We start from the raw sequence: 114,251 nt of genomic DNA, 5'->3' as shown, positions 1-114,251 counted from the left end.
GCGCACGGCCGTCGGCGCGGCGCTGCGCACGCTGACCGGGTTCGAGACGGTCGCCGTGGCGGCCCCGGCCGCCTCCGACGCCGGAGCCGCTGTCGCGGAGGGCGCGGCCCTCGGCGGCTACCGCTTCGAGGGCTACAAGTCCGAACCGAAGCCGGCGCGGGCGCGTCGCGTCGTCGTACACGCGGCATCCGTGGACGACGCCGCCATCCGCCGGGCGTCCGCGGCGGCGGGGGCGGTCGCGCTCGTGAAGGACCTCGCGGCCACGCCCGCGGAGTGGCTCGGCCCTGCCGAGCTCGCGCAGCGCGCGGCGGACGTCGTTGCCGACCTCCCGGTGCGGGTGACGGTCCTGGACGAGGTCGCTCTCGCGGAGGGCGGGTACGGCGGCATCCTCGGCGTGGGCCGCGGGTCGGATCGGCCACCGCGCCTCGTGCACCTCGACTACGCGCCCGAGGGCGCCGCGCGGCACGTGGCCCTCGTCGGCAAGGGGATCACGTTCGACACGGGCGGCCTGTCGCTGAAGCCCGCAGCCAGCATGGTCGGGATGAAGTACGACATGACGGGTGCCGCGGTCGCGCTCGCCGTGCTGCGTGCCGCGGCGGAGCTCGCGCTCCCGGTCCGCGTGAGCGCGTGGCTGGTCATCGCAGACAACATGCCCTCCGGCCGGGCGACGCGCCCCGGCGACGTGCTGCGGATGCTCGACGGCACGACCGTCGAGGTCCTGAACACCGACGCCGAGGGCCGGCTCGTGCTCGCGGACGGCCTCGTCGCCGCGAGTCGCGAGCATCCCGACCTCCTCGTCGACATCGCGACCCTCACGGGCGCCATCTCGGTCGCGCTCGGCACGCGGCACGCGGGCGTGCTCGGCGACGACGCCGCGGTCGCGGATTACCTCGCGGCGGCGTCGCGCGCGGGCGAGGACGCCTGGCAGCTGCCCCTGCCCCCGCACATGGAAGAGGACCTCGACTCCCCCATCGCCGACCTCGTGAACGCGAAGATCGGCGATCCCGCCGGCGGCTCGCTGTTCGCGGGGCTCTTCCTCCGGAGGTTCGTCGGGCGGGTCTCGGAGGAGAAGGATGCGCCGCGTCTGCCGTGGGTGCACCTCGACATCGCGGGCGTCGGCTGGAACAAGGCCGCGCCATACGGTTTCACGGACAAGGGGCCGACGGGCGCGACCGTCCGCAGCCTCATCGAGCTGATCACGGAGGCGGGACGATGACCGAACAGCGCGTGGATGTCGCGATCCTGGGCGGCGGGAGCGCCGGCTATGCGGCGGCCCTCCGGGCGGCGGAGCTCGGGAAGTCGGTCGTGCTCGTCGAGCGTGACAAGGTCGGCGGCACCTGCCTGCACCGCGGCTGCGTGCCCACGAAGGCGATGCTGCACGCCGCCGAGCTCGCCGATGCCGGTCGAGACGCCGCGGATGCCGGCATCCGGCTGTCCTTCGACGGTGTGGATGCCGCAGCCCTCGCGAGCTATCGCGACCGGATTGTGGCGCGCAAGCACACCGGCCTGCAGAGCCTCTTGAAGGCGCGCGCCATCACGACCGTGTCCGGCGAGGGACGCCTGGAGGCGGGGCCCGCGATCCGCGTCGGCGACGACCTCTACGTCGCGGACGCCGTCGTGCTCGCGACGGGCGCCGTGACCCGGACGCTCCCTGGCGTGCCGCTCGGCGGGCGGATCCTCGGGAGCGAGTCGGCGCTCGCGCTCGACCGGATTCCGGAGCGTGTCGTGGTGCTCGGCGGCGGCGTGATCGGCGTCGAGTTCGCGAGCATGTGGCGCTCGCTCGGCGCCGAGGTCACGATCGTCGAGGCACTCGACCACCTGGTCCCGGCCGAGGACATCGTGCTCTCGAAGGGGCTGGAGCGCGCGTTCCGCAAGCGCGGGATCGAGCTGCGCCTGGGTGCGCGCGTCGCCTCGGTCACGGAGACGGGCGAGAGCGTTCGTGTCACGCTCGAGGACGGCGCCGAGCTCGAGGGCGACACCGTGCTCGTCGCGGTCGGTCGCGGTCCGGCGACGGCAGGCCTGGGCCTCGAGGAGGTCGGCGTCGCGGTGGAGGACGGGTTCGTCGTCACCGACGACCGCCTGCGGACGAACGTCCGGGGCGTGTGGGCCGCGGGCGACATCGTGCGCGGGCCGCAGCTCGCGCACCGCGGGTTCCAGCACGGCATCCAGATCGCGGAGCAGATCGCCGGGCTCGACCCGGTGCCGGTGCCGGACACGCTGGTCCCCCGCATCGCCTACTCGCACCCGGAGGTCGCCTCGGTGGGGCTCACCGAGGAGCGCGCGCGGGCGGAGTACGGCGCGGACGCGGTGCGCGCGGTCGAGTACAACCTCGCCGGCAATGCGCGGAGCGAGATCCTCGGCACGTCCGGAACCGTCAAGGTCGTGCGGCGGGTCGACGGCCCCGTCGTGGGCGTGCATCTCATCGGCGATCGGGTCGGCGAGCTCATCACCGAGGGCCAGCTGGCCATCGGCTGGGAGGCCCACCCGGAGGACATCGCACCATTCGTCCATGCCCATCCGACTCAGAGCGAGGCGCTCGGCGAGGCGTTCCTCGCCCTCGCCGGCAAGCCCCTCCACCAGCTCTGAGCGCGCTCGGGATCACTAAGCTAGACAGGCGCGCGTGTCGCGCCGCAGCAGCCACTGCCAAAGGAGACTTGCTCATGAGCACTTCCGTCGTCCTCCCCGCCCTCGGTGAGAGCGTGACCGAAGGAACCGTGACCCGTTGGCTCAAGCAAGTCGGTGACACCATCCAGGCCGATGAGGGCCTGCTCGAAATCTCCACCGACAAGGTCGACACGGAGATCCCCTCGCCCATCTCGGGCGTGATCGAGGAGATCCTCGTCCAGGAGGACGAGACGGTCGAGGTCGGTGCCGTGCTCGCCAAGATCGGCGACGGATCCGGCGCCCCTGCTGCGGCGGCCCCGGCGCAGGCGGCGCAGCCCGCCGAGGCCGCGCCGGTGGCTGAGCCCGCTGAGGCTGCGCCCGTCGCTGCCGCGGAGCCCGCGCCTGTCGCTGAGGCTGCGCCCGTCGCTGCCCCGGCGCCCGTCGCGGAGGCCCCGGCACCCGCTGCTCCGGCCCCGGTCTCGGCGGCGCCCGCCGCGGGTGGGGACGCGACGGATGTCGTGCTCCCGGCGCTCGGGGAGAGCGTCACGGAGGGCACCGTCACGCGCTGGCTCAAGCAGGTCGGCGACACCGTCGCGGTCGACGAGGGGCTCGTGGAGATCTCCACCGACAAGGTCGACACCGAGATCCCCTCCCCCGTCGCCGGCGTCGTGCAGGAGATCCTCGTGAACGAGGACGACACGGTCGAGGTGGGTGCGGTCCTGGCCCGCGTCGGGAGCGGTGCGCCCGCGCAGGCGGCCCCGGCCCCCGCGGCAGCCGCCGCAGCGCCGGCTCCTGCAGCAGCCCCTGCTCCGGCACCCGCACCGGCGCCGGTTACGGCACCCGTGCCCGCGCCGGCTCCGGCGGCTGCGGCACCTGCTCCCGCTCCGGCGGCGCCGGTCGCTGCTCCGGCGGCTCCCGCGCCGGCACCTGCTGCGGCGCCCGCGGGCGAGGCGCTGACGTATGTCACTCCGCTCGTACGCAAGCTCGCGCAGGAGCGTGGCATCGACCTCGCCACGGTGCGCGGCACGGGCGTCGGCGGCCGCATCCGCAAGGAGGACGTGCTCGCCGCCGCGGCCGCTCCCGCCGCTGCCCCGGCCGCGGCTGCCCCGGCCGCGGCTGCCCCGGCCCCGAAGCTCGAGGTGTCGCCGCTGCGCGGCACGACGCAGCCGATGTCGCGCCTGCGCAAGGTGCTTTCCGAGCGCGCGGTCGCCTCGATGCAGTCCACGGCGCAGCTCACGACGGTGGTTGAGGTCGACGTCACGAGGCTCGCGGGATACCGCGACCAGGTGAAGGCCGATTTCGCGGCGAAGACGGGCGACAAGCTGTCGTTCCTGCCGTTCTTCACGCTCGCCGCCGCCGAGGCGCTGCAGGCGTACCCGGTCATCAACGCGACCGTGGACGGCACCGACATCGTGTACCCCGCCACGGAGAACGTCGCGATCGCGGTCGACACCGAGCGCGGCCTCCTGACGCCCGTTCTCCGCGATGCGGCGGACAAGTCGATCGCGCAGATCGCACACGAGATCGCCGACCTCGCGGCCCGCACGCGCGAGAACAAGCTGAAGCCCGACGAGCTGGCCGGCGGCACGTTCACGGTCACGAACACGGGCTCGCGCGGCGCGCTGTTCGACACTCCGGTCGTGTTCCTGCCGCAGTCCGCGATCCTCGGCACCGGCATCGTCGTGAAGCGCCCCGGCGTCGTCACCGTCGACGGTCGCGACGCGATCAGCATCCGCTCCGTCGTCTACCTGGCGCTGTCCTACGACCACCGCATCATCGACGGTGCCGACGCCGCCCGCTTCCTCAGCGCGGTCAAGGCGCGCCTCGAGGCGGCCGACTTCGGGGCCGTCCTCGGCATCTGAGTCGTCGGCGTCTGACGCTCACGATGGCGGGTCCGCGGCATACACGTCGCGGACTCGCCATCCGTTTCCGGTCTGCGCGATGACGACGAGGAGCGCGGCCCCGACGTAATCCGCCCGCACGACGGCCACGTCGCCGAAGTCCTCGACGAGCGAGGTCGTCGGCTCCCCCGGCGGGATCTTCGCGGCGAGGGCGCGACCGGGATCCTCCAGGAGCTCCGGGCACGCGGATGCCGCGCATCGGGCGGACGCACGCAGCAGGGATGTCGCGGCCTCCAGCGCGGGCGCGTCCCGAGCGGGTGCGTCACGATCGGCCGGAGGGGTGAGCGCGGGACTCGTGGTCCCGCGCGGATCCGGGGCTGGACTCGACGACGGCCACGCCAGCCCGATGCCGAGCACGGCCGCCGCGCACACGCCGCCCACCACGAGCAACGGCCAGCGTCTGCGGCTTCGGACGCGTCGCGGGCTCACCCGACTCGAGCGGATGCCCTGGATCCGTCGGATGAGCCCGGTGACCACCTCGGCCCAGAGGTCCGCGATCCCCGCGTCGACGATGCCGTCCAGCCAGCGCGGTCGCGCCGGTCTCTCCACCTCTCCCTCCGGCTTCGGCAGCGCGTCTCGGTGCGCAGCGCGCGCGTCGGACGTCGACCCGAGAGCCGTCCCCCGTCGCGAGGGCGGCGCGAGCGGCGCGGGCGCGGCCACCGCGAACACCTCCCGCTCGCGGTCCTCGGGCGGAAGTCCGCGCGCGATCCGCTCGCTCGCGGCGGATATCTCGTCCCTCAGCTGCGGCGCCGCATCCGCCAGGGCCGTCAGCACGCGCTCGGTGTCGGCCGGGTCACCCGTGTCCCGGCCGACGTCCGGCACGAGGAGTGGCATCCCGTCATCGGTCAGCCACCACGTCCCGCCGGTGCCGCCGCGCGCGGCGCGCTCGCGCAGGCCGCGCGTGACGCTCACGAGCAGCGTCACGGCCTCGCCCGGAGCGAGCGGATCGGCAGCGCCGCGCCCGTCGAGGTACGCGGCGAGCGGCGTCGTGCAGTACGGCAGCACGAGGTCCTGCCCCGCGGGCCGTCGCTCCGCATCGAGCGGCGCGACGAGGTGCCCGGACGGATCGGCGTCCCAGAGCGCGCCGAGCGGCACGGTGTCGGCATCCACCAGCACGACCAGCCGGCCCGACTCGTCACGGGCGACATCGCCCTCCCACGGTGTCTCGGGCGGCGCGACCCGCCGCAGCACCCGCAAGCCCGAAGCCATGCCGTCCGTCTCCGCCATTCCGCGAGTCTGCGCCGCCGGCGGGCCCGGCGCGTCCGCGGGAGGCGACACTCGGGAAGAGCCGGCCCCCGAGCGCGGCTGTGGAGGGGCGGCGATCCGTCCGCCGGTAGTCTGGAAACCATGGCTCGCCGTTCCGCACCCGAGAAGCGCCCCGGGTTCTTCCGCCAGATCACGACCCTCTACCGCTTCACGCAGGAGGAGTTCACCTGGCTGCCGTTCATGATCGGCGGGATCATCATCGTCGCGGCGGCGCTCGGTGTCATGGTCGGGTTCCTCATCCCGCCGTTCGCGGTGTGGAGCGTGATCCTCTGGGGCGTCACGGGTCTCCTCCTCGGCATCCTCCTATCGCTCGTCGCCACGACGCGCCTGTCGAACACGGCGATGTACCGGAAGATCGACGGGATGCCGGGTGCCTCGGGTCACGTGCTGTCCACCGGGCTCGGTCGCAACTGGCAGGCCTCCGACACGCCCGTCGGCGTCAACCCCCGTACGCAGGAGGCCGTCTACCGTGCCGTGGGCCGGGGCGGCGTCGTGATCGTCGGCGAGGGTGCGCGCGGGCGGCTCACGCGCCTCGTGGGCGAGGAGCGCCAGAAGGCGCAGCGCGTCGCGAGCGGCGTGCCCGTTACGATCCTCTACGTGGGCCACGGCGAGGACGAGGTGCCGATCTCCAAGCTCGCCTCGACCGTCAAGAAGCTGCCGAAGGCGATCGACCGGACGACGCAGGCCGCGGTCGTCAAGCGCATCGACTCGGTGTCGCAGTCGCTCGCGTCGCTGCCGATCCCGAAGGGCATCGACCCGACGAAGGCGCGGGCGCCGAAGCCCCGCTGACCCGGCTCTCAGCCGCGGACGACCATCGTCCCGGCGGCCTTGTCATGCAGCCCTCGCTGGTCGGGGTCCCAGATGACGGCGGGGATGACGAGGATCAGGAGCAGCGTCCGCAGGAACGGACGCCACAGGCCGATCCATCCGCCATCCACTCGGACGACGCGCAGGCCCACGAGCCGGTGGCCCGGGCTGCCGCCGATCGTCGGCAGGAAGACGATCTGCACGACCGCGAAGACGAGGAGCGTCGCGAACGAGTCGTAGCCGAAGAACGCGATCGAGATGACGACGGCGCAGGCCCAGTCGATCGCGAGGCCGCCGAGTCGGCGGCCGACCCGGCCGATGCTGCCGCGTCCGGTCTGCGGGAGGCCGAGTCGCTCGCCCGGGAAGTTCTGGCGGACGGAGTCGGACACGGCGACCACACTATCCCCCGATGCGTAACATGCCCGAAACATTCGGGATACTGGGGGGCAACGCCGTCCCGGTATGGTCGAGCCAGTCTGCGTGTCAGACGGAATTCCCGAATGCCCTACCTCTGGAGTCTCCATGTTCAGTGATTCATCCGAGGTGCTGCGTTTCATCAAGGACGAGGACGTCAAGTTCCTCGACATCCGGTTCACGGATCTCCCCGGTGTCCAGCAGCACTTCAACATCCCGGCCAGCACCGTCGACGAGGAGTTCTTCACCGTCGGGCAGCTGTTCGACGGCTCCTCCATCCGCGGCTTCGCCAACATCCACGAGTCGGACATGCAGCTGATCCCGGATGTGTCGACGGCCTACGTCGACCCGTTCCGCGAGGCCAAGACCCTCGTGATGCTCTTCGACATCTACAACCCGCGCAACGGTGAGATCTACGCGAAGGACCCGCGTCAGGTCGCGAAGAAGGCGGAGAAGTACCTCGCGTCGACCGGCATCGCCGACACCGCGTTCTTCGCCCCCGAGGCCGAGTTCTACATCTTCGACGACGTGCGCTACGAGGTGAAGCAGAACACAAGCTTCTACCACGTCGACTCCGAGGAAGGCGCCTGGAACACGGGCCGCGCCGAGGAGGGCGGGAACCTCGCCAACAAGACCCCCTACAAGGGCGGCTACTTCCCGGTCTCCCCGGTCGACAAGCAGGCCGACCTCCGCGACGACATCAGCCTCAAGCTGATCGACGCGGGCCTCATCCTCGAGCGCGCTCACCACGAGGTCGGCACCGGTGGCCAGGCGGAGATCAACTACCGCTTCGACACGATGGTCCACGCGGCGGACGACATCCTGAAGTTCAAGTACATCGTCAAGAACACGGCGCTCGAGTGGGGCAAGGTCGCGACCTTCATGCCGAAGCCGCTGTTCGGCGACAACGGCTCGGGGATGCACACGCACCAGTCGCTGTGGAACGGCGGACAGCCGCTCTTCTACGACGAGGCCGGCTACGGCGGGCTCAGCGACATCGCGCGCTGGTACATCGGCGGCATCCTGAAGCACGCCGCTGCAGTGCTCGCCTTCACGAACCCGACGCTGAACAGCTACCACCGCCTCGTGAAGGGCTTCGAGGCGCCGGTCAACCTGGTCTACTCGTCGGGCAACCGCTCGGCTGCGATCCGCATCCCGATCACGGGCACGAACCCGAAGGCGAAGCGCATCGAGTTCCGTGCCCCCGACTCGTCGGGCAACCCCTACCTGGCGTTCGCCGCGCAGCTCATGGCCGGCCTCGACGGCATCCAGAACCGCATCGAGCCGCACGAGCCGATCGACAAGGACCTCTACGAGCTGCCGCCCGAGGAGGCCCGCAACATCCCCCAGGTGCCGAACTCGCTGCTCGACTCGCTCGAGGCGCTCCGCAACGACCACGAGTTCCTGACCAAGGGCGGCGTGTTCACCGAGGAGCTCATCGAGACCTGGATCGACTACAAGATCGAGAACGAGATCCAGCCGCTGGCCCAGCGCCCGCACCCGTTCGAGTACGAGCTGTACTTCGGCGTCTGATCCCAGACTCACAGAGCCCCAGCGGCTACCGGTTCCTCACGGAGGAGCTGGTTCCGCTGGGGCTCTGTCGTTCCCCGGCTCGGTAGCCTCGTCCGTCCTTGCCGGAGCGGGTTTCGGTCCGCGAGACTTCGGATATGCATGTCGCCGGCGTCCTCCCGCCCGATGCCCCGGACCCGCGGGTCGAGAACGAGGCGCAGCTCGCGAGGCTCGGCTTTCCAGTCATGGGTTTCGTGCCGCAGCCGTCCGTCGAGGATCACGGATCCGTGGGGCTCCAGCAGGCCACGGACCGGCTCGGTATCTCGCGCTGCGTGGTGAGCGTGACATACACGCTGTGGCGGAACCCGGCGGACAAGAGCGATCCGATGAACCTCGCGGAGCTCGACGAGACCACCCGCAGAGCGCTGGACGAACCGCCCCCGTGGCCGCGGCCGCCGTGGCTGGTCGAGCAGGCGGAGCGGTCCCGCTATCCCTTCCTCTGGGAGGCTGTGCGGACGGCGTGGCACCGCGATGCCTCCGACGCCACCACGCTGCCGTCTCAGCTGGCCCAACACGCGAACTACGTCCTCATGAACCGCTTCCGCGAAGAGGTGGGGCTCTCCCCCGGCACCGGAGAGGGCGGGCGCGCCCGGTGGGTGCGGGAGGCGCACGTCAACGCGGCAGCGTCGCTCGAGGTCGACGGCGTGCGGCTGGCGGCGGCCGAGGTCGACACGGACCCGTTCGTCTATGCGGTCGGCGTCGAGTTGCGCGCAGACCTGGTGGCGACGGTCGTGATCCCCCGCGAAGACCTGCCTCTCGTCGACGTCTCCCTCGCCACTCGCGTTCGGTAGCGGGGGTCAGCCGTAGAAGAGCTGCTCGAAGACGCGGCGGGCGCGGCGGGAGACCGCGAGCCACTCCTCGTCCACGCGGGTCGCGGCGCCGGGGCCGTACTCCAGGAGGCGGCCGATGCCGTCGAGGCGGTGGCGGTCCACCGGCAGGATGTCGCTCGTCTGGGCGGACAGGAGCGTGTTCGCGGACCGCAGGCGGCTCGCGAGACGCCAGGCCTCGCGGAGGCGAGCGCCGCCCTCCTCCGGCACGAGCCCCGAGGCGACGGCGACATCGAGCGCGTGGAGCGTGGACGTGGTCCGCAGCTCCGGGTCCGCGCGTGCGTGCTCGAGCTGGACGAGCTGCACGAGCCACTCGACGTCGCTGAGCCCGCCGGGTCCGAGCTTCAGGTGCCGCCGCCGGTCCGCTCCCTGCGGCAGGCGCTCGCTCTCGACGCGGGCCTTGATGCGCTTGATCTCGCGGACGCTCGCGAGATCGAGGGATGCCGGGTACCGCACGGTGTCCGCGAGCTCCGTGAACGCCCCGATGAGCTTCATGCTGCCGGCGATCCCCCGCGCGCGCAGCAGCGCCTGCGCCTCCCACGACAGGGACCAGCGCTGGTAGTACTCGGCGTAGGACTCGATCGACCGCACGAGCGGGCCGTTGCGTCCCTCGGGCCGCAGGTCCGCGTCGAGGTCGAGCGGCAGCCGATGGTCCTCCGAGTGCTCGCGCAGCCCGGCGACGAGCTTCAGCGCGAGCGCGTTCGCGCGCTGCGGGTCGAGCCCGTTTCCGCGATAGACGTACATGACGTCGGCGTCCGAACCGAACCCGAGCTCGCCGCCGCCGAAGCGACCCATCGCGATCACGGAGAAGTCGAGGCGATCGTCCTCGGCCGGCACGACCTCGCGGCGCACGGCCCGGAGCGTCGCCTGGATCGTCACTTCGGTGATCGTGGTGAGCGCCGCGGCGAGCTCCTCGATCGTGATGAGGCCGAGGACCCCGGCGATCGCCGTCCGCAGCATCTCGCGACGGCGAAGCGCGCGCACGGCGCGGGAGACATCCTCGACCGTGTCGTGACGTTCCTGGAACGCGCGCGCCTCCTCCCGGAGCGCCGTCCCGCTCCGGGGCCGGAGCTGCTCGTCGGTGTCGAGCCACGCGGCCGCCTCGGGGATCCGCTCCATGAGCTCGCCGATGTACCGCGAGCCGGAGAGGATGCGGGTGAGGCGCTCGGCGGCGCCGCCGGAGTCGCGCAGCATCCGCAGGAACCAGGGAGTGCGGCCGAGCCGTTCGCTCAGCCGACGGAAGGCGAGCAGCCCGTAGTCGGGATCGGCGCCGTCGGCGAACCACCGCAGCATGACCGGCATCAGATGCCGCTGGATCTGCGCCGTGCGGCTCAGCCCGGCCGTCAGGGCCGCGATGTGCCGGAGCGCTCCGGCCGCGTCCTGGAACCCGATCGCCGCGAGGCGGTCCCGCGCCTGCTCGGGCGACAGCATCCGCTCCTCTGCGGGCAGCGCGGCGACGGCGGAGAGCAGGGGGCGGTAGAAGAGCCGGACGTGGATCTCCCGCACCTCGCGCCGAACGGACTCCCACAGGTCCCACACCCCCTGGCCGCTGTCGGCGAGCCGGGTCGTGCGCGCCAGCACGCGCCGCTCCTCCGCGTCGGCCGGCATGAGATGCGTGCGCCGCAGGTTCCGCAGCTGGAGCCGGTGCTCGAGGAGCCGCAGCACGCGGTAGTCGCGGGAGAACGTCGAGAACTCGGCGCGGCCGATGTAGCCCTCGCGGACGAGCGCGTCGAGGGCGCGGAGGGTCCCGCGCTGGCGGATGCGGTCGTCGTCCAGGCCGTGCACGAGCTGGAGCAGCTGCACCGTGAACTCGATGTCGCGGATGCCGCCGGGCCCGAGCTTGAGCTGGAACGGCACCTCCGCGGCGGGGATGTGGTCCGTCACGCGCTCGCGCATCCGCTGCACGCTGTCCACGAAGTTCTCGCGCGCCGCGCTCGTCCACACCTTCGGCTGGACGGCTGCCACGTACGCCTCGCCCAGCGCGGCGTCGCCCGCGATCGCGCGGGCCTTCAGCAGCGCCTGGAACTCCCAGCTCTTGGCCCAGCGGTCGTAGTAGGCGAGGTGCGAGTCGAGCGTGCGCACGAGGGCTCCCTGCTTCCCCTCGGGGCGGAGGTTCGCGTCGACCTCCCACAGGGGCGGCTCGACCTCGACCCCGGAGACGCCGCGCATCGTCTGCACGGCGAGCCGTGTGGCGATGTCGATGACCCGGCCCTCGGTGAGCTCCTCGGGCGCCGACTCGGCGGCGCCGGCGACGAAGATGACGTCGACGTCGCTGACGTAGTTGAGCTCGCGCGCCCCGGTCTTGCCCATGCCGATGATCGCGAGACGGGTCGCGGCGACTTGATCGTGCGGGAACAGTCCCGCGCCGGCGCCTGCACCGCCGCCGGTGGAGATCCGCGTGCGCGCCACGGCGAGCGAGGCGTCGAGCGCCGCACCCGCCGCGTCGGCGAGAGCGGCGGCCACCTCACCGACGACGGCGACCGGATCGGGGCTCAGCAGGTCGAACGCGGCGATGCGCGCGAGGAGCCGGCGGTAGCGGACGCGCAGCGCCGCCCATGCGCTCTCGTCGCCGGCGGCCGCGAAACCGTCCTCGACCCCCACGGCCTCGCTCAACTCGGCACGGAGCTCCGCGCCGGACGGGAGCGCGGCATCCCGTGCGGACAGGTGCGCGAGCTCGCCCGGATGCCGGAGGTAGAAGTCGCCGAAGCCGTGCGACGCCCCGACGAGCGCCCAGAGCACGGGGCGACGCGCCTCGTCGGCCAGAACCTCGCGCACGGCGGCGGCATCGCGCCGCACCACGCGCACGATCGCGGCGAGCGCGCCGTCCGGGTCCCCGGCGACGTCCACGCCGTCGAGGAGGACCTCCCGCGACAGGCCGGTCTCGACCTCCACCTCGGCGAGCGCCGTCTCGGCGGCCTCGATACGGCCGAAGCCCTGCCGTGCGAGCTCCGTCAGCGGCGACGGGCGATCCAGGCTCACAGCCGGCCGCTCAGAGCATCTCGAGGTTGCTCTTCAGCTCGAACGGCGTGACCTGCGAGCGGTAGTCCTGCCACTCCTGGCGCTTGTTGAGGAGCACGTAGTTGAAGACCTGCTCCCCCAGCGTTTCGGCGACGAGCTCGGACTCCTCCATGTACGACAGCGCGAGGTCGAGGCTGGCCGGGAGCGGGTCGTAGCCGAGTGCGCGGCGCTCGGCATCCGTCAGCGACCAGACGTTGTCCTCCGCCTCCGGCGGCAGCTCGTAGCCTTCCTCGATGCCCTTCAAGCCCGCCGCGAGCATGAGCGCGTACGCGAGGTACGGGTTCGCGGCCGAGTCGAGCGCGCGGTATTCGATCCGCGACGACTGTCCCTTGTTCGGCTTGTACAGCGGGACGCGCACCAGCGCGGAGCGGTTGTTGTGGCCCCAGCAGATGAAGCTCGGCGCCTCGCCGCCGCTCCAGAGCCGCTTGTACGAGTTGACGAACTGGTTGGTGACCGCCGAGATCTCGTTCGCGTGGCGCAGGAGGCCCGCGATGAACTGGCGTCCGACCTTCGAGAGCTGATACTGCGCGCCCTCCTCGTAGAAGGCGTTGACGTCGCCCTCGAACAGGGACAGGTGCGTGTGCATGCCGCTGCCGGGCTGGCCGCTGAGGGGCTTCGGCATGAACGTCGCGTAGACGCCCTGCTCGATCGCGACCTCCTTGATGACGGTGCGGAACGTCATGATGTTGTCCGCCATCGTCAGCGCGTCGGCGTAGCGGAGGTCGATCTCGTTCTGACCGGGGCCCGCCTCGTGGTGGCTGAACTCGACCGAGATACCGAGGTCTTCCAGCATCCGCACCGAGCGGCGGCGGAAGTCGTGGGCGGTGCCGCCCGGGACGTTGTCGAAGTAGCCCGCCGAGTCGACCGGCTCAGGCCCCTCGGGGCCGAACGTCGACGACTTGAGGAGGTAGAACTCGATCTCGGGGTGCGTGTAGAAGCTGAAGCCCGCGTCCGCTGCCTTGGCGAGCGTGCGCTTGAGGACGTGACGCGGATCGGCGACGGCGGGCTGGCCATCCGGCGTCGTGATGTCGCAGTACATCCGCGCCGTCGGGTCGACCTCGCCCCGCCACGGCAGGATCTGGAACGTCGTCGGGTCGGGATACGCGAGGAGGTCCGACTCGTAGGAGCGGCTGAGGCCCTCGATCGCGGAGCCGTCGAAGCCGAGGCCCTCGGTGAAGGCGCCCTCGACCTCGGCCGGGGCGATCGCGACGGACTTGAGGGTTCCGATGACGTCCGTGAACCAGAGGCGGACGAACTTGACGCCCCGCTCCTCGATCGTGCGCAGGACGAAGTCGCGCTGCTTGTCCATCAGTCGTCCGCCGCGTCTTCCTCCGCCCAGGCGCGCGAGCGCTCACGGGCGATCTCGGGGGCGCGGGCCGCCTCCTCGGCGGTGTCGAACGGCCCGGAGCGGTCGATCGCCGGGGACTCGAAACCCTTCTCGACCTTGCCCGTGGCGAAGTTGTACCAGTACTTCTCGTTGTCGCCGCTCACCGTGACACTCCCTCAGATCCGGACCCTCCCACGATCCTACTGATCGCCGGGCCTCCGCTGGATATGGTGAGTGTCATGGCAACGGACTCGAATCGCGCCGTGGGCGTGGACATCGGTGGCACGGGCATCAAGGGGGGCATCGTCGACCTCGACGAGGGCGTCCTGCTCAGTGATCGGATCAAGGTCCCGACGCCGGCGGGCGCGGAGCCCGCGGACGTCCTGACCGCGGTCAAGGAGGTCCTGACCCGTCTCGACGTGGCCGACAGCGACATCCCGCTGGGCGTCGCGTTCCCCGCGATCGTGAAGAACGGCCAGACCCTCTCGGCGGCGAACGTCTCGAAGAAGTGGATCGGCTTCCAGGCCGAGTCGTTCTTCGAGGACGGCCTCGGTCGCGGCATCCGCTTCGCGAACGACGCGGACGTCGCGGGCATCGCGGAGGTGCGCTACGGCGCCGCCAAGGGCCAGGACGGGCTCGTGATGCTGACGACGCTCGGCACCGGCATCGGTACGGCCCTCATCTACAACGGCGTGCTCATCCCGAACGCGGAGCTCGGCCACGTGCAGCGCGCCGGCAAGGACGGCGACGCGGAGTCGTACGCGGCGTACTCGGCGAAGGAGCGCGACGACCTCTCCTGGGAGAAGTGGACCAAGCGCCTGCAGTGGTACTACACGTACCTCGAGTTCCTCTTCAGCCCCGACCTGTTCGTGGTGGGCGGCGGCGTGTCCAAGAACGCCGACGACTTCATGCCGCTCCTGAACCTCAAGACGAGGATCGTGCCGGCCGTGCACCGCAACAACGCGGGCATCATCGGCGCCGCCAGCCTGACCCGGGGCTGACCCCCACCCCCTGAGAACGCGCTTGTGTCACGAAATCGACCCGATTTCGTGACACAAGCGCGTTCTCACGTGGAGGGGGCGCGAATGGGCCGGCCTGTACGCCGGGTTCTGTTCCGGGACCGGGGTCCCTTCGACGATCATCTCTCTCGGCGACACGTTGCCGTGCCGCTCCAGCGGTCTACCCGAGGACTCGGCGGGCCGCGTCAACGTCCTCTGTCTGACCTTGCTCCGGGCGAGGTTTGCCGTGCGGCTCGTGTCACCACGAGCCCGGTGGTCTCTTACACCACCCTTTCACCCTTACCACGGCCTCTCGGCTGCGGCGGTCTGCTCTCTGTGGCACTGTCTCGCGGATCACTCCGGGTGGGTGTTGCCCACCGCCCTGCCCTGTGGAGCCCGGACGTTCCTCGGCGCGGGGATACCGCGACGCGATCGTCCGGCCGACCCATTCGCGAGCTCGATCCTACCGGCGCGCGACCCCCGCGGTCAGAGGTCGCGGCGGAAGCTCTCGCGGAGATCCATCGACTCGTTCGCCGCGGCATCCGCGCGGGCGTTCGACGCGCGGGGCACCCACTCGAACGTCACACGCCGCGACGCGACGAGCTCCTGCGCCGTGCGGTACAGCGTCTGCATGTCGGGATGCTTGACCTTCCAGCGGCCGGACATCTGCTCGACGACGAGCTTCGAGTCCATGCGCACGTGCACGTCCGCCTCGGCATCGCGCTCGATCGCGGCGCGGAGCCCCGCGATCATCCCGTTGTACTCCGCGACGTTGTTCGTGGCGATGCCGACGTACACGCCGATCTCGCTCACCACTCGACCGGATGTCGGATCGATGACGACCGCGCCGCCTGCCGCGACGCCGGGGTTGCCGCGGGACCCGCCATCGGCCTCGACGACGAGCGCGCTCACAGGCCCGACTCCTCGGTGCGGACGAGGATGCAGCCGCACTCCGGGCAGTTGGCCACGACGTCGTCCGCCGTCTGGCGGAGCGTGTGCAGGTCGGTGCCGGACAGGACCATCCGGCAGCCCTCGCAGGTCTGCCGGACCAGCGGCGCCGCCCCCGCCGAACGCGCGGTCAGCCGCTCGTAGAGCGCGACGAGCTCGGCCGGGATCGTGCCGGCGACCGCGGCGCGGTCGCGGCGCGCGGCATCGAGCGCCGCATCCGCGCCCGCCACGACATCTTTCGCCTCCTGCGTCAGCCGGGCGCCCTCGGCGTTGGTGTCCGCGATCAGGCCCTCCTGCTCCCCGACGGCGGCCTCGATTGCGTCGAGGCGCTCCATGAGCTCGAGCTCGGCGTCCTCGAGGTCGCTCTTGCGACGCGCGAGCGAGGCCAGCTCGCTCTCCAGCCCCTGCGCGTCCTTCGGGTTCGTCACGGCCTGGAGTCGGGACTCGTCGCGGACGCGCCGGGCGTCGACGACCTCCACGTCCGACTCGACGCGCTTGAGCTCCGCCTTCAGGTCGTCGCGCGCGCCGGCCTTCTCGGCGAGCTCGCGCGACAGCTCCTGCCGGTGCGTCGCGAGCTCCTGGATCCGTGCTGCCTGCGGCGGATGTGCCCGCTCGTGCTCGGCCCTCCGGATGCGGGCGTCGAGGTCGGCGATCTCCAGGAGCCGTCGCTGGTCGGCGGGCGCTGCGTTCATCCCCCCAACCTACCCGGGGCCTCGGTGAGGCCTGCAGTACGCTGAGGCGGCAGTCCTCCTCGAGCGCCGAACGGGTGGTACCGACATGATTTCTGATCGTCCGGACACGACCGCTCACCGCCCGGCGCACCGCATCCGTCTCGGACTCGCCGCGGCTGTTCTCGCGGCCGCCGCCCTCGTCGTGTCCGGCTGCTCGGCGCCGCCCCCGACTCCCGTGCCGACGACGGCGCCCACGAACGGAGCGCAGGCGGATGCCATCGCCGCTGCCGTGCAGCAGCAGATCGACGCGATGAGCCTCGGTGCGGTCCTCGTGAAGGTGCAGATCGGCGACGACGTCGTGATCGACCGGGCGTGGGGCGACTCGATGACGGGGGTGCCCGCGACGACTGACATGCGCTTCCGCAACGGCGCGGTCGCGTTCGCGTACATCGGCAACCTGCTGCTCCAGGACGTGGATGCCGGCCTCGTGTCGCTCGACGACCCGATCGACCGCTGGATGCCGGACCTTCCGGAGGCCCACCAGGTCACGCTCAAGATGCTCGCGAACCAGACGAGCGGCTACCCGGACTACGAGGTGGACGCGGCCTGGACCGCGGCCTACAACGCCGACCCGTTCCACGAGTTCACGTACGACGAGCGGATCGCCTACGCCTTCTCGAAGCCGCCGCAGTTCGCGCCCGGGACGAACTGGAGCTACTCGCACACGAACTTCATGATCCTCGGCCAGATCCTCGCGAAGATCGGCGGGGCGCCGCTCGACCAGCTGCTCGAGACGAAGGTGCTCCGGCCGCTCGGCCTCGACGACACCGTCGCGTCCGACACCGCGACGATCCCGGAGCCGGCCCTGCACGCGTTCAGCTCCGAGCGACGCGTAGCCCTCGGTATCCCCTCGGGCACGGCGTTCTCGGAGGAGGCCACGTACTGGAACCCGGCGTGGGGCACCCCGCCCGGAGGCGCCGAGACGACGACCGTGCACGACCTCGTCACGACCGCGATCGCGATCGGCACCGGCGCGCTCCTGACCGACGCGAGCTTTCACGCGATGACCGATCCGAACCTGCTCGGGTTCGGATCGAAGCAGGCGAACTGCATCCCCTCCTGCTTCACCCAGATCCCCGCGTACAACTACGGCCTCGGCATCGTCCGCTCCGGCGACTGGATCCTGCAGAACCCGCAGCTGAGCGGTTACAGCGCCGTCATGGCTTATCTGCCCGCGGAGAAGATCGCGATCGGGGTCGCCACGACGTACGCGCCCGGCGCGTTCAACTCGGACGGCACGTACCCCAACGCCGCGGACCGCGTCTTCCGTGCGATCGGGGCCGTGGTGGCGAAGGACGCGCCGCCCGCGGCTCCCCCGCTGCCGCCGCGCTACTGACGGATCCGGTGGGCCCTGCCGGGTTCGAACCGACGACATCCACGGTGTAAACGTGGCGCTCTACCGACTGAGCTAAAGGCCCGCGCCGTCAGTCTACGGGCGGCGTCCGGACGGGCGTGGCCCCCGCGCGAATCGCTAGGCTGGTCTGCGGCGCGGACCGACGGACAACGTCGAGCCGACCGTGAGTGATGCACTGGCACGACCTGCCAGCCGACGAAAGGCACTCTGTGACCGTTCACGACCAGGATCCCTACTCGCAGGAACCCCTCGACAGCGATCCCGAAGAGACCAGCGAGTGGCAGGAATCCCTGCAGCAGCTCGTTCAGGCGAAGGGCCACGGCCGCGGCCGCGAGGTCATGCTGAGCCTCCTGCAGAAGTCGCACGAGCTGCAGCTGAACGTGCCGATGGTGCCGACGACGGACTACATCAACACGATCGCGCCGGAGAACGAGCCGTCGTTCCCCGGCGACGAGGAGCACGAGCGCCGCTACCGCCGGTGGATCCGCTGGAACGCCGCGATCACCGTGCACCGCGCGCAGCGCCCCGGCATCGGGGTCGGCGGCCACATCTCGACGTACGCCTCGTCGGCGGCCCTCTACGAGGTCGGCTTCAACCACTTCTTCCGCGGGCACGACCACCCGTCCGGCGGCGACCAGATCTTCATCCAGGGACATGCCTCCCCCGGCATCTACGCGCGTTCGTTCCTCGAGGGGCGGCTGAGCGAGGCCCAGCTCGACGGCTTCCGCCAGGAGAAGTCGCAGGCGGCGAACGGCCTCCCGTCGTACCCGCACCCCCGCCTGCTGCCCGACTACTGGCAGTTCCCGACCGTGTCGATGGGTCTCGGTCCGATCAACGCCATCTACCAGGCGATGACGAACAAGTACCTCACGAACCGCGGGATCAAGGATGTCTCCGACGGGCACGTGTGGGCGTTCCTCGGCGACGGCGAGATGGACGAGGTCGAGAGCCGCGGTCAGCTGCAGGTCGCGGCGAACGAGGGCCTCGACAACCTCACGTTCGTCGTGAACTGCAACCTGCAGCGCCTCGACGGCCCGGTCCGCGGCAACGGCAAGATCATCCAGGAGCTGGAGAGCTTCTTCCGCGGCGCGGGCTGGAACGTCATCAAGGTCATCTGGGGTCGCGAGTGGGACGAGCTGCTCGCCCGCGACACCGACGGCGCGCTCCTGAACCTCATGAACGTCACGCCCGACGGCGACTTCCAGACGTACAAGACCGAGAACGGCGCGTTCGTCCGCGAGCACTTCTTCGGTCGCGACGAGCGCGCGGCCGCGCTCGTGAAGGACTACACGGACGACCAGGTCTGGGGCCTCAAGCGCGGTGGCCACGACTACCGCAAGGTCTACGCGGCGTACAAGGCGGCGATCGAGCACAAGGGCCAGCCCACCGTGATCCTCGCCAAGACGATCAAGGGCTACGGTCTCGGACCGCACTTCGAGGGGCGCAACGCGACGCACCAGATGAAGAAGATGACCCTCGACGACCTCAAGCAGTTCCGCAACGCGATGCAGATCCCGGTGTCGGATGCCCAGCTCGAGGAGAACCCGTACCTCCCGCCTTATTACAACCCCGGCGCCCAGGACGAGACGATCCAGTACCTGCTCGAGCGGCGGTCGTCGCTCGGCGGCTTCCTCCCGGAGCGCCGCGTGAACTACGCCCCGCTCCCCCTCCCCGACGACGCGGCGTACGCCCTGCCGAAGAAGGGGTCGGGCACGCAGGAGGTCGCCACGACCATGGCGTTCGTGCGCCTCCTGAAGGACCTCCTCCGGGCGAAGGACTTCGGTCACCGGATCGTGCCGATCATCCCGGACGAGGCGCGCACATTCGGCATGGACGCGTACTTCCCCACGGCGAAGATCTACAACCCGCACGGCCAGCACTACACGTCGGTCGACCGCGATCTGCTGCTCGCCTACAAGGAGAGCCCGCAGGGCCAGATCATCCACGTCGGCATCAACGAGGCCGGCGCGATGGCCGCCTTCACGGCGACCGGCACGTCGTACTCGACGCACGGCGAGCCGCTCATCCCGGTCTACGTCTTCTACTCGATGTTCGGCTTCCAGCGTACGGGCGATGCCCAGTGGGCGGCCGGCGACCAGATGGCGCGCGGCTTCATCATCGGCGCCACCGCGGGCCGGACGACGCTGACCGGCGAGGGGCTGCAGCACGCCGACGGGCACTCGCACCTGCTCGCGTCGACGAACCCGGCGACGGTGTCGTACGACCCGGCCTACGGCTACGAGATCGCGCACATCGTGCGCTCCGGACTCGACCGGATGTACGGCGGCCAGCACCCGGACCCGAACGTCATGTACTACCTCACGGTGTACAACGAGCCCCTCGTGCAGCCGGCCGAGCCCGAGGACGTGGACGTCGACGGGATCGTCCGCGGCATCCACCGCGTCTCGGTCGGCGAGGGTGACGGGCCCCGCGCGCAGCTGCTCGCCTCCGGCGTCGGCCTGCCGTGGGCGCTCGAGGCCCAGCAGCTGCTGAAGGACGACTGGGGCGTGGCGGCCGACGTGTGGTCGGTGACGTCGTGGACCGAGCTACGCCGCGACGGGCTCGCCGTCGACCAGCACAACTTCCTGCACCCCGACGACGAGCCGCGCACGGCGTACGTCACGCAGAAGCTCGCCGGCGCCCCGGGTCCGGTCGTCGCGGTGAGCGACTACATGCACGCGGTGCAGGACCAGATCCGGCCCTGGGTGCAGCACAACTTCTTCACCCTGGGGGCGGACGGCTTCGGCTTCTCGGACACGCGCCCCGCCGCCCGGCGCTTCTTCACGATCGACGGGCCGTCGATCGTCGTGCGGGCGCTGCAGGCGCTCGCCGCGGAGGGCGCCGTCGACCGGTCGCTCGCGGGGCAGGCGATCGAGAAGTACGCGCTGCACGACGTGAGCGCCGGCACGAGCGGGAACGCCGGCGGTGAGAACTGAACGGATGACGGACAGCGCGGTCGGCCTCGACAAAGCCGAGACCCTCGCGTGGCTGCGGCGGATCACGGGCGATCTGGCGACGGCCACGATCAAGCGTCTCGAGGACACGCTGCCCTGGTACGCGGAGATGCCGCCGGCGCGGCGGTCGGCCGTCGGCCTCGTCGCGCAGGCCGGCATCACGTCGTTCATCCAGTGGTACGACGACCCGGGCTCCACGCCCTGGATCGCGTCCGACATCTTCGCGGTCGCCCCGCGTGAGCTGCTCCGCAGCGTCAGCCTGACCCAGACGCTGCAGCTCATCCGGGTGACCGTCGAGGTGACCGAGGAGCGGGTCGCGGGCCGGGGCGAGCACCTGCGCGAGGCGATCCTGCTCTACTCACGCGAGGTCGCATTCGCGGCGGCCGACGTGTACGCGCGGGCGGCCGAGGCACGCGGGCTCTGGGATGCCCGGCTCGAGGCGCTCGTCGTGGACTCCATCCTGACCGGCGAGGCCGACGAGGAGCTGCCGAGCCGCATCGCGGCGCTCGGCTGGCACGGACACGGCGAAGTCGCGGTGCTCGTGGGCACGACGCCGCAGCAGCTCGACGTCGACCAGCTCCGCCGCACGGCGCGCAAGCTCGGCGCGGACGTGCTGATCGGGGTGCAGGGGTCGCGGCTCGTGCTCGTGATCGGCCGCGCCGAGGTTCCCCCCGGGGGCGGTGAGGAGGCGATCGGCGAGCTCCCCTTCACGGAGATCGCGAAGCGGCTCGAGCCCGGGTTCGGTCCCGGCCATCTCGTGCTCGGTCCGGCGGTGCCCGCCCTGGTCGACGCGAGCCAGAGCGCGCGCGCCTCGCTTGCGGGCTTCGCGGTCGCGCGCGCGTGGCGCAACGCCCCGCGGCCGGTCGAGGCCGACGATCTCCTCCCGGAGCGCGCGCTCGCGGGCGATCCCCTCGCGAAGCACACGCTCGTCGAGCGCATCTACCGGCCGCTGCACACGCACAGCCCGGACCTCGTGACGACCCTGTGGAGCTACCTCGACAACGGTCGGTCGCTGGAGGCGACGGCGCGCGAGCTGTTCGTGCATCCGAACACGGTCCGCTACCGCCTCAAGCGCGTGTCGGAAGTGATCGGGTGGGATGCCACCGGACCCCGCGAGGCGCTCATCCTGCAGGCCGCGCTGATCCTGGGCGCGGTGGGGACGGAGACGTCGCGGCGGCGCTCCCCGGCCTCCCGCCGGCCGCGCTGAGTGTCGGATAACGACAAAGGTCCGCCGGGTTCTTTTGGCGGCGTCGGCACAAGGTCCGCTCAGATCCTTGGCAGGATGGGAGAGTGATGATCGCCGTCTTCCCCGGGCAGGGCTCCCAGTCCCCCGGATTCCTCGCCCCCTGGCTCGAGCTCGACGGAGTGGCCGACCGGCTTGCGCGCTACTCCGATGCGGCCGGCGTCGACCTCCTCGCGGCCGGCACCGAGTGGGATGCGGACCGCATCCGGGACACGCAGATCGCGCAGCCGCTCATCGTCGCCGCGAGTCTCGTCTCCTGGTACGCGTTGACCGCTGACGGGGCGACGACCCCGGACGGCGTGGCCGGTCACTCGATCGGCGAGATCCCCGCGCTCGTGGCGTCCGGCGTGCTGAGCGACCTCGACGGCATGCGGCTCGTGGGCGTCCGCGGCCGCGCCATGGCCGAGGCCGCCGAGCGCGTCGCGACCGGCATGAGCGCGGTCGTCGGCGGAGACCAGGACGTCGTCCTCGCCCGCCTCGCGGAGCTCGAGCTCACGCCCTCCAACTACAACGGCGGCGGCCAGATCGTCGCGGCCGGCACTCTTGACGCGCTCGCGCGGCTGACCGCCGAGCCGCCGCAGGGAAGCCGCGTCATCCCGCTCGCCGTCGCGGGCGCGTTCCACACCGAGTTCATGCGCTCAGCCGTCGACGCGCTGCGCGAGGCGACCCGCACCGTGACGCCGGCCGATCCCGCGCTCCGGCTGTGGACCAACCGTGACGGCTCCGTCGTCACCGACGGCGCGCAGGCGCTCGATCTCCTCGTCGGGCAGGTGGCCTCGCCGGTGCGGTGGGACCTCTGCATGGAGGCGTTCGCGAACGACGGCGTGTCGAGCATCGTCGAGCTCGCGCCGGCCGGGACGCTCGTGGGGCTCGCGAAGCGCGCCCTGCGGGGCACGCCGACCGTCGCGGTGAAGACCCCCGACGACCTCGACGCCGCCCGGGAGCTGCTGAAGGAGCGAGAAGGAACACGATGACGACGCTGAAGCAGGCACAGGGCCCCCAGTACACCCGTATCTACGCGTACGGCGCGGCGCGCGGCGAGAACGTCGTGCCGAACGACGACCTCGTCGGGCCGATCGACTCGAGCGACGAGTGGATCCGGCAGCGGACCGGCATCGTGACGCGCGTGCGCGCCGACCGGGGGACGACCGCGATCGAGCTGGCGACCGCGGCGGCCCGAGAGGCCGTCGAGACGTCGGGCGTCCGGCCCGAGGAGATCGACATCGTGCTCATCGCGACGATCTCCAACCCCCGGCAGACCCCGTCGGTGGCCGCCGTCGTGGCCGACCGCATCGGCGCGAATCCGGCCGCGGCGTACGACCTCGGCGCCGGATGCGCGGGCTTCGCGTACGGCGTGGCGCAGGCCGACGCCCTGATCCGTGCCGGAGCCGGCCGCTCGGCGGTCGTCGTGGGCGTCGAGAAGCTCAGCGACATCGTCGATCCGACGGATCGGAGCATCTCGTTCCTCCTCGGCGACGGCGCGGGCGCGGTCGTGGTCGGCCCCAGCGAGGAGCCCGGCATCGGGCCGACGATCTGGGGCTCGGACGGGTCCAAGGCCGAGGCGGTCGCGATGAACGGCACGCTGATCGACTTCCGCGACGGCAAGGTGCCGTGGCCGACCCTCCGCCAGGAAGGCCAGACGGTCTTCCGCTGGGCGGTCTGGGAGATGGTCAAGGTCGCCCGCCAGGCCCTGGAGGCCGCGGGCGTCCAGGCCAGCGACCTCGCGGCCTTCGTGCCGCACCAGGCGAACATGCGGATCATCGACGAGTTCGCGAAGCAGCTCGGCATCCCGGACTCCGTCGTGATCGCCCGCGACATCGAGACCACCGGCAACACGTCGGCGGCGTCGATCCCGCTCGCCACGCACCGGCTGCTCCAGGAGCATCCGGAGCTGAGCGGCGGGCTCGCCCTGCAGATCGGCTTCGGGGCGGGGCTCGTGTACGCCGCGCAGGTCGTGCGGCTTCCCTGACGCTGCAAGACCCGCACCTAGACTGAAGGGCGGTGCGCGGGCGTGTCCTGCGCCGTCCAGGCATCGCCGAGGGCCACTTCGGCACTCAGAGAAAGAGAGACACCCATGGCACTCAGCAACGACGAGGTCCTCGCCGGACTCGCCGAGCTCATCACCGACGAGACGGGCATCTCGGCCGACGACGTCGCGCTCGAGAAGTCGTTCACCGATGACCTCGACATCGACTCGATCTCGATGATGACGATCGTCGTGAACGCCGAGGAGAAGTTCGGCGTCACGATCCCCGACGACGAGGTCAAGAACCTCAAGACCGTCGGCGACGCCGTCACCTACATCACGTCCCACCAGGCCTGATCTGCCCCCGGTGGGGGCGTTCGGCCCCCACCGGCATGGGATGTCCCACCCGCTGCACGAAGAAGGAAGCAGATCCATGAGCACGCCCCGCATCGTCGTCACCGGCATCGGCGCCTCGTCGCCCATCGGCGGCACCGCGCCGGAGAGCTGGTCGGCCCTCCTGGCCGGCACGTCCGGGGCGCGGACGCTGGCGCACGACTGGGTCGGGCAGTACGAGCTGCCGGTCACGTTCGCCGCGGAGGCGCTCGTGCGTCCCGACACGGTGCTGGAGCGTCCCGAGGCCAAGCGCCTCGACCCTGCGTCGCAGTTCGCGCTCGTCGCGGCCCGCGAGGCGTGGGCGGATGCCGGGTCCCCCGATGTCGACCCGGAACGGCTCGGAGTCGACTACGCCACTGGCATCGGCGGGGTGTGGACGCTGCTCGACGCGTGGGACACGCTGCGGGAGAAGGGGCCGCGTCGTGTCATGCCGATGACGGTCCCCATGCTCATGCCGAACGCGGCATCGGCCGCGATCTCGATGCACCTCGGCGCCCGCGCCTACGCGCGGACGGTCGCCTCGGCCTGCGCATCGAGCGTCGAGTCGATCATCAACGGCATGGAGCACCTCCAGAACGGGCTCGCCGACATCGTGATCGCCGGCGGCACCGAGTCCGCCATCCACCCCATCACTCTTGCGGCGTTCTCCTCGATGACGGCGCTCTCGAAGCGGAACGACGACCCGGGGACGGCGTCGCGTCCGTTCTCCATCGACCGTGACGGCTTCGTCATGGGCGAGGGCGCGGCAGCCCTCGTGCTCGAGACGGAGGAGCACGCCCGTGCGCGCGGCGCCCGCATCTACGCGGCGCTCGTGGGCGGCGCGGTCACCGCCGACTCGTACCACATCACCGCGCCCGACCCCGAGGGCCTGGGCGCCTCGCGCGCCGTACGCGCCGCCCTCGCGCAGGCCGGCGCATCTGTCGACGACGTCACGCACATCAACGCGCACGCGACCTCGACCCCCACCGGCGACATCGCCGAGTACAAGGCGCTGCGGAGCGTCTTCGGAGACCGCGTCCACGACATCCCGCTGTCGGCCACGAAGGCCTCCACGGGGCATCTCCTGGGTGGCACCGGCGCTCTCGAGGCCGTCTTCACGGTGCTCGCGCTCCGCGACCGTCAGGCGCCGCCGACGATCAACATCACCGAGCAGGACCCCGAGATCCCGCTCAAGGTGAGCCCGCAGTCGCAGCCCCTCGGCGACGGCCCGCAGCTCGCGATCAGCAACTCGTTCGGCTTCGGCGGCCACAACGCCGTGGCCGCGTTCCAGAGCGTCTGATCCCCGGCCGGACCGGGCCGGGTTACCCCGGGCCGGTCAGCCGACCTTGTGGAGCCAGACGACGGATGCCGCGTCGCTGGCGTGACGGAACGCCTCCAGCTCGGCATCCCAGGCGCTCCCCAGAGCGACGTGCATCTCGCGCTGCATCGCGGTCGGATCCGACGCGGCGAGCTCCATCGCGAGCCGCAGCCGGTCCTCGCCGATGACGAGGTTCCCCGCGCAGTCGGTCTGCCCGTGATGGATGCCGAGGGACGGGGTGTGCATCCAGCGCGCGCCGTCCGACGCCGCGGTCGGGTCCTCGGTCACCTCGAAGCGGAGGTGCTCCCAGCCCATGACGCCGCTCGCGAGGGCCGCGCCGGTGCCGATGGGGCCTTCCCAGTAGAACTCGCCGCGACGGCTGCCGGACAGCACCGGCTGCTCCGCCCAGTCGAGGCTGACCGCGCGGCCGAGCACACGTCCGATCGCCCACTCGACATGGGGGCACAACGCACGTGGCGCGGAGTGAATCAGGATCACTCCACGCGTCGTAGGGTTCGCCATGTTCGCTCCGTTTCGCCAGGTACGTCTTCCCCAACGACCTGACCGGGTGCGCCTCACGGCGATGCTGTTCGGTTTTCTGCGCCCAGTATGGCAAACGCCGCACGGGAATGACAACACTGTCATTCCCGTGTCGTCCGCGACGTGGGGCGGGTGGGACTTGAACCCACGATCGTCGGGTTATGAGCCCGCTGCCTTGACCAGCTTGGCCACCGCCCCGGGAGGGAGCCTACCGGGACCCCGGGCCCGACGAAGGATTCTGCGGGCTGCCGTCGTCTCCGCCGCGCGTGATCGGCACCTGCTGGCTGTCGAACACGATCTGCGGATGGTTCCGGGCGAGGGAGATCACGCCGTAGATCGACACCGCCCCCGCGACGCCGAAGCCGACCAGCGCCCAGACGCCCGCGGTCGCCGCCTCTTGGAGAACGATGAGCCCGATGAGGACCGCGACGATCGGGTCGATCACGGTGAGGCCGGCGATCACGAGGTCGGGCGGCCCGACCGAGTACGCCGTCTGCACGAAGTACGCCCCGAGAACCATGGCCGCGATGAGGCCCAGCGCGCATGCGATCGTGAGGAGGTCGACATCCCGCGCCTTCACCCGCTCGATGATGACCTTCGCGAGCGTCGCGACGAAGCCGTAGAGGATGCCGGACGCGACAATGTAGAAGAGCGGCTTGCTGTGCTTGCGGATCCACAGCCACCACAGGCTGCCGAGCGCGAGCAGCACGACGACGAGCAGCCCGAGGATGATCCAGAGCTGCAGCTGCGTCACGGGGGTCTCCGTGGCGACGAAGGCCGCGATCGTGACGAAGACGAAGATTCCGCCGACCGCCGCGATGATCGACCGGATGGAGGCCGCCGTCGGCTTGTGCCCCGAGAAGTGCGCGTTGAGCAGCGTGGTGATCACGAGCGAGATCGCCCCGAGCGGCTGCACGACGATGAGCGGCGCGACCGAGAGCGCACCGAGCTGGCAGACGACGGCGAGCCCCAGCATGAGCGTTCCCATGACCCAGGAGGGCCGTCGCAGGAGGTACAGCAGCTGGCGCATCGAAAGGCCGCCGGCGCCCGACTCCCCCAGGATTCGCTCCACCTTCGCGACGCCGCGGTGCTGGTACTGCGCGCCGAACGACATGAAGAGTGCCCCGAGCAGCGCCAACGGGATGCCCGTCAGCAGCGCCGGGTCCTTGAAGACCCCGACGAGGTTGTCGGTGACATCGCTCAGCGAGACGTCGAGGAACAGGGGCACTCTTCGACCCTACCCAGTGGATTCACGGGCTCGACTAGGCTCTCCGGGTGACCGTACGCCCGATCCGCATCTTCGGTGATCCCGTCCTCCACGCGCCCGCCACGCCGGTCGAGGAGATCACAGACGACATCCGCACTCTCGTCGCCGACATGTTCGAGACGATGGACACCGCGCCGGGTGTCGGGCTCGCGGCGCCGCAGATCGGCGTCGGGCTGCGCATCTACACGTACAGCTACACGGATGACGACGACCTGCCGTGGCGCGGCGTGCTGATCAACCCAGAGTTGTGGATGCGGCCGCTCGAGCCCGGCGACCCCGACCCCGACACGGAGTCGGAGGGATGCCTGTCGTTCCCCGGCGAGCGGTTCCCGCTGCGCCGCTCGGAGGAGGTGCTCGTCACGGGCCTCGACCTGGACGGCGCTCCCGTGCGCATCGAGGTGACGGGCTGGCGGGCCCGCATCATGCAGCACGAGTTCGACCACCTCGACGGCATCCTCTACGTCGACCGGCTGAGCGACGCCGACTGGAAGACGACGCAGAAGATCGCGAAGAAGCAGGGCTGGGGCGTCCCCGGCCACTCCTGGATGCCCGGCGTCGACCCCATCGACGCGTAATCGGACCGCCGGACGTTTGCTAAGCTGGTGGGGTTGTCTCGCCGTCGGCGCGACGCATTCCTCGGTAGCTCAATTGGCAGAGCAATCGGCTGTTAACCGATAGGTTCTTGGTTCGAGTCCAAGCCGGGGAGCCATTTTTCCACCAGAGCTCAGGACGAGACGAGGCGGGGATCGGCCCGTCCGTTCGGGCTCCACTGGAGCCCCTCGGGGCCGTGGCCGAACGCGATCGGATGTCCCCCGCGGAGCACGAGGACGTCGGCGTCGAGCTCGCGCGCGGCATCCGGGTCGTTCGTGACGACGAGTGCGGCCATGCCGCGCTCGGTGCGACGGCGGGCGATCGCGGCGAGGACGAGTCCGCGCGCCTCGACGTCGAGGTTGGCGTAGAGGTCGTCGGCCACGAGCAGCTTCGGCTCGAGCATGAGCGCCCGCGCGAGGGAGACGCGCTGCCGCATCCCGGCGCTGAGCTCGTACGGGTACTTCGCGGCGAGGCCCAGGGCGAGCCCGAGCTCGTCGAGGAGCGTCGCGACCCGCATCGCCAGCGCGTGGCGGTCGACGCGCCGGTCGCGGTCGGTGAGCGGCGAGCCGATCACCTCCCCCACCGTCAGGCGCGACGGCAGATTGGATCCGCCGCCCTGCGGGGCGAGGCCGGCGTGGAAGGTCAGCTCCCGTCGCGGGCGACCGCCGCGATCGACGGGGATGCCGACGGCCTCGGCGCTCCCGCCGTCGACGCGGAGTCCGTCGTCGGGCCGGCCCGCGATGGTCGTGGCGAGGCTCGACTTGCCGGCGCCCGTCGGACCCATGAGGATGAGGACGCCGCCGCGCCGCACCGTGAACGTCACACCGTCGACGACGCGCCCCGTTCCCGCGGTGCGCCCGTTCTTGTGGGCGAGCGAGAGGTCCGTCGCCCGGATCGCGACGTCGGTGTCGACGACTCTGGCCATGATGTCATTTTCCCGCTCGGGCGAGCTCTGTTGCAATCCGATCGACTACTGGCCCTCGGCGAGTCGCTGGCGCTCGGCGTCGAGCTCACGCAGACGCATGCGGACCGAACGGCCCTCCTCGGAGTCGGGCGCCACGCGCTGGATCGTGCCGAGCAGCTGCGTCTTCTGCCGGTCCAGGTCGCGGATCAGGAGCTGCCGGGCGAGGTCGCGGGCGGACGCGACCGCGCCCTCCTCGTCGCGTGCCGGGAAGCTCCCGGTGAGGAGCTCCGCGGCGAGCGTCCGCTCGCCGTCGCCCACGGCCGACACGGCAGACACCGCCCATCCCGGGCGGGACGGATCGAGATGCGCGGCGATCGCGACGCGGATGGCGTCGAGCGGCGGCGTGCGGAACGGCACGGCCAGCGCACGCGCGGCGAGCGTGCCGTCCAGCCGGTCGGCGTACTGGAGGATGCCCATGAGCGCATCGCGTTCGAGCGTGGCATCCGCCGTCCGCGGCAGGGACACGAGCGTGGCCACCGGCCGGGGCGCCGGCGCCTGCTCCGGGGCCGACGGTCGCACCGGCGCCTCCGGGCGGGACGACGGGTTCCGAGCCGCGCGCTCCACGGCCGCGGTCACCTCGGCGAGGTCGAGCCCCAGCCGGCGCGCGAGCACGCGGGTGTAGCCGGGTCGCAGGGCGGGATCGCGGATGTCGGCGACGATCGGGGCCGCGGCCCGCAGCGCGCCCGCCCGCCCCTCGACGGTGTCGAGGTCGAACTGCGAGAGGCGCTGGTCGATCACGAACTCGAACATCGGCTTCTTCGTCGACATGAGGGCCTGCACGGCCCCGTCGCCGCGTGCGAGCCGGAGGTCGCACGGGTCGAGGCCGTCGGGGGCGACCGCGACGTACGTCTGGGCCGCGAACCGCTTCTCCTCGCCGAAGGCGCGCAGCGCCGCCTTCTGGCCCGCGGCATCCGGGTCGAACGTGAACACGACCTCGCCCGAGGCGGAGTCGTCGCCCATGACGCGGCGGAGGACGGTGATGTGGTCGGTGCCGAACGCCGTGCCGCAGGACGCGATGGCGGTCGTGACGCCGGCGAGGTGGCAGGCCATGACGTCCGTGTACCCCTCGACCACGACGACCCGGCGATCGCGCGAGATGTCGCGCTTCGCGAGGTCGAGTCCGTAGAGCACCTGGGCCTTCTTGTAGATCGGCGTCTCCGGCGTGTTCAGGTACTTCGGACCCTGGTCGTCGTCGTACAGCCGCCGCGCGCCGAAGCCCAGCACCTGGCCGGTGAGGTCGCGGATCGGCCAGATCAGCCGGCCGCGGAACCGGTCGTAGACCCCGCGGTTCCCCTGCGAGACGAGTCCGGCCGCGGTGAGCTCCTCCCGCGTGAAGCCCTTCGCGGTGAGCGCGTCCAGCAGCCCGGACCAGCCCTTCGGCGCGTACCCCACCCCGAAGTGGGCGGCCGCCGCGGCATCGAACCCGCGCTCCCCGAGGAACCGGCGCCCCGTCTCGGCCTCGGCGCTCCCCAGCTGACCGGTGAACCACTCGGCGGCGGCTGCGTTCGCCGCGTACAGGCGCGAGCGGCCGGAGGTCTCCGGCATCGTGCCGCCCTCCTCGTAGTGCAGCGCGTAGCCGACGCGGGCCGCGAGGCGCTCCACCGTCTCGGCGAACGAGAGATGGTCGACGCGCTGGAGGAACGTGTAGACGTCGCCCGACTCGCCGCATCCGAAGCAGTGGTAGTAGCCAACTTGGGGGCGGACGTGGAAGCTGGGGCTGCGCTCGTCGTGGAACGGGCACAGGCCCTTGAGGGAGCCGACCCCGGCGGACTTCAGCGCGACCCGCTCGCCGATGACGTCCGCGATGTTGACCCGCGCCTTGACCTCTTCGACGTCGGCCTGCGCGATCCGGCCCGGCATCAGTCCCCACCCGGCACGTGCCGGGTCGCGTCCGGCGTCCAGATGCCGAGGGATGCCGCGTCCACGTCGCCCACGAGACGACCATGCCATCCGATCGCCAGCTGATCCGTGAGGCTCGCGACCTGGTCGACCACGACCCGTCGGCGCGATGCGTCGTCGGGCGCTGCGGCGAAATCGCCGGCGTGCACCGCGTCGAGCTCGCCGGGCCGCTCCCACAGCGCGGTCGCGAGCCGCTTCAGCAGGCGCCGCTGCTCCTTGTAGAGGGTCTTGCGCCCCTCGATCGTGACGACGTACGCGCCGATCGTGCCCTTGAGCACCGCCATCTCCGCTTCGATCACGCGCGGGACGACCACGTGCGCGCGGTAGCGCGTGAGCACCGCCCCCGGGTACGCGTCCCGCGTCGCGGCGGTCGCGGCCCGCGCGAAGCGGCCGATCAGATCGGACGTCAGGTTCTTCAGGCGCGCAAGCGCCGCACGCGATCCGTCGAACGAGCCGATCCACTCCGGCATCCGCAGCAGGCGGTACAGCGCGTCCTCGAGCTCGTCGCGGGCGTAGTCGAAGCCGACCCACGCCTGGATCGCGTCGAGCAGCGCCGCGTGCTCGGCGCGCGACGACAGCCGAACCGGGTCGAGGTAGCCGTTCACGACGGCGTCCTCGAAGTCGTGCACGGAGTACGCGATGTCGTCGGAGAGGTCCATGACCTCCGCCTCGATGCACCGGACTCGCCCCGGCGCGCCCTCGCGCAGCCAGTGGAACACGGCCTCGTCGTCGCGGTAGACGCCGAACTTCAGGCGGCCGCCCGGATCCGGCAGCGGATGCTCCGCCGTCCAGGGGTACTTGCAGGTCGCGTCGAGGCTCGCCCGCGTGAGGTTCAGCCCGAGCGGCGTGCCGTCGGGTGCGATCACCTTCGGCTCGAGACGGGACAGGATGCGCATCGTCTGCGCGTTCCCCTCGAAGCCGCCGATGTCCTCGGCCCAGTCGTTGAGCGCGCGCTCCCCGTTGTGGCCGAACGGCGGATGCCCGAGGTCATGGCTCAGGCACGCGGTGTCGACGACGTCCGGCGACAGGTGCAGCGCCGTCGCGAGCTCGCGCCCGACCTGCGCGACCTCGAGCGAGTGCGTCAGGCGGTTGCGGGCGAAGTCGACGGGGCTCGCGGGGCTCAGGACCTGCGTCTTGGCCGCGAGCCGGCGCAGTGCCGCCGAGTGGAGTACGCGCGCACGGTCGCGCGCGAAGTCGTCGCGCTGCGAGCGGTGCTGCTCCGAGCCGAAGCGGAGGGCGTCGTGATCGTCGTAGCCGTCCGGGCGCGCGAGCGCGAGCTCGGTCGCGACTTGCGTGGCCACGCGGCTATCCCCGACGTCGCTCATCCGCCGCTGTGGTCCAGCTCGGCCTCGGCGAGCTCCCGCGACGCGGCCGCGCCGATCTCGCGCGACGCGTACCAGCCCTCCGGGAGCACCGGGCGCTTCGGCGTGCCCGCACGCCCGCGCTGGCCCTCCGCCGCGCTGCCGGGGTACGGCGCGTCGTGGGCGAGCGTCGCGAGGAGCTCGTCGATCTCGGCGAGGCTGGATGCGGTCGCCAGGGCCGCGCGGATGTCGCCGCCGACCGGGTAGCCCTTGAAGTACCACGCGACGTGCTTGCGGATGTCGCGGCAGCCGCGTCCTTCGTCCTCGAAGAACTCGACGAGGAGCTCGGCGTGCCGGCGGAACGCCCGCGCGACGAAGCCGAGCGTGGCGTCGACGGTCACCCCTCGGCCGCCGAACGCGCGGGCGAGGTCGCCGAAGAGCCACGGCCGGCCGAGGCAGCCGCGCCCGACGACGACGCCGTCGCAGCCGGTCTCGGTCATCATCCGCACGGCGTCCTCCGCCGACCAGATGTCGCCGTTGCCGAGCACCGGGATGCTCGTGACGGTCTCCTTGAGCGTCGAGATCGCGCCCCAGTCGGCGGAGCCCGCGTAGAACTGCGCGGCGGTGCGGGCGTGCAGGGCGATGGCGGCGGCACCGGCGTCCTCGGCCGCGCGCGCCGCCTCGAGGTACGTGAGGTGCTCGTCATCGATGCCCTTGCGCATCTTGACGGTCACGGGGACGTCTCCCGCTGCCCGGACGACGCTCGCGACGATGTCCCGGAACAGGTCGAGCTTCCACGGCAGAGCCGCGCCCCCGCCCTTCCGGGTCACCTTCGGCACGGGGCATCCGAAGTTCATGTCGATGTGGTCGGCGCGGTCCTCCGCCACGAGGATCCGCGCGGCCTCGGCCATGGTCGCCGGGTCCACGCCGTAGAGCTGGATCGACCGCGGCGTCTCGGACTCGTGGTGCCGGATGAGGCGCATGGTCGTCGCGTTCCGCTCCACCAGTGCGCGGGACGTGATCATCTCGCTGACGTACAGTCCCTCGCCGTACTCGCGGCACAGGCGCCGGAACGCCGTGTTCGTGATCCCGGCCATCGGCGCCAGCACGACCGGCACCGGAACCTCGATGCGCCCGAGCCGCAGCGGTGCGGGGGCGGTCAGGGTGGCGGTCACCGGAACATTCTCCCAGACTCGGAGCCGAGGGGTCCGAAGCGGGCTTAGCCTGAGCGTATGACCGACGCCGTCACCGATCTGCGCGATATCCCCTTCCTCACCGCCGACGGTTCGTCGGCCACACTCCGCGACTACGATCCGCGCGACGGCGAGGGAGTCATCCTCGTCGTCAACGTGGCCTCGAAGTGCGGCCTCACCCCGCAGTACGAGCAGCTCGAGGAGCTGCAGAAGACGTACGCGGACCGCGGCTTCACCGTCCTCGGCTTCCCGTGCAACCAGTTCATGGGCCAGGAGCCGGGCTCGATGGAGGAGATCCTCGAGTACTGCTCGATGACGTGGGGCGTCTCGTTCCCCGTCGTCGACAAGATCCGCGTGAACGGCTCGCACGCGGCCCCCCTCTACAAGGCGCTGAAGCAGACCCCCACGGTCGAGGGCGAGAAGGGTCGCATCACCTGGAACTTCGAGAAGTTCCTCCTCACGCCGGATGGTGCGGTGCACCGCTTCCGTCCGACGACGAAGCCCGACGACCCGAAGATCGTTCAGGTGATCGAGGCGCACCTCCCCGCGTAGCGCCGGGCCGCGTGATCACCGCGGCGAGGAAGAAGCCGAGCGCCCCGAGGGCGGTGCCGAGGTTGGTCCAGAACAGGCTCACGATCTCGTCGGAGCCGGGGATCACATACGCGCCGATCGCGGAGATGCCGAACAGGACCGATCCGGCCATGTTCAGCCACGTCGCGAGCGGTGTGCGGGCCCGGATGTCCCACAGCTCGTGCCGGCGGGAGACGGCGCCGAGGGCGAGCCCGCTGGACACGAGGAAGCAGATCGAGCCCCAGGCATCCGGTCGCCAGCCGGCGCCCACCGTGTCCGGATCCCGGATGGCCCAGCTCAGCGCCTGGATCGTGGAGAGGTTGAAGAACAGGGTGCCGACGAACTGGACGGCGGCGGACCACCAGTCCAGCACGTCGGCGGGCGTCATCCCGCGGTAGGGGAACCGCCGGCCGGTCAGCGCGAGCTGGATGCCGGCCGCGAGCGTGAAGAACACCGCACCGATCGCGAAGGTGGCGTTCGCGAACACCGCGCTCGTCATCGCGACGTACCACGGCAGCGCGCCGATGAAGAAGCACACGGAGCCGATCGCGAAGCCCCACGACTCGCGGCCGAGCTTCCGGCGGCGCAGCGCGAGAGCGGGATCCGTCGTCGCGCCGGGGTCGGCGGTCATGATCCCGTCGGCGCGTCCACGGCGCCGCCGAACCGGCGGTCGCGGCCCTGGTACTGCCCGATGGCGTCCCAGAGGTCGACGCGGGAGAAGTCCGGCCACAGGGTGTCGAGGAAGACGTACTCGGCGTACGCCGCCTCCCAGAGGAGGAAGTTCGACGTGCGCTGCTCGCCGCTGGAGCGCACGAACAGGTCGACGTCGGGCATGTCCGGCTGGTACAGGTGCCGGCGCACGAGCTTCTCGGACACGGCGGACGGCTTCATCCGGCCGGCCGCGATCTCCTCGCCGATCGCGCGGAACGCATCGACGAGCTCGACCCGGCCCCCGTAGTTGACGCACATCGTGAGGGTCAGCACGTCGTTGCTCTGCGTGAGCCGCTCCGCGTGCTGCAGCTCCTTCACGACGCTCGTCCACAGCCGCGGCCGCCGGCCCGCCCAGCGCACCCGCACGCCCCACTCGTTGAGCTGGTCGCGGCGCCGGTGCAGCACGTCGCGGTTGAAGCCCATGAGGAAGCGCACCTCGTCGGGCGAGCGCGACCAGTTCTCGGTCGAGAAGGCGTAGACGGAGAGGTGCTTCACCCCGGCCTGGATGGCGCCGGCCACGACGTCGAGCAGCGCCGCTTCGCCCGCGCGGTGACCCTCGATGCGAGTGAGCCCGCGGCGGTTCGCCCAGCGGCCGTTGCCGTCCATCACGATCGCGACGTGACGCGGGACGCTCCCCGCGAGCAGCTCCGCGGGCGGATGGATGCCGGTCCAGTCCAGCGGGCGATAGGGCACCGCGTCGCGGTGCGTGTAGGGCTTCGGCACGCGCTACCTCGCCTGCTCGACGTGTGCGAGCGAGCGGATGCCGCGCTCCAGGTGCCACTGGGCGTAGGCGGCGACGAGACCGGAGGCGGATGCCAGCGCTGCGGGCGCCGCGGCATCCACGGCATCCCACTCCCCCGCCATGAGGGCCCGGAGCAGCGCCGCGGTGTCGGTGGAGATGCGCGCGGCGCCCGCGGGCGCGTCGGCGGCGCAGACGAGCCCGCCGAGCTGCGCCACGAACAGGTCGTGCGGACCCGGCTTGCCGCAGCGGGCGCATTCGTCGAGCGCCGGCGCCCAGCCGGACAGCGCCATGGCGCGCAGGAGGTAGGAGTCGAGGATCTGGCGCGCGGCGTGCTCGCCCTTGGCGAGGGCGCGGAGACCGCCGACGAGCAGGAGGTATTGCTGCACGGTCGCCTCGGCCTCGTTCAGCCGGTCGGCGGCCTCGACCATCGCGTGCGCCGACGTGTACCGGTCGTAGTGCACGGCGATGTCGGCGCCGTACGAGCCGAGCGACTCGGCCTGCTGCACGATGTCGAGCGAGCGCCCCTCGTACAGCTGCACGTCGGCGACCATGAACGGCTCGAGCCGGGCGCCGAAGCGCGACGAGGTGCGGCGCACGCCCTTGGCGACCGCGCGGATCTTCCCGTGCCGGCGGCTCAGCATCGTGACGATGCGGTCCGCCTCACCCAGCTTGTGGGTGCGCAGGACCACGACCTCGTCACGGTAGGTGGGCACTCGTCAATTATCTCCGGCGGACGAGAGAATGAAGTGATGAACGACGCGACCTTGGTCATACCGCTGTGGGCGGATCTCACCGCCGTCAGCATCGGCGGGATCGAGGGCGCGATGTTCGCCTCGCGCTTCCGGGGCGTCCGCCGGCTCGACCTCCTCGGCGTCGTGATCATCGGCATCCTGATCGGCATGGGCGGCGGTCTCATCCGCGACCTGCTGCTCGGGGTGCCGCCCGCCTCGCTGCAGAGCGAGTGGTACCTGGTCGCCGCGACGACGGCGGCACTGGCGGGCATGCTGCTCGCGGGTGCCCTGAGCCGTGTCTCGTTCCTCATCGTCGCGCTGGATGCGTTGGCGATCGGCATGTTCGGCGCGTTCGGCACGAGCAAGGCGCTGACCCTCGGCCTGCCGGTCGTGCCCGCGATCTTCGTCGGCGTGTGCGCGGCCGTCGGCGGGAGCGTGCTCCGCGACGTGATCATGGGCCTGCCGGTCGCGGTCATGCACGTCGGGTCGCTCTACGCGGTCGCCGCCGGGGGCGGATGCCTCGCGCTGGTGATCCTGCACGCGGTCGGGGTCCCGATCATCTGGGCGGCCGTGGCGTGCATCCTGGTGACGGCCGCGATCCGGCTGATGTCCGTGATCTTCGACGTGTCCCTGCCCGAGCAGCGCGCCCTGGCCCGCCGCCGCGCCGCCGGTCCGGACCCCGCGGAGTGACGCGGGGTCCGGACCCGGGTCAGACGCCGGCGAGGGCCGACGTGCGGCGGCGGGTGCGGATGGCGCGGTTGACGGCCGACACGATCGCCTTCAGCGACGCGGTCGAGATGTCGCCGTCGATGCCGACGCCCCAGAGGCGCTCGCCCTCGACCTGCAGCTCGACGTAGGCCGCGGCCTGCGCGTCGCCGCCGGCGCTGAGCGTGTGCTCGACGTAGTCGTACAGGGAGATGTCGAACCCGCGTTCGCGCAGCACGTTCAGGAACGCCGCGATCGGGCCGTTGCCGTGCCCCACGGCCTCCGCGTCGCCGTCGCCGTCGCGCAGCACGACCCGCAGTTCGACGTCGCCGGACATGTCGCTCGTGGTGCGGGTGCCGAGGATCTCGAACCGGCCCCAGCGCTCGTCGGCGACCGCGGACGGCAGGTACTCGTCGGAGAAGATCTCCCAGATCTCGTCGCTCGTGACCTCTCCGCCCTCGGCATCCGTCTTGGCCTGCACGACACCGGAGAACTCGATCTGCAGGCGCCGCGGCAGGTCGAGCGCGTGGTCGCTCTTCAGCAGATACGCGACGCCGCCCTTGCCGGACTGCGAGTTCACGCGGATGACCGCCTCGTACGAGCGCCCCAGGTCCTTCGGGTCGATCGGCAGGTAAGGCACGGCCCACTCGAGCTCGTCGACCGGCACCCCAGCCGCCTCCGCGCGGGCCTCCATCGCCTCGAAGCCCTTCTTGATCGCGTCCTGGTGCGATCCGCTGAACGCGGTGAAGACGAGGTCGCCGACCCAGGGGTGGCGCTCGCCGACGGGCAGCTGGTTCGCGTACTCGACCGTCCGCTTGATCTGGTCGATGTCGGTGAAGTCGATCTGCGGGTCGATGCCCTGCGTCATCAGGTTGATGCCCAGCGCGACGATGTCGACGTTGCCGGTGCGCTCGCCGTTGCCGAACAGGCATCCCTCGATCCGGTCGGCGCCGGCCAGGTAGCCGAGCTCCGCCGCCGCGATCGCGGTGCCGCGGTCGTTGTGCGGGTGCAGCGACAGGATGACGTTCTCGCGGTAGGCGAGGTGCCGGTTCATCCACTCGATCGAGTCGGCGTAGACGTTGGGCGTCGCCATCTCCACGGTCGCGGGCAGGTTGATGATGACCTTCCGCTCCGGCGTCGGTTCGAAGATCTCCAGCACCTGGTTGCAGATGTCGGCGGCGAACTCGAGCTCGGTGCCTGTGTAGCTCTCCGGCGAGTACTCGTAGTAGACCGTGGTCTCGGGGATCCGCTTCTCGAACTCGCGGCACAAGCGGGCGCCGTGCAGAGCGATGTCGATGATCCCCTGCTTGTCCTCGCGGAAGACCACCTCGCGCTGCAGGATGCTCGTCGAGTTGTAGAGGTGCACGATGACGCGCTTGGCGCCGACGATCGCCTCGTACGTGCGCTCGATGAGGTGGTCACGTGCCTGCGTCAGCACCTGGATCGTGACGTCGTCCGGGATGAGGTCTTCCTCGATGAGCTGCCGGACGAAGTCGAAGTCGGTCTGGCTCGCGCTCGGGAACCCGACCTCGATCTCCTTGTAGCCCATGCGGACCAGGAGCTCGAACATGATCCGCTTGCGCTCGGGGCTCATCGGGTCGATGAGGGCCTGGTTGCCGTCGCGGAGGTCGACGGCGCACCAGCGGGGGGCGACGGTGATCCGCTTGTCGGGCCAAGTGCGGTCGGGCAGGTCGACGCGGAACTGCTCGTGATACGGGCGATACCGGTGGATCGGCATGCGCGAAGGCTTCTGCGTGTTCTCCATGATTCTGGGTCGTCTCTCTCGTCAGGTGAGGCGGGCCAACGACAAGCTCCGCGACGAGGAAGGCCCTAGAACGAGGACTCGTCGCGGCAGCTAAGAAGGAGCGAGCCGAACCGCATACGCCCCAGGGTACACCAGGTCGCCAGGAGGCGGACCGGATGCCCGTTTCGAGAGCAGGACATTGTGACATCGGACCTGGGGAAAACGGGGCGGGGAATGTCGGTGGCCCTCGGGAGGATGGAGGGTATGGACGCACTGCTCGAGCACCTCCGCGAGGCGGTCTCCGGCGTGCGCGGAGAGGTACTTGATGCGTTCGACGCGAGGGCTGCTCGGGGGTGTTCCGACGACCACCTGCTCGACGCGATGACCGCAGCGGCCGAGCTCGGGCGGCTCGCGGAGGCGCTCCTCGTGGAGGCGACCGGAGAGGTCGCGCGTCGCTCGCGCGGCGACCGTGCCGAGCGTCTCACGAGCCGGATGGGCTGCCACGACGTGAGCGAGCTGCTCCAGCGTGCGACGCGCTTGGCCCCGGCATCCGTCGCCCGGCTGCGTCGCGGCGCGGACGCGGTCTCTGAGGACGAGTCGATCGGCGGCGAGGGGTTGCCGGCTCGCCTGCCGGCGATGCGCGCGGCGCTCGCCAAGGGCGAGGTCGGGCTCGACGGCCTGCTGGCCGTGGCGGAGCCGCTGGCGACGATGGGGCGGCGTGTCGGGCGCGATGAGGTGCTCGCGGCCGACGCGGTGCTGGCCGCCGAGGCGCGGGGGCAGGGGCCGGATGCCGCTCCCCCGCCGTGCGCCGACCTGCTGCGGCTCCAGGCACAGGCGTGGGTGGCGGCGCTCGATCAGGACGGTGCGGAGCCGCGCGAGTCCCGCGCGCTGCATCTTCGCGGCATCACGCTCGGCCACGCGCGCGACGGGGTCGTTCCCGTGCGGGGGAACCTGCTGCCCGAGGTGGCCGCGCAGTTCCAGCGCATCTGCGATGCGACCGAGTCGCCGCGGACCGATGGCGGGGGTGTCGCGTTCCGCCCGTCAGATGAGGTGGCGGACGACGCACCCGTCGATCTGCGCAGGCCCGCGCAGAAGCGGCACGACGCGCTGGCGACGGCGCTGTTCGCCGCGGCATCCAGCGCCCTGCTGCCGACGATCGGCGGGGCCGCACCCACGCTCGTGGTCTCGGTGCGCGCCGACGACCTCGTCGCCGATACGGGGTGGGCGCATGTCGACGGCGCCGCGGAGCCGGTCTCGCCCGCGGCCGCGCGACACGCCGGCTGCGCCGGCGTCGTGCAGCGAGTGCTGCTCGACACGAACGGCCGAATCGAGCGCATCGGCACCGAGGAGCGCGTGTTCAACCGCCACCAGCGCCGCGCGATCGCGCTTCGCGACGGCGGCTGCCTCATCCCCGGCTGCGGCGTGCCGGCCGGCTGGTGCGAAATCCACCACGTGACCGAGCACGCGATCGGCGGCCCGACGCACACCGACAACGGCGTGCTCCTCTGCTGGTTCCACCACCGCTTCCTCGACACGAGCGGCTGGAGCGTTCGCATGAATCGCGGCGTCCCCGAGGTGAGAGCGCCCGGCTGGGCCGACCCGCACCGCGAGTGGCGCGCGACGACGAAGTCGAGGTCGCGCCTGCTCGACCGCGTCATCCGCCGGACGTGATCCGAGCGGAGCATGTCACGTCGATAGGCGCCGCCGAGGCAACCGAACCGCCAGAGTAGTGGTGTGAGATGGTGTGGGCGGCCCGTGGGAGACGAAGGGCATGCGCTGGCGAACGCCACTCAGGCTCGCTTCCGTGCGGCCGTCGCGAATTCCGGTCATGTCTGGGATGACCCGCAGCTCACCGCCATCGACGCGCTCAGTGCGCCCACTCGCCACGGCTATTACCTCTGGGGTGGCGTGGGCCGGGGAAAGAGCCTGCTCGGTGACACGTACTTCGCCGCGATTCCGACCGCCCGAAAGCGTCGATTCCATTTCCATGACTTCTTCCGAGACCTCCACACCCAGATCGTCCGTGACCGCGTACCGCTCGACCGGTCCTTGCGAGGACTGATCGGGAACGCCGACGTGGTGCTCTTCGACGAGTTCCACGTGCACGACGTCGCCGACGGCGTCTATCTCACGGCCACGCTGCGGCGCCTGCTCGATGCCGGGACCCTCATCGTCGCGACGTCGAACTACGCGCCCGAGGCGCTGATGCCGAACCCGCTCCACCACGAGCGCTTCCGGCCGGCGATCGAGCTCATCCGCGAGCGACTCGACGTCGTTCACCTTCGCGACGGCCGGGACTACCGCACCGAGCGCGCGGGCGACGGGCGCGGCTTCGCCACCGGAACCTGGAGCACTCGACCATCGGCTCCGCCGCCACCCGGACCCGCCGTCGATCTGGATGCCGCGGGCCATATGCTGAGCGCACAGCACGTCGATGACGGCGGCGGCACCTTCACGTTTCGAGAGCTTTGCTCTCGAGCTCTCGGCGTCGCCCAGTACCTCTGGCTCGCCGAACACCTGCGCACGATCACCCTGACTGCGGTACCCGACCTCGCGACGGTCGATCGCGATCCGCTCGCGAGATTCGCCAACCTCATCGACGTTCTCCACGACCGCGACATCCCGCTTCACGTCACGGCCGTCGGCGAGCCTGGCCGACTCCGGGAGGCGACGGAGCCACCCCGAGACGTCGACCGAATCGTCAGCAGGCTGTTTATGCTCCGACGGGCATGAGTCGCCGGAGCGATAGGCTCCGGCGCATGCGGATCGTGGTGGCGGGGACGCACGCCAGTGGGAAGAGCACGCTCATCGGGGACTTCGTCGCGCGCCATCCGGAGTATCGCGTCCTACCGGACCCGTTCGACGAGCTCGCGGACGATCTCTTCGACGAGCCCGACGCGCGCCTGTTCAGCGCGCAGCTGGAGCTCGCGGCGCGCCGGCTGGTCTCGCTGGAGGACGACGTGGACGTCATCGCGGAGCGCGGCCCCCTCGACTTCCTGGCCTACCTCGACGCCCTCGACCGCCTCGGCCGGCGAGGACGATCGCGCGAGGCGCTCAGCGCCGGGCTCGCGTGCACGGAGCAGGCGGCCGCGCACATCGATCTGCTCGCGCTGCTACCACTCAGCGAGCGGCATCCGATCCTCGTGGGCGAGGACGAGGATCCCGAGCTCCGGGACGCAATGAACGACGCCGTTCTGGAGCTGGCCGACGATCCCGACCTCGCGGGCACCGCGATCGTCGAGCTGGCCGGCGACCGGTATGCGCGGCTCGCGCAGCTTGAGGAGGCCGTCTTCGGCTACAGCTCGTAGCTGACGATCGTACGGAGGAACCCGCGGAGCTCCTCCGTCATGTCGAGCACGTCGCGGTCGAGCAGCCACTGCACCTGCAGACCGTCCATCAGCGCGACGGTCCGCACCGCGGCGCTGAGGGGGCGCACACCGGGCTGCAGACCCCCCTCGCGCTGGATCACGGTGAACGCCTTCTCCAGCCCTTCGCGCATCCAGTCGTAGCGACGGACGAAGTACTCGTGCGCCGGGTGGTCGGGCGATGTCCCCTCGGCCGAGAGGGTGCAGTACAGCGCGACGACACCGGGCGTGGACGCGTTGTAGCTCGCGAGCTCCAGGAGTCCCGCGATCGTCGCTCGGCCGATCGACGCATCGTCGATCGGAACGAGCTGCTCCCCTCGGACGTCACGCCGTTCCAGCACCGCCGCCAGCAGAGCGCTCTTGTTCGGGAAGTGGTGGAGGAGGCCCGCCTCGCTCATGCCGACCCGCTCCGCGATGTCCCGGATCGACCCGGCGCGATAGCCCGACTGGGCGAAGACCTCGAGCGCGGCATCCAGGATCACGCGGCGCTTCTCGTCGGTCTTCGCGTACGCGCCCCGCGGCTTGCCCACGCGCCGCGTCGCCGTCGATGTGCTCGTCATTCTCGGTCCTTCGGGCTCGTGTGGCGTTCAGCCTAATCTTCAGGTGATCGAGAGGACGACATGACCACCGCACGCATCACCGAACTGGAGGCCGAGCACGACGAGCTCGTGCTCCCCGCATTCGACCACGCCGACGCCTGGCGTCTCGGCGGCATCATCACCGCCGCAGCCCTCTCCGCCGGACACCGGGTCGCGATCGACATCCGCCGACCCGGGCTCGTGCTCTTCCGAGCAGCCCTCGCCGGAACGACGCCCGACCAGGAGGCCTGGATCGCCGCGAAGGCGCGCACGGTTCTGCGGCTCGAGACGAGCTCCGCCCTCGCCGCGGAGCGCTTCGCCCAGAGCGGTGTGGACGCGGCCGGGATGGGATGGCTCCCGTTCCCGGAATACGCGCTGGCCGGCGGTTCCGTTCCCGTGCGGGTCGCCGGGACCGGCGTCGTCGCGGCGGTGACCGCATCCGGCCTTTCGTCCGACGACGACCACGCGCTCGTCGTGGCCGGCCTCCGGGAGCTGATCCGACTGTGGTGAATCCCGCACAGTCACTCGGGTTTTGTGATAGCGTCCATGCTCCAGACGGCCCAACGACGGGCTGCGCTCGAAAGGACAAGGATGTTCTCTTGGAAGAAGGCGGCTGTCGTCCTGGCCGCCGTCGCACTGGCACTCACCGGCTGCTCCGCCGGTGGCTCCGGAGGATCGACCGCCTCGGGCGGGACGCTGACCCTCGGCCTCATCACCCCCGCCTCCAACTTCTCGGCGCAAGGGGCGAGCTGGGCCAACGAGTCCCCCTACATGCAGGCGGTCTATGACACGCTGCTGAAGGCCGAGGCGGACGGCACGATCGTCGCGAACCTCGCCACGGACTGGTCCTACAACGCCGACAACACCGTGCTCACGATGACGCTGCGCGACGACGTGAAGTTCACGGACGGCACGCCGTTCAACGCCCAGGCCGCGGCGCAGAACCTCGTCCGCTTCCGGGACGGCACCTCGCCGAATGCGTCGTTCCTGGCGAACCTCAAGGACGCCACCGCGATCGACGACACGCACGTCCAGCTCACGCTCAAGGCGCCGGACCCGGCCCTGCTCACGTACCTCACCCAGAACGCCGGTCTGCAGGAGAGCCCCGCGGCGTTCGGGAACGCCGACGTCAAGACGGTTCCCGTCGGCTCCGGCCCGTACACGCTCAACGTCGGCGAGACGGTCGTCGGCAACAGCTACGTCTTTGACAAGAACCCGAACTACTGGAACCCATCGGACCAGCACTACGACAAGCTCGTCATGAACTACTACGCCGACAGCACCTCGCTGCTGAACGCGATCCAGGGCGGCCAGGTCAACGCGTCCACGACGATCAACAACACGATCCTCCCCCAGATCGAGTCGGCCGGGTACACCCTCAGCCCGATCGAGAACAACTGGTGGGGCCTCATCATCGGCGACCGCAACGGGACCCTGAACCCGGCGATCGGCAACGTGAAGGTGCGCCAGGCGCTCAACTACGCGTTCGACCGCAACGCGATGCTGACGGCCTTCACCGACGGCCACGGCACGGTGACCGAACAGATCTTCCCGACGAAGTCGACGAGCTACGACCCGGCGCTCGACCAGACCTACAGCTACGACCCGGCGAAGGCCCGGCAGTTGCTCGCCGAGGCGGGCTACCCCAACGGGTTCGACCTCAGGATGCCGAGCTCCGCCGCCTTCGGCGCGTCGAACTTCGCGCTCATCCAGCAGCAGCTGGCCGACGTCGGCATTCGCGTGACCTACGACGAACTCCAGGTCAACGACTACATCACCGCTCTCGTCAGCGGAAAGTACCCCGTGGCCCTGATGGCGCTGCAGCTCGACCCGACCGACTGGCAGCTGTCCCAGTTCTCGATCGACAAGAGCGCTACGTTCAACGGCTTCCACACCGATGACCCGATGGTTCAGGGCTACATCGCCACCCTCCAGACCGGCAGCAAGGCCGACGCCGAGGCGGCGGGCAAGGCGCTCAACAAGTACATCGTCGATCAGGGCTGGTTCGCCCCGTGGTTCCGTCCGGCGCTCAACTTCGTGAGCGACCCGAACACCGACCTCACGGTGCAGGTGGGCAATTCCTACCCGTACCTGTGGAACATCAAGCCGAAGAACTGATCAACCCGGGATGCCGGGGCGGTGGCGGATCGCCCCGGCCCGGCATCTCACCCCACGACAAGGACCGACGTTGCTCCGATTCACCGTCCGCCGCCTCGTGAGCGGCGTGATCCTCCTCTTCGTCATCTCGAGTGCCGCCTTCCTGCTCTTGAACCTCGGCGCGGGCGACGTCGGGAGGCGGATCCTCGGCCCCGCCGCCACGGACGCGACCGTAACGCTGAAGAACCAGCAGCTGGGCCTCGACCAACCGGTCTTCACCCGCTACGTCGAGTGGCTCACGGGCGCTCTGCGCGGCGACTTCGGATCGTCGTGGTTCACCAACCAGCCCGTCGACCAGGCGATCTTCTCCCGCCTGGCGGTGACCCTCTCGCTCGTCATCGGCGCCACGATCGCGAGCGGCGTGATCGCGACGGTGCTCGGCGTCTGGGCGGCGCGTCGCCGTGGCTGGGCCGACAAGCTCGTCCAGGTGATCGCGGTGCTCGGCTTCGCGATCCCGGGCTTCCTCATCGCGATCTTCCTCGTGAACGTGTTCGCCCTGAACCTGCACTGGTTCAAGCCCACCGGCTACGTGCAGATGAGCAGCTCGTTCCCCGGCTGGATGAGCTCGGTCACCCTCCCCATCGTCGCGCTCTCGATCGGCGCCATCGCCGCGATCGTGCAGCAGGTCCGCGGATCCGTCATCGACGCCCAGCGGCAGGACTGGGTGCGCACGCTCCGCAGCCGCGGCCTCTCCGAGAACCGCATCGTGTACAAGCACGTGCTGCGCAACGCCGGCGGCCCCGCGCTCGCCGTGCTCGCCGTCCAGTTCATCGGCCTCCTCGGCGGCGCGGTGATCGTGGAGCAGATCTTCGCCATCCCCGGTCTCGGGCAGATCTCGGTGTCGGCCACGGCCCAGGGCGACATGCCGCTCGTGATGGGCCTCGTGGTCGCGGTCGGCGCACTGGTCGTGATCGTCAACCTTCTCATCGACCTGATCCAAGGCTTCCTCAACCCGAAGGTGCGTGTGTCGTGAGCGAATCCGCCACCAACCCCCTGCCCGGCACCGCCGTCGAGGAGCGCGCCGCGCGCTCGCACCTCGTCCGCCGGATGCTCCGCAACGGAGCGGGCCTGTTCGCCCTCATCGTGCTCGGTCTGATCGTGCTCGCGGCCATCCTGGCGCCGCTGCTCACGCAGCAGGATCCGAACTTCTCGAACATCCAGAATCTGGGTGCCGCCCCCAGCGCCGATCATCCGCTCGGCACCGACGGCGCCGGTCGCGACGTGCTGGCCCGCCTCCTCTACGGCACGCGCTACAGCCTGGCCGCGGCGCTTCTCGGCACCGTCGTCGCCGCCGTGATCGGCGTGACCGGCGGCCTTATCGCCGGGTACTTCGGCAAATGGTTCGAGTCCGTGTCCTCGTGGCTCGTCGCCGCCATCATGGCGCTCCCCGGCATCGTCGTGCTGCTCGCCGCCCGCGCCGTGCTCGGCCCCTCGCTGTGGCTTGCGATGGCCGTGTTCGGCGTGCTCCTCGCGCCGGCGTTCTATCGGCTCGTCTACACGGCCGTGATGAACGTGCGGGGTGAGCTGTTCGTGGATGCGGCACGCGTCTCGGGCGTCGGCGACGCGCGCATCATCGGCCGCCACATCCTGTCGGTCGTGCGGGCCCCGATCATCATCCAGTTCGCGTTCGTGATGGGCATCGCGATCGCGATCCTCGCCGGACTGGACTTCCTCGGCCTCGGCGACGCCTCGGTCCCGACGTGGGGGAACATGCTCAACGACGCGTTCGCCCGCATGTACAAGACCCCGATGCTCCTGCTCTGGCCGAGCGTCGCGATCGCGCTAACTTCGGTCGCGCTCGCCCTGTTCGCGAACGCCCTCCGCGACGAGCTCGAGCGGAGCGGGAAGCGCGCGCGCCGCCGGCGGGGCGCCGCGGCCGCCGCTGCGACGGCCACCGTGACGATCCCGCCCGCCGAGGTCGTCGTGCACCCCGAGACGGAGCCCGACACGCGCGACCGTCTGCTCGTGGTGGACTCGCTCGTGGTCGGCTACGACCAGCCGGACGGCGGCGTGAAGCAGGTCGTCAACGGCGTCTCGCTCACGGTGCGACAGGGCGAGGTCCACGGCCTCATCGGCGAATCCGGCTCGGGGAAGACGCAGACGGCTTGGTCGATCCTGCGCCTCCTCCCCGACGGCGGTCGGATCGTCGGCGGGAGCGTCGTCTTCCGCGGAACCGACCTCGCGTCGCTCACCGAGGCGGAGATGCGGAAGATCCGCGGCCGGCGGATCTCCTACATCCCGCAGGAGCCGATGTCGAACCTCGATCCCTCCTTCACGATCGGCAGCCAGCTCGTCGAGCCGATGCGGCTCGCGCTCGGCATCTCCCGCACCGAGGCCAAGAAGCGCGCGCTCGATCTGCTCGCCCGGGTGGGCATCCCGAACCCCGAGCGCACGTACGCGGCCTACCCGCACGAGGTGTCGGGCGGGATGGCGCAGCGCGTACTGATCGCCGGCGCCGTCTCGTGCGAACCCGAGCTCGTGATCGCCGACGAGCCGACCACGGCGCTCGACGTCACCGTGCAGGCCGAGATCCTCGACCTGCTGCGCGGGCTGCAGAAGGAGCTCGGGGTGAGCATCCTCATCGTCACGCACAACTTCGGCGTGGTCGCCGACCTCTGCGACCGCGTCTCCGTGATGCGCGACGGGATGATCGTGGAGACGGGGCCCGCGCGGCCGATCTTCGCCGACCCGCAGCATCCGTACACGAAGTCCCTGTTCGACGCGATCCTCGAGGACGGCGCCGCGCGCGGCGCGCTCGAACTCGCGTCCGACCGCCATGCCATCACGGTGGGAGCCGCATCATGACCGAGCCGCTGCTCGTCGTCGACCAGCTCGTGGTCGACTACCCCGTGAAGGGATGGCGACGGAAGCCCTTCCGCGCTCTCAAAGGCGTGTCGCTGGACATCGAGGCCGGCGAATGCGTCGGGCTCGTCGGCGAGTCCGGATCGGGCAAGACCACCCTCGGCCGGGCGGTGCTGGGCCTCGCGCCGGTGACCGGCGGCAGCATCCGCTTCCGGGGCGCCGAGATCGGGCAGCTCTCGCGGGGTGACCGCCGCGCGCTCTCCGATGCGATCCAGGTCGTGTTCCAGGACCCGTACTCCTCGCTCAATCCCTCGCTCACGATCGAGCAGTCGCTCACCGAGCCGCTGCGCGTGAAGAAGCTCTCGGCCGCGGATGCCTCGAAGCGCGTGCGCACCCTCCTCGACCAGGTCGGCCTGCCGTCGAACGCCGCCGGCCGGCTGCCCCGCGAGTTCAGCGGCGGGCAGCGCCAGCGCATCGCGATCGCCCGGGCGCTCGCGCTGTCGCCGCAGCTCATCGTGTGCGACGAGCCGGTGTCGGCGCTCGACCTCTCGACCCAGGCCCGCGTGCTCGACCTGTTCAAGGAGATCCAGGAGGAGACGGGCGTCGCCTACCTCTTCGTCTCCCACGACCTCGCCGTTGTGCGGCACCTCAGCCATCGCGTCGCGGTGATGTACCACGGCGAGATCGTGGAGTACGGCCCCGGCGACCAGGTCACCTCCGAGCCCGAGCATCCCTATACCCAGCGGTTGCTCCTGGCGGCCCCGGTGCCCGATCCCGTGCTCCAGGAACAGCGGCGCGCCGACCGGCGCCGGCTGATCGACGCCCAGAACGAGATGGCCGTTCAGGCCGGCGCGATCTGACGGCCCCGCCGCTCGGCTTCTCTCCCACAGCTTCTCCCCCACGACCGACGGCCCGCAGCGGCCGCCAGGAAGGACGACGCATGACCGACCTCACCACCGCCCGGGAGCTCGACACGGTGCTCGCCCAGCTCAGCCTCGAGGAGAAGGTGCGCCTGCTCACGGGCCGCGACTTCTGGAGCACACTGCCGATCGACCGGGTGGGGCTCCGCAGCATGGTGCTGTCCGACGGCCCCTCCGGCGTCCGCGGGCCGGAGTGGGACGAACGCTCACCCTCCCTCAACCTGCCCTCGGCCTCCGCGCTCTCGGCCGCGTTCGATCCGGCCATGGCGCACCGCTACGGCGCCGTCGCCGCATGCGAGGCCCGCCGGAAGGGCGTCGACGTCGTGCTCGGCCCGACGGTGAACCTCCACCGGTCGCCCCTCGGCGGCCGCCACTTCGAGGCCTTCAGCGAGGATCCGGTCCTCACCGGCGAGCTCGCCGCCGCCTACGTCAACGGCCTGCAGGACAACGGCGTCGCCGCGACCCCGAAGCACTATGTGGCGAACGACTCGGAGACGGACCGCTTCACGGCGGACGTTCGGGTGAGCGACCGCGCACTGCGCGAGCTCTACCTGCTCGCCTTCGAGAAGGCGATCGTCGACTCCCGAGCCTGGCTCGTCATGAGCGCCTACAACTCCGTCAACGGCGTGACCGCGACGGAGAACGATCTGCTGGAGACCCCGTTGAACAGCGAGTGGGGGTTCGACGGCGTCGTGGTCAGCGACTGGACCGCCGTCCGGTCGCTCGCCTCGGCGGAGGCCGCCCAGGACCTGGCGATGCCAGGGCCCGATGGGCCGTGGGGCGAGGCGCTCATCACCGCGGTGGCGCAGGGGGCCATCGCGCTGGACGTGGTCGACCGCAAGGTGCGGCGGCTGCTCCGCCTGGCCCAGCGCGTGGGTGCGCTCGGCGAGGCGGGACCGGCTCCTCTCGTGCACGTCGAGGACGGCATCCGATTCGCCCGGGAGGCGGCGGCGGACGGCGCCGTGCTCCTGGAGAACCGCGGAGAGCTGCCGTGGAACGCCGCCGAGCTGCGCCGGGTGGCCGTGAGCGGGAACAATGCCGACGTCGTGCGCACCCAGGGCGGCGGGAGCGCGACGGTGCTGCCCGAGCACACGATCTCGCCCCTGGAGGGCCTCCGCGCCGCGCTGCCGGACACCGAGATCGAGTACTCCGTCGGCGCGATCACGCAGGTCGGGCTCGCCGGCATCCCCCGGGAGCGGATGACGAACCCGGTGACCGGCGCGCCCGGCGCCCGCGTGACCTTCCGGGACGCGGCGGGCGAGGACATCTTCCACGAAGACCGCCTCGCGACCGAGCTCGTGTGGTTCGGCGGCAGCGCCCCGACCGCCCGGGCCCGCGAGATCGAGCTGGCGTTCCGCTACCTCCCGGCCGCGAACGAACGGGTCGACATCGGGTTCGCCGCGACCGGCCGGGGCCGGTTCTGGATCGACGGCGAGCTCCTGATCGACGAGGTGGTCGTGCCTGTCGGCGAAGACCTCGGGGCCGCGTTCCTCGCACCGGACAACCGCACGGTCTCCGTCGACGTCGTCGCGGGTCGAGCCGTCGACATCCGCTTCGTCTACGAGGCCCCGCCGCGCGACGACGCGCTCGCCGGGGCGCTGTCGCTGAGCGTGGGCACGCGCCCGACGGCGACCGACGACGACCTGCTCATCGCCGAAGCGGTGGCGGCGGCACGCGCCGCCGACGTCGCGCTGGTCGTCGTGGGCACCAATGCCCGGGTCGAGTCCGAGGGCTTCGATCGTGTCGATCTCGGCCTGCCCGGGCGGCAGGACGACCTGGTGCGTGCGGTCGCCGCGGCCAACCCGCGCACCGTGGTGCTCGTGAACGCGGGCGCTCCCGTGCTCCTGCCCTGGCGCCACGAGGTCGCCGCGGTCCTCGTCGGCTGGTTCGGCGGTCAGGAGTTCGGCCACGCCATCGCGGACGTGCTGCTCGGCGTCGCGGAGCCCGGCGGCCGCCTGCCGACCACCTGGCCGGACGCGGCGGCCGACGTCCCGGTGCTCGACACGCGTCTGGTCGACGGCGCTCTCGTCTACGACGAGGGCATCCACATCGGCTACCGCGCGTGGCTCCGCGCCGGCGCGACGCCGGCGTACTGGTTCGGGCATGGCCTCGGCTACACGCACACGGAACTCATCGGCGTCTCGGCGCCCGCCACCGCGGTCGCCGGCACGACCATCGACGTCACGGTGTCCGTGATCAATCGCGGTGAGCGCGACGGCAAGCAGGTCGTCCTCGTCTTCGCGGAGAAGCCCGACTCGGCCGTCGAGCGGGCCGAGCGGTGGCTGGTCGGCTTCGCGTCTGTTCGCGTCGCCGCGGGCGCCACCGCCGCGGTCGACGTCTCCGTCCCGACCCGGCTGCTCGCCCACTGGGAGGACGGTTGGCGGTACGAGCCCGGGGAGTACACCCTCCGCATCGGCACGTCCGCGGTCGAGCTGCCCCTGGCGGCCAGCCTGGAGCTGAAGGCGGACGCATGAGGCCGGGCGCTGTCGTCGACCGGCTGCGCGCCGAGCTCCGCGACGACAGCGCCGCCGTCGCCACGCCGACGCCCCGGCTGACCTGGACCGTCGTGAGCGACGAGCCCGGCTGGGTGCAGCGATCGGCCGAGCTGCGCAGCGGCGACCGCACGGTCGTCCTCGACGGGCCGGACAGCGTACTCGTGGCCTGGCCCTTCGCCCCGCTCGCGGCCGGGGCGTCGTGCGACGTCGCCGCGCGCGTGACCGCAGAGGACGGGCGCCGCACGGAGTGGAGCGAACCGCTCCGCGTCGAGGCGGCGTTCACGGACGTCTGGCCGGGCGAGATGATCGGCCTCGCCCACCCGGATCGCGCCGCCCAGCCCGTGCTCTTGCGCCGGCGGTTCCCGGTGGGAGCCGGTCTGCGGCGCGCACGGCTGTTCTTCACCGCCCTCGGTGCGGCGGAGGTCGAGCTGAACGGCCGGCCCATCGACGTCGGCATCCTCGCCCCCGGCTGGACGAGCTACCGCGACCGGCTCGTGCACGAGACGGTCGACGTGACGGCGGCGCTGCGCGAGGGCGGCAACGTCATCGGGGTGCGGCTCGCGGGCGCCTGGTACACCGAGAAATACGGGTTCCACGGGTTCGCCGAGCGCGTGTACGGCGACCAGCCGGGCTTCTCGGGACATCTGGAGCTGGAGTTCAACGACGGATCGACCGAGATCGTCGCGACCGACCGCGCGTGGCGCGCCACGGGCACCGGCCCGCTCGTCGACAGCGGGATCTACGCCGGCGAGCACCACGACCTGCGGCTCGGCCGCCCGGGCTGGTCCGACCCGGGCCTCGACCCGGACGCGGATACGGGCCTCGACGAGGACGCCGGCTGGGGCGCCGTCCGGGTCTTCGACGCCTCGTTCCCCCGCCCGGAGGCGCGGATCGCGCCGCCTGTGCGACGCACCGGTGAGCTGCCGGTCGCGGGGATCACCGTGTCGCCGTCCGGCCGGACGATCCTCGACCTCGGGCAGAACCTCGTCGGCCGGCTGCGCATCACGGTCGACGGGCCGGCGGGCACTCGCATCGTGCTGCGGCACGCGGAGGTGCTCGAGCACGGCGAGCTGGCCGTCCGGTCGCTCCGTGCGGCGGAGGCCACGGACAGCGTCGTCCTCGACGGTACGGGGCCCGTCACGTGGGAGCCGGCGTTCACGTTCCACGGCTTCCGGTACGCCTCGATCGACGGATGGCCCGGCGAGGTCGACCCGAGCGCGGTGACCGCGGTCGTGGTGAACTCCGACCTGACGCGCACCGGCTGGTTCGCGTCCTCCGATCCGCTGCTCGACCGGTTCCACGAGAACGTCCTGTGGGGCATGCGCGGCAACTTCCTCGGCATCCCCACGGACTGCCCGCAGCGCGACGAACGGCTCGGCTGGACGGGTGACATCCAGGTGTTCGCGCCGACGGCGAGTTCGCTCTTCGACTGCGCCGGGTTCCTCGCATCCTGGCTCCGCGACCTCGCGCACGAACAGCGGCGCGCGGGCGGCATCGTGCCGGTCGTGGTCCCCACGGTGCTGGCGGGCCCCTTCACCGGCGCGATCGCGGCCTGGGGCGATGCCGCCACGATCGTGCCGTGGGTGCTCCACCGGCACTTCGGGGATGTCGGCGTCGTTCGCGATCAGTACGCCAGCATGCGGGCCTGGGTCGACGCGGTGCTCGCCGAGACCGACGAGTCGGGTCTCTGGGCCGGGACCTTCCAGCTCGGCGACTGGCTCGACCCCTCCGCGCCGCCGGATCGCCCGGACCGCGGACGGACGGATGCCGACATCGTCGCGACCGCCTACCTGGCGCGGTCGCTGCAGATCGTGGCTGACGCCGCGGCGCTCCTCGACGAAGCGTCGGATGCCGCCCGCTACGCCGCGGCCGCCGAACGGACCCGGTCCGCCTTCCGCGAGGAGTACGTGACGCCGGCCGGGCGGATGATGTCCGATGCGCCCACCGCCTACGCCCTCGCGCTGGAGTTCGGGCTGGTGACGGATTCCGCCGTGCGGGAGAAGCTCGCCGCCCGCCTGGCGACGCTCGTGCGTCGCGACGGCTACCGCATCGGCACCGGCTTCGTCGGAACGCCGCTCGTCACCGACACGCTCGCCGAGGGAGGGCACCTCACCGCCGCCGGCCGCCTGCTGCTGCAGACCGAGAACCCCTCGTGGCTCTACCCCGTCACGATGGGCGCGACCACCGTCTGGGAGCGGTGGGACTCGCTGCTCGAGGACGGCACCGTGAATCCCGGCGAGATGACGTCCTTCAATCACTACGCGCTCGGCGCCGTCGCGGACTGGATGCATCGCACCGTCGCCGGTCTCCGCCCCGACGAGCCGGGCTACCGCCGGATGCGGGTCGCACCGCGGCCGCTGCCGCAGCTCGACTTCGCCGAGGCCCGGCACGTCACTCCCTACGGCGAGGCCGCCGTGGCGTGGCGGCGGGTGGGCGGCCGCATCGCGGTCACCGCCGTCGTGCCCGCGAACACGTCGGCGATCGTCTCGCTCCCGGGGCGGGAGGACGTCGTGGTGGCGGCCGGCCGCCACGAGTTCTCGTTCGAGGACGCGACGGGCGATGCGCGCCTCCCGCGGCTTCCGCTCACGCTCGACTCCTCCACGGCGGACATCATCGACGACCCGGCCGCGTACCGTGCGACCCTCCATGCGATCGCGTCCCTCGACCCGGACCTCGCCGACGTCTTCCGCCGGCAGACCGATTGGATGCCGCGCCGCACCCTCCGGCAGTCGATCCTCTTCGCACCCGCGGAGGTCTACGCCGCCGTTGCCGCCGCGCTCGCCGCCCTCACCCCGGAGGAACGGGACCCGGGCGCCTGACCGGCCGCCCGGTTCAGAACCCGAGGCGGCCGAGCTGCTTCGGGTCGCGCTGCCACTCCTTCGCCACGCGGACGTGAAGGGAGAGGAACACGCGCGTGCCGACGAGCGGCTCGATGCCCGCCCGCGCCCGTGCGCCGACGTCGCTCAGACGCGAGCCGCGCCGGCCGATCACGATCGCCTTCTGGCTGTCCCGCTCGACGATGAGGTCGGCGTACACGTCGGTCAGGTCGCTGTCCTCGCGCGCCGCGACGTCCTGAACCACGACCGCGAGCGAGTGCGGCAGCTCGTCACGGACGCCCTCGAGCGCCGCCTCGCGGATGATCTCCGCGATCCGTTCCTCGACCGACTCGTCGGTGACGACGTCGTCCGGGTACAGCGCCGGCCCCTCGGGCAGCAGAGCGACGAGCTCGTCGGTCAGCACGTCGAGCTGCACGCCCTCGACCGCTGACACCGGGATGACGGCGGCCCAGTCCGTGCGCAGCACGTCGACCTCGATCAGGCGCTCCGCGATCTGCTCGCGGCTCGCGGCATCCGTCTTGGTCACCAGCGCGACCTTCTTCGCGCGCGGGTAGCCGTCGAGGGACTCCGCGATGCGGCGATCCCCCGGTCCGACCTTCTCGGTCGCCGGCACGCACATCGCGATGACGTCGACGTCGCCGAGCACGGTCTCCACGAGGTCGTTGAGGCGCTGCCCGAGCAGCGTCCGCGGGCGGTGGACGCCCGGGGTGTCCACGATCACGAGCTGCCCGTCGTCGCGGTTCAGGATGCCGCGGATCGCGCGCCGCGTCGTCTGGGGCTTGTCGCTCGTGATCGCGATCTTCTCGCCAACCAGCGCGTTCATGAGCGTCGACTTCCCGACGTTCGGGCGCCCGACGAACGTCGCGAACCCGCTCCGGAACGGTGTCTCAGCCACGTTTCCTCCCGTGCTTCTCGGTCTTGCGCTCTTCGGGAGCCCGCTCCACGAAGACCGTCGCGATCCCCCGGCCCCGGCCGCGCGAGGTCGCGCCCGTGAGCACGAGCCCCGCATACTCCGCCGTCGCCCCCGGCTGCGGCACCTGCCCCAGCACCTTCGCGAGCAGGCCGCCGACGGTGTCGACCTCCTCGTCCTCTAGCTCGACGCCGAAGAGCTCGCCGACCTCGTCCAGCGGCATCCGTGCGCTCACACGGTAGCGCCCCGGCTCGAGCGCGACGACGTCCTCGATGCGCGCGTCGTACTCGTCGGAGATGTCGCCCACGAGCTCCTCGATGAGGTCCTCGAGTGTCACGAGAGCCCCGCGATGCCCCCGTACTCGTCCACGACGAGGCACACGTGCACGGCATCCTTCTTCATCTGCTGCAGCAGCGACTCGGCCCGCATCGACTCCGGCACGAAAACGGCGGGGCGGGCGATCCGCGCGAGCGGCGCGTCGCGCCAGCCGACCTCGTCGCGGAACGCGAACTGCACGAGGTCCTTCAGGTAGAGGACGCCCACGACGTCGTCCTGGTCGTCGCCGACGACCGGGACGCGGGAGACGCCCGTGTCGAGGAAGAGGCGCATCGCCTCGCGGGTCGGGGCGGTGGCGGGCACGGTCACCATGTCGGTGCGCGGCACCATGACGGAGCGGACGTACGTGTCGGTGAAGTCGAACACCGAGTGGATGAGGTCGCGGTCGTCGGCCTCGATGAGGTCGTTCGACGCGGCCTCGTCGAGCATGCTGAGGAGCTGCTCCTCCGAGTCGAACGACACCCCGCGCCCGGCCCCCGGGGTGACGCGGTCGCCGATGAACACGAGCGCCGTCGCGAGCGGACCGAGGATGATGCGGACGCCGCGGACGATCGGCGCCGTCGCGCGCAGCAGCCCGCGCGCGTGCCGCCGCCCCACCGAGCGCGGGCTCGCCCCCACGAGGACGAACGTGACACCCGTCATGAGGACCGCGGCGGCCAGCATCGCCCACCAGATGTTCTCGAACAGGAGCGTGAAGGCGACCGTCACGAGCACCGCCGCGGCCGTCTCCGCGAGCACGCGGATGAACGCGACCGCGTTGACGTGCGCGTCCGGATCGGCGGCGATCCTCCGCAGCGCGTCGCTGCGTCCCTCGCCCGCCTCGACGAGCTCCTGTCGCGAGGTCACGCCGAGGGCGGCGTCGATCGCGGCCATGAGACCGCCGAAGGCGACGAGGAGGATCGCGGCGACCAGCAGAAGAGCTGCGGTCACGCCCGGCTCCGCCTCCGCTCCGCGGCCTGGAACGAGGAGATGAGCTGGCGCTGGAGGCCGAACATCTCGCGCTCGTCCTCCGGCTCGGCGTGATCGAAGCCGAGGAGGTGCAGGAGCCCGTGGGTCGTCAGCATGACGAGCTCGTCGAGGGTCGACTGCGGCGGGGTCGCGGCCTTCGCCTGGGCCTCCGCGACCTGCGGGCACAGCACGATGTCGCCGAGCAGGCCCGGCGGGGTCGGCAGGTCCTCGGTGCCGGGCCGCAGCTCGTCCATCGGGAAGCTCAGGACGTCGGTCGGACCGGGCTCGTCCATCCACTGCACGTGCAGCGCCTCCATGGCGCCCTCGTCGACGAGCAGGATCGCGAGATCGGCCTCGGAGCTCACGTGCAGCTCGGCGAGGTCGTGCTCCGCGAGCCGCAGGAGGACGGTCTCGTCGATCGCCATCCCGGACTCGTTGCTGATCTCGATCGTCATGAGCGTCCTCGCTTGGGGAGATGATCGCGCGGTGCGCCCGTGCGGCGTCGGTCCATCCGGTTCACGAACTCCGTGGCCTCCTCGCGCTCCCGGCGATCCGCCATCCGTCGCTCGTCGTACTCGGTGTACGCGTCGACGATGCGCCCCACGAGCGTGTGTCGGACGACGTCCGCGCTCGTGAGATACGTGAAGTGGATGTCGTCGATGTTCGAGAGCACGCGCGTCACGAGCCGCAGTCCGGATGCGCCCTGGGGCAGGTCGACCTGCGTGATGTCGCCGGTGACGACCATCTTCGTGCCGAAGCCGAGGCGGGTCAGGAACATCTTCATCTGCTCGGGCGTCGTGTTCTGCGCCTCGTCGAGCACGACGAACGAGTCGTTCAGCGTCCGTCCGCGCATGTAGGCGAGCGGCGCGACCTCGATCGTCCCGCTCGCCATGAGCTTCGGCACGATCTCCGGGTCCATCATCTCGTTGAGCGCGTCGTAGAGCGGCCGGAGGTACGGATCGATCTTGTCGTTGAGCGAGCCGGGCAGGAAGCCGAGCCGCTCGCCGGCCTCGATCGCCGGACGGCTGAGGATGATGCGGCTGACCTCCTTGCGCTGGAGGGCCTGCACGGCCTTCGCCATCGCCAGGTAGGTCTTGCCGGTCCCCGCGGGACCGATCCCGAACACGATCGTGTTCTCCTCGATCGCGTCGACGTACCCCCGCTGCCCGAGCGTCTTCGGGCGGATCAGCCGCCCGCGCGACGACACGATCGGCTCGCCCAGGACCTCGGACGGCCGCGCGTCCGCGTCGGTGCGCAGGATCCGGTCCGAGGCCTGCACGTCGACCGGGGCCAGGTCGTAGCCCTCCCGCGTCATGGTCAGCAGCTCCTCGACGAGCACGCGGGCGCCGGCCACGGCATCCGCCTCCCCGGTCAGGGTGATCTCGTTGCCGCGGACGTGCACGTCGACCCCGGGGTGCTCGCGCTCCACGACCCGCAGCAGCCGGTCCTGGGGGCCGAGCAGCTGCACCATCGCGACGCCGTCCGCGTAGAGGCGCTCGACGATCGGTTCGGCGTCAGCCACCGAGGCTCGCCTCCGACAGGCCGCCGGCGAGAACGTGCGCGTGCACGTGGAAGACGGTCTGCCCCGCTCCGGCGCCCGTGTTGAAGACGAGCCGGAAGTCGCCGTCCGAGAACCGCGCGGCCGCGTCGCTCGCGACCTCGACCAGCTCGGCGAGGAGGCCCGGGTCGCCGGCCGCGAGCTCGGTGACGTCGCGGTACTCCCCCGTCTTCGGGATCGCCAGGAGGTGCACCGGCGCCTTCGGGTTGATGTCCCGGATGACAAAGACACGGTCGGTCTCCGCGACGATCTCCGCGGGGATGTCGCCCTGCAGGATGCGCGTGAAGATCGAGGCTTCGGTCATATCCGCCAGTCTATCCGCGCTCGTCCCGCCCGCCCCCGTATCCCCCACGCCCCCTGCTCCCGACGCCCCCGTCCCCGTCCCCACCGGCACCCCCGACCCGGCCCCCACCCCCGCGAGAACGCGCTTGTGTCACGAATTTGGGGTATGTCCGTGACATACGCGCGTTCTCACGGAGAGGTGGACACCCCCTCGGGGAGGTGAACACCCCTTCGGGAGGTGGACAGGCGGAAGGGCGCGTGTCGGGCCGAGGGGGCCGGGGCTACCAGCGGGCGAGGAGGACGTTGGCGACCGCGAGGGCGGCGGGGCCGGCCGTCGAGGTGCGCAGGACCGTGTCCCCGAGCCGAACGGGCTCGGCTCCGGCTGCGGCGAGGGCGTCCCGCTCCTCGGGGGCGATCCCGCCCTCGGGGCCGACGACGAACACGAGATCGCGACGGTCGTCCGGGCGGATGCCGGATAGCGCGGCATCCGCCTCGGGATCCAGCACGAGCACACGCGCGGTCTCGGTCCGGGCCACGAGCGCGGGGAGCGTCGCGAGCCCCCCGACCTCGGGGAGCCACGCGCGGTGCGCCTGCTTCGCGGCCTCCCGCGCGATCGTCTCCCACCGGAGCCGGCCCTTCTCGACCTTCGTGGCATCCCCCCACCGCGATACGCTCCGCGCCGCCTGCCACGGCACGATCTCGGATACCCCGAGCTCGGTCGCCGCCTGCACGGCCAGCTCGTCCCGGTCGCCCTTCGCGAGCGCCTGCACGAGCACGAGCCGCGGCGCGGGCGCCGGCACGTCCCGACGCGACGCGACCTCCACGACCACCTCGCGCGGCGACACGGCGGTGCACACGCCGGTGAGCCAGGCCCCCCGCCCGTCCCCGAGCGTGACCTCCTCGCCGACGCGGAGCCGGCGCACCGTCGCCGCGTGATGCGCCTCGGCCCCGGTCAGCGCGACGCGCGCGCCTGGCTGGGCTCCCGAGGCCTCCTCGGCGACGAAGTGCAGCGGCATCCGTCAGCCGTTCCGGAAGCGGTCGCGCAGGCGCGCGAACAGGCCCTGCTGGAACTCGGCGAGCCGGGGCGCGGGCGCCTTGGTCTTCTTCGCGAACTCCTCGATGAGCGCGCGCTCCTTCGCGTCGAGGCGCGTCGGCGTGACGACGTGGACGCCGACCCGGAGGTCGCCGCGCTGGTTTCCGCGCAGCGGCGTGATCCCACGCCCCTTGATCGTGAGGACGTCCCCGGCCTGCACCCCGGGGCGCACCTCCAGGTCCACCGGACCGTCGAGCGACTGGATCGTGGTCTTCGCGCCGAGGATCGCATCCGGCATCGACACCTCGAGCGTCGCGAGCAGGTCGTCGCCGTCTCGCGAGAACGCGTCGTGGTGCGCGACCGTGACCTCGAGGTAGAGGTCGCCGTGTGGGCCGCCGGCCGGCCCGACCTCGCCGGATCCGGGCAGCTGCAGCCGCAGGCCCGTCTCCACGCCGCCCGGGATGTCGACCGACACGGTGCGGCGCGAACGCACGCGCCCCTGGCCCTGGCAGGTCGCGCACGGGTACGGAATCGTGGTGCCGTACCCCTGGCAGGTCGCGCACGGCTGCGTCGTGACGACGTTGCCCAGCAGGCTCCGTACCGTCCGCTGGACGTGGCCCGAGCCCTGGCAGATGTCGCACGTGACCGGCGCCGTGCCCGGCTGGCAGCACGAACCCTGGCACGTCTCGCAGAGGACCGCGGTGTCGACCTCGATGTCGCGGTGCACGCCGAACACGACGTCGCCGAGGTCGAGCGTGACCCGCACGAGCGCGTCCTGTCCCCGCTCGCGCCGCGACCGCGGGCGCGCCGCGCGCGCCCCGCCGTTGCCGAAGAAGCTCTGGAAGATGTCGTCGAACCCGCCGAAGCCGGCCGCGCCCCCCGCCCCGCCGAACGGACTCGAGTCGCCGCCGATGTCGTAGCGACGGCGCTGCTCCGGATCGCTGAGCACGTCGTACGCGTGCGTCACGAGCTTGAAGCGCTCGACCGCCTCCTCGCTCGGATTGACATCCGGATGCAGCTCGCGCGCGAGCCGGCGGTACGCCTTCTTGATGTCGTCCTGGGACGCATCGCGCGGGACGCCGAGCACCTCGTAATGGTCAGCCACGTTCGCCTTCCTGCCCGCCGCCCGGCGGGTGATCGTCCGCCGTCAGCGGGAGCTCTCGTCCTCGTCGAGCAGTCGCGTCAGGTAGTGCGCGACCGCCCGGACGGCGGCGAGGTTCGTCGGATAGTCCATGCGGGTGGGGCCGAGCACGCCGATGCGCGCCGGTGTCCCGGCCGTGTCGTAGTCGCTCGCGACGACGGATGCCTCCGCGAGGCCGAACGGCTCGTTCTCCCGCCCGATGCTCGCGGCGAGCCGATGCTCGTCGGTCTGCATCTCGCTCATGAGCCGCAGCAGCGTGACCTGCTCCTCGATCGCCTCCAGGAGCGGGTAGATGCTGCCGCGGAAGTCGGACTCGCGGCGAGCGAGGTTCGCCGCGCCCGCCATCACGAGCCGGTCCTGCCGGAAGTCCTCCAGCTCCTCTTCCACGACCCGGAGCACCGCGGATGCCGCAACATCCGTCCGGCTCGCGGCCACGAAGTCGCGCGCGAGCGCATCGGCCGCGCGCTGCGCACCGTCTCGCACCGGCCAGCCCGCGACGATCGTCGCGACGCGCGCGCGCACGAGCGCGAGCTCGGTCTCGTCGAGCTCCTCCCGGACGAACGCGATCCGCTGCGACACCCGGCCGATGTCGGTCACGAGGATGACGAGCACCCGCACCCCGCCGAGCGCGACCAGCTCCAGGTGCGTCACGGTCGCCCGCGCGAACGACGGGTACTGCACGAGCGCGACCTGGCCGGTCAGCTGCGTCAGCGCCCGGACCGTGCGCGAGAGCAGGTCGTCGAGGTCGCCGGGAGTGTCGAGGAACGCGGCGATCGCGGCGCGCTGGGCGCTCGACAGCGGCCGCAGGGTCGCGAGGTGATCGACGAACACGCGATAGCCCTTGTCCGTCGGCACGCGGCCGGACGACGTGTGCGGAGCGGAGATCAGCTCCTCGTCCTCCAGCTGAGCCATGTCGTTACGGATCGTGGCCGCGGACACGCCGAAGGCGTGCCGCTCGACGATCGCCTTGCTGCCGACCGGCTCGTGCGTCTCCACGTAGTCCTGCACGATCGCCCGGAGGACCTCGAGCCCGCGTTCGCTGACCATGTCCCCTCCCGGATCATTGGCACTCACCCGTATTGAGTGCCAATTCTATCCGACGGGCGGACGGAGGACGCCCCCTTCAGGTGCGCGCCGTGCGGGAGAACCGGTCGAGGATCCGGTCGCGCACCGCCGACAGCGCCCGCCGCCGGAAGTCCGTCGTGCCGACCGTCAAACGACGCGCCTCGTCGCGCATCCCGGTCAACCAGCCCCGATTCCCGGCGCGCAGGATGTCCTGCGAGGCGTTGCTGCGGCTGCCGAGGTAGTGGGCGCTGATGAGCCCCGGCCAGGACACGAGGCGCTGATCCGACCGGCGGGCGATCTCGACGAGCCGCGTGTTGCCGAGGTCGGTCCAGCCGTCGACGAGGACCACGCGATCGCCGCGATAGTGCAGCACGACGCGCGGATCCCGGATGCGGGTCTTGACCTGCACCCCGAGCGCCTCGCGTCGCTCCAGGTCCAGCAGGACGAGGTCGGCGTTGGCGCGTCCGGCGGCGGCCTCGAACGCCGCCGGGGCCGGTAGGACCACGAGCCACGGATGCTGCTTCGCGAGCTCGAGGAGGAGCACCGCGGTGTCGAACTCGGTCAGCATCCCGGCCTGGATCGCGAGCCGCGCCGCGGCCCGGACCGGGTCCTCCTCCTCCCCCGCGGCCCATTCGCGCGCCTTCTGCACGTTGACCGACAGGCCGGACAGGAACAGCTGCATCCGCCGCCGCTCGACGCCCGTCATCCGCTCGCCGAGGAAGACATGCCGCCAGCTCTCCCGCATCGCGAACGTCAGCTGGCCGAACACGAGCAGGCCGGGACCGTCGAAATCCGTCTCCGCCTCCGTCTGCGGCGAGACGTCGCGGACGAGCTGGTCGAGCCGGCCCGCGCCCCACGCATCCCATTCCGCGTCGAGCCGCAGGAAGGACGAGCGGAGCCCCTCCTCGGGCTCCCCGCTGAGGAACTCGTGCAGCAGCCGGCTGAAACCGCGCTGGAAGCCCTCGAACACGATGAAGTCGGATGGCACCCGACTCGGCCGGCGGACGGGCACATACGTACGCGGGTACGCACCCACGAACTCCTCGAACCTCATGATGATCCCCTTCCCCGTGGGTGCGCCCTGCACGCTCCACGAGAGCATGCGAACATGCTAACCACTCCCGAGGGGTCCGCGGGCCGCCTTTACACAGCCGTGAGGGCGCGCACGACGGCGTCGGCGAGGAGGCGGCCGCGGAGGGTGAGCACGATCCGGCCGCGCAGCGCAGCCGCGGCATCCACCAGTCCGTCCGCGATGAGACCCGCTACGGCGCGCCGGCCGGCGGAGGTCGCGAGGTCGATCGGCATACCGTCCGCGAGCCGCGACCGCAGCAGCACCTCCTCGAGACGCCGCGCGTCCGCGTCCGGCCGCTCGCGCCCCGCCGCGGGCGACTCCGCGGCATCCACGCGCTGCGCGTAGGCCGCGGGATGCTTCACGTTCCACCAGCGCAGGCCCGCGACGTGGCTGTGGGCGCCGGGCCCGACGCCCCACCAGTCGGTCCCCCGCCAGTACGCCAGATTGTGGCGCGAGCGGTGCTCGTCGCCGCGCGCCCAGTTCGAGACCTCGTACCAGCCGAAGCCCGCCTCGCCGAGAACGGCGTCCGCGAGCTCGTACATGTCGGCGTGCAGGTCGTCGTCCGGGGGGACGAGCTCTCCGCGACGGATGCGGCGCTCGAGCTGCGTGCCCTCCTCCACGATGAGCGCGTACGCCGACACATGGTCGGGCGCGAGTGCGAGCGCGGCATCGAGCGACCGCCGCCAGTCGTCGAGCGACTCCCCGGGCGTGCCATAGATGAGGTCGAGGCTCACGTCGAGGCCGGCGGCACGCGCCGCGGCGACCGCGCTCTCGACGCGGGCGGGATCGTGCGTCCGGTCGAGGGTCGCCAGCACGGCCGGGACCGCGGACTGCATCCCGATCGACAGGCGCGTGACGCCGGCGGCGGCCAGCTCCGCGGCGACCGCCTCCGTGACGGTGTCCGGGTTCGCCTCGACTGTGACCTCGGCCCCGGCGCGCAGGCCGAACCCGTCGCGCACCGCCGTCAGCATCCGCGCGAGATCGCCGGGCGGGAGGAGCGTCGGCGTGCCGCCGCCGAAGAACACCGTGGATGCCGGCCGCTCGGCAGCCGCGTCGCCCAGGACGCGCCGCGCCAGCGTGATCTCCCGGATGGCGCTGTCCGCGTACGAGGCCTGGCTCACGCCGCGCAGCTCCGTCGCGGTATACGTGTTGAAGTCGCAGTACCCGCACCGGACCCGGCAGAACGGCACATGGAGGTAGACCCCGAAATCGGTGTCGCGGTCGATCGGGAGGTCCGGCGGCAGGGCGCCGTCGAGCGGTGCGGGATCGCCCAGCGGGAGGGCTCCGGGCATCAGACGGCGGAGGCGAACAGCGGCGAGATCGCGCGCAGGTAGCGGCCGAACAGTTCGCGGCGGCGGCGGCGCGTGAGCCACGGCAGCATCCGGTACGGCAGCGCGACGGGCGCGTCGAACGCGCGGACCGTGAACCACACCTCGTCGCTCGGGAGCCAGTCGACCATGAACGACTCCTCGCCGCTCACGACCGAGCCGCCGACGGTGCCGAGGGCGAAGCCGACGCGGCGATCCTCCTCGACGGCGAGGATGACGCGCAGTTCGGCGTCGGCGTTCATGCCGCCGACATGGCCGCGCACGCGGATCGTCGTGCCGGGGCCGACGAACGGTGTCCCGTCCGCGTCGAACCGCTGCTCGCGCTCGAGCTTCGTGGGCGCGACGGGAGTGCCGTCCTCGTCGAAACCGACGCCGGTGTAGGTCGGGCCCTGCGCCGGGCGCACGTCGCTGACCGACAGGCCGCCGTCGCGCAGCGGCCGCCACGACAGAAGCGCCTCCGCCGCGGACGCAAACCGGGCCTCCCCGCTGCCGAGCCGCCATGACTCCTCGGCGGGAATGCTCCGCTCCGGCGGGTACTGCATGAGGTCGGATGCCTGCGAGGCCCCGACGGCCGCGTAGTCGACCGTCTCATCCCGGAACGTCTTCCGTCGCATGTCGCCCAGCCTATGCGAGGACTGCTGAGTGCTCACGGGACACCCGTTACTTGCTGCCCGGGCCGGTCTCGACGTCGCCGGAGAGGGCCGCGATGAACGCCTCCTGCGGGACCTCGACCCGGCCGACCATCTTCATGCGCTTCTTGCCCTCTTTCTGCTTCTCGAGGAGCTTGCGCTTGCGGGTGATGTCGCCGCCGTAGCACTTCGCGAGCACGTCCTTGCGGATCGCGCGGATCGTCTCGCGCGCGATGATCCGCGCGCCGATCGCGGCCTGGATCGGCACCTCGAACTGTTGGCGCGGGATGAGCTTCCGCAGCCGCTCGGCCATCATCGTGCCGTAGGAGTATGCCTTCTCGCGGTGCACGATCGAGCTGAACGCGTCGACCTTCTCGCCCTGCAGGAGGATGTCGACCTTCACGAGGTCGGCCTCCTGCTCGCCGGCCGGCTCGTAGTCGAGGCTCGCGTAGCCCTGCGTGCGCGACTTCAGCTGGTCGAAGAAGTCGAACACGATCTCGCCGAGGGGCATGTTGTAGCGGAGCTCGACGCGATCCTCGCTGAGGTAGTCCATGCCGAGGAGGGAGCCACGACGCGACTGGCACAGCTCCATGACGGTGCCGACGTAGTCCTTGGGAGTGAGGATCGCGGCCTTCACCATCGGCTCGGCGACCGACGCGACCCGCCCGTCCGGGTACTCGCTCGGGTTCGTGACAACGACGGTCTCGCCGGTGTCGGTCGTGACGCGGTAGATGACGCTCGGCGCGGTCGTGATGAGGTCGAGGTCGAACTCGCGCGACAGCCGCTCCGTGATGATCTCGAGGTGCAGGAGCCCCAGGAACCCGCACCGGAAGCCGAAGCCGAGCGCGACCGAGGTCTCCGGCTCGTACTGCAGCGCGGCATCCGACAGCTTGAGCTTGTCGAGCGCCTCGCGGAGGTCGGCGTAGTCGCTGCCGTCGATCGGGTAGATGCCGGAGAACACCATCGGCTTGGGATCGGTGTAGCCGGGGAGCGCGTCGGTCGCGGGCTTGCGCGCGTTCGTGATCGTGTCGCCGACCTTGGACTGGCGCACGTCCTTGACGCCCGTGATGAGGTATCCGACCTCGCCAACGCCGAGCCCCTTCGTCGGGGTCGGCTCGGGGTTGGAGACGCCGATCTCGAGCAGGTCGTGGGTCGCCTTCGTCGACATCATCTGGATCCGCTCGCGCGGCTCGAGCTTGCCGTCCACCATCCGGACGTACGTCACGACGCCGCGGTACGCGTCGTACACCGAGTCGAAGATCATGGCGCGGGCCGGCGCATCCGCCTGCCCGGTCGGGGCGGGGATGCGCTCGACGATCCGGTCGAGGAGCTCCTCGACGCCCTGGCCGGTCTTGCCGCTCACCCGGAGGACGTCCGCCGGGTCGCCGCCGATGAGGTTCGCGAGCTCTTTCGCGAACTTCTCGGGATCGGCGGCGGGAAGGTCGATCTTGTTGAGGACCGGGATGATCTGGAGATCGTTCTCGAGGGCGAGGTACAGGTTCGCGAGGGTCTGCGCCTCGATGCCCTGCGCCGCGTCCACGAGCAGGACCGCACCCTCGCACGCCGCGAGCGAGCGGCTCACCTCGTACGTGAAGTCGACGTGTCCCGGCGTGTCGATCATGTTGAGCGCGTACGTCTCCGCGCCCGCCTGCCACGGCATCCGCACGGCCTGGCTCTTGATCGTGATGCCGCGCTCGCGCTCGATGTCCATGCGATCGAGGTACTGCGCGCGCATGTCGCGGTCCGCCACGACGCCGGTGATCTGCAGCATCCGGTCGGCGAGCGTGGACTTGCCGTGGTCGATGTGCGCGATGATGCAGAAGTTCCGGATCGACCCGGGCGGTGTCGACGACGGCTCGAGAGGATGCAGGGCGCGCGGGGACATATCCGTGCGATTCTACCGGCGCTCGCGCTCCGCGAAGGTTTCGCCGCCTACGCTGCTGGCATGGCCGTGAACGTCGTGCTCGTGCACGGCATTCGCACGTCCGCGACCATGTGGCGCGCGCAGCTCGCGTATCTCGCGGATCGCGGCAACCCGGCGGTCGCGGTGGACCTACCCGGCCACGGGTCGCGGATGACCGAGGAGTTCTCGCTCGCCGAGGTGTTCCGCACGATCGACAACGCCGTGATGGCCGCCGCTGAGGAGGGGCCGGTGCTGCTCGTGGGGCACTCCATGGGCGGCCTGCTCACGATGGAGTACGCGGGTCGCGCCGATCCGCCGCCGATCTCCGGGCTCATCGCCGGGTCCTGCACGGCGGTGCCGCGCGGCGCGGGGCTCGCGACCTACCGCCTCCTCGCCCGGGGGCTCGATGCGCTGCCGGACCGCGGGATGTGGCTCGCCGATCGCGTGCTCGACCGCACCCTGCCCCCCGAGACGCGGTTCGACTTCGGCGCGGGCGGCTTCGCGCTCGACACGCAGGACTACGCGCTGCGGACGCTCGCCGGGCTCGACGTGTTGGCCGCGCTCGCGCGCATCGAGGTGCCGATCTGGTTCGTCAACGGCCAGTACGACCAGCTGCGGATCAACGAGCGCCTGTTCCTACGGACGGCCCGCGAGGCCGAGCTCATCGTGGTTCCCCGCACGACGCACCTGCTCACGGCCATGCGCCCGGAGGTGTTCAACGCGATCCTGAACCTCGCGCTCGCGACGATCGAGCAGCGGACCGGGTCACCCGCCGTGAAGTGATAAGCTCCATTTTTGGCTTGCGTGTGGGTTCGACCCTCACGACCGCCGGGCGGCATCCCTCTCCTATGGCGCCGGGCATCCACCATCCGTCTTTCAACGAAAGAGATACCGACACGTGGCGAACATCAAGTCGCAGATCAAGCGAAACAAGACCAACGAGCTGGCGCGCGAGCGCAACAAGGCCGTCAAGAGCGAGCTGAAGACCGAGGTGCGCCGCACCCGCGAGGCCGTCGCCGCGGGCGACAAGGCCGCCGCCGAGGCCGCGCTCGCGAAGGCGACCCGGAAGCTCGACAAGGCCGTCAGCAAGGGCGTCATCCACGAGAACCAGGCCGCGAACCGCAAGTCCGCGATCGCGAAGCAGGTCGCCGCTCTCTGAGCCCCCTGTTCCGCACGAAGGCCCGCTCCGGCGGGCCTTCGTCGTTTCCGGGTGATGGGGGCGTCAGGAGCCGAAGGGGGCGCGGGTCGAGATCACGGTCACGAGCCGCTCGAGTGCGAAGACCGAGTCGCGGGAACCGCCCTTCACCTCGGCGTCCGCCCGGGCGGTCGCCTGGATCGCGAGCCCGAGGGATGCCTCGCTCCAGCCGGACAGGTCGCGGCGCGCGCGGTCGACCTGCCAGTCCTTCAGCCCGAGTCGCGCGGCGAGCGCCGCGGACGGCTCGCGGTTGCCGGCGACGCGCGCCATCGTGCGGAGCTTGGACGCGATCGCGGCGACGAGCGGCACGGGGTCGGCGCCGGATGCCAGCGCCTGGCGCAGCGCGATGAGCGACTCCCCGTAGCGGCCCGCGATCGCGGTGTCGGCTACCGCGAAGGCCGACAGCTCGACCCTCCCGCCGTAGTAGCGCCGAACGATGTCCTCCGTGACGTCGCCGGGGACATCGGCGATCAGCTGCTGGCTCGCCGCCGCAAGTTCGGTGAGGTCTTCCGCGAAGGCGGAGACGAGCGCGCGGAGCGCGGCCGGGACGATGCGCTTGCGCGCGGCCTGGAACTCGGCGGCCGCGAAGTCGAACCGGTCGGAGTCGCGCTTGACGGCCGGACACGCGATCTCGATCCCGCCGCCCTCGCCCGCACGGATCGCGTCGAGGAGCTTTTTGCCGCGCTGCGTGGCGCCGGTGTGCCGCAGCACGATCGTGGCGCCGTCCTGCGGTTGCGCCAGATACGAGATCGCCTCGGCGAGGAAGGCGTCGCTGCAGCGCTCGACCCCGGTGACCCGCACGAGTCGCGGCTCGCCGAACAGGGAGGGCGACGAGACCGCGAGCAGGGTGCCGGGCGCGTAGTCGTCGGCGCGGATGTCGGAGACCTCGAGGCTCGGGTCCTCCGCCTTCAGCAGCTCGCGGATGCCGGCGATCGCGCGCTCCGCGCAGATCTCCTCGGGGCCCGACACGAGGACGATCGGCGCCGCCCGAGGCTCCCGCCACGCCACCTGCGGGATCGCCGAACGGGAACCGCCCGCGCGGGCACCCGCCGTTCGTCGCCCGTTCGCCGCCATGGTTTCAGCGTAATCGGCCCCGCCGACGGCGGTGGTCGCGCCAGAGCCGGAGTCCCCGTTCGTCGGCGGCCACGAGAACGAGGCCGTCCCGGTCCGTACGGGCGATTGCCGCGCGCGTGCGTTCGAGGATCGCGAGCGTGCTGTCGCGCGGGTGGCCGTAACGGTTCCCGGCGCCGACCGAGACGAGCGCGATCCGGGCGCCCACGCGCGCGTACAGGTCGGCATCCTGGTCCGCGCTGCCGTGATGGGCGACCTTGAGGACGTCGGCGCGGACGGGCAACCTGCCGGAGGCGGCCAGCGCCCGCTGCGACGCGGCGTCCAGGTCGGCGAGGTACAGCGAGGCGGGCACGCCGCCGCCCGAGATCGACAGGACGATGCTCGCCGCGTTGCCGCTCGGGAACGCGGCGCTGCGCGCCGGCGGCCACACGACGGACCAGTGCGCCCCGCCGAGTTCGCCCGACATCCCGGCGGATGCCTGCTGCACCCGCTCGGCGCGGACCCGATCGAGCACGCGTTCGTCGGCGGGCGAGCCCGGCGGCCCGTGCAGGAGGAGCCCGACACGGGCTGCGACCGCCTCCACGCCGCCGACGTGGTCGAGGTCGTAGTGCGTGAGCACGAGGACGTCGATGCGATCGACGGCGAGGCGCCGGAGGCATCCGCGGGCCGGCTCCGGTTCCGGCCCCGTGTCGATCATCATGACCCGCCCGGCGGAGCGGACGACGATCGCGTCGCCCTGACCGACGTCGCACGCCGCGATGCTCCAGTCGGCGGGCACGGTCCAGGGCGCGGCGACGGTCGTGAGGGTCCACTGCCCCACGCCGGCACCCACGAGGACCGCCACCACGGCGACGGCGACCGCACGCGTACGGGGACGCTCCCGGCCTCGCCACCGGACGCCCGCGATCGCGACCACCACGACGACCCCCACGAGGGCGAGAGCCGCGATCCCCACCGGGCCGTCCACCCAGGGCACCGTGCCACCCGGGAGGGCCGCCACGGTCGTCGCGACGCCCGCGATCCACGCCGCCGGGAGCCACGCGATCGCTGCGAGACCCGCCTGCAGGACCGGCAGCGGCGCCGCGAGGCACGCCGCGAGCCCGGCGACCGTCGCGAGCGGTGCCGCGGGATCGGCGAGGAGGTTCGCGACCACGCCGGCGAGGGACACCTCGGGACGGATGAGGAGCATGAGCGGGCCGCACGCGAGCTGGGCTGCGAGCGGCACGGCCAGCGCCAGGGCGAGGGCCCGAGGGAGCAGCCGCGCGAGTCCGGCTGTGAGGGGCCCGGTGAGCACGAGCAGCGCCGCCGTCGCCGCCACGGACAGCGCGAACCCCAGCGACCGCGACAGCCACGGATCGAGAACGAGCACCACGGTCACGGCGAGCGCCAGGACGGCGAGGCCGGCCGCGCGGCGTCCCAGAACGAGGGCCACCATCGCGATCGCCGCCATCACCGCGGCGCGCACGACACTGGCCTCGGGCGTGACGAGTAGGACGAAGAAGGCGAGGGCCCCGAGCCCGACGACGACGCGCCAGCCGCGTCGAAGCCCGAGGACGGCGGCGAGCCCGACCGCGATCCCGACGACCACGACGCAGTTGGCCCCGGAGACCGCGGTCAGGTGGGACAGGGATGCCGTCTTCATCGCGTCGTCGAGGGCGGGATCCACAGACCCGGTGTCGCCGACCGCGAGCCCCGGTACGAGGCCCGCGCCCGGCTCCGGGAGGCCGTCGACGACCCGGCCCAGCCCGCGTCGCAGCTCCGCCGTCCACGCCAGGGCGCCCTCCGGAGACGATTCGACGCGGATCTCACGTGCGTCCAGCACGAGGGTCTCGCGCTTCCCCGCCTCCCCCGACCCGGCGGTTCCGGACACCGCGAGCCGTGCTCCGACATCGACCTCGGAGGGCACCGACGCCGCCTCCACCTCGACGGGTACCGCGAAACGACGTGTCTCGGGGCCGACGCGGACCGCCTCGGTGGTCGCGACGAACCGCACCCCGCCGAAGGCCGCCGGCTCGATCTTCCCCGTTACGACGAGTCCCGCCTCGACCGCGCGACCGCCCGAGCCGACGAACGCGATCACGCCCGCACGCGCCGGTTCCGCAAGCGCGACCGTGACGGATGCCGCGGATGCCGCCGCTGCGGCCACCGCCAGGACCGCGAGCACTCCCCGCAGCCGGTGTACCGCCCGCCCGTATCTGTCTGTCCCGCGGCAGCCCGCGAGACCCAGCACCAACGTCGCCCCGACCGCCACCGCCCCGAGCACGGCGGGCAGGAGCCCGCTCACCCCGGGCAGCCCCACGACCACCCCGGCCGCGGCCCACGCCGCCGCGGCCACCGCCGGCATCCGCACGCGCCGCAGCATCCTCACACGCTCACGAGCTCGCGCAGGTTTTCGAGCATCTTCTCGCCGATGCCCGGAACCGCCAGGAGGTCGTCGATGCTCGCGAAGGGCCCGTTCTTCTCCCGCCAGGACACGATCCGGTCGGCGATGGCCGGTCCGACCCCGGGCAGGGTGTCGAGTCTCGCCGCATCCGCTGTGTTGACGTTCACACGCCCGTCCCCGGGCGTCGCGCCGGCCGGCGGAGCCGCTCCCTGGACCGGCACGACGAGCTGCTCGCCGTCGGTCACCGAGCGCGCGAGGTTGACGGCCGCCTGCGCGGCCTCCGGCGTGAAGCCGCCCGCCGCCGAGATAGCGTCCACGACGCGCGCGCCGGCCGGCAGCGCATACAGGCCGGGTCGTGCGACAGCGCCCGCGACATGCACGTAGGCGGCCGTGCCGGCGACCGTGGTGCCGGCACCCCCCGGGCCGGCTGTGGCCGCGACGGTCTCCCCCGGCAGCGCCTCCCCGCCTCCCCCGCGGACGATCCCGATCACGACCGTGACACCCAGCACGAGCAACACGATCACAAGCACCGCCCCCGCGCCGAGGCGCCACCGCGGCGTGCGGGACGGCGGCGGGGTCTCGATCACCCCGCCACGCTAGGCAGCGCTCCGCACCCGCCCGAGCGACTCAACCCCCGCCGTGCACTCCCGGCCCCTCTCGCAGGCCTGGGGAGGAGCGGCGCGGGCTACTTCGTGGCGAAGCTCACGACCTTGGGCGGGCGCACCACGGCCCGCACGACCTCGCGCGCGCCCAGCGCACGCACGACCCGATCGTCGGCGCGCGCGAGGCGCTCCAGCTCGGCGCCGTCGATGCGCGCCGGCACGGTCAGCGTCGCGCGCACCTTGCCGTCGATCTGCACGACCGCTGTCACGCTCTCCTCGACGAGGAGCGTCGGGTCGGCCTGGCGCCACGTCACGAGCCCGACGAACGAGTCGTAGCCGAGCGTCTCCCACATCTCCTCCGCGGTGTGCGGGGCGAAGAGGTCGAGGACCATCGCGATCGCCTCGGCGGCCTCGCGCACGGCGGGGTCGGCGGGGCCGGCGCCCTGGTCGATCGTCTTGCGCGTCGCGTTCACGAGCTCCATGAGCCGGGCCACGACCACGTTGAACTTCGTCTGCTCGACCAGGCCCGGGGCATCCGACCACAGGCGGTGGGTCTGGCGGCGGAGCGCCGGGTCACCCTCGGCCCAGATGACGTCGGGCGCGCTCGTCACGTCGTGCGCGATGCGCAGGGCGCGGGCGAGGAACTTCGTCGCACCGGTCGTGGAGACGTCGTCCCAGTCCTTGTCGTCCTCCACCGGGCCGGCGAAGGCGAGTGCGACGCGCAGCGCGTCGGCGCCGTGGGCGTCGAGCTCGTCCTGGAAGAGCACGAGGTTGCCCTTGCTCTTCGACATCTTCGTGCCGCCGAGGATCACCATGCCCTGGTTGATGAGGCTGGAGAACGGCTCGGTGAAGTCCACGAGACGCATGTCGTACAGCGCCTTCGTGATGAAGCGGGCGTACAGCAGGTGCAGGATCGCGTGCTCGACACCGCCGATGTAGAAGTCGACCGGACCCCACTTGTCGGCCTCGCGCGGCGAGAACGCCTGCGTCGCATCGCCGGGCGACAGGAACCGCAGGAAGTACCAGGAGCTGTCGACGAACGTGTCCATCGTGTCGGGGTCGCGGCGGGCCGCCTCCCCCGTTGCCGGGTCGCTCGTCGTGACCCACTCCGTGGCGGCGCCCAGCGGCGACTGGCCCTTCGGCAGCAGGTCGAGTCCCTCGACCTGCGGGAGGCGCACGGGCAGCTCGGCCTCCGGCACCGGGACGATCTCACCGTCCTGGCGGTGCACCATGGGGATCGGCGTCCCCCAGTACCGCTGGCGAGAGATCAGCCAGTCGCGGAGGCGATACGTCTTCGATGCGTGGCCCGCGCCGAGGCCGTCCAGCTGTTCGATCACCCGCGCGATGGCGTTGCGCTTGGAGAGCCCGTCGAGCGCGCCCGAGTTGACCATCCGCCCGTCGCCCGTGAGCGCAACGCCGGTCCGCGCCGGGTCGATGTCGGCGAGGGTCGGGGCATCCGGCTCGGGGTCGATCGGGACGCCCTCGTCGTCGAGCTCGATCACCGGGATGGACCCGGTCAGCGGCGCCGTCGTGTCCACGACGACCCGCACCGGCAGGTCGAACGCGCGCGCGAAGTCGAGGTCGCGCTGGTCGTGCGCGGGGACGGCCATGACGGCACCGTGGCCGTAGTCGGCCAGGACATAGTCCGCGGCCCAGATCGGCAGCCGCTCACCGTTCACGGGGTTGATCGCGTAGCGCTCGAGGAACACGCCGGTCTTCGGGCGGTCCGTGCTCTGGCGGTCGATCTCCGTCGTCTGCTGGACGGTGGTGAGGTAGTCCTGGAAGCGCACCTGCACCTCGGCGGGCGCGCCCGCGGCGAGCTCGGCGGCCAGATCCGAGTCCGGCGCGACGACCATGAACGTCGCGCCATACAGCGTGTCCGGACGCGTCGAGAAGACCGTGACCCGCTCCGCGCGGCCCTCGATCTCGAAGTGGATGTCGGCGCCGACGGACCGGCCGATCCAGTTGCGCTGCATCTGGATGACCTTCTGCGGCCAAAAGCCCTCGAGCTGGTTCAGGTCGTCGAGGAGGCGGTCGGCGTAGTCCGTGATCCGCAGGTACCACTGCGTGAGCTTCTTCTTGACCACGACGTTGCCGCACCGCTCGCAGTGCCCGTCGACGACCTGTTCGTTGGCGAGCACCGTCTGGTCGTGCGTGCACCAGTTGACCGCGCTCTCCTTGCGGTACGCCAGCCCCCGTTCGAAGAGGCGCTGGAAGAGCCACTGGTTCCAGCGGTAGTACTCCGGGTCGCTCGTGTGGATGACGCGGCTCCAGTCGAAGGAGACGCCATAGTCCTTCAGGCTCTCCCGCTGGGTCGCGATGTTCGCGTACGTCCACGCGACCGGATCGGCGCCGCGCTGGATCGCGGCGTTCTCGGCGGGCAGGCCGAACGAGTCCCACCCGATCGGGTGCAGGACGTTGTAGCCGCGGTGGCGCCAGAAGCGCGCCACGATGTCGGAGTAGAGGTAGTTCTCCGCGTGCCCCATGTGCAGGTCGCCCGACGGATACGGGAACATCGCCAGCACGTACTTGCGCGGACGCGTGTCGCTCTCGTCGCCCGCACGGAACGGATCGGCGTCGGCCCAGCGGCCCTGCCACTTCGACTGGATCGCATGCGGGTCGTACGCATCGCCCACGGGCACACTGTCGGTCGGGGAGATCTGAGACACGGGAATCCAGATTACCGGACACCGCTCAGCCGGTCCCGCCTAGGCTCGAGCCGTGAACGAGGTGCTCACGTGGCTGCTCGACGTCGTGCAGAGCGTCGACCCTCTCGTGCGCACGCTTCTGGCCGGCGTCGCCATGCTCCTGGAGACGAGCGTGCTCGTCGGGCTCGTCGTCCCCGGCGACACCGTCGTCCTCGTGGCCTCCACCGCCGTCGCATCGCCGCTGGAGGGCGTCGTGCTCGGTGTCGCGGTCGTCGCGGGCTCGCTCGCCGGAGAGAGCATCGGGTTCTGGCTCGGCCGGTGGCTCGGTCCTGTCATCCGCCGCTCCTGGATCGGCCGGCGGATCGGCGAGCCCAACTGGGAGCGCGCGCAGCGCTATCTCGACCGCCGCGGCGGGCTCGCGATCTTCCTCTCCCGCTTCATCCCGGTGCTGCACTCCCTCGTCCCGCTCACGGTGGGGATGAGCGGATACCGCTACCGCCGCTTCCTCGCGTGGACCCTGCCCGCGTGCGTCCTGTGGGCCGCGGTCTACATCACGGTCGGCTCCGCGGCAGCCGGTGGCTTTCGCCAGACGTCGCAGGAGATCCACTACGCCGGCTACCTCTTCGTCGCCGTCATCCTGCTGTTCGTCATCGGCATCGCCGTCGGCAAGCACCTCCTGACCCGGGCGGAGCGCCGGCACCTGGAGGACGCTCCGCCGGCCGCGGAGGACATGGAAGACTGAAGGGTGTGGCAGCCCGAGCGAAGAAGGACCTCACGCACAAAGTGCTGTGGCTCGCTCGTCTCGAACACCGGTTCCACGTCTGGCGCGAGCGGCGCGCCCGCCGGCGGGGGCTCCACCCGATCGTGGCGGCCTTCCCGGGCTACGGCAACGGCGAGTGGGTGCGCGTCCTCGGGCGTGTGCTGATTGCCCCGCCCTCGCGCGGCGTGACAGGCGAGGAGTACGCCGGCGTCCGCGGATGGCGCAGCTTCGCGGCCGTCCCCGTCGCCTACGCGCGGGTCACGGTCACGATCGCCGGCCGCGCGCACGAGGTCGTCTCCGACCGCGGCGGCGTCGTCGACACGGTCCTGCCGGCGACCCTCCCGCCCGGATGGAACACGCTGGAGATGTCGGTCGAGGGCCGCGCCACGGTCGAGGCGCGCGTCTACGTCGTCGCTCCCGACATCCGCTTCGGGATCGTGTCCGACGTCGACGACACCGTCATGGTGACCGCGCTCCCCCGGCCGCTGCTCGCCGCGTGGAACTCGTTCGTCGTCAACGAGCACGCCCGCCAGCCGGTGCCCGGGATGGCGGTGCTGCTGGAGCGGATCGTCCGCGCTCACGCCGGCTCCCCGCTCATCTACCTCTCGACCGGCGCGTGGAACATCGCGCCGACGCTCGCCCGGTTCCTGCGCCGCCAGCTCTTCCCGGCGGGCTCCATGCTCCTCACCGACTGGGGGCCGACCCACGACCGCTGGTTCCGCAGTGGGCGGGAGCACAAGCTCACGAACCTCCGGCGTCTCGCGGAGGAGTTCCCGCAGATCACGTGGCTCCTCATCGGCGACGACGGGCAGCACGACGAGGAGATTTACACCGAGTTCGCGCACGAGCATCCGGATCGCGTCGCCGCGGTCGCGATCCGCCGCCTGCTCCCCGCCGAGGCCGTGCTCGCGGGCGGCCGCACGGTGCTCGACGACCACTCCGACCTCGACGCGCCGTGGGTCACGGCCTCCGACGGGGCCGGCCTCCTCGACCTCCTCCGCGACGCCGGAGTCCGCGTCGAGGCCGACGCGCTGGAGGGCTGACGGGTGTGCGGGCGGTTCGTCGTGGCGCGGGTCGCGTCGGAGCTCGTCGGCCTGCTGAACATCGACGTCGAGAGCGAGGAGCTCCCGCCCCCGTCGTACAACGTCGCCCCCACCGACCGCGCCGCGATCGTGCTCGACTCGGCGAAGACGGATCCGCCCGTGCGGCGACTGGAGTCCGCCCGCTGGGGCCTCGTCCCGTCGTGGGCGAAGGATCCCTCCGTGGGCGCCCGCGCCTTCAACGCCCGCGCGGAGGAGCTCGAGGACAAGCCGATGTTCCGGCGTGCGCTGGAGAAGCACCGCGCGATCGTGCCGGCGTCCGGCTACTACGAGTGGAAGACGACGCCCGAGGGCAAGGTGCCGCACTACATCCGGCCGGAGGACGGCTCGCCGCTGCTGCTTGCCGGTCTCTACGAGTGGTGGCGCGACAAGACGAAGGCCGCGGACGATCCCGAGCGGTGGCTCCTCAGCTTCACGATCCTCACGCGTGACGCGATCGGCGAGCTCGGCTCGATCCACGACCGGATGCCCCTATTCCTCGACGCCGACTTCGCCGACGCCTGGCTCGACACCGACACGGACAACGTCCGCGACATCCTGGATGCCGCGATCGACGCGGCCCCCGCGGTCGCCGACACCCTACGCAACGACGTCGTCTCGAAGGCGGTCGGGAACTCGCGGAACGAGGGGCCGGAGCTCATCGAGCCCGTCGAGGACCAGGGCTGAGCGCGCGAGAAGGGGCCCCGGCTCGCGCCGAGGCCCCTTCAGAGCGACCAGTTCAGAACTGGTTCATCGTGTTGTCCTTGCCGCCGGCCTTGAGGGCCGCGTCGCCGGCGAAGTACTCCTTGTGGTTGTCGCCCATGTCGCTGCCGGCCATGTTCTGGTGCTTGACCGTGGCGATCCCCCCGCGGATCTCGCGGCGCTGGACGCCCTGCACGTAGGCGAGCATGCCCTCGTCGCCGAAGTAGCCCTTCGCAAGGTCGTCCGTGGACAGCGCCGCCGTGTGGTACGTCGGGAGCGTGATGAGGTGGTGGAAGATGCCCGCCCGCGCCGAACCGTCGCGCTGGAAGGTGCGGATCTTCTCGTCGGCCAGCTTCGCGAGCTCGGTGTCGTCGTAGTCGACGCTCATCAGGTCGCCCCGGTCGTAGGCCGAGACGTCCTTGCCCTGCTCCACGAGCAGGTCGTAGGCCTGCTGGCGGAAGTTGAGGGTCCAGTTGAACGACGGGCTGTTGTTGTACACGAGCTTCGCGTTCGGGATGACCTCACGGATGCGGTCCACCATGCCGGCGATCTGCTCGACGTGCGGCTTCTCGGTCTCGATCCACAGCAGGTCGGCGCCGTTCTGCAGCGAAGTGATGCAGTCGAGCACGACGCGGTCCTCGCCGGAGCCGGCGCGGAACTGGTACAGGTTGCTCGGCAGACGCTTCGGACGGACGAGCTTGCCGTCACGCGTGATGACGACGTCGCCGTTGCCGAGGTCGGCCGGCGAGATCTCGTCCACGTCGAGGAAGGAGTTGTACTGGTCGCCGAGGTCGCCCGGCACGTGCGAGACGGCGAGCTTCTGCGTGAGGCCGGCGCCGAGCGAGTCGGTGCGCGCCACGACCACGCCGTTGTCGATGCCGAGCTCGAGGAACGCGTAACGGACCGCGTTGAGCTTCGCGATGAAGTCCTCGTGCGGCACCGTCACCTTGCCGTCCTGGTGACCGCACTGCTTCTCGTCGGAGACCTGGTTCTCGATCTGGATGGCGCACGCGCCCGCCTCGATCATCTTCTTCGCCAGGAGGTACGTGGCCTCGGGGTTGCCGAAGCCCGCGTCGATGTCGGCGATGATCGGCACGACGTGGGTTTCGTAGTTGTCGATCTGCGACTGCACGAACTCGACGGCGGTCTCGTCACCGGCGAGACGCGCGTTGTCGAGCTGCGTGAAGAGGAGGTCGAGCTCGCGCGCGTCGGCCTGGCGGAGGAACGTGTAGAGCTCCTCGATGAGGGCCGGCACAGCGGTCTTCTCGTGCATCGACTGGTCGGGCAGGGGCCCGAACTCGGAGCGGAGCGCGGCGACCATCCAGCCCGACAGGTAGAGGTAGCGCTTGTTCGTCGTCTTGAGGTGCTTCTTGATCGAGATCAGCTTCTGCTGCCCGATGAAGCCGTGCCAGACGCCGAGCGACTGCGTGTAGACCGAGGAGTCAGCGTCGTACTCGGCCATGTCCCGGCGCATGATGTCCGCCGTGTACTGGGCGATCTCGAGGCCCGTCTTGAAGCGGTTCTGCGCCCGCATGCGCGCGACGTACTCGGGGTTGATGGCATCCCAGCCGGAGCCGTTCTGCTCCTTGAGGGCCTGGGTAGCTTTGATGTCGTCTTGGTACGCAGTCATTGTGATTCCTTCGCTGTAGCGGGAGCCGCCTGAAACCACTCTGAGCCAAGAAGATCCCGTGTTCCGACCATTCCGGGGGTGAAGATTGCACGTATTTCTTCGATCCGAAAGGGTTCCGGGGATGTCGGAGGGGGTGGGAAGGATGGTGGGGTGACGGCGAACCGGACCCTCGAGAGACGCCTGCGCTCGCATCGCCTGTCCGCGCCGGCCCGCACGGTCGAAGACGCGGCGCGCCACATGCTCGCGGTGCAGGCGCAGGAATTCTGGGGCGGACGGTGGGCGCTGGCGGCCCGCGCGTCCGGCGCGCCGAGCGTGTCGCGCGTCGACGCCGCCTTCGCGCGCCGCCGGCTCGTCCGGACGTGGACGATGCGGGGCACCCTCCACGTCGCCCCGGCGGAGGACGTCGGCTGGATGCTGTCGGTCACGGGAGAGCGTCAGCTCCGGATGGCCGCACCCCGGCACCGCGAGCTCGGCCTCGACGTCGAGACGTTGGCCCGCGCGGAGCGCGTCGTCCGCGCGGCGCTCACGGGCGGCGGCCGGCTCACCCGCAAGGAGTTCGCCGACGTGCTCGCCGCGGGCGGCGTCGATCCGGTGGGCCAGCGCGGCATCCATGTCCTGCAGAGCCTCGCACTGCGTGGCGTCATCGTGTGGGGGCCCGTCGTCCCGAACCCGAGCGGGCCGACGCGCGAGCAGTACGTCGTGCTCACCGAGGAGTGGATCGACGGGTCGGCGGCTCCCGCGGATCCGCTCGCCGAGTTCTTCGCCCGGTACATCGGGTCGCACGGTCCGGCGACGGTGCGCGACTTCGCGTGGTGGAGCGGGCTGCCGCTCGGCGTCGCCCGGTCGGCCGCAGAGGCCGCCGGCGATCGGCTCGTCGTCGCCGCCGACGGGACGGATCCGGCGTACGTGCTCGCCGGCGCGGGCCCGCGCCGCTCCGCCACCGCTCCCGAGGTGATCGCGCTGCCGCCGTTCGAGGAGTACTACCTCTCGTATGTCGACCGCTCCCTCCCCTGCGTGCCGGAGTTCGGCGCGATCGTCGGGCCGGCGCAGAACGGCATCGTGCGACCGGTCCTGCTCGCCCGTGGCGAGATCGTCGGGGTCTGGACGCACTCCCGTGCCGTGGGCCGCCACGCCGACGACCCGGTGCCGGAGCTCTTCGTGCCCGGTGCCGCGACGGATGCCGAGGTCGCGGCCGCGCTGGATCGCTACGCGGCGTTCATCAGCGGCTGAGGAAGAGGACGCCCCTCGGTCCGTTCGTCGACATGGATCGGCACCACTACTCTTGAACGGTGTTCAAGAACTGGAACGAGCTCGCATCACGTCAACTCGATGGCGAAGTCCTCAGCCGCGCGGAAGCGTTGGCGATCCTACGGTCGGACGATGCGGAACTCCTCTCCCTGGTGGCGGCCGGCGGCCTCCTTCGACGGGCCGCGTTCGGCGACACCGTGAAGGTGAACTACCTCGTGAACCTGAAGTCCGGTCTCTGTCCCGAGGACTGCCACTACTGCTCGCAGCGCTTGGGCTCCACCGCGCAGATCCTCAAGTATTCCTGGCTGAGTCCGGCCGAGACCGCGGCGCAGGCGTCGGTCGGCATCCGCGCCGGCGCCTCGCGGGTGTGCCTGGTAGCGAGCGGCACCGGCCCGAGCCATCGTGACGTGGAGCGAGTGGCGGAGCTCGTCGGCAAGGTGAAGACGGAGCATCCGCAGGTGGAAGTGTGCGTGTGCCTCGGGATCCTGAGAGACGCCCAGGCGGAGCGGCTTCGAGCGGCCGGCGCGGACGCCTACAACCACAACCTCAACACCAGCGAATCCCGATATGGCGAGATCTGCACGACGCACACGTTCGCCGACCGCGTGCAGACGGTCGAGAAGGTGCAGCAGGCTGGCCTCTCGGCGTGCGCAGGTCTGATCGTCGGGATGGGCGAGAGCGACGAGGAACTGGTGGATGCGATCTTCGCGCTTCGAGACCTGGGCGCCGACTCCATCCCGGTGAACTTCCTCATGCCCTTCGAGGGCACGCCTCTCGCCGACACCTGGCTCCTGACTCCGGCGCAATGCGTGCGCATCCTCGCGCTGGCCCGATTCGCCTGCCCGTCCGCAGAGGTACGGATGGCGGGCGGACGCGAGCTGCACCTGCGGACGCTGCAATCGCTGGCCCTGCACCTGGCGAACTCGCTCTTCCTCGGCGACTACCTGACGAGCGAAGGCCAGGAGGCCTCCGCGGACCTTGAGATGATCGCGGACGCCGGCTTCCGGGTGCTCGGCGCCGAGGACCGCGAGCTCGCGGACGAAGGCGTGACGATCCGGCGCCGCGGCGCCGGCACCGAGATCCCGGCGAATGCCTGACGGCGGGGCCGGCGCCACCGTCCTCGAACGCGACCGGGAGCTGGTTTGGCACCCCTATGCCCGCCTCGAGGATGCCGCCGCCTACGAGGTGACCGCTGCCGACGGCGTGACGCTGACGTTGTCCGCCCCGGACGGGACGACGCACGAGGTCATCGACGGGATGAGCTCGTGGTGGAGTGCGATCCACGGCTACCGGCATGCGGAGCTGGACGCCGCACTGACCGCGCAAGCCGGGCGGTTCAGCCACGTCATGTTCGGCGGCCTCACGCACGAACCGGCGGTGGGGCTCGCCGAACGCTTGGTGACCCTGACGCCGGCGCCGTTGCAGCACGTGTTCTTCGCGGATTCCGGCTCGGTGTCCGTCGAGGTCGCGCTGAAGCTCGCGCTGCAGTACCAGACCGCGACCGGAAGAGCCGGGCGACGTCGTTTCGTCGCGCTCCGGGGCGGCTACCACGGCGACACAGCCGGGGCGATGGCGGTGTCCGACCCGGTGGATGGCATGCACGCCGCCTTTCCCGGTCACCTCGCCGTGCATCTGTTCCTCCCGCGACCTCCGGCGGCGCGCCTGCGGAACGGGGAGCTGGTCAGCGACCCTGAGGCTGTGTCGGCGTGGGTGGCCGTTGCCAATGAGCTGTTCGAGCGGCATGCGCATGAGGCTGCCGGGATCATCGTCGAACCGGTGCTCCAGGGCGCGGGCGGCATGCACGTCTACGCGCCGGAGTGCCTGATCGCGCTCCGGCGACTCGCGGACCGGCACGGGATCCTGCTGATCTTCGACGAGATCGCCACCGGTTTCGGCCGCACCGGCAGACTCTTCGGCGCCGACTGGGCCGACGTGACCCCCGATGTGATGTGCGTCGGAAAGGCCTTGACCGGCGGCTATCTGACGCTGGCAGCGATGATCTGCCGCACCGAGGTCGCGCAGGCTCTCGCCACGACACCGCACGGCGTGCTCCTGCACGGACCTACGTTCATGGCCAACCCCCTCGCCACCGCCACGGCATCCGCGTCGCTCGACCTCCTGGGCCGCGGCGAGTGGCCGGGTCAGGTCGCCGGCATCCAGGACGCCCTGGCCGACACACTGGCGCCCGCGCGCGACATCGACGGTGTTCGCGATGTCCGGGTGCTCGGAGCCGTCGGCGTGATCGAGCTGGACCGGCCGGTGGACCTGGTGCGGGTGACGCGCACCGCTGTAGAGCACGGCGCATGGCTGCGCCCGTTTCGCAACCTCGTCTATACGATGCCGCCCTACCTCTGCACGACCGCGGATGCGGAGACGATCGGGCGATCGATGGTCGCCGCGGTCGCCGGGATACTCCGCTGATGGCGGCCATGCAGACCTGGATGACGCGCGCGGCAGAGGTGCGGCGACGCCGGCACCTGGTCCGCGACGCGCGGGAGCACGGGGACGGGATGATCGATTTCGCGTCGAACGACTATCTCGATCTGTCGCGAGACCCACGGGTCGTGGAGGCGGCCGTCTGCGCGACGCGCCAGGACGGCGCGGGCGCCCGCGCATCGCGGCTCGTGACCGGGACGCTGCCGGTCCACACCGACCTCGAAGCAGCCCTGTGCGAGCTGACCGGCCAGGCGACCGCCCTCGCGTTCTCCAGCGGATACACCGCGAACCTGGCGGTGCTCACCGCGCTCGGCGGGCCCGACACGCTCGTCGTGCTCGACGAACACGTGCACGCCTCCCTGATCGATGGGGCACGACTGTCGCGCTCCCCCGTCGTGATGAACCCGCACCGGGACCTCGAGCGTCTTCGCGCGATGCTCGCCCAGCGCACCCAGAGGCGCGCGCTCGTCGTCGTCGAGTCCGTGTACTCGGTCCTCGGCGACACGGCCGATCTGGTCGAGGTCGCGGCTCTGTGCGCGGAGCACGACGCGATCCTCGTCGTCGACGAAGCCCACGGCGTCGGCGTTCTCGGTGAAGGACGCGGCGCGGTGCACGCGGCGAGACTCCACGCGCGAGATGAGGTCGTCGTCACCGCCACGCTGTCGAAGGCCCTCGGCGCCATGGGCGGGGCGGTCCTCGGCTCCGAGCTGATCCGGGAGCACCTGGTCAACACCGCACGGTCCTTCGTCTACGACACCGGCCTCGCGCCCGCCCCCGCGGCCGCCGCCGCCGCGGCGTGCCGCATCATCCTCACCGAACCGCAGCGCGTCCGTCAGCTGCAGAAGAACGCCGATCTGCTCGCGCGTGCTGCGGGGGTGCCGCGCGCTCCGGGACCCGTGCAATCCGTGCCGGTCGGCACCGCGGAGCGGGCGCGCCGCCTCGCCGACAGCCTCTACGACCAGGGCCAGCTGGTGGGCTGCTTCCGCCCGCCGAGCGTCCCCGATGGGGTCTCGCGCATCCGGCTGACGGCCCACAGCGGCCACCGCCCCGACGACATCGATCGCGTCGGCGAGCTGCTCCGCGCGGGCCTCGCCGAGCAGGAGGTGCGCGGATGAGCGCCTACCTGACGGTCCGCGACCCCGACGAGGTGCGCGAGGTGCTCCGCCGATCCGAGGAGTTCCTGCCGACGAACGCGTTGGTCTCGGTTACGCCCCTGAGCGCCGAGGCTCGTCGGATCCTCAGCCGGGCACGCTTCGCCCTGCCGCCCATCCTCGCCTCCGCGACGGGAGAGCAACACCGCACAGTGCGCCGGCTCGTGGCCGGCTTCTTCACTCCGGCAAAGGTCGGCGCGGTATTCCCGCACATCGTCGATCTGACGCGGCACCGTGCGCGGCTGGCCGCGCCAGCGCTCGCCGACGGACCGATCGACCTCGTTCGCGCCGTCGCCCGACACGTCCCGCCGGCGATCATGGAGTCGCTCACAGGCATCGCGAACCCCGACCTCGACACGTTGAATCGGTGGAGCAAGGACTCGCTCGAGCTGTTCTGGGGATGGCCTGACCCGCCTCGTCAACGGGAGCTCGCGCACAGCGCCGCCGAGTTCTACACCTGGCTCCGCGAGACCGTCGACGCGCACCCGGACGACAGCCTCTTCGGCACCCTCCAGCGCGCGGGACTGACGACGACGGAGATCTGCTCGCTCGGCTACTTCCTCCTCATCGCCGGGCAGGAGACGACCACACAGCTCATCGGCGTCGCTTACTACCGCGCCCTGCAGACCCCGCGCCTCTGGGCCACACTCGCCGCCGGAGGATCCGCGAGCGGATTCGTGCGCGGCATCCTCGCGGCTGACTCCTCCGTGCCGGCCTGGCGCCGGACCGCCGCTTCGGCCACCACGCTCGGCGGTACGGCCATCCCCGCCGGCGCGGAGATCCTCCTCGAGCTCACCGGGCATCATCCGCCCGACGCGGCGCCCACCGCATACACGCTCGCGTTCGGTCACGGCGTGCACCGATGCCTGGGCGCGAGGCTTGCCGAGCTCGAGGCGACGACCGTTCTCGAACAGACCGCGCGCGCCCTTCCCCATCTCGCCCTGCACGGGCCGGCGCCCGCTTGGCAGCGCCTGCTCTCGTTTCGGACGCCGACGACAGTCCTCGTGACGGCGAGCAGCCCATGAACGACCGTCTGGCACCGATCATCCTCATCACGGGCACGGACACCGATGTCGGCAAGACGATCACCACGGCGGCGCTCGCTACGGCTCTCGCCGCCACCGGCCGCACGGTCGCCGTCGACAAGCCCGTCCAAACGGGCGTCCGCGGGGCCGAGCAGGGAGACGTCGACGAGATCGTTCGATTGACCGGGATCCGGGCGGTCGGCGAGGGGATTCGCCTCCGCGCGGCCATGGCCCCCCTTGCCGCCGCGGCCCACCAGCAGCACACGCTTCCCGTCCTCGAGGAGCACCTCGCCCGCGTCGAGTCCCTCAGCGCCCACCACGACCACGTCCTTGTCGAAGGCGCTGGCGGACTCCTGGTCCGTCTCACGGCGAGCGGCCAGACCATCGCCGACCTCGCGGGCGCGCTCGGGCCCGCCGCCGATCTCCTCGTGGTGACCCGCGCCGGGCTCGGCACCCTCAACCACACGGAGCTGACGCTCGAGGCCCTCGCTCACCGGGGCCTTCGCGCCCGCGGCCTTGTCATCGGCGACTGGCCAGCGATGCCCGGCCCCGTCGAGGTCGGCAACCACGCTGTTCTCCAGATGATGGGAACGCCGCTCCTCGGCCGCATCCCGCACGGGGCGTCAGACCTGCCCGGGCCCGAGTTCCGCCGGCGCGCAAGCACGTGGTTCCGGGCCCTCCCCGCCGAGCCGCCGGAGGCCCGGGGACGCGAGCGGGAACGCTACGCGGCGTCCACCGGCTGCTGAGTCGGGCGGTTCTGCAGGGAGAGATAGGTGACGCACACGATGAACGCCGCCAGCAGGATGGCGGTGATCACGCCGGTGCCGAGACCGATCCCGCCGCGGGCGGGGCCGACGCCGAGCCAGTCGGCGAACGAGGCCCCGAGCGGCCGGGTCAGCACGTAGGCGATCCAGAACGCGACGATCGCGTTCATGCGGAAGAAGAAGTAACCGATCGCCGGGATCGCGATGAGGACGAGGAACACGAGTCCCGCGACGAAGTATCCGAGGCCGAGCGAACTGGCGAGCCAGTCGCCCGTCGCCGTCCCCAGCGCGAAGGTGAGGAGCACCGCCGCCCAGTAGAAGGCCTCCCGCCGCGTCGTGCGGATCGAGTGGATCGAGAGCGTGCGCTCCACCGACCACCAGAGGGTGAAGACCGCCGCCAGCGCCACCGCGAAGACGACGGTGGACACGGCATACGGCACGCCGAACTGGACGTGGACGACGTCGGCGGCCATCGTGCCGAACACGCTGACCATCGCGGCGGCCGACCAGTACACCCACGGCACGTAACGGCGCATCCGGAACTGGACGACGAGGATCGCGATCAGCGCGAGGAGGGCCACCGCGACCGCGACGACGGGTTCGATCGTCGTGACGAGGAAGTCGCTCGCCGTCTCCCCCATCCCGGTCGTGAGCACTTTTACGACCCAGAAGAGGACCGTGATCTGCGGCACCTTGTCGGTCATCGCTCGGGCCGCGTCGAGCGCGGTCGAAGAAGTTCCTCGGCGGGTCTCAGGCATCGCTGCGAGCATAACCGCTCCGACGGTGCGTTCTGGCCCGCCGGCGTAGTCTCGGAGGAGTGCCTCCTCTCGCGTCGTGGCTTCCGTGGGCTGTCTGCGTCGCCCTCCTCGCGCTCGTCGGCGTCGTCGTCCTCCGCCTCTTCCGCATCGCTTCACCGCTGGCCGGGCTGTTCGCGCTCCTGCGCGGCACGGCGCAACTGATCATCCTCAGCGTCATCCTCTCCGGCGTCATCACCTCCCTGGGGTGGGTTGCGCTGGCGGTGGCGGTGACGTTCGGTGCGGCGGTCTTCACGGCGACTCGTCGAATCGGGCTCGGCATGGGGAGCGTGGTTGCCGTGACGGTCGCCATGCTTGCCGGGGTCGCGGTATCGCTCGGCGTCGTGTTCCTCACCGGTGCCGTCGAGTTCAACGCCCGGTATGTGCTCGCGATGGCCGGCATCGTGATCGGCAACACCATGACCGTTGCGGCGCTCGGCGGCACCCACCTGCGCGCGCTCGTCACGGACCGCTGGACCGAGGTAGAGGCCTGGCTCACGGTGGGAGCATCGCCCCGTCGAGCCGCCCGGGATTTCGCGCGTCTTGCGGCATCGAGAGCGATCATCCCCGGAATCGATCAAACGAAGACCACGGGTCTCGTGGTCCTTCCCGGCGCGTTCGTCGGCGCCATCTTCGGCGGCCTCTCGCCGCTCGAAGCAGGCCGCTTCCAGATCGTGGTTCTCGCCGCGATCGTCGCCAGCTCCTCGATCGTCTCGACGCTCCTCACCTCGCTTCTCCGATCCCGCGCCGTCGCCCGACCGGAGCGCGAATTCGCTTAAGTACATGCGTACTAGTACGCTTGTACTTATGTCTTCGACCAAACCCGCGACGCGCGACCCCCAGGCGCGACGCCAGGCGATCGTCGTGGCGGCCGCGGACCTGATCGTCGAGATCGGGCTGAACGCGGTCACCCACCGCAAGGTCGCCGCCCGCGCCGGCGTGCCGCTCGGGGCGACGACGCACTACTTCGCGACCCTCGACGACCTGCTCGCCGACGCGCTCGCGCTCCTGGGCGCCTCCGTCGAGGAGAGCCTCGCCGAGCTCGCCGCGGTGCTGGACGATGCGGTCGATCGACCTCGCGCGCTGGCGCGGCTGTTCGCCGGGTACATGCGGGACCCGGTCCGACTCCGGGCCGAGACCGCGTTCTACATTGCCAGCGCGGAGAATCCGCGGCTGAGCGGACTGCCGGCCCGCTGGTACGAGGGGCTGGTCGCCGAGCTGTCGAACTACTCGAGCCCGGCCGCCGCGCGAGCCGTGGCCATCTATGCGGACGGCGTCATGATGCACGCCGCGCAGAACATCACCCCGATCGAGGAAGACGAGCTCGTCTGGGCGATCGAACGACTGCTGAAGGAAGAGGACTGATGTCGAGGTTCGCACCGCCGCTCGCGGCGGAGACGATGACCCACCGCCAACGCTGGCTGGCGTTGACGATGCTGGCCGGGAGCCTCCTGGTCGTCATGATGGACATGACGATCCTCATCATGGCGCTGCCCGGACTCATCGAGGATCTCGAGCCGTCCGCGTCGCAGCAGCTGTGGATCGTCGACATCTACTCGCTGATCCTCGCCGGCCTGCTGATCCCGATGAGCGCGCTGGCGGACCGATTCGGCCGCAAACGGATGCTGCTGATCGGGTTCGCGCTCTTCGGCGTCGTGTCGGTCCTCGTGCTGTTCGCGACCAGCGCCGCGTTCGTCATCGGGCTCCGCGCCCTCCTGGGCGCCGCGGGCGCGATGATCATGCCGACCACGCTGTCGATGATCCGCACGATCTTCCACGACCCGACCGAGCGCGCCCGCGCGCTCGCGATCTGGTCGGTCATCTCCGGTCTGGGCGTCATCATCGGCCCGCTCCTCGGCGGACTGCTGCTCCAGTTCTTCTCGTGGCACTCCGCGTTCCTCGTGAACGTGCCGTTCGTGATCGCCGCGATCGCGTTCGGCGTCGTGCTGCTCCCCGAGGGCCGCGACCCCAACCCGCCGCGCTGGGACGTGGTCGCCACGGTCCTGTCGATCGCCGGGATGGTGCTGCTCGTCTGGGGCATCAAGCAGCTCGGCGAGTACGGCTGGGGCAACCCCGTCGCCTGGATCATGGTCGGCGCGGCCGCGATCCTGCTCACCCTGTTCGTCCGGCGCTGCCTGAGCCGTCCCGATCCGCTGCTCGAGGTCCGGCTGTTCCGCAGCAAGCCGTTCACCGCGGGCGCGATCGCAGCTCTCACCGCCAGCCTCGCGATGGCGGCGCTGATTCTCCTCGTGGCGCAGTGGCTGCAGGCCGTCGCCGGCTTCACACCCGTCGTCGCGGGGGTCGCGGTGCTGCCCATGGCGATCGGATCCCTTATCGCCGCGCCGTTCGCCCCGAACCTGGCGATCCGCTTCGGTGCGCGGAACATTCTCGCCGGCGGACTCGTCCTGGCGGGGGCCGGGCTGCTCCTGCTGTTCGCCACGGGCGGCCCGACGAGCTACCTCCAGCTCATCGCCCCGCTGTTCCTGGTCGGCGCCGGCACGGGATCACTCGCGATCGCCTCGGCGATCATCATGGGTTCGACGCCCACCGCGAAGGCCGGCAGCGCCGCCGCGATCGAGGAGTCGATGTACGACATCGGCAACGTCCTCGGCGTCGCCATCCTCGGCTCCCTGTCCGCGGCCCTCTACCGCGACCACCTCGCGATCGGGCAGTTCGCCGAGCAGGGCATCACGGGCGAGCTCGCCCACTCCGCCGAGGAGTCCATCGTGGGCGCACTGACCGTGGCCGAGCAGCGCGGCCTCCCTGCGCTCGCCGACGCCGCGACGGCCGCGTTCGGGGACGGGATCGCCCAGGCCGCGCTCGTCGGCGGTCTCCTGCTCGTTGCGGCGGCCGTGACCGTGTTCACGCTGGTCCCCCGCCGATTCGACATCGCCGCCCACAACCACTGACCCGCATCACGACGGGCGAGCGGGGATCGTGTCCCACTCAGCGGACCCGTGATTGGACATCTGGAGGTTGTTCACATAGCTGACTCATCGACATCGTGGCGGGAACCAGAACCGCGACGAAGGAGTCAGCAGTGGCCTCACCAATCCGTCCGAACAGCATCCAACCGGCGCGGCGGCGCGCCCTCGCACGAACGGCGGGAGCGGCGTCGGTCGTGCTCGCGCTCGCCGGGGCGCTCGTCGCATGCGCCAATCCGACGACCGGACCCGCCGGGCCCACGCCGTCGAGCGGACCGATCGAGGTCACCAAGGACTCGGCGATCGCCGCGATGGTGCCCTCCGCCATCGCGCAGCGCGGCACCTTCACCGTGGCCGTCAACCCCGGAGCCGCCCCGATCAAGTTCGTCGACACCGACGGCAAGATCGTGGGCCTCGCCCCGGAGCTGCTCGAGCTCGCCGGGAAGGTCATGGGCCTCGAGGCCCAGATGCAGACGACCACGTTCGACGCGCTGATCCCGGGCCTTCAGGCGCAGCGGTTCGACGTGATCGCGTCGATGGGCGACCTCAAGGAGCGCCAGGAGACCATCGACTTCGTCGATTACCTCGACGCACCGCTGGCCATCGCCGCCGCGGCATCGTTCCCGAAGGACAAGATCGAGCTCTCCGACCTGTGCGGGCTCAACGTCGGCTTCGTCCGCGGCCAGGCCCAGCAGGGATCCATCCAGAAAGCGTCCGACAGCTGCACTGCGGCGGGCAAGGGGGCGGTCACCGCGACCGCCTTCCAGGACGCCCCGGCGGGAATGCTCGCCGTAGCGAGCGGACAGGCCGACGCGTTCTGGGGCGACGCCCCGCCGATCACGTACAACGTGCAAACGGACCCGAGCACGTACAAGCTCGTGTACGAATCGGATCCCACCGTCTACGGGATCGGCGTCCTGAAGACGAACCCCCAGTTCACGGCGGCTCTGCAGAAGGCGCTGCAGAAGCTGGAGGCCGACGGCGTCGCGCGGCAGGTGCTCGACAAGTGGGGCCAGGGCCAGTACGCGATCGACGGATTCCCGCTGAACACCGGAACGGGCCTGTGACGTCCTCCATGCTCGACCGGCAGCACCAAGGGGGTGCCGCCACGGACAGCCGAGCCGTGGCGGCACTCCCCGTGCGCCGGCGGACGAGCATCGCACGGATCCTCAGCTACGTCCTCGGCGCGTATCTCGCGCTGCTTCTGGTGCAGCTGTTCGTCTTCAACGAGAACTGGGACTGGCCGCTCGTCGCGTCGTACCTGTTCAGCCGCGTCATCATGGAGGCGCTGCTGAACACGATCCTCCTGACGGTGCTGACGGCGGTGTTCGGGATGATCCTGGGCGTCCTCGCCGCGTGGTGCCGCCTGTCTTCGCTCGTGGTGCTCCGCACCATCGCGATCCTGTACGTGTGGGTCATGCGGGCGACGCCGCCGCTCGTCATGATCCTCTTCATCTACTTCTTCGGCGCCCTCGTGCCGAACTTCTCGATCGGCGTGCCGTTCCTGTTCTCGTTCGGATCCGTCCCGGCGAACCAGGTCATCTCCCAGTTCAGCGCGGCCATCATCGGCCTGTCGCTCTACCTCGGCGCGTACTCCGCGGAGGTATTCCGCGGCGGCGTCCTGTCGGTCCCGCAGGGACAGTTCGAAGCGTGTCACGCGCTCGCCCTCCCGCCACACAGCGCGTACGTCCGCGTCCTGGGCCCGCAGATCCTCCGCAGCATCACCCCCGCCCTCGCGAACGAGATCATCACGATCTTCAAGAGCACGTCGCTCGTGTCGGTCATCGGCTACGCAGAGCTGCTGACGACGGTCCAGACGATCTACGCCGTGAACTTCAAGACCATCCCGCTGCTGACGGTCGCGGTCATCTGGTACCTCGTGCTGACGAGCCTCGCCATGTTCGGGCAGTTCGCCCTCGAACGCCGCTTCAGCCGCGGCTTCGGCCGGCGCCGGTCCCCCGCCGGCGCGCCCGCCGAGACCCCTCTCGAGAAGGACATGCTGTGAGCCCGACCGCGCCGCTCCTGGAATTCGTCGACGTCGAGAAGCGCTTCGGAGACTTCGTCGCCCTCGATCGGGTGTCCTTCTCGGTCGACGCCGGCACGGTCACGTGCGTCGTCGGGCCATCGGGCTCGGGCAAGAGCACGATGCTCCGGACGATCAATCTGCTCGAGACCATCGACGCCGGCGGCATCTTCCTGGACGGCGAGCTGCTCGGACAGGTCGTGCGCGGACAGCATCGCGTACCGCTCGCGCGCCGGGCCTCGCGCAAGCAGGTGCTGAACTTCGGGATGGTGTTCCAGGGCTTCAACCTGTTTCCCAACCTGACCGCGCAGGCGAACGTCGCGCTCGCGCCGGTCGTCGCGCAGGGGGTCTCGAGGGCCGACGCCCTTGCACGCGCGACACAGCTGCTTCGACGAGTGGGGCTCGGCGACAAGCTCGAGCACTACCCGAGTGAGCTCTCGGGTGGGCAGCAGCAACGCGTCGCCATCGCCCGCGCCCTGGCCACCGAGCCGAAGATGCTGCTCTTCGACGAGCCGACGAGCGCTCTGGACCCCGAGCTGGTCGGCGAGGTGCTCACGGTGATGCGCCGCCTGGCGGACGACGGCGCCACGATGATCGTCGTCACCCACGAGATGGCCTTCGCCGAGCAGGTCGCCGACGACATGATCATGATGGCCGAGGGCCGCATCGTGGAGCAGGGCCGTCCCCGCGACGTCATCCACGCCCCGAAGACCGATCGGGCCCGGAGGTTCTTCGCCTCCGTCCGCACCCGCGGCACCGAGCCCACCGATGACTAACGAGGTCGGCGTTCTCAGTCAGGCGCCCGCGGCGGTGACGATGCCGTCCGTGATGAAGCCCGCGGCGATTCCGGCGAAGACGCACCACGCGACGAGGGCACGTAGATTCGCGCGGCGAGCGACCGCCAGCAACTCGATGACGACGTAGAGGATCGAGCCGGCCGCGAGACCGAGGAAGGCGATGGAGACGAGCGAGTTCGCGAACACCTGTCCGACGACCGTGCCGACGAAGGTGGGGCCTCCGCCGATCAGGCCGAGGAGGGCGAGGTAGCCCCAGGACGGTCGGGTGCCGGCCATCGGCGCGACGATCCCGAAGCCCTCGGTGGCGTTGTGCAGGCCGAATCCGATGATCAGGAGGATCGCGAAGGCGAGCTGACCCTGCGCTGCGGCCGTGCCGATCGCGAGGCCCTCCGCGAAGTTATGGAGGCCGATGCCGACCGCGATGGTGAGGGCAAGACGGCGGGCACCCTGCGGCGTCGCCGCCACCTCATCCGCGCTCGGGCCGCGCCAGGAGCGTCCGTCAACGTAGACGAGCCCGACCAGACCCAGGCCGAAGGTGATCGCGAGCAACAGGCCCTGGCCGAGCGAAGCCCCGAGATCGCCCGCCGAGAGCGCCTGGTCCACCGGCTCCCACGCCTTCGAGAGAACGTCCCAGAGCAGAAAGAGCAGGATGCCGATCGCCAGCGCGTTCAGCCCGGTCCTGAGTCGCGGCGTCTCGGCGCGCAGTCGACCGAGGGGAAGCCCCAGGAAGATGGTGAGCCCTGCAACGGCGCCCAGAAGGACAATGCTCAGCGGCGACAAGGTGGCCTACTCTCGGGAAAGCGATTCGGGAGCCGGCCACTCAACACTGAGCGGCACCAGCGGCGCCAGACTAAGGTAAGCCTACCCGTATGGACCACCACCGGTGACCACGCCCCGGACACGTCCTGGATCGCGCGCCCTGGGAGGTAATGCCGGGGCCTGGCGACTCACGAGGGGCAGTGGTTGGGTGGGCCTCGTGCGCCAGAGACGACGTGTCCCCGGCCGATCAGCAGAAGGGAGTCTCAGATGGCTGAGGTCGTCGTTGTCATCGGTCCGGGATCGATCGGGCAAGCGATCGCGAGGCGCGTGGCGCAGGGGAAGCATGTCTTGCTGGCTGATGTCCGCGAGTCACAGGCGCAGAGTGCCGCAAGTGTGCTCGCGGATGCCGGCTTCGAGGTGAGCACCACGACCGTCGACGTCTCGTCGAGGGAGTCGGTTGCGGCGCTCGTTGCCACAGCCACCGCACTCGGTGCCGTCGTGACGGTGATCGATGCTGCGGGCGTGTCGGCGAGCCAGGCGAGCATCGATCAGGTGCTGCACGTCGATCTCTACGGGACGGCGCTCGTCCTGGAGTTGTTCGGCGAGGTCATCTCCGCCGGCGGAGCCGGAGTGATCATCTCCTCGCAGTCCGGGCATCGACTGCCGGCGCTCACGGCCGAGGAGGACCGGGCGCTCGCCACGACCCCCACGGAGGAACTGCTGGATCTGCCGCTCTTGCAGCCCGAGCGGCTCTCCGACGGATTGCACGCCTACCAGCTGTCCAAGCGGGCGAACGCGTTGCGGGTGCAGGCGGAGGCGATCCACTGGTCGCAGCGCGGCGCGCGGGTGAACGCCATCAGCCCGGGAATCATCATGACCCCGCTCGCCCGGGATGAGCTCAACGGGAGCAACGGTGCCGGCTACCAGCGCATGATCGAGCTGAGTCCCGCCCATCGGGCCGGAACCCCGGATGAGGTCGCCACGCTCGCCGAGCTTCTCCTCACGGAGCGAGGTTCGTTCATCACGGGCAGCGATTTCCTCATCGACGGCGGCAGCACGGCCTCGTCGAAGTACGGCCCCCTCGCCGGATCTGCCCCCACCCCCGGCGTCACGCCCACCAAGGGATAGCGGGTTCGCGGTGCGTCCTACGTTTGGTGGACCTGAGGGGACTCGAACCCCTGACCCCCTGCATGCCATGCAGGTGCGCTACCAGCTGCGCCACAGGCCCAGAATCGCCCTTCCGGGCAACCCCCCTAGATTACTACATCGTGGGACCCAGCCCCGAATCCATCACTCCGCGGTCGCGGGCGCGTCGAGGGTGACCGGCACGACCGGGCAGTCCTTCCAGAGCCGCTCGAGACCGTAGTACGTGCGCTCTTCGTCATGGAAGACGTGCACGACGAGGTCGCCGAAGTCGAGGAGGACCCAGCGCGCCTCCTGGCGGCCCTCGCGGCGCAGTCGCTTGTGTCCGGCCTCGAGCAGGCGCTCCTCGATTTCGTCGGCGATGGCTGCGACGTTGCGCTCGTTGCGACCGGAGACGAGCAGGAAGATGTCGACCAGGGGCAGCGGACCCGAGACGTCCAGCGCGACGAGATCCTCGCCGCCCTTCGCGTCCGCGGCGCGCGCCGCGAGCTGCAGCATGTCGACCGCCGAAGCGGATGCCGTCACGCCATCCCTCCGCTCACGCGAACACCCCAGTCACGATCGCGACGATCAGTACGCCCACGAGGGCGAGCGCGAGCGCACCGGCGGTGATCGCGAGCGCGAGCATCAGGCGGCTGCCGCGCTCCGGTGCGGGCGGGCGGATGATTTCGTCCGTGTCCCGTACCGTGCTGATGGCCGCGCTCGCCGCGATCGGCGTCGGCGAGGACGACGCGGGCAGCTCGCCGTCGATGAGCACGACGTCGGCCTCCGCGCCGTCGTGTGCGCCAGGCGCGTGTCCCAGGGAACCGAGGCCGTCGGGCAGGGCGAACGTGCCCGTGACCAACAACTCACCGGTCGCCGTGATCGGCGCGACGAGCGGGGCGGATGCCGGAGCCTGCGACAGGATCAGCGCGTTCGGCGTCGCGACCGAGCCACCCACCGCGCCCGAACGCGCGACGAGCTGGTCGAACGACGCTCCCGGCGCGGACCGGTCACCGGTGCCCGCGAGGAACCCGGCGCCGAACGCGGCGCTGACGGTCGCGCCGGAATCGACGTCATCCTCGTCCGCGAGCTCGGCGGCCGCGACCTGAAGCGGACGGGCGCCCGCGTCGTCTGCGGACATCGGCGGACGGAACAGGGCGTCGTGCAGCGCTTGCGCCTCGTCGACCTCCTCCTCCACAGGCCTCGGCTCGAGCACCGGCGCCGGAGCGTCGCCGGACGGGACCGGGGTATCCGCGGGCGGTACCGGTGCGGTCGCCTCGGGCGCCGGCGCGATGTCCGGGCTCACGACGGGGATCGACGCCGTGCGGATGCGCTCCTGCTGGCGCGCGGCGCGACGCGTGAGCGGCGTCACGCCCAGATCGACGGGCCCTTCCGCGGCGACGGGCGCCTCGGGTTCGGGAACGACCGCGGGCGCAGGCCCGCGTTTGGCACCCTTGCCGGGCTTAGGGGGCTTGCCGCCCTTGCCGACGGGCGCGACCGGCTCCGCGAGCGCCGCAGCATCCTCCCCCGCGGGCGGGAGGACGGGGGTTGCGCCGGTGTTGCGCAGCTCACGCAGCTGCTTGCGGGTCAGCGGCGGATTCTGCTGCTCGGATGTGCTCATGCCTTGCTCCGATAGAGGTGATGCTTGGCAATGTACTGGACGACCCCGTCGGGAACGAGGTACCACACGGGTTCTCCGCGACGAACGCGCTCACGGCAGTCCGTCGAGGAAATCGCCAAGGCTGGGATCTCCAACTGACTCACGTTCTCACTCGGGAGTCCCGCCGTGTTGAGAACGTGCCCCGGCCTGGAGACCGCGACGAAGTGGGCCATGTCCCACAGGTTGTCGTGGTCGTGCCAGCCGAGGATCTGGGCCACCGCATCGGCGCCCGTGATGAAGTAGAACTCCGCGTCCGCACGCTCGCGCTCGAGGTCGCGCAGCGTGTCGATCGTGTAGGTCGGACCGTCGCGATCGATGTCGACGCGACTCACCGTGAACATCGGGTTGGATGCCGTCGCGATGACCGTCATGAGGTACCGGTGCTCGGTGGGGGTGACATCCGCCTTCTGCCACGGCCGGCCCGTGGGGACGAAGACCACCTCGTCGAGATCGAAGGAGGACGCGACCTCGGAGGCGGCGACGAGGTGACCGTGGTGGATGGGATCGAACGTCCCGCCCATCACCCCGATTCGCAAGCGCCTCGTCACGGGCGGCGCCTAGTGGCCGTGCCCCGTCTGCTGGAGCTCTTTCGCGTGGCTCGCCGCGTAGGCGTCGGCCTTGTGCGAGTGGCGGTTGGCGACGTGGCGATACGACAGGGTCACACACGCCAGGGCCGCGAACACCGTGAGGGCGACGATCGGGAACCAGATCGTCTCGAGCATGACGTTGCCGGACTGCGTCGTCTGCTCCACGGCGAACTCGATGAGCGAGGTGAGGGACATCCGGACTCCGTTTCAGGGGTGACGCGCGAAAACGCTCGGCCCAGTCTATGCTGTCAGGCCCGAACCTGGCCTTCGCCCCGCACGAGCCACTTCGAGCTGGTCAGCTCCGGAAGCCCCATCGGGCCGCGGGCGTGCAGCTTCTGGGTCGAAATCCCGACCTCCGCACCGAACCCGAACTCGCCGCCATCCGTGAAACGCGTCGACGCGTTGACCGCCACGACCGCCGAGTCGACCTCCGCGAGGAAGCGGTCGGCGTTCGCGGTGTCGGTCGTCACGATCGACTCGGTGTGATGCGTGGAATAGCGCCGGATGTGGTCGAGCGCCTCATCGAGGTCGTCGACCAGGCGGATCGAGACGTCGAGACTCATGTGCTCCGTGGCCCAATCCTCGTCGGTGACGGGGACGACCGTCCCAACGAACCGCGACACCTCGTCGTCCGCGTGGATGGTGACGCCGCGCTCGACGAGCGCCGCACCCACCTCCGGCAGCACGCGCTCCGCCGCGCCGCGGTGCACCAGGATCGTCTCGACCGCGTTGCACACGCTCGGCCGCTGCACCTTCGCGTTCACCGCGATGTCGCGCGCCCAGTCGAGCGGGGCCGACTCGTCGATCACGAGGTGCACGACCCCGGCGCCGGTCTCGATCACGGGGACCGTCGACTCGGTGACGACCGTCTCGATGAGCTGCGCACTCCCCCGCGGCACGAGGAGATCGATGAGGCCCCGCGCGCGCATGAGCTCGCGCGCGCCGTCGCGGCCGAAGTCGTCGACGGTCTGGATCGCGTCCGGATCGACGCCCTGCGCGCTCAGCGCGCCGCGCATGACGGCGATGAGCGTCGCGTTCGAGCGCTCGGCGGCCGACCCGCCGCGCAGCACGACGGTGTTCCCGGACCGGAGCGCGAGCGCCGTGATGTCGACCGTCACGTTCGGCCGCGCCTCGTAGATCGCGCCCAGCACCCCGAACGGCACCGAGACCTTCTGCAGCGACAGGCCGTTCGGGAGCGTCCGCTCGTCGAGCACGCGACCCACCGGATCCGGCAGGGCGGCGATGTCACGGACGGATGCCGCCAGCGCGGCCACCCGCGCGGGGTCGAGGCGCAGCCGGTCCTGCAGGCCCTCGGACAGCCCCGTGGCGCGTCCGCGCTCGAGATCCTCCGCGTTCGCCCGGACGATGGCATCCTCGGCCGCCTCGATCGCGTCGGCGATGGCGAGCAGCGCGTCGCGCTTCCGCTCGTCGGAGAGGAGCCCGACGGTACGCGCGGCCTCCTTCGCGGCGAGCATCCGCTCGCGGGGGGACGTCGCGACGGTGGTCATCCGGTCAGTCTACGACTGCCCCGGAGCGGTCGGGATGCTGCCCGTGGGCGTCACCGGCACGGGATTCGGATGCGGGTCGAACCACGTTCCGATCTCCTCGCCCGCCAGCGCCTCGGCCACCCGATCGGCGCTGGTCACGAGCACGCCGACGCCCGCCTCGGCGGCGAGACGCGCGGCGGACACCTTCGTGGCCGCTCCCCCGGTGCCGACGCTGTTCACCACGACCGACCCGAACTGGTAGCCCGACAGGTCGTCGCCGAAGCGCACGCGTCGGATCGGCTCGGCGTCGGGCTCGTCCGGCGGCAGCGTGTAGAGGCTCTCCACGTCGCTGAGCAGCACGAGCCCGTCGGCGCCAACGAGACGCGCCACCAGGGCCGCGAGCCGGTCGTTGTCGCCGAAGCGGATCTCGTGGGTCGCGACCGTGTCGTTCTCGTTGACGATCGGAAGGATGCGGAGGCTGAGGAGCCGCTCCATCGCGCGACGCGCGTTCGATCGCGGCGTCGGATGCTCCAGGTCGCCCGCGGTGAGCAGCACCTGCCCGGCGAGGATGCCGAAGCGGTCGAGGCTCGCCTGATACCGCGACATCAGCACGTTCTGGCCGACCGCCGCCGACGCCTGCTGGGTCGCGAGGTCGTCGGGCCGTCCGTTGAGCCGCAGGAGCGGGAGCGCGGTCGCGATCGCGCCGGAGGACACGAGCACGACCTCGACACCGCGCGCGTGCGCGGCGGCGAGCACCTCGACGATCGCGTCGATCCGCCACGAGGCATCCGCCGAGATCGACGACGACCCCACCTTCACGACGACGCGGCGCGCCGCCGCGAGCTCCGCCCGATCGCGCGCGGTCACGCGTCGTCCGTCCGCTCGGCCTCGAGCTCGGCGCGCGCCTCCGCCTTCGCGTCCATGAGCTCGTGGTACCGCTCGCGGCGCTGCGCCGTCGTGCGTCGCGTGCTCTGGTCGAGCCGGGGATCCGTGCCGCGCGGCGCCACCATGAGCTCCGCCGCCGACGTCAGCGCCGGCTGCCAGTCGAACACGATGCCGTCGCCGGGACCGATCACGACCGTCGCGCCCGGCGTCGCGCCGACGCGGAACAGCTCGTCCTCGACGCCAAGCTTCTCGAGCCGGTCGGCCAGGAAGCCGACGGCCTCCTCGTTCTGGAAGTCCGTCTGCTGCACCCAGCGCACCGGCTTCTCGCCGAGGATCCGGTACACCGCGCCGTAGGTGCCGCCCTCGACTCGGACCGTGAAGTCGGCCTCCGCGCCGCGCGGCCGGATGACGATGCGCGGGATCGCCGGGGCGTCCGCATCGCGCCGGCGCTGCTCGGCGACGATGTCACCCAGGGCGAACGTGAGCTCGCGCAGCCCAGAACGGGCCACCGTCGAGATCTCGAACACGCGGTATCCGCGGCTCTCCAGCTCGGGGCGCACGAGATCGGCCAGGTCGCGAGCCTCGGGCACGTCGACCTTGTTGAGCGCGACGAGCTGCGGCCGGTCCGCGAGCGGCACCTGCCCCTCCGGGACCGGGTAGGCGGCGAGCTCGGCGAGGATCACGTCGAGGTCGCTGATCGGGTCGCGGCCGGGCTCGAGCGTCGCGCAGTCGAGGACGTGCACGAGCGCCGTGCAGCGCTCGACGTGCCGGAGGAACTCGAGGCCGAGCCCGCGCCCCTCGCTCGCGCCCTCGATGAGGCCCGGAACGTCGGCGACCGTGTAGCGGATGTCGCCGGCCTCGACGACCCCGAGGTTGGGGTGGAGCGTCGTGAACGGGTAGTCCGCGATCTTCGGGCGCGCCGCGGAGATCGCGGCGATCAGGCTCGACTTGCCCGCGGACGGGAAGCCGACGAGTGCGACGTCGGCGACCGTCTTGAGCTCGAGGAGGACGTCGCCCTCCCAGCCGGGCGTGCCGAGCAGCGCGAACCCGGGAGCCTTCCGCTTCGGGGTCGCGAGAGCTGCGTTCCCGAGGCCGCCGCGGCCGCCCGGCGCGACGACGAAGCGCATTCCGGGCTCGACGAGGTCGGCGAGGGCGTTCCCCTCGGCATCCTTCACGACCGTGCCGACCGGGACCGCGAGCTCCACGGTCTCGCCGAGCGCGCCGGAGCGGTGGTCGCCCATCCCGAACCCGCCGTTGCCGCCGGAGCGGTGCGGCGAGTGGTGGTACGAGAGCAGCGTGGTGACCTGCGGATCGGTCACGAGCACGACGTCTCCGCCGTTTCCGCCGTTCCCGCCGTCGGGCCCCGCGAGCGGCTTGAACTTCTCGCGCTTGACCGAGACGCAGCCGTTGCCCCCGCGTCCGGCGCGCAGATGCAGCGTCACCCGGTCGACGAACGTGACCATGTCGGTTCCCTCCGCTGACGCGCGTTGAACGTGATTCGTGTGCTGACGCGCAAAAGGCGGGCCGTAGCCCGCCCCTGCGCGATCCGATATCGAGTCGGAATTACTCCGCCACGATGTTGACGACCTTGCGGCCGCCCTTGGTGCCGAACTCGACGGAGCCGGCGGTGAGGGCGAACAGCGTGTCGTCGCCGCCCCGGCCGACGCCGGTGCCCGGGTGGAAGTGCGTGCCGCGCTGGCGGACGATGATCTCGCCGGCGCCGACGACCTGACCGCCGAAGCGCTTCACGCCGAGGCGCTGAGCGTTGGAGTCACGACCGTTGCGGGTGGAGCTTGCGCCCTTCTTATGTGCCATCTCGGGTTCTCCTCAGCGCTTACTTGATGCCGGTGACCTTGACGCGCGTGAGGTCCTGACGGTGCCCCTGGCGCTTCTTGTAACCGGTCTTGTTCTTGAACTTCTGGATGACGATCTTCGGGCCGCGCTCGTTGCCGAGGACCTCGGCCGTGACCGTCACCTTCTCGAGCTTCGCAGCATCCGTCGTCACGGCGTCACCGTCGACGAGCAGGACCGCGGGAAGCTGGACCTTCTCGCCGACACCGGCCGAAAGGCGGTCAAGCACGACGATCGAGCCCACCTCGACCTTTTCCTGCCGGCCACCGGCGCGCACAACTGCGTAGACCACTTCACACCTGTTTCATCCTGGGAGCCGTGTCGACTCCGGTTTGGGAAGACGGGATGCGGAGGGACCCCCTCGACGCACCAAAGGTCAATGCTACCCGATCCGTCCCGAATCCCGCCACTTCCCCGTGAGAACGCGCTTGTGTCACGAAAACGGGGCTCAAACGTGACAGAAGTGCGTTCTCGGGTGGGGACGTGATGGGATCGACGGATGGCGATCCTCGTCGACACCCCCCGCTGGCCGGCACACGGCAGGCTCTGGGCCCACCTCGTGAGCGACAGCGATCTCGCCGAGCTGCACGCCTTCGCCCGCGCCAACGACATCCCGGCGCGTGCCTTCGACCTCGACCACTACGACATCCCGGCGGAGGCGCACGCGCGCCTCGTCGCCGCCGGTGCGCAGCACGTCGACAGCCACGCGCTGGTGCGGGCCCTCATCGCCTCCGGACTGCGCGTCCGGGCCCGCGACCGCGCCTAGTCCTCCGACTCGGCCGACACGACCGGAAGGGCCGGCACCGGCGTCCCGCTCAGCGCTGCCGTCGTCACGCGCCGCCGCGCACGCCCCTGGCCCGGCGCCTTCGGCTCCGGCAGGGCGTTGAGCACCGAGTCGAGCAGCAGGTCCGTCTGCGTCTTCGGGGCGGTGTCGGCCTTCTTCCGCCGCTGCCGCTTCGGACGCTGGGCGGCGACCTCGGGCTCGGCCGCCGGGGCCTCCGCCTCGTCTGCGAGCTCCGCGTGCGGAATCGTGGATGCCGCGATCTGAGCGAGCGCCGACTTCGCACCCTCCGTGATCACGTGCGTGCCACCGGCCGCACCGGCCCCGCCGCCGTTCCCGCCGGACGCGCCACCGCGCGAGCGGCGTCCGCCCCCGCCGTTGCCGTTCCCGCCGCCTCCGCCGGACTGCGCGCGGTGCTTCACGACCGGGTCGTGGTGCACGATGATGCCTCGACCGGCGCACACCTCGCAGGGCTCGCTGAACGTCTCGAGGAGGCCGAGCCCGAGCTTCTTGCGCGTCATCTGCACGAGGCCGAGCGAGGTCACCTCCGCCACCTGGTGCTTCGTGCGGTCGCGGCTGAGGCACTCGATCACGCGTCGTAGCACGAGGTCGCGGTTGGACTCCAGCACCATGTCGATGAAGTCGACCACGATGATGCCGCCGATGTCCCGCAGCCGCAGCTGCCGGACGATCTCCTCCGCCGCCTCGAGGTTGTTCTTGGTGACGGTCTCCTCGAGGTTGCCGCCGGAACCGACGAACTTGCCCGTGTTGACGTCGACCACGGTCATGGCCTCGGTGCGGTCGATGACGAGCGAGCCGCCCGAGGGCAGCCACACCTTGCGGTCGAGCGCCTTCTCGATCTGCTCCGTGATGCGGAACTCGTCGAACGGGTCGCGGTCGCCCTCGTAGCGCTCGACACGCTCCAGGAGATCCGGCGCGACGGCCTCGAGGTAGCTCTCGATCGTGTGCTGTGCGTCCGCGCCCTGGATCAGCATCTTCGTGAAGTCCTCGTTGAAGACGTCACGGACGATCTTGACCAGGAGGTCGGGCTCGGAGTGCAGGAGCGCCGGCGCCTGGATCGTCTCGATCTGGCGTCCGATGTGCTCCCACTGCGCCGTGAGCCGCTGCACGTCGCGCGTGAGCTGCTCCTCCGTCGCGCCCTCCGCCGCCGTGCGCACGATGACGCCCGACGACTCCGGGAGGACCTCCTTGAGGATCTTCTTCAGCCGGGCGCGCTCGGTGTCCGGGAGCTTGCGCGAGATGCCGTTCATCCCGCCGGCGGGGACGTACACGAGGTAGCGGCCGGGCAGGGAGATCTGGCTCGTGAGGCGGGCACCCTTGTGGCCCACGGGATCCTTCGTGACCTGCACGAGGACCCGGTCCCCGGACTTCAGCGCGAGCTCGATGCGCCGCGGCTGGTTGCCCGTCTCCACGGCATCCCAGTCCACCTCGCCGGAGTAGAGGACCGCGTTGCGGCCGCGGCCGATGTCGACGAACGCGGCCTCCATGCTCGGCAGGACGTTCTGCACGCGGCCGAGGTAGACGTTGCCGATGAGCGACGCGTCCTGGTTACGGGCCACGTAGTGCTCGACGAGGACGTTGTCCTCCAGCACACCGATCTGGATGCGGCCGTTCTTGGACCGCACGACCATGACGCGGTCGACGGCCTCGCGGCGCGCGAGGAACTCCGCCTCGGTCACGACCGGGCGACGCCGGCCCTGTTCGCGGCCGTCGCGACGGCGCTGCTTCTTGGCCTCGAGGCGCGTCGAGCCCTTCACCCGCTGGGGCTCGGTGACGTACTCGACGGCGCGCTGGGGGCGCGGGGCGTTGGCGGGCTCGCCGCCCTCCGGCCGCGAGGACTCGCCGCCGCGACGGCGGCTGCGGCGACGCGAAGAGCCGGATGCCGGGACCTCGTCCTCCTCGTCCTCCGCGCGCTCCTGACCGGCGCGAGCCGGAAGAGCCACGATCGGCGGCGGCGCGTAGAAGTGGAGCGAGGTCGAGACCGCCGAGACGAACACCTCGGGCAGGAGACCGAGCGTCACCGCGGTGACGGCCTCGGGCTCGGCCGCCGGGGCGGGTTCGGGCTCCGGGACGGCCTCGGGCTCCGAAGCGCTCTCCGCCTCCGGCTCCGGCGCCTGGTCGGGTTCAGCCGTCGGCTCGGGGGCCTCCTCGGCCACCGCTTTCGGCTCGGCCACCGGGTCCTGCACGGCTACCGCGTCCGTGCCTTCCGGCTGAAGTTCTGTGTGCTCCTGCGTGTCATCCGCCATCACCGGCTACTCCCGGCCGGGCGACACCGCGCATCGCTCCGGCGAAACTCATGCGGCGCCGCACCACGCGGTGCCGCGAACTCACTCGGTTGCAGGCGGCCGCTCGGCACGCACTGCGTGGGCGGTCGTCGCCCGAAGTCTGTGGCGATGCATCCTGCGGCGCGGCCGTCGGATGCATCCGTTTCATTATCGTACTCCGCCCGCCGCCGCGCGCGCACCGCGCCCGCATACGCGTGAATGCGATAATCCGAGGCATGCCCGACGCGATCCCGATCCGCCGCACGCCCGTCTTCGCCATTTGGCTCATCCTCGCCGGTGTGATCGGGTGGTGGGCGGCGTTCCAGCTCACGCTCGACAAGTTCCAGGCGCTGGCGAACCCCGGCACCTCAGCGTCCTGCGACTTCAGCGTTCTCGTGCAGTGCTCGAAGAACCTGGACTCGTGGCAGGGCAGCGCGTTCGGCTTCCCGAACCCGGTGATCGGAATCGCCTGCTGGGTCGCGCCGATCGTCGTCGGCGTGGCGCTCCTCGCCGGCGCCCGCTTCGCGCGCTGGTTCTGGGTGCTGTTCTGGGTGGGCACCCTGTTCGCCTTCTGCTTCGTGATCTGGCTCATCAGCCAGAGCATCTTCTCCCTCGGGACGCTCTGCCCGTGGTGCATGTTGACGTGGGTCGTGACGATCCCGACGTTCTACGCGACGACGCTCCATCTACTGCGCAACGGCACGGTCACGTCCTCCGAGCGGGTGACCGCGATCGCCGACCGTCTCATGGCTTGGGTCCCGCTCATGGCGATCGTCAGCTACGCGATCATCGCCCTGATCGCCCAGCTCCGCCTGAACGCGATCGTGAACATCTTCGGCGGCTGATCCGCCCCCACCCCCGCCACCCCCACGCGAGAACGCGCGTGTGTCACGGAAACACCCCAAGAACGTGACACAAACGCGTTCTCGCGGGGAGGGGGACAGGCCCGGGCCGCCCCGCCCGAGGAGGGGGACAGGCCCTCGCGCCGCCGGGCGGGCCGAAGGCCCGGCACCGCCAGGCCCCCGCGCCGCCCGGCGGGCCGAAGGCCCCGGCACGGCCGCGCCGCAGGGGTCAGGCGAACCAGATCGCGAGCTCGCGGGCCGCGGATTCGGGGCTGTCGCTGCCGTGGACCAGGTTCTGCTGCACGGGCAGGCCCCAGTCGCGGCCGAAGTCGCCGCGGATCGTGCCGGGGGCCGCGGTCGTCGGGTCGGTCGTTCCGGCGAGGGACCGGAAGCCCTCGATCACGCGGTCGCCGGCGAGCCGGATCGCGACCGACGGGCCAGACTCCATGAACGCGAGCAGCGGCTCGTAGAACGGCTTGCCCTCGTGCTCGGCGTAGTGCTGCGCGAGACGCGAGCGATCGGCCTCGACGAGGCGGATGTCGACGAGCGCATAGCCCTTCGCCTCGATGCGGGCGAGGATCGCGCCGGTGAGCCCCCGCGCGACCCCGTCGGGCTTGATGAGGACGAGCGTCTCCTGCGTGGACATTTCAGTCTCCGTTATCCGTCTGTGCCGCGCGCAGCTGCGCGTTCCGGCGATCGAGCGAGGCTCCCTTGATCGTCGCATACGCCCACATGCCGCCGAAAATGACGGCCACGATGAGCATCGTCGGCACGAGGAACGCGGACAACGCCACGAGCACCTGAAGCGCCCAGCCCACCCAGATCGCCCAGCGGTGCCGCAGCAGGCCGGCGGTCAGGAGCATGAGCACCGCGACGACGGCACCGCCCACGATGCCCCACCACGGCGCGATCCCGGCGGGCAGGGCCTGCAGCCCGTAGACCACGAGTCCGCCGAGGAACACGATGACGCACTCGAACCCGAGCACGATCGACCCCAGCGACTCCGCGGCTCCCCGTGCACGACGCTGCCTCGGTGCCCGCGCCGGCTTGGCCTCGCTCATGCCTCCCACCCCGCCTTCCAGTTCTCCTCGCGCGCCAGCGCGATGGCCTCGCCGGCCAGCAGGACAGATCCCGCGATGACGACTCCGCGCCGCTCGCCGGCGACCGCCCACGCGCGCGCCGCCTCCGCGGCATCCGCGAGATCCCGGTGCGTCGTGACCGACACCTCGCGGGCCTCCAGGAGATCGGCGATCGCGTCGGCGGAGCCCGCCCGATCCGAGTCGGGCTCGGTCGCAAACACGTGCGCGGCGATCGGGGCGAGCACGTCGACGATGCCGGCGGCGTCCTTGTCGGCGAGGATGCCGAGGACGATTCCCCACTCCGCGAAGTCGAACGTCTCCCCCAGCGCCTGCGCGAGCGCCCGCGCCCCGTGCGGGTTGTGGGCCGCGTCGACCACGACCGTGGGGTGCGCGCCGACGAGCTGCAGCCGGCCGGGCGACGTCGCGCCCGCGAGACCCTCGGTGAGGACCTCGCCCGTGATCGGCTGCGCACCGCCGCCGATCAGCGCCTCGACCGCGGCGATCGCGAGCGCCGCGTTCTGTGCCTGGTGGGCGCCGTAGAGCGGCAGGTACTCGTCGGCGTACGACTGTCCGGACAGCCCTCGCACGGAGAACTGCTGTCCGCCCACCGCGAGGCGCTGCTCGGTCAGGGCGAACCCCTCACCCTCGAAGGCGATCGTCGCGGAGCGCGCGGCCGCGGCATCCCGCAGCACCGCCTCGGCATCCGGATCCTGCCGGGCGGAGACGACCGCCGCGCCGTCCTTGATGATGCCCGACTTCACGGTCGCGATCTCGCGGATCGTGCTCCCCAGCCGATCGGCGTGGTCGATCCCGATGGGGGCGATGACCGCGACGTCGCCGTCCGCCGTGTTCGTGGAGTCCCACGCGCCGCCCATCCCGACCTCGATGACGGCGACGTCGACGGGCGCGTCCGCGAACGCGACGAAGGCCACGACCGTGAGCAGCTCGAAGAACGTCAGCGGCGCGTCGCCCGCAGCCTCGAGCTCGGCGTCGACGATGCCGGCGATCGGCTCGATCTCGTCCCAGGCGTCGGCGACCGCGCCATCCGCGATCCGCTCGCCGTCGATCATGATGCGCTCCGTGAAGCGCTCGAGGTGAGGGCTCGTGAACAGGCCCGTCCGCAACCCGTGGGCGCGGAGGATGCTCTCGATCATGCGGCTCGTGGACGTCTTCCCGTTCGTCCCCGTCACGTGCACGACGCGGTAGGTCCGCTGCGGGTCGTCGAGCAGATCGAGCACACGCGCGGTGCGTTCGACGCGCGGCTGGACCCACTGCTCGCCCTGCCGCTGCAGCAGCGCCAGGTAGACGGCATCCGCCCGCTCCCGATCCTTCGCCGCGCTCATGCGGATGCCCCCGTGGTCTGGCACGCGACCGAGACCGTGAACGCGCCCGCGTTGGCGAATGCGCCGGCCGCGAACTCCGCCGTGTGGTCGAACGCGAGGGGCAGGTCCGTCGTCGCGCGGAAGGTCTGTCCGCCGGACACCTCGTAGGCGACCGCGAGCGTCTCCCCCGCGACGGCCGCGGCCTCGAAGGCGGAGTCCACGGCGCGCGCGTCGTCCGCATCGGCGAACACGAGGCGCAGCGCGATCCGGTCGCTCACGTCGAACCCGGCCGCCTTGCGCGTGTCCTGGATGGCCCGCACGACGTCGCGCGCGAGCCCCTCCGCCTCCAGCTCGGGCGTCGTCTCCGTGTCGAGCAGCACGAAGCCGCCCCCGGGCAGCACGGCCAGCGCCTCCCCGCCCGGACGCCCGGTCGTCTCGAGCACGAGCTCGTATTCGCCCGGCTCCAGCGCGATCCCGCCGGCCGTGACGACGCCGTCCGTCTCGGTCCAGTCGCCGTCCTTCGCCGCGCGGATCGCCTCCTGCACCCGCTTCCCGAGCCGGGGCCCCGCGGCGCGCGCGTTGACCGTCAGCCGGTGCGTGATCCCGAACTCGGCCGCCGTGGTCCCCCGCAGCTCCACGAGCTCGAGCGCTCGCACGTTGAGCTCCTCGCGGAGGATGTCCTCGAACTGCGCGAGCGAGGCGGCGTCCGGCCGCACGACGGTCAGGATGCGCAGCGGCAGGCGCACGCGCTTGCCCTCGCGCTTCCGGAGCGCGTTCGCGACGCTCGACGCCTCGCGGACGGCATCCATCGCCGCGCGGATGTCCGCCGCCGGAGCGAAGTCCGCGGCATCCGGCCAGTCCTCCAGGTGCACGCTGCGGCCGCCGGTGAGGCCCTGCCAGACGCGCTCCGCCACGAGCGGGATGAGCGGGGCCGCGACCCGCGTCACGGTCTCCAGCACGGTGTACAGCGTGTCGAACGCCTCGCGGCTGGTGGGGTCGTCGGTCACCCCGATCCAGAACCGGTCGCGGGACCGGCGGATGTACCAGTTCGTGAGCGCCTCGGCGAAGTCGCGCAGGCGAAGGGCGGCCGTCGTGGAGTCGAGCTGCTCCAGGTCGTCCGCGACGTCGCGGACGAGGTCCCCCGTGAGCGCGAGGATGTACCGGTCCAGCACGTTCGTCGAGTCGGTGCGCCACGACGCCTCGTACCCCGCGCCCGAGGCGTTGGCGTACGTCGCGAAGAAGTACCACGTGTTCCACAGCGGAAGCAGGAACTCGCGGACCCCGGCGCGGATGCCCTCCTCTGTCACGATCAGGTTCCCGCCGCGCAGGACCGAGCTCGACATCAGGAACCAGCGCATCGCGTCGGAGCCGTCGCGGTCGAACACCTCCGACACGTCCGGGTAGTTGCGCAGCGACTTCGACATCTTCTGCCCGTCGCTGCCGAGCACGATCCCGTGGCAGGCCACCCCCGTGAACGCGGGGCGGTCGAAGAGCGCGGTGGACAGCACGTGCATGAGGTAGAACCAGCCGCGGGTCTGCCCGATGTACTCCACGATGAAGTCCGCCGGCGAGTGCTCGTCGAACCACTCGCGGTTCTCGAACGGGTAGTGCACCTGCGCGTACGGCATGGAGCCGGAGTCGAACCAGACGTCGAAGACGTCCTCGATCCGGCGCATCGTGCTGCGCCCGGTCGGGTCGTCGGGGTTCGGCCGCGTGAGCTCGTCGATGTACGGGCGGTGGAGGTCGACCTCGCCCGCGGCGTTGCGCGGAAGGCGGCCGAAGTCCTGCTCGAGCTCCGCGAGGGATCCGTACACGTCGACCCGCGGATACGCCGGGTCGTCGCTCTTCCACACCGGGATCGGCGAGCCCCAGTAGCGGTTGCGGCTCACGGACCAGTCGCGCGCGCCCTCCAGCCACTTGCCGAACTGGCCGTGCTTCACGTTCTCGGGCGACCACGTGATCTGCTCGTTGAGCTCGATCAGCCGGTCGCGGAACGCCGTGACACGCACGAACCAGCTCGAGACGGCCTTGTAGATCAGCGGATTCCGGCAACGCCAGCAGTGCGGGTAGGAGTGCTCGTAGCTCGCCTCGCGGAGCAGCCGGCCGTTCTCGCGCAGCAGCCGGATGAGCGGGCGGTTGGCATCCATCCACAGCTCGCCCGCGACCTCCGTCACCTGCGGGAGGAATCGACCGCCGTCGTCGAGGCTCAGGATCGTCGGGATGCCGGCGGCCTCGGCGACGCGCTGGTCGTCCTCGCCGTAGGCCGGGGCCTGGTGGACGATGCCGGTGCCATCGGTCGTCGTGACGTAGTCGTCGGCGAGGATCCGCCACGCGCTCTGCGTGCCCCAGGTGTCGGCATCCGCGTAGTGGTCGAAGAGCCGGTCGTAGTGCACGTCGGCGAGCTCGGCACCGGTGAGGGTCTGCGCGACCGCCGCGCGAGCGGCCTCCGCCGACGCGTAGCCCAGGTCCTTCGCGTAGCTGCCCAGCAGGTCTTCGGCGAGGAGGTACCGGTGCGCGGTGGCCTCCACCGCGTCGTCGCCGGGGTGCACGTCGCCCGCCCCGTCCGGTCCGCCGGGGACGACGACGTAGCGGATGCCGGGGCCCACGGCGAGGGCGAGGTTGGTCGGCAGGGTCCACGGGGTCGTCGTCCACGCCAGCGCCCGGACGCCGGTCAGCCCGAGCGCCTCGGCCTTCGTCCCGACGAGCGGGAACGTCACCGTGACCGACGGATCCTGCCGCATCTTGTAGACGTCGTCGTCCATGCGGAGCTCGTGGCTCGACAGGGGCGTCTCGTCCCGCCAGCAGTACGGCAGGACGCGGTAGCCCTCGTACGCGAGCCCGCGGTCGGAGAGGGTCTTCCACGCCCAGAGCACCGACTCCATGTAGCCCGTGTCGAGCGTCATGTAGCCCCGCTCGAAGTCGACCCAGCGAGCCTGGCGAGTGACGTACTCCTCCCACTCCCGGGTGTACTCCAGCACCGACTCGCGCGCCTTCTCGTTGAAGGTCGCGATGCCCATCCGCTCGATCTCGTCCTTCTCGGTGATCCCGAGCTGCTTCATCGCCTCGAGCTCGGCCGGGAGCCCGTGCGTGTCCCAGCCGAAGACCCGCTCGACCTTCTTGCCGCGCATCGTCTGGAAGCGCGGGAAGAGGTCCTTCGCGTAGCCGGTGAGGAGGTGGCCGTAGTGCGGGAGGCCGTTGGCGAACGGCGGGCCGTCGTAGAACACCCACTCGGGGGCGTCCTCGCGCTGCGCGATCGTGGCGCGGAACGTGTCGTCCGCCCGCCAGTAGGCGAGCACCTCGGTCTCGATGTCGGGGAACCGCGGACTGGGCACGACCTCGGCGGCGGGGCCGAAAGCCGCTCCGGCGGCGGAAGGACGGGGGTAGGTCATGGCATCTCGCAGGGTCGTGGGCGTCTCCTGCGGGGACGACCCTCGCGGATCGCGGTACCACCCCGCTTGCCCGGCGCTCCGGACCACTCGCTCGGCGGCTGTGACGGGCCTGCCCCGCTCGGTTCTACTGGGCTCGCGCCGTTCTTCCGAGTGCTCCCCGGTGATGGCCGGATCGATGCTTTGCGCGCCAGTCTACCGGGCCGTCTCCGCCAGTGCTCCCGCACAACTCCTGCAATCCGGGCCGCTCCGACACGCCGCACCGCATCTCGGGCCGCTCCGCCCACGCGGTGCAGGAGTTGTGCGCGGATAGCCTGGGCGCATGGCCCGCCGCAGCTCCGGACCCGCCGCGCCCCGCATCGGCGCGCCGGATCTTCCCGCGGACCTCGGGATCGCCGACCTGGCGCCGCGGGCCGACCTCCTGCAGGCCCAGGTGGCGGGCGACACCGGCCCGCACGCGCGGCTCACGGAGTGCATCCTGTCGGGCGACGCCGGCGATCGGCTCGACCTCACGGGCGCGACGCTGGTCGACGTCGAGATCGAGGCGTTGCGCGTGACGACCTTCTCGGCCCGAGGTGCGCGGTGGCGGCGGACGCGCATGAGGGGCGGACGGATCGGCACGCTCGACCTCGCCGATGCCGAGCTTGACGAGGTCGAGCTGCGCGGAATCCGGATCGACTACCTGAGCCTCGCCTCTGCCCGTGTCGTCGACCTCCGGATCGCGGACTGCCGGATCGGCGCGATGGATCTTCCCCGCGCGACCCTCACGCGCGTCGCACTGCCGGGCACGGTGGTGGACGAACTCGACGCGCGTGAGCTTCGGTCCGAGGACCTGGACCTCCGGGGCGCCGAGCTGTCGAGCGTGACGGATCCGGCCTCGCTGCGGGGAGCGACCATCTCCGAGGCGCAGGCCCACGAGCTCGCGCCCCTCCTGGCGGCTGCACTGGGGCTGCGCCTCGAGGACTGATCCGGGCGGGCGCGGGTGGGCCGGTAGAATCGAGGCATTCCCCACCCAGGCACGCTCACACGGTGCCGCCCATAGGAGATCCGCATGGCCGAAATCCCCGAGAAGCCCGCCCTCGAAGGGCTCGAGCAGAAGTGGGATGCCGCGTGGACCGCCCACGGGACCTACCTGTTCGACCGCGAAGCGGCCCGCGAGGTCGGCAGGGCCGGCGTGTTCTCGGTCGACACTCCCCCGCCCACCGCGAGCGGCAGCCTCCACATCGGCCACGTGTTCAGCTTCACCCATACCGACGTCATGGCCCGGTTCGAGCGGATGCGCGGGAAGGTCGTCTTCTATCCCATGGGCTGGGACGACAACGGCCTCCCCACCGAGCGCCGCGTGCAGAACTACTACGGCGTGCGCTGCGACCCGTCGCTCCCCTACGTGCCCGACTTCGTGCCCCCGTACGAGGGCGGCGACAACAAGTCGAGCAAGGCCGCCGACCAGGTGCCGATCAGCCGTCCGAACTTCACCGAGCTGTGCGAGCGGCTCACGGTCGAGGACGAGAAGGCGTTCGAGGCCCTCTGGCGCGACCTCGGCCTGAGCGTGGACTGGACCCAGACGTACCGCACGATCTCCGAGGACACGATCCGCACGAGCCAGCTCGCGTTCCTCCGCAACCTCGAGCGCGGCGAGGCCTACCAGGCCCTCGCCCCGACGCTGTGGGACGTGGACTTCCGCTCCGCGATCGCGCAGGCCGAGCTCGAGGACCGCGACCAGCAGGCGTCCTTTCACCGCCTCGCCTTCCACCGCACCGACGGCGCGGGCGACATCCTCATCGAGACGACACGCCCCGAACTCCTCGCTGCCTGTGTCGCGCTCGTCGCGCACCCGGACGACGAGCGCTACCAGCCGTTGTTCGGCACCACCGTCTCGACGCCGCTGTTCGGCGTCGAGGTGCCCGTGCTGGCGCATCCGCTCGCGCAGCCCGACAAGGGCTCCGGCATCGCCATGATCTGCACGTTCGGCGACGTGACCGACATCATCTGGTGGCGCGAGCTCGACCTGCCGAACCGCACGATCATCGGTCAGGACGGCCGCGTGCTCGCGGATGCCCCGGACGCCGTCACCACGGATGCCGCGAAGACCGCCTACGCGGAGCTCGCGGGTAAGACCGTCTTCAGCGCGCGGAAGCGGATCGTCGAGCTGCTGACCGAATCCGGCGAGCTGCTCGAGGTCTCGAAGCCCTTCTCGCACGCGGTCAAGTTCTTCGAGAAGGGCGACCGCCCGCTCGAGATCGTCTCGACCCGCCAGTGGTACCTCCGCAACGGCGCGCGCGATGCCGACCTCCGGGAGCGCCTCATCGGGCTCGGCCGCGAGCTGCGCTGGCACCCCGATTTCATGCGCGTGCGCTACGAGAACTGGGTCGGCGGGCTCACGGGCGACTGGCTCGTGTCACGCCAGCGGTTCTTCGGCGTCCCGATCCCGGTCTGGTACACGCTGGACGAGAACGGCGAGCGCGACTACACGCGCGTGCTGACGCCGGCGGCGGGCCAGCTCCCGGTCGATCCCACGATCGACGTGCCGGCCGGCTACGAGGAGGCCCAGCGCGGCGTCCCGGGCGGCTTCGTCGGCGAGAGCGACATCTTCGACACGTGGGCGACGTCCTCCCTCACCCCGCAGCTCGCGGGCGGTTGGGAGCGCGACGAGGAGCTGTGGCCGCTCGTCGCCCCGTTCGACCTGCGCCCGCAGGGACAGGACATCATCCGCACGTGGCTGTTCTCCACGATGCTCCGCAGCATCCTGCAGGACGACCGCGCGCCCTGGACGGATGCCGCGATCTCCGGCTTCATCGTCGACCCCGACCGCAAGAAGATGTCGAAGTCGAAGGGCAACGTCGTCACGCCCGCGGACATCCTCGCGCAGCACGGATCGGATGCCGTCCGCTACTGGGCCGCGTCGAGCCGGCTCGGCACCGACGCCGCCTTCGACCCGCAGAACCCCACGCAGATCAAGATCGGCCGCCGGCTCGCGATCAAGGTGCTCAACGCCGCGAAGTTCGTGCTGTCGTTCCCGGTGCCCGAGGGCGCGCAGATCACGAACGCGCTGGACGCATCGATGCTCGCGACGCTCGACGGCGTCGTCCGCGACGCGACACGCGCGTTCGAGTCGTACGACCACGCCCGCGCACTGGAGCTGACCGAGGCGTTCTTCTGGACCTTCTGCGACGACTACCTCGAGCTCGTGAAGGAGCGCGCGTACGACCAGACCGACGTCGGGCAGGCCTCCGCCGCTCTGGCGCTGCGACGCGCGCTCTCCACGCAGCTCCGACTCCTCGCGCCGTTCCTCGCGTTCGCGACGGAGGAGGCCTGGTCGTGGTTCGAGGAGGGGTCGATCCACACCGCCGGCTGGCCCGCCGCTCTGGAGATCGACGGCGACCTCGCCGTGCTCGCCGCGGCGAGTGAGGCGCTCGTCGGCATCCGTCGCGCGAAGACGGAGGCGAAGGCCTCGCAGAAGACCCCCATCACGCGGCTCGTGCTCGGGGCTCCCGCCGCGACGATCGCCGCGCTGCGGCTCGCGGAGGGCGACCTTCGCGCCGTCGGCCGGATCTCGGAGATCACGTTCGTCGAGGCGGATGCCGTGACCATCGTCGAGATCGAGCTCGGCGAGGTGCTTGCGTGAGGCTCGGGACCCGCTGGCGCGCCGGCGACGTGCCCCCGGCATCCGTGCCCGAGAACCTGCGGGCGCAGATCCGCGCGGTCGAGGAGGCCATGCCGCCGGACCTGCTCGGCCAGCCGAACCCGTGGTGGACGCTGACCTGGCTCGAGGGTCGGCCCGTCGCCGAGCTCGAGACGGGCGTGATGGTGACGGTCACCGCCGACGGCGAGGTCGTGGTCCAGCACGACCCCGACGACGACTTCGTCTGAGCCCACGAGTTCCTGAGCCCGCGCGTTACCAGCGGAGGAGATGGGACGAGCGGAGGACCGGGAGACCGGGATCCGTCCTCCGCTGCTCACATCCCCTCCCCTGATGACGGGCTCGCGCCTGGAATCCGATCAGGTGCCGGGGCCCCGCGCCCAGGTGCCGATCAGGCGGACTTGCGCTTCTGGCGGAAGACCAGGGTGGGGGGCGCGCCCTCGTCGACGGCCGCGCGGGTGACGATCACCTTGTCGACGTCCTCCGCGGAGGGGATCTCGAACATGATCGGGCCGAGCACGTCCTCGAGGATGGCGCGGAGCCCGCGGGCGCCGGTCTTCCGGACGACCGCGAGGTCGGCGATAGCCTCCAGCGCATCGCGCTCGAACTCGAGCTCGACGTCGTCGAGCTGGAACATCCGCTGGTACTGCTTGACCAGCGCGTTCTTCGGCTCCGTGAGGATCTCCATGAGGGCCGCACGGTCGAGCGGCGCCACGGATGCGACGACCGGCAGACGGCCGATGAACTCCGGGATGAGCCCGAACCGGTGGAGATCCTCCGGCTGGACCTCGCTGAAGAGGTCGGCGTTGTCGTCCTTGTCCTGGAGCGGAGCACCGAAGCCGACGCCGTGCTTGCCGACGCGCGAGGAGATGATGTCCTCCAGCCCGGCGAAGGCGCCGGCGACGATGAACAGCACGTTCGTCGTGTCGATCTGGATGAACTCCTGGTGCGGGTGCTTCCGCCCGCCCTGCGGGGGAACAGAGGCCACCGTGCCCTCGAGGATCTTCAGGAGCGCCTGCTGCACGCCCTCGCCCGAGACGTCGCGCGTGATCGAGGGGTTCTCGGCCTTGCGCGCGATCTTGTCGACCTCGTCGATGTAGATGATGCCGGTCTCGGCGCGCTTGGTGTCGAAGTCGGCCGCCTGGATGAGCTTCAGGAGGATGTTCTCGACGTCCTCCCCCACGTAGCCGGCCTCGGTCAGGGCCGTGGCGTCCGCCACCGCGAACGGGACGTTCAGCCGCTTCGCGAGCGTCTGCGCGAGGTAGGTCTTGCCACAGCCGGTGGGGCCGATCAGCAGGATGTTGCTCTTGGCGATCTCGACCTCTTCGGCGCGCTGCTCGGCGCTCTGGATCGTCGCGTGCGCGCGGACGCGCTTGTAGTGGTTGTAGACCGCGAC

General features: G+C 71.2%; 101 protein-coding genes, 4 tRNA genes, 1 other RNA gene and 1 pseudogene (2 of these 107 cut by a window edge). 51 read left to right on the top strand and 56 right to left on the bottom strand.

Going from position 1 to position 114,251, the window contains the following annotated elements:
* The 3 genes from ABCS02_RS24255 to sucB all read left to right on the top strand — a co-directional run.
* Window positions 1-1,216, top strand: the 3' portion of a protein-coding gene (locus ABCS02_RS24255) for a leucyl aminopeptidase (protein ID WP_345838266.1). 251 nt of this gene lie to the left of the window's left edge; the window shows 1,216 of its 1,467 coding nt (coding positions 252-1,467); its start codon lies beyond the left edge, outside the window; it ends in the stop codon at window positions 1,214-1,216.
* Window positions 1,213-2,586, top strand: coding sequence for a dihydrolipoyl dehydrogenase (gene lpdA / locus ABCS02_RS24250; protein WP_345838265.1), 1,374 nt, complete (start codon window positions 1,213-1,215; stop codon window positions 2,584-2,586). Before ABCS02_RS24255 ends, lpdA begins: the two co-directional genes overlap by 4 nt.
* 74 nt (window positions 2,587-2,660) lie before the next feature.
* The gene (gene sucB, locus ABCS02_RS24245; RefSeq protein WP_345838264.1) at window positions 2,661-4,466 is read left to right on the top strand and encodes a 2-oxoglutarate dehydrogenase, E2 component, dihydrolipoamide succinyltransferase; all 1,806 of its coding nucleotides are present in this window, start codon (window positions 2,661-2,663) and stop codon (window positions 4,464-4,466) included.
* Window positions 4,467-4,484: 18 nt separating this feature from the next.
* Here the strand turns inward: sucB and ABCS02_RS24240 are convergent, their stop codons facing one another.
* Window positions 4,485-5,732, bottom strand: a complete 1,248-nt coding sequence (locus ABCS02_RS24240; RefSeq protein ID WP_345838263.1) for a hypothetical protein — start codon at window positions 5,730-5,732, stop codon at window positions 4,485-4,487.
* Window positions 5,733-5,852: 120 nt separating this feature from the next.
* Here ABCS02_RS24240 and ABCS02_RS24235 point away from each other — a divergent pair, with 120 nt between their 5' ends.
* On the top strand, window positions 5,853-6,560 hold the full coding sequence (locus tag ABCS02_RS24235; RefSeq protein ID WP_345838262.1) for a DUF4191 family protein: 708 nt from the start codon (window positions 5,853-5,855) through the stop codon (window positions 6,558-6,560).
* Window positions 6,561-6,568: 8 nt separating this feature from the next.
* Here the strand turns inward: ABCS02_RS24235 and ABCS02_RS24230 are convergent, their stop codons facing one another.
* Entirely contained in the window at window positions 6,569-6,967 is a 399-nt protein-coding gene (locus ABCS02_RS24230) for an RDD family protein (RefSeq protein ID WP_345838261.1), read from the bottom strand.
* 133 nt (window positions 6,968-7,100) lie between these two features.
* Here ABCS02_RS24230 and glnA (ABCS02_RS24225) point away from each other — a divergent pair, with 133 nt between their 5' ends.
* Together glnA (ABCS02_RS24225) and ABCS02_RS24220 are read left to right on the top strand one after the other, a co-directional pair.
* Window positions 7,101-8,525, top strand: coding sequence for a type I glutamate--ammonia ligase (glnA, locus tag ABCS02_RS24225; protein WP_345838260.1), 1,425 nt, complete (start codon window positions 7,101-7,103; stop codon window positions 8,523-8,525).
* A 134-nt stretch (window positions 8,526-8,659) separates the two neighbouring features.
* Complete coding sequence (locus ABCS02_RS24220; protein WP_345838259.1) at window positions 8,660-9,352, top strand: hypothetical protein; 693 nt, start codon at window positions 8,660-8,662, stop codon at window positions 9,350-9,352.
* Window positions 9,353-9,358: 6 nt separating this feature from the next.
* Here ABCS02_RS24220 and ABCS02_RS24215 read toward each other — a convergent pair whose 3' ends face one another.
* The 3 genes from ABCS02_RS24215 to ABCS02_RS24205 are packed head-to-tail and all read right to left on the bottom strand — an operon-like array spanning window position 9,359 to window position 13,897.
* Window positions 9,359-12,367: a bifunctional [glutamine synthetase] adenylyltransferase/[glutamine synthetase]-adenylyl-L-tyrosine phosphorylase gene (locus ABCS02_RS24215; RefSeq protein ID WP_345838258.1), complete on the bottom strand. Its 3,009-nt coding sequence runs from the start codon at window positions 12,365-12,367 to the stop codon at window positions 9,359-9,361.
* A gap of 10 nt (window positions 12,368-12,377) precedes the next feature.
* Window positions 12,378-13,715: a type I glutamate--ammonia ligase gene (gene glnA / locus ABCS02_RS24210; RefSeq protein ID WP_345838257.1), complete on the bottom strand. Its 1,338-nt coding sequence runs from the start codon at window positions 13,713-13,715 to the stop codon at window positions 12,378-12,380.
* The gene (locus tag ABCS02_RS24205) at window positions 13,715-13,897 is read right to left on the bottom strand and encodes an SPOR domain-containing protein (RefSeq protein WP_345838256.1); all 183 of its coding nucleotides are present in this window, start codon (window positions 13,895-13,897) and stop codon (window positions 13,715-13,717) included. The genes glnA (ABCS02_RS24210) and ABCS02_RS24205 overlap by 1 nt, the downstream gene beginning before the upstream one ends.
* 75 nt (window positions 13,898-13,972) lie before the next feature.
* On the opposite strand from ABCS02_RS24205, the gene ABCS02_RS24200 reads away from it, so the two are divergent.
* On the top strand, window positions 13,973-14,734 hold the full coding sequence (locus ABCS02_RS24200) for an ROK family protein (protein WP_345838255.1): 762 nt from the start codon (window positions 13,973-13,975) through the stop codon (window positions 14,732-14,734).
* 81 nt (window positions 14,735-14,815) lie between these two features.
* Here the strand turns inward: ABCS02_RS24200 and rnpB are convergent.
* The 3 genes from rnpB to ABCS02_RS24185 all read right to left on the bottom strand — a co-directional run bounded on the left by rnpB (window position 14,816) and on the right by ABCS02_RS24185 (window position 16,371).
* Window positions 14,816-15,179: RNase P RNA component class A (rnpB, locus tag ABCS02_RS24195), an RNA gene on the bottom strand.
* Window positions 15,180-15,217: 38 nt separating this feature from the next.
* Window positions 15,218-15,643, bottom strand: coding sequence for a reverse transcriptase-like protein (locus ABCS02_RS24190; RefSeq protein WP_345838254.1), 426 nt, complete (start codon window positions 15,641-15,643; stop codon window positions 15,218-15,220).
* Window positions 15,640-16,371, bottom strand: coding sequence for a C4-type zinc ribbon domain-containing protein (locus ABCS02_RS24185; protein ID WP_345838253.1), 732 nt, complete (start codon window positions 16,369-16,371; stop codon window positions 15,640-15,642). The genes ABCS02_RS24190 and ABCS02_RS24185 overlap by 4 nt, the downstream gene beginning before the upstream one ends.
* A gap of 85 nt (window positions 16,372-16,456) precedes the next feature.
* Between ABCS02_RS24185 and ABCS02_RS24180 the strand changes: the two genes are divergently transcribed.
* Window positions 16,457-17,746 (top strand): serine hydrolase domain-containing protein, encoded by a 1,290-nt coding sequence (locus ABCS02_RS24180; RefSeq protein ID WP_345838252.1) that lies wholly within the window; start codon window positions 16,457-16,459, stop codon window positions 17,744-17,746.
* Between the two features lie 9 nt (window positions 17,747-17,755).
* Here the strand turns inward: ABCS02_RS24180 and ABCS02_RS24175 are convergent.
* Window positions 17,756-17,828, bottom strand: a tRNA-Val gene (locus ABCS02_RS24175).
* Window positions 17,829-17,973: 145 nt separating this feature from the next.
* On the opposite strand from ABCS02_RS24175, the gene aceE reads away from it, so the two are divergent.
* From aceE to ABCS02_RS24145, 6 genes are all read left to right on the top strand, one after another.
* Window positions 17,974-20,700 carry a pyruvate dehydrogenase (acetyl-transferring), homodimeric type gene (aceE, locus tag ABCS02_RS24170; RefSeq protein ID WP_345838251.1) on the top strand — a complete coding sequence of 909 codons (2,727 nt, stop codon included), beginning with the start codon at window positions 17,974-17,976 and terminating at the stop codon, window positions 20,698-20,700.
* 4 nt (window positions 20,701-20,704) lie between these two features.
* On the top strand, window positions 20,705-21,925 hold the full coding sequence (locus ABCS02_RS24165) for a helix-turn-helix domain-containing protein (protein ID WP_345838250.1): 1,221 nt from the start codon (window positions 20,705-20,707) through the stop codon (window positions 21,923-21,925).
* An 83-nt stretch (window positions 21,926-22,008) separates the two neighbouring features.
* On the top strand, window positions 22,009-22,935 hold the full coding sequence (locus ABCS02_RS24160) for an ACP S-malonyltransferase (RefSeq protein WP_345838249.1): 927 nt from the start codon (window positions 22,009-22,011) through the stop codon (window positions 22,933-22,935).
* Complete coding sequence (locus tag ABCS02_RS24155) at window positions 22,932-23,930, top strand: beta-ketoacyl-ACP synthase III (RefSeq protein WP_345838248.1); 999 nt, start codon at window positions 22,932-22,934, stop codon at window positions 23,928-23,930. The genes ABCS02_RS24160 and ABCS02_RS24155 overlap by 4 nt, the downstream gene beginning before the upstream one ends.
* Window positions 23,931-24,035: 105 nt before the next feature.
* Window positions 24,036-24,284, top strand: coding sequence for an acyl carrier protein (locus ABCS02_RS24150; RefSeq protein ID WP_345838247.1), 249 nt, complete (start codon window positions 24,036-24,038; stop codon window positions 24,282-24,284).
* A gap of 76 nt (window positions 24,285-24,360) precedes the next feature.
* Window positions 24,361-25,599: a beta-ketoacyl-[acyl-carrier-protein] synthase family protein gene (locus ABCS02_RS24145; RefSeq protein WP_345838246.1), complete on the top strand. Its 1,239-nt coding sequence runs from the start codon at window positions 24,361-24,363 to the stop codon at window positions 25,597-25,599.
* 36 nt (window positions 25,600-25,635) lie between these two features.
* Here ABCS02_RS24145 and ABCS02_RS24140 read toward each other — a convergent pair whose 3' ends face one another.
* The 3 genes from ABCS02_RS24140 to ABCS02_RS24130 form a co-directional block, all read right to left on the bottom strand.
* Entirely contained in the window at window positions 25,636-26,139 is a 504-nt protein-coding gene (locus ABCS02_RS24140; protein ID WP_345838245.1) for a DUF3145 domain-containing protein, read from the bottom strand.
* 142 nt (window positions 26,140-26,281) lie between these two features.
* A tRNA-Ile gene (locus ABCS02_RS24135) sits at window positions 26,282-26,355 on the bottom strand.
* Window positions 26,356-26,365: 10 nt separating this feature from the next.
* The gene (locus tag ABCS02_RS24130) at window positions 26,366-27,385 is read right to left on the bottom strand and encodes a DMT family transporter (RefSeq protein ID WP_345838244.1); all 1,020 of its coding nucleotides are present in this window, start codon (window positions 27,383-27,385) and stop codon (window positions 26,366-26,368) included.
* Window positions 27,386-27,432: 47 nt separating this feature from the next.
* Between ABCS02_RS24130 and def the strand changes: the two genes are divergently transcribed.
* Window positions 27,433-27,999, top strand: coding sequence for a peptide deformylase (gene def / locus ABCS02_RS24125; protein WP_345838243.1), 567 nt, complete (start codon window positions 27,433-27,435; stop codon window positions 27,997-27,999).
* A gap of 58 nt (window positions 28,000-28,057) precedes the next feature.
* A tRNA-Asn gene (locus ABCS02_RS24120) sits at window positions 28,058-28,133 on the top strand.
* 15 nt (window positions 28,134-28,148) lie between these two features.
* Here the strand turns inward: ABCS02_RS24120 and ABCS02_RS24115 are convergent.
* Genes ABCS02_RS24115 through dusB form a run of 4 tightly spaced genes read right to left on the bottom strand, consistent with a single transcriptional unit; the run spans window position 28,149 to window position 33,354 of the window.
* A complete protein-coding gene (locus ABCS02_RS24115; protein ID WP_345838242.1) occupies window positions 28,149-28,940 on the bottom strand; it encodes an ATP-binding cassette domain-containing protein in 792 nt (263 codons plus the stop codon).
* Between the two features lie 45 nt (window positions 28,941-28,985).
* A complete protein-coding gene (gene dnaG, locus ABCS02_RS24110) occupies window positions 28,986-30,839 on the bottom strand; it encodes a DNA primase (RefSeq protein WP_345838241.1) in 1,854 nt (617 codons plus the stop codon).
* Entirely contained in the window at window positions 30,839-32,179 is a 1,341-nt protein-coding gene (locus ABCS02_RS24105) for a deoxyguanosinetriphosphate triphosphohydrolase (protein WP_345838240.1), read from the bottom strand. The genes dnaG and ABCS02_RS24105 overlap by 1 nt, the downstream gene beginning before the upstream one ends.
* 20 nt (window positions 32,180-32,199) lie before the next feature.
* Window positions 32,200-33,354, bottom strand: coding sequence for a tRNA dihydrouridine synthase DusB (gene dusB / locus ABCS02_RS24100; protein WP_345838239.1), 1,155 nt, complete (start codon window positions 33,352-33,354; stop codon window positions 32,200-32,202).
* Between the two features lie 57 nt (window positions 33,355-33,411).
* On the opposite strand from dusB, the gene ABCS02_RS24095 reads away from it, so the two are divergent.
* Window positions 33,412-33,924, top strand: a complete 513-nt coding sequence (locus ABCS02_RS24095; RefSeq protein ID WP_345838238.1) for a glutathione peroxidase — start codon at window positions 33,412-33,414, stop codon at window positions 33,922-33,924.
* Here ABCS02_RS24095 and ABCS02_RS24090 read toward each other — a convergent pair.
* Genes ABCS02_RS24090 through recO form a run of 3 tightly spaced genes read right to left on the bottom strand, consistent with a single transcriptional unit; the run spans window position 33,830 to window position 36,108 of the window.
* Window positions 33,830-34,573, bottom strand: coding sequence for a hypothetical protein (locus ABCS02_RS24090; RefSeq protein WP_345838237.1), 744 nt, complete (start codon window positions 34,571-34,573; stop codon window positions 33,830-33,832). The two genes, ABCS02_RS24095 and ABCS02_RS24090, sit on opposite strands and share 95 nt — an antisense overlap.
* Window positions 34,570-35,376 (bottom strand): isoprenyl transferase, encoded by an 807-nt coding sequence (locus tag ABCS02_RS24085; protein ID WP_345838236.1) that lies wholly within the window; start codon window positions 35,374-35,376, stop codon window positions 34,570-34,572. The genes ABCS02_RS24090 and ABCS02_RS24085 overlap by 4 nt, the downstream gene beginning before the upstream one ends.
* A 3-nt stretch (window positions 35,377-35,379) precedes the next feature.
* Complete coding sequence (gene recO / locus ABCS02_RS24080; RefSeq protein WP_345838235.1) at window positions 35,380-36,108, bottom strand: DNA repair protein RecO; 729 nt, start codon at window positions 36,106-36,108, stop codon at window positions 35,380-35,382.
* Window positions 36,109-36,144: 36 nt separating this feature from the next.
* On the opposite strand from recO, the gene ABCS02_RS24075 reads away from it, so the two are divergent.
* Window positions 36,145-36,816 (top strand): TRIC cation channel family protein, encoded by a 672-nt coding sequence (locus ABCS02_RS24075; RefSeq protein WP_345838234.1) that lies wholly within the window; start codon window positions 36,145-36,147, stop codon window positions 36,814-36,816.
* A 19-nt stretch (window positions 36,817-36,835) separates the two neighbouring features.
* Here the strand turns inward: ABCS02_RS24075 and leuA are convergent, their stop codons facing one another.
* Window positions 36,836-38,596 (bottom strand): 2-isopropylmalate synthase, encoded by a 1,761-nt coding sequence (gene leuA, locus ABCS02_RS24070; protein ID WP_345838233.1) that lies wholly within the window; start codon window positions 38,594-38,596, stop codon window positions 36,836-36,838.
* Between the two features lie 243 nt (window positions 38,597-38,839).
* Here leuA and ABCS02_RS24065 point away from each other — a divergent pair, with 243 nt between their 5' ends.
* From ABCS02_RS24065 to ABCS02_RS24055, 3 genes are all read left to right on the top strand, one after another.
* Window positions 38,840-40,246 (top strand): DUF222 domain-containing protein, encoded by a 1,407-nt coding sequence (locus ABCS02_RS24065; RefSeq protein ID WP_345838232.1) that lies wholly within the window; start codon window positions 38,840-38,842, stop codon window positions 40,244-40,246.
* A gap of 84 nt (window positions 40,247-40,330) precedes the next feature.
* Window positions 40,331-41,308, top strand: coding sequence for a cell division protein ZapE (gene zapE / locus ABCS02_RS24060; protein WP_345838231.1), 978 nt, complete (start codon window positions 40,331-40,333; stop codon window positions 41,306-41,308).
* Between the two features lie 26 nt (window positions 41,309-41,334).
* Complete coding sequence (locus ABCS02_RS24055) at window positions 41,335-41,883, top strand: AAA family ATPase (protein ID WP_345838230.1); 549 nt, start codon at window positions 41,335-41,337, stop codon at window positions 41,881-41,883.
* On the opposite strand, the gene ABCS02_RS24050 is transcribed toward ABCS02_RS24055, so the two are convergent.
* Window positions 41,871-42,500 (bottom strand): helix-turn-helix domain-containing protein, encoded by a 630-nt coding sequence (locus ABCS02_RS24050; protein WP_345838229.1) that lies wholly within the window; start codon window positions 42,498-42,500, stop codon window positions 41,871-41,873. The two genes, ABCS02_RS24055 and ABCS02_RS24050, sit on opposite strands and share 13 nt — an antisense overlap.
* A 60-nt stretch (window positions 42,501-42,560) precedes the next feature.
* On the opposite strand from ABCS02_RS24050, the gene ABCS02_RS24045 reads away from it, so the two are divergent.
* The 7 genes from ABCS02_RS24045 to ABCS02_RS24015 all read left to right on the top strand — a co-directional run bounded on the left by ABCS02_RS24045 (window position 42,561) and on the right by ABCS02_RS24015 (window position 53,711).
* Window positions 42,561-43,028: a heme-binding protein gene (locus ABCS02_RS24045; RefSeq protein WP_345838228.1), complete on the top strand. Its 468-nt coding sequence runs from the start codon at window positions 42,561-42,563 to the stop codon at window positions 43,026-43,028.
* An 81-nt stretch (window positions 43,029-43,109) separates the two neighbouring features.
* Window positions 43,110-44,636 carry an ABC transporter substrate-binding protein gene (locus tag ABCS02_RS24040; RefSeq protein WP_345838227.1) on the top strand — a complete coding sequence of 509 codons (1,527 nt, stop codon included), beginning with the start codon at window positions 43,110-43,112 and terminating at the stop codon, window positions 44,634-44,636.
* Between the two features lie 70 nt (window positions 44,637-44,706).
* Window positions 44,707-45,648 (top strand): ABC transporter permease, encoded by a 942-nt coding sequence (locus ABCS02_RS24035; protein WP_345838226.1) that lies wholly within the window; start codon window positions 44,707-44,709, stop codon window positions 45,646-45,648.
* Window positions 45,645-47,480, top strand: a complete 1,836-nt coding sequence (locus ABCS02_RS24030) for a dipeptide/oligopeptide/nickel ABC transporter permease/ATP-binding protein (protein WP_345838225.1) — start codon at window positions 45,645-45,647, stop codon at window positions 47,478-47,480. Before ABCS02_RS24035 ends, ABCS02_RS24030 begins: the two co-directional genes overlap by 4 nt.
* Window positions 47,477-48,337: an ATP-binding cassette domain-containing protein gene (locus ABCS02_RS24025; protein WP_345838224.1), complete on the top strand. Its 861-nt coding sequence runs from the start codon at window positions 47,477-47,479 to the stop codon at window positions 48,335-48,337. The genes ABCS02_RS24030 and ABCS02_RS24025 overlap by 4 nt, the downstream gene beginning before the upstream one ends.
* Before the next feature lie 80 nt (window positions 48,338-48,417).
* Window positions 48,418-50,871: a glycoside hydrolase family 3 C-terminal domain-containing protein gene (locus ABCS02_RS24020; RefSeq protein ID WP_345838223.1), complete on the top strand. Its 2,454-nt coding sequence runs from the start codon at window positions 48,418-48,420 to the stop codon at window positions 50,869-50,871.
* Complete coding sequence (locus ABCS02_RS24015; protein WP_345838222.1) at window positions 50,868-53,711, top strand: family 78 glycoside hydrolase catalytic domain; 2,844 nt, start codon at window positions 50,868-50,870, stop codon at window positions 53,709-53,711. Before ABCS02_RS24020 ends, ABCS02_RS24015 begins: the two co-directional genes overlap by 4 nt.
* Window positions 53,712-53,724: 13 nt before the next feature.
* Here ABCS02_RS24015 and era read toward each other — a convergent pair whose 3' ends face one another.
* The 12 genes and pseudogenes from era to lepA form a co-directional block, all read right to left on the bottom strand.
* On the bottom strand, window positions 53,725-54,624 hold the full coding sequence (era, locus tag ABCS02_RS24010) for a GTPase Era (RefSeq protein WP_345838221.1): 900 nt from the start codon (window positions 54,622-54,624) through the stop codon (window positions 53,725-53,727).
* Window positions 54,617-55,905: pseudogene (locus ABCS02_RS24005) on the bottom strand (hemolysin family protein). The gene era and the pseudogene ABCS02_RS24005 overlap by 8 nt, the downstream one beginning before the upstream one ends.
* Complete coding sequence (gene ybeY, locus ABCS02_RS24000; RefSeq protein WP_345838220.1) at window positions 55,902-56,378, bottom strand: rRNA maturation RNase YbeY; 477 nt, start codon at window positions 56,376-56,378, stop codon at window positions 55,902-55,904. Before ybeY ends, ABCS02_RS24005 begins: the two are co-directional and overlap by 4 nt.
* Window positions 56,375-57,394, bottom strand: a complete 1,020-nt coding sequence (locus tag ABCS02_RS23995; RefSeq protein ID WP_345838594.1) for a PhoH family protein — start codon at window positions 57,392-57,394, stop codon at window positions 56,375-56,377. The genes ybeY and ABCS02_RS23995 overlap by 4 nt, the downstream gene beginning before the upstream one ends.
* 43 nt (window positions 57,395-57,437) lie before the next feature.
* Window positions 57,438-57,785, bottom strand: a complete 348-nt coding sequence (locus tag ABCS02_RS23990) for an HIT domain-containing protein (protein WP_345838219.1) — start codon at window positions 57,783-57,785, stop codon at window positions 57,438-57,440.
* Window positions 57,786-58,044: 259 nt separating this feature from the next.
* Complete coding sequence (locus ABCS02_RS23985) at window positions 58,045-58,779, bottom strand: 16S rRNA (uracil(1498)-N(3))-methyltransferase (RefSeq protein ID WP_345838218.1); 735 nt, start codon at window positions 58,777-58,779, stop codon at window positions 58,045-58,047.
* 3 nt (window positions 58,780-58,782) lie between these two features.
* Window positions 58,783-59,901, bottom strand: a complete 1,119-nt coding sequence (gene dnaJ, locus ABCS02_RS23980) for a molecular chaperone DnaJ (protein ID WP_345838217.1) — start codon at window positions 59,899-59,901, stop codon at window positions 58,783-58,785.
* Between the two features lie 42 nt (window positions 59,902-59,943).
* Window positions 59,944-60,984 (bottom strand): heat-inducible transcriptional repressor HrcA, encoded by a 1,041-nt coding sequence (hrcA, locus tag ABCS02_RS23975; RefSeq protein ID WP_345838216.1) that lies wholly within the window; start codon window positions 60,982-60,984, stop codon window positions 59,944-59,946.
* 76 nt (window positions 60,985-61,060) lie between these two features.
* Entirely contained in the window at window positions 61,061-62,104 is a 1,044-nt protein-coding gene (locus tag ABCS02_RS23970; protein ID WP_345838215.1) for a hypothetical protein, read from the bottom strand.
* 41 nt (window positions 62,105-62,145) lie between these two features.
* Complete coding sequence (gene hemW, locus ABCS02_RS23965) at window positions 62,146-63,366, bottom strand: radical SAM family heme chaperone HemW (RefSeq protein ID WP_345838214.1); 1,221 nt, start codon at window positions 63,364-63,366, stop codon at window positions 62,146-62,148.
* Window positions 63,366-64,016, bottom strand: coding sequence for a DUF1990 family protein (locus tag ABCS02_RS23960; protein ID WP_345838213.1), 651 nt, complete (start codon window positions 64,014-64,016; stop codon window positions 63,366-63,368). Before ABCS02_RS23960 ends, hemW begins: the two co-directional genes overlap by 1 nt.
* A gap of 46 nt (window positions 64,017-64,062) precedes the next feature.
* The gene (gene lepA / locus ABCS02_RS23955; protein ID WP_345838212.1) at window positions 64,063-65,916 is read right to left on the bottom strand and encodes a translation elongation factor 4; all 1,854 of its coding nucleotides are present in this window, start codon (window positions 65,914-65,916) and stop codon (window positions 64,063-64,065) included.
* Window positions 65,917-65,976: 60 nt separating this feature from the next.
* Between lepA and ABCS02_RS23950 the strand changes: the two genes are divergently transcribed.
* Window positions 65,977-66,717, top strand: coding sequence for an alpha/beta hydrolase (locus tag ABCS02_RS23950; RefSeq protein ID WP_345838211.1), 741 nt, complete (start codon window positions 65,977-65,979; stop codon window positions 66,715-66,717).
* Window positions 66,718-66,832: 115 nt separating this feature from the next.
* A complete protein-coding gene (gene rpsT / locus ABCS02_RS23945; protein ID WP_345838210.1) occupies window positions 66,833-67,093 on the top strand; it encodes a 30S ribosomal protein S20 in 261 nt (86 codons plus the stop codon).
* A gap of 63 nt (window positions 67,094-67,156) precedes the next feature.
* On the opposite strand, the gene holA is transcribed toward rpsT, so the two are convergent.
* From holA to leuS, 4 genes are all read right to left on the bottom strand, one after another.
* A complete protein-coding gene (gene holA / locus ABCS02_RS23940; protein ID WP_345838209.1) occupies window positions 67,157-68,203 on the bottom strand; it encodes a DNA polymerase III subunit delta in 1,047 nt (348 codons plus the stop codon).
* Window positions 68,204-68,207: 4 nt separating this feature from the next.
* Window positions 68,208-70,562, bottom strand: coding sequence for a ComEC/Rec2 family competence protein (locus ABCS02_RS23935; protein ID WP_345838208.1), 2,355 nt, complete (start codon window positions 70,560-70,562; stop codon window positions 68,208-68,210).
* A gap of 2 nt (window positions 70,563-70,564) precedes the next feature.
* Window positions 70,565-71,170 carry a ComEA family DNA-binding protein gene (locus tag ABCS02_RS23930; protein WP_345838207.1) on the bottom strand — a complete coding sequence of 202 codons (606 nt, stop codon included), beginning with the start codon at window positions 71,168-71,170 and terminating at the stop codon, window positions 70,565-70,567.
* 98 nt (window positions 71,171-71,268) lie between these two features.
* On the bottom strand, window positions 71,269-73,854 hold the full coding sequence (leuS, locus tag ABCS02_RS23925; protein WP_345838206.1) for a leucine--tRNA ligase: 2,586 nt from the start codon (window positions 73,852-73,854) through the stop codon (window positions 71,269-71,271).
* 52 nt (window positions 73,855-73,906) lie between these two features.
* Here leuS and ABCS02_RS23920 point away from each other — a divergent pair, with 52 nt between their 5' ends.
* The 3 genes from ABCS02_RS23920 to ABCS02_RS23910 are packed head-to-tail and all read left to right on the top strand — an operon-like array spanning window position 73,907 to window position 76,359.
* A complete protein-coding gene (locus ABCS02_RS23920; protein ID WP_345838205.1) occupies window positions 73,907-74,575 on the top strand; it encodes a DedA family protein in 669 nt (222 codons plus the stop codon).
* 5 nt (window positions 74,576-74,580) lie between these two features.
* Window positions 74,581-75,636, top strand: coding sequence for a phosphatase domain-containing protein (locus tag ABCS02_RS23915; RefSeq protein ID WP_345838204.1), 1,056 nt, complete (start codon window positions 74,581-74,583; stop codon window positions 75,634-75,636).
* A gap of 3 nt (window positions 75,637-75,639) precedes the next feature.
* The gene (locus tag ABCS02_RS23910; RefSeq protein WP_345838203.1) at window positions 75,640-76,359 is read left to right on the top strand and encodes an SOS response-associated peptidase; all 720 of its coding nucleotides are present in this window, start codon (window positions 75,640-75,642) and stop codon (window positions 76,357-76,359) included.
* Between the two features lie 52 nt (window positions 76,360-76,411).
* Here ABCS02_RS23910 and ABCS02_RS23905 read toward each other — a convergent pair whose 3' ends face one another.
* Window positions 76,412-78,004, bottom strand: coding sequence for an isocitrate lyase (locus tag ABCS02_RS23905; protein WP_345838202.1), 1,593 nt, complete (start codon window positions 78,002-78,004; stop codon window positions 76,412-76,414).
* 150 nt (window positions 78,005-78,154) lie between these two features.
* Here ABCS02_RS23905 and ABCS02_RS23900 point away from each other — a divergent pair, with 150 nt between their 5' ends.
* From ABCS02_RS23900 to bioD, 6 genes are read left to right on the top strand one after another with little or no spacing between them, the layout of a single operon-like run.
* Window positions 78,155-79,234 (top strand): winged helix DNA-binding domain-containing protein, encoded by a 1,080-nt coding sequence (locus ABCS02_RS23900; protein WP_345838201.1) that lies wholly within the window; start codon window positions 78,155-78,157, stop codon window positions 79,232-79,234.
* A 59-nt stretch (window positions 79,235-79,293) separates the two neighbouring features.
* Window positions 79,294-80,349 (top strand): biotin synthase BioB, encoded by a 1,056-nt coding sequence (bioB, locus tag ABCS02_RS23895; RefSeq protein WP_345838200.1) that lies wholly within the window; start codon window positions 79,294-79,296, stop codon window positions 80,347-80,349.
* Window positions 80,342-81,673, top strand: coding sequence for an adenosylmethionine--8-amino-7-oxononanoate transaminase (locus ABCS02_RS23890; protein ID WP_345838199.1), 1,332 nt, complete (start codon window positions 80,342-80,344; stop codon window positions 81,671-81,673). Before bioB ends, ABCS02_RS23890 begins: the two co-directional genes overlap by 8 nt.
* Window positions 81,673-82,803: an 8-amino-7-oxononanoate synthase gene (locus ABCS02_RS23885; protein WP_345838198.1), complete on the top strand. Its 1,131-nt coding sequence runs from the start codon at window positions 81,673-81,675 to the stop codon at window positions 82,801-82,803. Before ABCS02_RS23890 ends, ABCS02_RS23885 begins: the two co-directional genes overlap by 1 nt.
* A complete protein-coding gene (locus tag ABCS02_RS23880; RefSeq protein ID WP_345838197.1) occupies window positions 82,800-83,864 on the top strand; it encodes a cytochrome P450 in 1,065 nt (354 codons plus the stop codon). Before ABCS02_RS23885 ends, ABCS02_RS23880 begins: the two co-directional genes overlap by 4 nt.
* Window positions 83,861-84,610 (top strand): dethiobiotin synthase, encoded by a 750-nt coding sequence (gene bioD, locus ABCS02_RS23875; protein ID WP_345838196.1) that lies wholly within the window; start codon window positions 83,861-83,863, stop codon window positions 84,608-84,610. Before ABCS02_RS23880 ends, bioD begins: the two co-directional genes overlap by 4 nt.
* On the opposite strand, the gene ABCS02_RS23870 is transcribed toward bioD, so the two are convergent.
* A complete protein-coding gene (locus ABCS02_RS23870; protein ID WP_345838195.1) occupies window positions 84,586-85,386 on the bottom strand; it encodes a hypothetical protein in 801 nt (266 codons plus the stop codon). The genes bioD and ABCS02_RS23870 overlap by 25 nt on opposite strands.
* Window positions 85,387-85,445: 59 nt before the next feature.
* On the opposite strand from ABCS02_RS23870, the gene ABCS02_RS23865 reads away from it, so the two are divergent.
* From ABCS02_RS23865 to ABCS02_RS23840, 6 genes are all read left to right on the top strand, one after another.
* Window positions 85,446-86,201 carry an ABC transporter permease gene (locus tag ABCS02_RS23865; protein WP_345838194.1) on the top strand — a complete coding sequence of 252 codons (756 nt, stop codon included), beginning with the start codon at window positions 85,446-85,448 and terminating at the stop codon, window positions 86,199-86,201.
* A gap of 28 nt (window positions 86,202-86,229) precedes the next feature.
* A complete protein-coding gene (locus ABCS02_RS23860) occupies window positions 86,230-86,787 on the top strand; it encodes a TetR family transcriptional regulator (RefSeq protein WP_345838193.1) in 558 nt (185 codons plus the stop codon).
* The gene (locus tag ABCS02_RS23855) at window positions 86,787-88,331 is read left to right on the top strand and encodes an MFS transporter (protein ID WP_345838192.1); all 1,545 of its coding nucleotides are present in this window, start codon (window positions 86,787-86,789) and stop codon (window positions 88,329-88,331) included. Before ABCS02_RS23860 ends, ABCS02_RS23855 begins: the two co-directional genes overlap by 1 nt.
* Window positions 88,332-88,462: 131 nt before the next feature.
* Window positions 88,463-89,413, top strand: coding sequence for an ABC transporter substrate-binding protein (locus ABCS02_RS23850; protein WP_345838191.1), 951 nt, complete (start codon window positions 88,463-88,465; stop codon window positions 89,411-89,413).
* 56 nt (window positions 89,414-89,469) lie between these two features.
* Window positions 89,470-90,351, top strand: a complete 882-nt coding sequence (locus tag ABCS02_RS23845; RefSeq protein WP_345838190.1) for an amino acid ABC transporter permease — start codon at window positions 89,470-89,472, stop codon at window positions 90,349-90,351.
* The gene (locus tag ABCS02_RS23840; protein ID WP_345838189.1) at window positions 90,348-91,145 is read left to right on the top strand and encodes an amino acid ABC transporter ATP-binding protein; all 798 of its coding nucleotides are present in this window, start codon (window positions 90,348-90,350) and stop codon (window positions 91,143-91,145) included. The genes ABCS02_RS23845 and ABCS02_RS23840 overlap by 4 nt, the downstream gene beginning before the upstream one ends.
* Before the next feature lie 18 nt (window positions 91,146-91,163).
* On the opposite strand, the gene ABCS02_RS23835 is transcribed toward ABCS02_RS23840, so the two are convergent.
* The gene (locus ABCS02_RS23835; protein ID WP_345838188.1) at window positions 91,164-91,946 is read right to left on the bottom strand and encodes a ZIP family metal transporter; all 783 of its coding nucleotides are present in this window, start codon (window positions 91,944-91,946) and stop codon (window positions 91,164-91,166) included.
* A 246-nt stretch (window positions 91,947-92,192) separates the two neighbouring features.
* Here ABCS02_RS23835 and ABCS02_RS23830 point away from each other — a divergent pair, with 246 nt between their 5' ends.
* A complete protein-coding gene (locus ABCS02_RS23830) occupies window positions 92,193-93,053 on the top strand; it encodes an SDR family oxidoreductase (protein WP_345838187.1) in 861 nt (286 codons plus the stop codon).
* Window positions 93,054-93,077: 24 nt separating this feature from the next.
* On the opposite strand, the gene ABCS02_RS23825 is transcribed toward ABCS02_RS23830, so the two are convergent.
* From ABCS02_RS23825 to rplU, 10 genes are all read right to left on the bottom strand, one after another.
* A tRNA-Ala gene (locus ABCS02_RS23825) sits at window positions 93,078-93,153 on the bottom strand.
* Window positions 93,154-93,215: 62 nt separating this feature from the next.
* Complete coding sequence (rsfS, locus tag ABCS02_RS23820) at window positions 93,216-93,593, bottom strand: ribosome silencing factor (protein ID WP_345838186.1); 378 nt, start codon at window positions 93,591-93,593, stop codon at window positions 93,216-93,218.
* Between the two features lie 13 nt (window positions 93,594-93,606).
* Window positions 93,607-94,671 carry a hypothetical protein gene (locus ABCS02_RS23815; protein ID WP_345838185.1) on the bottom strand — a complete coding sequence of 355 codons (1,065 nt, stop codon included), beginning with the start codon at window positions 94,669-94,671 and terminating at the stop codon, window positions 93,607-93,609.
* Window positions 94,668-95,258 carry a nicotinate-nucleotide adenylyltransferase gene (nadD, locus tag ABCS02_RS23810; RefSeq protein WP_345838184.1) on the bottom strand — a complete coding sequence of 197 codons (591 nt, stop codon included), beginning with the start codon at window positions 95,256-95,258 and terminating at the stop codon, window positions 94,668-94,670. The genes ABCS02_RS23815 and nadD overlap by 4 nt, the downstream gene beginning before the upstream one ends.
* A gap of 9 nt (window positions 95,259-95,267) precedes the next feature.
* Window positions 95,268-95,492, bottom strand: coding sequence for a hypothetical protein (locus ABCS02_RS23805; RefSeq protein ID WP_345838183.1), 225 nt, complete (start codon window positions 95,490-95,492; stop codon window positions 95,268-95,270).
* 53 nt (window positions 95,493-95,545) lie between these two features.
* Complete coding sequence (locus ABCS02_RS23800; protein ID WP_345838182.1) at window positions 95,546-96,805, bottom strand: glutamate-5-semialdehyde dehydrogenase; 1,260 nt, start codon at window positions 96,803-96,805, stop codon at window positions 95,546-95,548.
* Window positions 96,806-96,814: 9 nt separating this feature from the next.
* On the bottom strand, window positions 96,815-97,651 hold the full coding sequence (proB, locus tag ABCS02_RS23795; RefSeq protein ID WP_345838181.1) for a glutamate 5-kinase: 837 nt from the start codon (window positions 97,649-97,651) through the stop codon (window positions 96,815-96,817).
* A complete protein-coding gene (gene obgE, locus ABCS02_RS23790; protein WP_345838180.1) occupies window positions 97,648-99,132 on the bottom strand; it encodes a GTPase ObgE in 1,485 nt (494 codons plus the stop codon). Before obgE ends, proB begins: the two co-directional genes overlap by 4 nt.
* Before the next feature lie 100 nt (window positions 99,133-99,232).
* Window positions 99,233-99,484: a 50S ribosomal protein L27 gene (rpmA, locus tag ABCS02_RS23785; protein ID WP_345838179.1), complete on the bottom strand. Its 252-nt coding sequence runs from the start codon at window positions 99,482-99,484 to the stop codon at window positions 99,233-99,235.
* Window positions 99,485-99,503: 19 nt separating this feature from the next.
* Window positions 99,504-99,812 carry a 50S ribosomal protein L21 gene (gene rplU, locus ABCS02_RS23780; protein ID WP_345838178.1) on the bottom strand — a complete coding sequence of 103 codons (309 nt, stop codon included), beginning with the start codon at window positions 99,810-99,812 and terminating at the stop codon, window positions 99,504-99,506.
* Between the two features lie 207 nt (window positions 99,813-100,019).
* Here rplU and ABCS02_RS23775 point away from each other — a divergent pair, with 207 nt between their 5' ends.
* Window positions 100,020-100,286 (top strand): DUF4031 domain-containing protein, encoded by a 267-nt coding sequence (locus ABCS02_RS23775; RefSeq protein WP_345838177.1) that lies wholly within the window; start codon window positions 100,020-100,022, stop codon window positions 100,284-100,286.
* Here ABCS02_RS23775 and ABCS02_RS23770 read toward each other — a convergent pair.
* Window positions 100,283-102,568 (bottom strand): Rne/Rng family ribonuclease, encoded by a 2,286-nt coding sequence (locus tag ABCS02_RS23770; RefSeq protein WP_345838176.1) that lies wholly within the window; start codon window positions 102,566-102,568, stop codon window positions 100,283-100,285. The two genes, ABCS02_RS23775 and ABCS02_RS23770, sit on opposite strands and share 4 nt — an antisense overlap.
* Before the next feature lie 254 nt (window positions 102,569-102,822).
* Between ABCS02_RS23770 and ABCS02_RS23765 the strand changes: the two genes are divergently transcribed.
* A complete protein-coding gene (locus tag ABCS02_RS23765; protein ID WP_345838175.1) occupies window positions 102,823-103,431 on the top strand; it encodes a vitamin K epoxide reductase family protein in 609 nt (202 codons plus the stop codon).
* 226 nt (window positions 103,432-103,657) lie between these two features.
* Here the strand turns inward: ABCS02_RS23765 and ndk are convergent, their stop codons facing one another.
* From ndk to ileS, 4 genes are read right to left on the bottom strand one after another with little or no spacing between them, the layout of a single operon-like run.
* The gene (gene ndk, locus ABCS02_RS23760; RefSeq protein ID WP_345838174.1) at window positions 103,658-104,074 is read right to left on the bottom strand and encodes a nucleoside-diphosphate kinase; all 417 of its coding nucleotides are present in this window, start codon (window positions 104,072-104,074) and stop codon (window positions 103,658-103,660) included.
* Between the two features lies 1 nt (window position 104,075).
* Window positions 104,076-104,489 carry a DUF4233 domain-containing protein gene (locus tag ABCS02_RS23755; protein WP_345838173.1) on the bottom strand — a complete coding sequence of 138 codons (414 nt, stop codon included), beginning with the start codon at window positions 104,487-104,489 and terminating at the stop codon, window positions 104,076-104,078.
* On the bottom strand, window positions 104,486-105,850 hold the full coding sequence (locus ABCS02_RS23750) for a folylpolyglutamate synthase/dihydrofolate synthase family protein (RefSeq protein ID WP_345838172.1): 1,365 nt from the start codon (window positions 105,848-105,850) through the stop codon (window positions 104,486-104,488). Before ABCS02_RS23750 ends, ABCS02_RS23755 begins: the two co-directional genes overlap by 4 nt.
* On the bottom strand, window positions 105,847-109,218 hold the full coding sequence (gene ileS / locus ABCS02_RS23745) for an isoleucine--tRNA ligase (RefSeq protein WP_345838171.1): 3,372 nt from the start codon (window positions 109,216-109,218) through the stop codon (window positions 105,847-105,849). Before ileS ends, ABCS02_RS23750 begins: the two co-directional genes overlap by 4 nt.
* Window positions 109,219-109,537: 319 nt before the next feature.
* Here ileS and ABCS02_RS23740 point away from each other — a divergent pair, with 319 nt between their 5' ends.
* From ABCS02_RS23740 to ABCS02_RS23730, 3 genes are all read left to right on the top strand, one after another.
* The gene (locus tag ABCS02_RS23740; RefSeq protein WP_345838170.1) at window positions 109,538-110,182 is read left to right on the top strand and encodes a pentapeptide repeat-containing protein; all 645 of its coding nucleotides are present in this window, start codon (window positions 109,538-109,540) and stop codon (window positions 110,180-110,182) included.
* 84 nt (window positions 110,183-110,266) lie between these two features.
* Complete coding sequence (valS, locus tag ABCS02_RS23735) at window positions 110,267-112,840, top strand: valine--tRNA ligase (RefSeq protein ID WP_345838169.1); 2,574 nt, start codon at window positions 110,267-110,269, stop codon at window positions 112,838-112,840.
* The gene (locus tag ABCS02_RS23730; RefSeq protein WP_345838168.1) at window positions 112,837-113,085 is read left to right on the top strand and encodes a hypothetical protein; all 249 of its coding nucleotides are present in this window, start codon (window positions 112,837-112,839) and stop codon (window positions 113,083-113,085) included. Before valS ends, ABCS02_RS23730 begins: the two co-directional genes overlap by 4 nt.
* Window positions 113,086-113,246: 161 nt before the next feature.
* Here ABCS02_RS23730 and clpX read toward each other — a convergent pair whose 3' ends face one another.
* Window positions 113,247-114,251, bottom strand: the 3' portion of a protein-coding gene (gene clpX, locus ABCS02_RS23725) for an ATP-dependent Clp protease ATP-binding subunit ClpX (protein ID WP_345838167.1). Its footprint extends 264 nt past the window's final position; the window shows 1,005 of its 1,269 coding nt (coding positions 265-1,269); the start codon falls outside the window, past its right edge — the gene reads right to left on this strand; its stop codon occupies window positions 113,247-113,249.

The organism is Microbacterium sp. X-17, from assembly GCF_039615055.1.
This window is presented reverse-complemented; position numbering and strand designations above follow the sequence as displayed.

Excerpts from the sequence above, each read along its gene's own strand:
- lpdA (WP_345838265.1), top strand. The coding sequence starts at position 1,213 with ATGACCGAACAGCGCGTGGATGTCGCGATCCTGGGCGGCGGGAGCGCC.
- sucB (WP_345838264.1), top strand. The coding sequence starts at position 2,661 with ATGAGCACTTCCGTCGTCCTCCCCGCCCTCGGTGAGAGCGTGACCGAA.
- ABCS02_RS24240 (WP_345838263.1), bottom strand. The coding sequence starts at position 5,732 with ATGGCGGAGACGGACGGCATGGCTTCGGGCTTGCGGGTGCTGCGGCGG.
- ABCS02_RS24235 (WP_345838262.1), top strand. The coding sequence starts at position 5,853 with ATGGCTCGCCGTTCCGCACCCGAGAAGCGCCCCGGGTTCTTCCGCCAG.
- glnA (WP_345838260.1), top strand. The coding sequence starts at position 7,101 with ATGTTCAGTGATTCATCCGAGGTGCTGCGTTTCATCAAGGACGAGGAC.
- ABCS02_RS24220 (WP_345838259.1), top strand. The coding sequence starts at position 8,660 with ATGCATGTCGCCGGCGTCCTCCCGCCCGATGCCCCGGACCCGCGGGTC.
- glnA (WP_345838257.1), bottom strand. The coding sequence starts at position 13,715 with ATGGACAAGCAGCGCGACTTCGTCCTGCGCACGATCGAGGAGCGGGGC.
- ABCS02_RS24200 (WP_345838255.1), top strand. The coding sequence starts at position 13,973 with ATGGCAACGGACTCGAATCGCGCCGTGGGCGTGGACATCGGTGGCACG.
- ABCS02_RS24185 (WP_345838253.1), bottom strand. The coding sequence starts at position 16,371 with ATGAACGCAGCGCCCGCCGACCAGCGACGGCTCCTGGAGATCGCCGAC.
- ABCS02_RS24180 (WP_345838252.1), top strand. The coding sequence starts at position 16,457 with ATGATTTCTGATCGTCCGGACACGACCGCTCACCGCCCGGCGCACCGC.
- ABCS02_RS24165 (WP_345838250.1), top strand. The coding sequence starts at position 20,705 with ATGACGGACAGCGCGGTCGGCCTCGACAAAGCCGAGACCCTCGCGTGG.
- ABCS02_RS24155 (WP_345838248.1), top strand. The coding sequence starts at position 22,932 with ATGACGACGCTGAAGCAGGCACAGGGCCCCCAGTACACCCGTATCTAC.
- ABCS02_RS24150 (WP_345838247.1), top strand. The coding sequence starts at position 24,036 with ATGGCACTCAGCAACGACGAGGTCCTCGCCGGACTCGCCGAGCTCATC.
- ABCS02_RS24145 (WP_345838246.1), top strand. The coding sequence starts at position 24,361 with ATGAGCACGCCCCGCATCGTCGTCACCGGCATCGGCGCCTCGTCGCCC.
- ABCS02_RS24140 (WP_345838245.1), bottom strand. The coding sequence starts at position 26,139 with ATGGCGAACCCTACGACGCGTGGAGTGATCCTGATTCACTCCGCGCCA.
- ABCS02_RS24115 (WP_345838242.1), bottom strand. The coding sequence starts at position 28,940 with ATGGCCAGAGTCGTCGACACCGACGTCGCGATCCGGGCGACGGACCTC.
- dnaG (WP_345838241.1), bottom strand. The coding sequence starts at position 30,839 with ATGCCGGGCCGGATCGCGCAGGCCGACGTCGAAGAGGTCAAGGCGCGG.
- ABCS02_RS24095 (WP_345838238.1), top strand. The coding sequence starts at position 33,412 with ATGACCGACGCCGTCACCGATCTGCGCGATATCCCCTTCCTCACCGCC.
- ABCS02_RS24090 (WP_345838237.1), bottom strand. The coding sequence starts at position 34,573 with ATGACCGCCGACCCCGGCGCGACGACGGATCCCGCTCTCGCGCTGCGC.
- ABCS02_RS24075 (WP_345838234.1), top strand. The coding sequence starts at position 36,145 with ATGAACGACGCGACCTTGGTCATACCGCTGTGGGCGGATCTCACCGCC.
- leuA (WP_345838233.1), bottom strand. The coding sequence starts at position 38,596 with ATGGAGAACACGCAGAAGCCTTCGCGCATGCCGATCCACCGGTATCGC.
- ABCS02_RS24065 (WP_345838232.1), top strand. The coding sequence starts at position 38,840 with ATGGACGCACTGCTCGAGCACCTCCGCGAGGCGGTCTCCGGCGTGCGC.
- ABCS02_RS24055 (WP_345838230.1), top strand. The coding sequence starts at position 41,335 with ATGCGGATCGTGGTGGCGGGGACGCACGCCAGTGGGAAGAGCACGCTC.
- ABCS02_RS24050 (WP_345838229.1), bottom strand. The coding sequence starts at position 42,500 with ATGACGAGCACATCGACGGCGACGCGGCGCGTGGGCAAGCCGCGGGGC.
- ABCS02_RS24045 (WP_345838228.1), top strand. The coding sequence starts at position 42,561 with ATGACCACCGCACGCATCACCGAACTGGAGGCCGAGCACGACGAGCTC.
- ABCS02_RS24040 (WP_345838227.1), top strand. The coding sequence starts at position 43,110 with ATGTTCTCTTGGAAGAAGGCGGCTGTCGTCCTGGCCGCCGTCGCACTG.
- ABCS02_RS24025 (WP_345838224.1), top strand. The coding sequence starts at position 47,477 with ATGACCGAGCCGCTGCTCGTCGTCGACCAGCTCGTGGTCGACTACCCC.
- ABCS02_RS24020 (WP_345838223.1), top strand. The coding sequence starts at position 48,418 with ATGACCGACCTCACCACCGCCCGGGAGCTCGACACGGTGCTCGCCCAG.
- ABCS02_RS24015 (WP_345838222.1), top strand. The coding sequence starts at position 50,868 with ATGAGGCCGGGCGCTGTCGTCGACCGGCTGCGCGCCGAGCTCCGCGAC.
- ybeY (WP_345838220.1), bottom strand. The coding sequence starts at position 56,378 with ATGACGATCGAGATCAGCAACGAGTCCGGGATGGCGATCGACGAGACC.
- ABCS02_RS23995 (WP_345838594.1), bottom strand. The coding sequence starts at position 57,394 with ATGGTGCAGCTGCTCGGCCCCCAGGACCGGCTGCTGCGGGTCGTGGAG.
- ABCS02_RS23990 (WP_345838219.1), bottom strand. The coding sequence starts at position 57,785 with ATGACCGAAGCCTCGATCTTCACGCGCATCCTGCAGGGCGACATCCCC.
- ABCS02_RS23985 (WP_345838218.1), bottom strand. The coding sequence starts at position 58,779 with ATGCCGCTGCACTTCGTCGCCGAGGAGGCCTCGGGAGCCCAGCCAGGC.
- hrcA (WP_345838216.1), bottom strand. The coding sequence starts at position 60,984 with ATGGTCAGCGAACGCGGGCTCGAGGTCCTCCGGGCGATCGTGCAGGAC.
- ABCS02_RS23970 (WP_345838215.1), bottom strand. The coding sequence starts at position 62,104 with ATGCTCTCGTGGAGCGTGCAGGGCGCACCCACGGGGAAGGGGATCATC.
- hemW (WP_345838214.1), bottom strand. The coding sequence starts at position 63,366 with ATGCCCGGAGCCCTCCCGCTGGGCGATCCCGCACCGCTCGACGGCGCC.
- ABCS02_RS23960 (WP_345838213.1), bottom strand. The coding sequence starts at position 64,016 with ATGCGACGGAAGACGTTCCGGGATGAGACGGTCGACTACGCGGCCGTC.
- lepA (WP_345838212.1), bottom strand. The coding sequence starts at position 65,916 with ATGTCCCCGCGCGCCCTGCATCCTCTCGAGCCGTCGTCGACACCGCCC.
- ABCS02_RS23950 (WP_345838211.1), top strand. The coding sequence starts at position 65,977 with ATGGCCGTGAACGTCGTGCTCGTGCACGGCATTCGCACGTCCGCGACC.
- holA (WP_345838209.1), bottom strand. The coding sequence starts at position 68,203 with ATGGCGGCGAACGGGCGACGAACGGCGGGTGCCCGCGCGGGCGGTTCC.
- ABCS02_RS23935 (WP_345838208.1), bottom strand. The coding sequence starts at position 70,562 with ATGCTGCGGCGCGTGCGGATGCCGGCGGTGGCCGCGGCGGCGTGGGCC.
- ABCS02_RS23905 (WP_345838202.1), bottom strand. The coding sequence starts at position 78,004 with ATGACTGCGTACCAAGACGACATCAAAGCTACCCAGGCCCTCAAGGAG.
- ABCS02_RS23890 (WP_345838199.1), top strand. The coding sequence starts at position 80,342 with ATGCCTGACGGCGGGGCCGGCGCCACCGTCCTCGAACGCGACCGGGAG.
- ABCS02_RS23885 (WP_345838198.1), top strand. The coding sequence starts at position 81,673 with ATGGCGGCCATGCAGACCTGGATGACGCGCGCGGCAGAGGTGCGGCGA.
- ABCS02_RS23880 (WP_345838197.1), top strand. The coding sequence starts at position 82,800 with ATGAGCGCCTACCTGACGGTCCGCGACCCCGACGAGGTGCGCGAGGTG.
- bioD (WP_345838196.1), top strand. The coding sequence starts at position 83,861 with ATGAACGACCGTCTGGCACCGATCATCCTCATCACGGGCACGGACACC.
- ABCS02_RS23870 (WP_345838195.1), bottom strand. The coding sequence starts at position 85,386 with ATGCCTGAGACCCGCCGAGGAACTTCTTCGACCGCGCTCGACGCGGCC.
- ABCS02_RS23860 (WP_345838193.1), top strand. The coding sequence starts at position 86,230 with ATGTCTTCGACCAAACCCGCGACGCGCGACCCCCAGGCGCGACGCCAG.
- ABCS02_RS23855 (WP_345838192.1), top strand. The coding sequence starts at position 86,787 with ATGTCGAGGTTCGCACCGCCGCTCGCGGCGGAGACGATGACCCACCGC.
- ABCS02_RS23830 (WP_345838187.1), top strand. The coding sequence starts at position 92,193 with ATGGCTGAGGTCGTCGTTGTCATCGGTCCGGGATCGATCGGGCAAGCG.
- ABCS02_RS23815 (WP_345838185.1), bottom strand. The coding sequence starts at position 94,671 with ATGAGCACATCCGAGCAGCAGAATCCGCCGCTGACCCGCAAGCAGCTG.
- ABCS02_RS23805 (WP_345838183.1), bottom strand. The coding sequence starts at position 95,492 with ATGTCCCTCACCTCGCTCATCGAGTTCGCCGTGGAGCAGACGACGCAG.
- ABCS02_RS23800 (WP_345838182.1), bottom strand. The coding sequence starts at position 96,805 with ATGACCACCGTCGCGACGTCCCCCCGCGAGCGGATGCTCGCCGCGAAG.
- obgE (WP_345838180.1), bottom strand. The coding sequence starts at position 99,132 with ATGGTCACGTTCGTCGACCGGGTGACGCTGCATCTGCGCGCCGGACGC.
- rpmA (WP_345838179.1), bottom strand. The coding sequence starts at position 99,484 with ATGGCACATAAGAAGGGCGCAAGCTCCACCCGCAACGGTCGTGACTCC.
- ABCS02_RS23775 (WP_345838177.1), top strand. The coding sequence starts at position 100,020 with ATGGCGATCCTCGTCGACACCCCCCGCTGGCCGGCACACGGCAGGCTC.
- ABCS02_RS23770 (WP_345838176.1), bottom strand. The coding sequence starts at position 102,568 with ATGGCGGATGACACGCAGGAGCACACAGAACTTCAGCCGGAAGGCACG.
- ABCS02_RS23765 (WP_345838175.1), top strand. The coding sequence starts at position 102,823 with ATGCCCGACGCGATCCCGATCCGCCGCACGCCCGTCTTCGCCATTTGG.
- ndk (WP_345838174.1), bottom strand. The coding sequence starts at position 104,074 with ATGTCCACGCAGGAGACGCTCGTCCTCATCAAGCCCGACGGGGTCGCG.
- ABCS02_RS23755 (WP_345838173.1), bottom strand. The coding sequence starts at position 104,489 with ATGAGCGAGGCCAAGCCGGCGCGGGCACCGAGGCAGCGTCGTGCACGG.
- ABCS02_RS23750 (WP_345838172.1), bottom strand. The coding sequence starts at position 105,850 with ATGAGCGCGGCGAAGGATCGGGAGCGGGCGGATGCCGTCTACCTGGCG.
- ileS (WP_345838171.1), bottom strand. The coding sequence starts at position 109,218 with ATGACCTACCCCCGTCCTTCCGCCGCCGGAGCGGCTTTCGGCCCCGCC.
- ABCS02_RS23740 (WP_345838170.1), top strand. The coding sequence starts at position 109,538 with ATGGCCCGCCGCAGCTCCGGACCCGCCGCGCCCCGCATCGGCGCGCCG.
- valS (WP_345838169.1), top strand. The coding sequence starts at position 110,267 with ATGGCCGAAATCCCCGAGAAGCCCGCCCTCGAAGGGCTCGAGCAGAAG.